At 76.0% G+C, this 112,437-nt stretch carries 114 protein-coding genes, 1 rRNA gene, 1 pseudogene and 2 riboswitches (1 of these 118 only partly in view); of the genes and pseudogenes, 49 read left to right on the top strand and 67 right to left on the bottom strand.

The features are described 5' to 3' along the window. Positions 1–406, top strand: the 3' portion of a protein-coding gene (locus BM165_RS21765; RefSeq protein ID WP_075015637.1) for an NYN domain-containing protein. The gene continues 299 nt to the left of window position 1, outside the view; 406 of the gene's 705 nt are visible here — the last part of the coding sequence; its start codon lies beyond the left edge, outside the window; the stop codon is at positions 404–406. Positions 407–449: 43 nt separating this feature from the next. Further along, positions 450–686: a hypothetical protein gene (locus BM165_RS21760; protein ID WP_075015636.1), complete on the top strand. Its 237-nt coding sequence runs from the start codon at positions 450–452 to the stop codon at positions 684–686. A gap of 6 nt (positions 687–692) precedes the next feature. Here BM165_RS21760 and BM165_RS21755 read toward each other — a convergent pair whose 3' ends face one another. Continuing rightward, on the bottom strand, positions 693–1,190 hold the full coding sequence (locus BM165_RS21755) for an ATP-binding protein (RefSeq protein ID WP_075015635.1): 498 nt from the start codon (positions 1,188–1,190) through the stop codon (positions 693–695). Positions 1,191–1,325: 135 nt separating this feature from the next. On the opposite strand from BM165_RS21755, the gene BM165_RS21750 reads away from it, so the two are divergent. After that, a complete protein-coding gene (locus tag BM165_RS21750) occupies positions 1,326–2,027 on the top strand; it encodes a GAF and ANTAR domain-containing protein (RefSeq protein ID WP_075015634.1) in 702 nt (233 codons plus the stop codon). Between the two features lie 16 nt (positions 2,028–2,043). Here BM165_RS21750 and BM165_RS21745 read toward each other — a convergent pair whose 3' ends face one another. Continuing rightward, a complete protein-coding gene (locus tag BM165_RS21745) occupies positions 2,044–2,991 on the bottom strand; it encodes a nucleoside hydrolase (protein ID WP_075015633.1) in 948 nt (315 codons plus the stop codon). A 40-nt stretch (positions 2,992–3,031) separates the two neighbouring features. On the opposite strand from BM165_RS21745, the gene BM165_RS21740 reads away from it, so the two are divergent. Next, on the top strand, positions 3,032–3,907 hold the full coding sequence (locus tag BM165_RS21740; RefSeq protein ID WP_208976832.1) for an ATP-grasp domain-containing protein: 876 nt from the start codon (positions 3,032–3,034) through the stop codon (positions 3,905–3,907). 9 nt (positions 3,908–3,916) lie between these two features. Here BM165_RS21740 and BM165_RS21735 read toward each other — a convergent pair whose 3' ends face one another. Both BM165_RS21735 and BM165_RS21730 read right to left on the bottom strand, forming a co-directional pair. Then, a complete protein-coding gene (locus BM165_RS21735) occupies positions 3,917–4,234 on the bottom strand; it encodes a hypothetical protein (protein ID WP_075015632.1) in 318 nt (105 codons plus the stop codon). Then, positions 4,231–5,619 carry an APC family permease gene (locus BM165_RS21730; RefSeq protein WP_075015631.1) on the bottom strand — a complete coding sequence of 463 codons (1,389 nt, stop codon included), beginning with the start codon at positions 5,617–5,619 and terminating at the stop codon, positions 4,231–4,233. Before BM165_RS21730 ends, BM165_RS21735 begins: the two co-directional genes overlap by 4 nt. Before the next feature lie 336 nt (positions 5,620–5,955). Here BM165_RS21730 and BM165_RS21725 point away from each other — a divergent pair, with 336 nt between their 5' ends. Both BM165_RS21725 and BM165_RS21720 read left to right on the top strand, forming a co-directional pair. After that, entirely contained in the window at positions 5,956–6,888 is a 933-nt protein-coding gene (locus tag BM165_RS21725) for a hypothetical protein (protein ID WP_075015630.1), read from the top strand. An 861-nt stretch (positions 6,889–7,749) separates the two neighbouring features. Beyond that, complete coding sequence (locus tag BM165_RS21720; protein WP_244274389.1) at positions 7,750–9,831, top strand: SpoIIE family protein phosphatase; 2,082 nt, start codon at positions 7,750–7,752, stop codon at positions 9,829–9,831. A gap of 60 nt (positions 9,832–9,891) precedes the next feature. Here BM165_RS21720 and BM165_RS21715 read toward each other — a convergent pair whose 3' ends face one another. Next, the gene (locus tag BM165_RS21715) at positions 9,892–10,317 is read right to left on the bottom strand and encodes an ATP-binding protein (RefSeq protein WP_075015629.1); all 426 of its coding nucleotides are present in this window, start codon (positions 10,315–10,317) and stop codon (positions 9,892–9,894) included. 204 nt (positions 10,318–10,521) lie between these two features. On the opposite strand from BM165_RS21715, the gene BM165_RS21710 reads away from it, so the two are divergent. After that, entirely contained in the window at positions 10,522–10,746 is a 225-nt protein-coding gene (locus BM165_RS21710) for a hypothetical protein (RefSeq protein WP_143108271.1), read from the top strand. A gap of 122 nt (positions 10,747–10,868) precedes the next feature. On the opposite strand, the gene BM165_RS21705 is transcribed toward BM165_RS21710, so the two are convergent. Genes BM165_RS21705 through BM165_RS21685 form a run of 5 tightly spaced genes read right to left on the bottom strand, consistent with a single transcriptional unit; the run spans position 10,869 to position 14,872 of the window. Next, complete coding sequence (locus BM165_RS21705; protein ID WP_075015627.1) at positions 10,869–11,444, bottom strand: thiamine phosphate synthase; 576 nt, start codon at positions 11,442–11,444, stop codon at positions 10,869–10,871. Then, positions 11,441–12,214 carry a thiazole synthase gene (locus BM165_RS21700; RefSeq protein WP_075015626.1) on the bottom strand — a complete coding sequence of 258 codons (774 nt, stop codon included), beginning with the start codon at positions 12,212–12,214 and terminating at the stop codon, positions 11,441–11,443. Before BM165_RS21700 ends, BM165_RS21705 begins: the two co-directional genes overlap by 4 nt. Before the next feature lie 2 nt (positions 12,215–12,216). Then, entirely contained in the window at positions 12,217–12,417 is a 201-nt protein-coding gene (thiS, locus tag BM165_RS21695; protein WP_075015625.1) for a sulfur carrier protein ThiS, read from the bottom strand. Positions 12,418–12,419: 2 nt separating this feature from the next. Beyond that, the gene (thiO, locus tag BM165_RS21690) at positions 12,420–13,532 is read right to left on the bottom strand and encodes a glycine oxidase ThiO (RefSeq protein ID WP_075015624.1); all 1,113 of its coding nucleotides are present in this window, start codon (positions 13,530–13,532) and stop codon (positions 12,420–12,422) included. Next, positions 13,529–14,872, bottom strand: a complete 1,344-nt coding sequence (locus tag BM165_RS21685; RefSeq protein ID WP_075015623.1) for a purine-cytosine permease family protein — start codon at positions 14,870–14,872, stop codon at positions 13,529–13,531. Before BM165_RS21685 ends, thiO begins: the two co-directional genes overlap by 4 nt. Before the next feature lie 177 nt (positions 14,873–15,049). Between BM165_RS21685 and BM165_RS21680 the strand changes: the two genes are divergently transcribed. From BM165_RS21680 to thiD, 5 genes are all read left to right on the top strand, one after another. Beyond that, the gene (locus BM165_RS21680) at positions 15,050–15,649 is read left to right on the top strand and encodes a thiaminase II/PqqC family protein (RefSeq protein ID WP_075015622.1); all 600 of its coding nucleotides are present in this window, start codon (positions 15,050–15,052) and stop codon (positions 15,647–15,649) included. Beyond that, positions 15,646–16,281 carry a TenA family protein gene (locus BM165_RS21675; RefSeq protein ID WP_075015621.1) on the top strand — a complete coding sequence of 212 codons (636 nt, stop codon included), beginning with the start codon at positions 15,646–15,648 and terminating at the stop codon, positions 16,279–16,281. Before BM165_RS21680 ends, BM165_RS21675 begins: the two co-directional genes overlap by 4 nt. Next, positions 16,273–16,372, top strand: a riboswitch (TPP riboswitch). It overlaps the preceding gene by 9 nt. Then, positions 16,365–17,150, top strand: coding sequence for a hydroxyethylthiazole kinase (gene thiM / locus BM165_RS21670; protein ID WP_075015620.1), 786 nt, complete (start codon positions 16,365–16,367; stop codon positions 17,148–17,150). It overlaps the preceding riboswitch by 8 nt. Next, on the top strand, positions 17,147–17,779 hold the full coding sequence (thiE, locus tag BM165_RS21665; protein WP_075015619.1) for a thiamine phosphate synthase: 633 nt from the start codon (positions 17,147–17,149) through the stop codon (positions 17,777–17,779). The genes thiM and thiE overlap by 4 nt, the downstream gene beginning before the upstream one ends. After that, entirely contained in the window at positions 17,776–18,591 is an 816-nt protein-coding gene (gene thiD / locus BM165_RS21660) for a bifunctional hydroxymethylpyrimidine kinase/phosphomethylpyrimidine kinase (RefSeq protein ID WP_075015618.1), read from the top strand. The genes thiE and thiD overlap by 4 nt, the downstream gene beginning before the upstream one ends. 121 nt (positions 18,592–18,712) lie before the next feature. Here the strand turns inward: thiD and BM165_RS21655 are convergent, their stop codons facing one another. Next, complete coding sequence (locus BM165_RS21655; RefSeq protein WP_075015617.1) at positions 18,713–19,522, bottom strand: alpha/beta fold hydrolase; 810 nt, start codon at positions 19,520–19,522, stop codon at positions 18,713–18,715. 104 nt (positions 19,523–19,626) lie between these two features. Here BM165_RS21655 and BM165_RS21650 point away from each other — a divergent pair, with 104 nt between their 5' ends. Then, positions 19,627–20,013, top strand: coding sequence for a hypothetical protein (locus BM165_RS21650; protein ID WP_075015616.1), 387 nt, complete (start codon positions 19,627–19,629; stop codon positions 20,011–20,013). Between the two features lie 27 nt (positions 20,014–20,040). Here BM165_RS21650 and BM165_RS21645 read toward each other — a convergent pair whose 3' ends face one another. Continuing rightward, positions 20,041–21,339 carry an Nramp family divalent metal transporter gene (locus tag BM165_RS21645; protein ID WP_075015615.1) on the bottom strand — a complete coding sequence of 433 codons (1,299 nt, stop codon included), beginning with the start codon at positions 21,337–21,339 and terminating at the stop codon, positions 20,041–20,043. Positions 21,340–21,519: 180 nt separating this feature from the next. Further along, a complete protein-coding gene (locus tag BM165_RS21640) occupies positions 21,520–22,149 on the bottom strand; it encodes a superoxide dismutase (protein WP_075015614.1) in 630 nt (209 codons plus the stop codon). A 234-nt stretch (positions 22,150–22,383) separates the two neighbouring features. Here BM165_RS21640 and BM165_RS21635 point away from each other — a divergent pair, with 234 nt between their 5' ends. Then, a complete protein-coding gene (locus BM165_RS21635) occupies positions 22,384–23,184 on the top strand; it encodes an SDR family NAD(P)-dependent oxidoreductase (protein WP_075015613.1) in 801 nt (266 codons plus the stop codon). A gap of 38 nt (positions 23,185–23,222) precedes the next feature. On the opposite strand, the gene BM165_RS21630 is transcribed toward BM165_RS21635, so the two are convergent. Continuing rightward, the gene (locus BM165_RS21630; protein ID WP_075015612.1) at positions 23,223–23,663 is read right to left on the bottom strand and encodes a rhodanese-like domain-containing protein; all 441 of its coding nucleotides are present in this window, start codon (positions 23,661–23,663) and stop codon (positions 23,223–23,225) included. Positions 23,664–23,790: 127 nt separating this feature from the next. Between BM165_RS21630 and BM165_RS21625 the strand changes: the two genes are divergently transcribed. Then, positions 23,791–24,456 (top strand): GntR family transcriptional regulator, encoded by a 666-nt coding sequence (locus tag BM165_RS21625; protein WP_075015611.1) that lies wholly within the window; start codon positions 23,791–23,793, stop codon positions 24,454–24,456. Then, positions 24,440–25,462: a 1-aminocyclopropane-1-carboxylate deaminase gene (locus BM165_RS21620; protein WP_075015610.1), complete on the top strand. Its 1,023-nt coding sequence runs from the start codon at positions 24,440–24,442 to the stop codon at positions 25,460–25,462. Before BM165_RS21625 ends, BM165_RS21620 begins: the two co-directional genes overlap by 17 nt. Here the strand turns inward: BM165_RS21620 and BM165_RS21615 are convergent. From BM165_RS21615 to BM165_RS21600, 4 genes are all read right to left on the bottom strand, one after another. Then, complete coding sequence (locus BM165_RS21615; protein WP_075015609.1) at positions 25,441–25,899, bottom strand: hemerythrin domain-containing protein; 459 nt, start codon at positions 25,897–25,899, stop codon at positions 25,441–25,443. The two genes, BM165_RS21620 and BM165_RS21615, sit on opposite strands and share 22 nt — an antisense overlap. Positions 25,900–26,051: 152 nt before the next feature. Continuing rightward, entirely contained in the window at positions 26,052–26,750 is a 699-nt protein-coding gene (locus BM165_RS21610) for an alpha/beta fold hydrolase (RefSeq protein ID WP_075015608.1), read from the bottom strand. Continuing rightward, a complete protein-coding gene (locus BM165_RS21605) occupies positions 26,747–26,953 on the bottom strand; it encodes a hypothetical protein (RefSeq protein WP_075015607.1) in 207 nt (68 codons plus the stop codon). The genes BM165_RS21610 and BM165_RS21605 overlap by 4 nt, the downstream gene beginning before the upstream one ends. Positions 26,954–27,040: 87 nt before the next feature. Beyond that, positions 27,041–28,063, bottom strand: coding sequence for an NADP-dependent oxidoreductase (locus BM165_RS21600; protein WP_075015606.1), 1,023 nt, complete (start codon positions 28,061–28,063; stop codon positions 27,041–27,043). A gap of 137 nt (positions 28,064–28,200) precedes the next feature. On the opposite strand from BM165_RS21600, the gene BM165_RS21595 reads away from it, so the two are divergent. From BM165_RS21595 to BM165_RS21585, 3 genes are all read left to right on the top strand, one after another. Continuing rightward, positions 28,201–29,118, top strand: coding sequence for a haloalkane dehalogenase (locus BM165_RS21595; protein WP_075015605.1), 918 nt, complete (start codon positions 28,201–28,203; stop codon positions 29,116–29,118). Between the two features lie 8 nt (positions 29,119–29,126). Continuing rightward, complete coding sequence (locus BM165_RS21590; RefSeq protein WP_244274388.1) at positions 29,127–30,248, top strand: class I SAM-dependent methyltransferase; 1,122 nt, start codon at positions 29,127–29,129, stop codon at positions 30,246–30,248. 110 nt (positions 30,249–30,358) lie between these two features. Continuing rightward, positions 30,359–31,387: a class I SAM-dependent methyltransferase gene (locus tag BM165_RS21585; protein WP_244274387.1), complete on the top strand. Its 1,029-nt coding sequence runs from the start codon at positions 30,359–30,361 to the stop codon at positions 31,385–31,387. 231 nt (positions 31,388–31,618) lie between these two features. Here the strand turns inward: BM165_RS21585 and BM165_RS21580 are convergent, their stop codons facing one another. Continuing rightward, positions 31,619–32,056: a GNAT family N-acetyltransferase gene (locus BM165_RS21580; protein ID WP_075015603.1), complete on the bottom strand. Its 438-nt coding sequence runs from the start codon at positions 32,054–32,056 to the stop codon at positions 31,619–31,621. A gap of 2 nt (positions 32,057–32,058) precedes the next feature. Next, positions 32,059–32,553 (bottom strand): phosphoribosyltransferase, encoded by a 495-nt coding sequence (locus BM165_RS21575; protein ID WP_075015602.1) that lies wholly within the window; start codon positions 32,551–32,553, stop codon positions 32,059–32,061. 160 nt (positions 32,554–32,713) lie between these two features. Here BM165_RS21575 and BM165_RS21570 point away from each other — a divergent pair, with 160 nt between their 5' ends. After that, entirely contained in the window at positions 32,714–34,300 is a 1,587-nt protein-coding gene (locus tag BM165_RS21570; protein ID WP_075015601.1) for a methyl-accepting chemotaxis protein, read from the top strand. A gap of 65 nt (positions 34,301–34,365) precedes the next feature. Here BM165_RS21570 and pucL read toward each other — a convergent pair whose 3' ends face one another. Genes pucL through uraD form a run of 3 tightly spaced genes read right to left on the bottom strand, consistent with a single transcriptional unit; the run spans position 34,366 to position 36,153 of the window. After that, positions 34,366–35,283 (bottom strand): factor-independent urate hydroxylase, encoded by a 918-nt coding sequence (gene pucL, locus BM165_RS21565; protein WP_075015600.1) that lies wholly within the window; start codon positions 35,281–35,283, stop codon positions 34,366–34,368. A gap of 55 nt (positions 35,284–35,338) precedes the next feature. Further along, positions 35,339–35,656: a hydroxyisourate hydrolase gene (gene uraH, locus BM165_RS21560; protein WP_075015599.1), complete on the bottom strand. Its 318-nt coding sequence runs from the start codon at positions 35,654–35,656 to the stop codon at positions 35,339–35,341. After that, complete coding sequence (uraD, locus tag BM165_RS21555) at positions 35,653–36,153, bottom strand: 2-oxo-4-hydroxy-4-carboxy-5-ureidoimidazoline decarboxylase (protein WP_075015598.1); 501 nt, start codon at positions 36,151–36,153, stop codon at positions 35,653–35,655. Before uraD ends, uraH begins: the two co-directional genes overlap by 4 nt. A 9-nt stretch (positions 36,154–36,162) precedes the next feature. Between uraD and aceB the strand changes: the two genes are divergently transcribed. The 5 genes from aceB (at position 36,163) to BM165_RS21530 (ending at position 45,912) form a co-directional block, all read left to right on the top strand. Continuing rightward, positions 36,163–37,770 carry a malate synthase A gene (gene aceB / locus BM165_RS21550; RefSeq protein ID WP_244274386.1) on the top strand — a complete coding sequence of 536 codons (1,608 nt, stop codon included), beginning with the start codon at positions 36,163–36,165 and terminating at the stop codon, positions 37,768–37,770. An 83-nt stretch (positions 37,771–37,853) separates the two neighbouring features. Next, positions 37,854–39,080, top strand: a complete 1,227-nt coding sequence (locus BM165_RS21545) for a DUF6986 family protein (protein ID WP_075015596.1) — start codon at positions 37,854–37,856, stop codon at positions 39,078–39,080. 21 nt (positions 39,081–39,101) lie between these two features. After that, on the top strand, positions 39,102–44,195 hold the full coding sequence (locus BM165_RS21540; RefSeq protein WP_075015595.1) for a SpoIIE family protein phosphatase: 5,094 nt from the start codon (positions 39,102–39,104) through the stop codon (positions 44,193–44,195). Continuing rightward, positions 44,192–45,376 (top strand): anti-sigma factor RsbA family regulatory protein, encoded by a 1,185-nt coding sequence (locus BM165_RS21535; RefSeq protein ID WP_083427590.1) that lies wholly within the window; start codon positions 44,192–44,194, stop codon positions 45,374–45,376. Before BM165_RS21540 ends, BM165_RS21535 begins: the two co-directional genes overlap by 4 nt. A gap of 32 nt (positions 45,377–45,408) precedes the next feature. Next, positions 45,409–45,912: a MarR family winged helix-turn-helix transcriptional regulator gene (locus BM165_RS21530; protein WP_075015594.1), complete on the top strand. Its 504-nt coding sequence runs from the start codon at positions 45,409–45,411 to the stop codon at positions 45,910–45,912. Here the strand turns inward: BM165_RS21530 and BM165_RS21525 are convergent, their stop codons facing one another. After that, positions 45,913–46,926 carry an ATP-dependent DNA ligase gene (locus BM165_RS21525; RefSeq protein WP_075015593.1) on the bottom strand — a complete coding sequence of 338 codons (1,014 nt, stop codon included), beginning with the start codon at positions 46,924–46,926 and terminating at the stop codon, positions 45,913–45,915. Between the two features lie 183 nt (positions 46,927–47,109). Between BM165_RS21525 and BM165_RS21520 the strand changes: the two genes are divergently transcribed. Next, a complete protein-coding gene (locus tag BM165_RS21520) occupies positions 47,110–47,685 on the top strand; it encodes an NADPH-dependent FMN reductase (RefSeq protein ID WP_075015592.1) in 576 nt (191 codons plus the stop codon). Positions 47,686–47,705: 20 nt separating this feature from the next. Here BM165_RS21520 and BM165_RS21515 read toward each other — a convergent pair whose 3' ends face one another. Then, positions 47,706–48,251, bottom strand: a complete 546-nt coding sequence (locus BM165_RS21515; RefSeq protein ID WP_075015700.1) for an NUDIX domain-containing protein — start codon at positions 48,249–48,251, stop codon at positions 47,706–47,708. A 58-nt stretch (positions 48,252–48,309) separates the two neighbouring features. Between BM165_RS21515 and BM165_RS21510 the strand changes: the two genes are divergently transcribed. Beyond that, on the top strand, positions 48,310–48,807 hold the full coding sequence (locus tag BM165_RS21510) for a DnaJ family domain-containing protein (RefSeq protein WP_177225278.1): 498 nt from the start codon (positions 48,310–48,312) through the stop codon (positions 48,805–48,807). Here the strand turns inward: BM165_RS21510 and BM165_RS21505 are convergent. From BM165_RS21505 to BM165_RS21495, 3 genes are all read right to left on the bottom strand, one after another. Next, positions 48,788–49,153 carry a nuclear transport factor 2 family protein gene (locus BM165_RS21505; protein ID WP_075015590.1) on the bottom strand — a complete coding sequence of 122 codons (366 nt, stop codon included), beginning with the start codon at positions 49,151–49,153 and terminating at the stop codon, positions 48,788–48,790. The two genes, BM165_RS21510 and BM165_RS21505, sit on opposite strands and share 20 nt — an antisense overlap. Before the next feature lie 100 nt (positions 49,154–49,253). Next, a complete protein-coding gene (locus BM165_RS21500; protein WP_075015589.1) occupies positions 49,254–49,622 on the bottom strand; it encodes a nuclear transport factor 2 family protein in 369 nt (122 codons plus the stop codon). A gap of 29 nt (positions 49,623–49,651) precedes the next feature. Continuing rightward, positions 49,652–50,050: a hypothetical protein gene (locus BM165_RS21495; protein WP_075015588.1), complete on the bottom strand. Its 399-nt coding sequence runs from the start codon at positions 50,048–50,050 to the stop codon at positions 49,652–49,654. Positions 50,051–50,137: 87 nt separating this feature from the next. On the opposite strand from BM165_RS21495, the gene BM165_RS21490 reads away from it, so the two are divergent. Next, positions 50,138–50,956 carry a helix-turn-helix domain-containing protein gene (locus tag BM165_RS21490; RefSeq protein ID WP_075015587.1) on the top strand — a complete coding sequence of 273 codons (819 nt, stop codon included), beginning with the start codon at positions 50,138–50,140 and terminating at the stop codon, positions 50,954–50,956. Positions 50,957–50,985: 29 nt separating this feature from the next. After that, positions 50,986–51,159 carry a hypothetical protein gene (locus BM165_RS24985; RefSeq protein WP_177225277.1) on the top strand — a complete coding sequence of 58 codons (174 nt, stop codon included), beginning with the start codon at positions 50,986–50,988 and terminating at the stop codon, positions 51,157–51,159. Positions 51,160–51,259: 100 nt separating this feature from the next. Here the strand turns inward: BM165_RS24985 and BM165_RS21485 are convergent, their stop codons facing one another. Further along, positions 51,260–53,146 (bottom strand): hydantoinase B/oxoprolinase family protein, encoded by a 1,887-nt coding sequence (locus BM165_RS21485; protein WP_075015586.1) that lies wholly within the window; start codon positions 53,144–53,146, stop codon positions 51,260–51,262. Then, a complete protein-coding gene (locus BM165_RS21480; protein ID WP_075015585.1) occupies positions 53,143–55,230 on the bottom strand; it encodes a hydantoinase/oxoprolinase family protein in 2,088 nt (695 codons plus the stop codon). Before BM165_RS21480 ends, BM165_RS21485 begins: the two co-directional genes overlap by 4 nt. 276 nt (positions 55,231–55,506) lie before the next feature. Here BM165_RS21480 and BM165_RS26160 point away from each other — a divergent pair, with 276 nt between their 5' ends. Continuing rightward, entirely contained in the window at positions 55,507–55,641 is a 135-nt protein-coding gene (locus BM165_RS26160) for a hypothetical protein (protein ID WP_280140743.1), read from the top strand. Further along, the gene (locus BM165_RS21475; protein WP_075015584.1) at positions 55,642–56,502 is read left to right on the top strand and encodes a GGDEF domain-containing protein; all 861 of its coding nucleotides are present in this window, start codon (positions 55,642–55,644) and stop codon (positions 56,500–56,502) included. 25 nt (positions 56,503–56,527) lie between these two features. Here BM165_RS21475 and BM165_RS21470 read toward each other — a convergent pair whose 3' ends face one another. Continuing rightward, entirely contained in the window at positions 56,528–56,956 is a 429-nt protein-coding gene (locus BM165_RS21470; protein ID WP_177225276.1) for a DUF1707 SHOCT-like domain-containing protein, read from the bottom strand. 56 nt (positions 56,957–57,012) lie between these two features. Next, positions 57,013–57,429: a MarR family winged helix-turn-helix transcriptional regulator gene (locus BM165_RS21465; protein ID WP_075015582.1), complete on the bottom strand. Its 417-nt coding sequence runs from the start codon at positions 57,427–57,429 to the stop codon at positions 57,013–57,015. Between the two features lie 66 nt (positions 57,430–57,495). Here BM165_RS21465 and BM165_RS21460 point away from each other — a divergent pair, with 66 nt between their 5' ends. Further along, entirely contained in the window at positions 57,496–59,367 is a 1,872-nt protein-coding gene (locus BM165_RS21460) for an ABC transporter ATP-binding protein (RefSeq protein WP_280140742.1), read from the top strand. Here BM165_RS21460 and BM165_RS21455 read toward each other — a convergent pair. Both BM165_RS21455 and BM165_RS21450 read right to left on the bottom strand, forming a co-directional pair. Next, the gene (locus tag BM165_RS21455; RefSeq protein WP_075015581.1) at positions 59,364–60,482 is read right to left on the bottom strand and encodes a winged helix DNA-binding domain-containing protein; all 1,119 of its coding nucleotides are present in this window, start codon (positions 60,480–60,482) and stop codon (positions 59,364–59,366) included. The genes BM165_RS21460 and BM165_RS21455 overlap by 4 nt on opposite strands. Positions 60,483–60,491: 9 nt before the next feature. Further along, positions 60,492–61,397 (bottom strand): GGDEF domain-containing protein, encoded by a 906-nt coding sequence (locus BM165_RS21450; RefSeq protein WP_244274385.1) that lies wholly within the window; start codon positions 61,395–61,397, stop codon positions 60,492–60,494. Positions 61,398–61,568: 171 nt separating this feature from the next. Between BM165_RS21450 and BM165_RS21445 the strand changes: the two genes are divergently transcribed. Beyond that, positions 61,569–62,123, top strand: coding sequence for a GNAT family N-acetyltransferase (locus tag BM165_RS21445; RefSeq protein WP_075015580.1), 555 nt, complete (start codon positions 61,569–61,571; stop codon positions 62,121–62,123). Between the two features lie 59 nt (positions 62,124–62,182). Here BM165_RS21445 and BM165_RS21440 read toward each other — a convergent pair whose 3' ends face one another. Then, entirely contained in the window at positions 62,183–63,385 is a 1,203-nt protein-coding gene (locus tag BM165_RS21440) for an EAL domain-containing protein (RefSeq protein WP_075015697.1), read from the bottom strand. Between the two features lie 179 nt (positions 63,386–63,564). Here BM165_RS21440 and BM165_RS25275 point away from each other — a divergent pair, with 179 nt between their 5' ends. The 3 genes from BM165_RS25275 to BM165_RS21430 all read left to right on the top strand — a co-directional run bounded on the left by BM165_RS25275 (position 63,565) and on the right by BM165_RS21430 (position 65,053). Further along, positions 63,565–63,858 carry a dihydrofolate reductase family protein gene (locus BM165_RS25275; RefSeq protein ID WP_208976831.1) on the top strand — a complete coding sequence of 98 codons (294 nt, stop codon included), beginning with the start codon at positions 63,565–63,567 and terminating at the stop codon, positions 63,856–63,858. Next, positions 63,840–64,187: a dihydrofolate reductase family protein gene (locus BM165_RS25270; protein WP_208976830.1), complete on the top strand. Its 348-nt coding sequence runs from the start codon at positions 63,840–63,842 to the stop codon at positions 64,185–64,187. The genes BM165_RS25275 and BM165_RS25270 overlap by 19 nt, the downstream gene beginning before the upstream one ends. Positions 64,188–64,267: 80 nt before the next feature. Next, positions 64,268–65,053: an acyl-CoA thioesterase domain-containing protein gene (locus BM165_RS21430; RefSeq protein ID WP_177225275.1), complete on the top strand. Its 786-nt coding sequence runs from the start codon at positions 64,268–64,270 to the stop codon at positions 65,051–65,053. A 26-nt stretch (positions 65,054–65,079) separates the two neighbouring features. On the opposite strand, the gene BM165_RS21425 is transcribed toward BM165_RS21430, so the two are convergent. Together BM165_RS21425 and BM165_RS21420 are read right to left on the bottom strand one after the other, a co-directional pair. After that, on the bottom strand, positions 65,080–65,772 hold the full coding sequence (locus BM165_RS21425) for a response regulator transcription factor (protein WP_244274384.1): 693 nt from the start codon (positions 65,770–65,772) through the stop codon (positions 65,080–65,082). Continuing rightward, the gene (locus BM165_RS21420; RefSeq protein ID WP_083427587.1) at positions 65,769–66,908 is read right to left on the bottom strand and encodes a sensor histidine kinase; all 1,140 of its coding nucleotides are present in this window, start codon (positions 66,906–66,908) and stop codon (positions 65,769–65,771) included. Before BM165_RS21420 ends, BM165_RS21425 begins: the two co-directional genes overlap by 4 nt. Before the next feature lie 193 nt (positions 66,909–67,101). Between BM165_RS21420 and BM165_RS21415 the strand changes: the two genes are divergently transcribed. Next, positions 67,102–67,977, top strand: coding sequence for an ABC transporter ATP-binding protein (locus BM165_RS21415; RefSeq protein ID WP_075015579.1), 876 nt, complete (start codon positions 67,102–67,104; stop codon positions 67,975–67,977). Positions 67,978–68,025: 48 nt separating this feature from the next. Beyond that, on the top strand, positions 68,026–68,784 hold the full coding sequence (locus BM165_RS21410; RefSeq protein WP_143108270.1) for a hypothetical protein: 759 nt from the start codon (positions 68,026–68,028) through the stop codon (positions 68,782–68,784). A gap of 192 nt (positions 68,785–68,976) precedes the next feature. Here BM165_RS21410 and BM165_RS21405 read toward each other — a convergent pair whose 3' ends face one another. Continuing rightward, complete coding sequence (locus BM165_RS21405) at positions 68,977–70,131, bottom strand: acyl-CoA dehydrogenase family protein (RefSeq protein WP_075015577.1); 1,155 nt, start codon at positions 70,129–70,131, stop codon at positions 68,977–68,979. Continuing rightward, positions 70,128–70,988, bottom strand: coding sequence for an HTD2 family dehydratase (locus tag BM165_RS21400; protein ID WP_075015576.1), 861 nt, complete (start codon positions 70,986–70,988; stop codon positions 70,128–70,130). Before BM165_RS21400 ends, BM165_RS21405 begins: the two co-directional genes overlap by 4 nt. A gap of 114 nt (positions 70,989–71,102) precedes the next feature. Between BM165_RS21400 and BM165_RS21395 the strand changes: the two genes are divergently transcribed. Then, positions 71,103–72,179 carry an alkene reductase gene (locus BM165_RS21395; RefSeq protein WP_075015575.1) on the top strand — a complete coding sequence of 359 codons (1,077 nt, stop codon included), beginning with the start codon at positions 71,103–71,105 and terminating at the stop codon, positions 72,177–72,179. A gap of 65 nt (positions 72,180–72,244) precedes the next feature. Here BM165_RS21395 and BM165_RS21390 read toward each other — a convergent pair whose 3' ends face one another. The 15 genes from BM165_RS21390 to BM165_RS21320 form a co-directional block, all read right to left on the bottom strand. After that, the gene (locus tag BM165_RS21390; RefSeq protein ID WP_075015574.1) at positions 72,245–72,868 is read right to left on the bottom strand and encodes an aggregation-promoting factor C-terminal-like domain-containing protein; all 624 of its coding nucleotides are present in this window, start codon (positions 72,866–72,868) and stop codon (positions 72,245–72,247) included. A 204-nt stretch (positions 72,869–73,072) separates the two neighbouring features. Further along, positions 73,073–73,228, bottom strand: a riboswitch (cyclic di-AMP (ydaO/yuaA leader). 242 nt (positions 73,229–73,470) lie between these two features. Next, a complete protein-coding gene (locus BM165_RS21385; protein ID WP_244274383.1) occupies positions 73,471–73,899 on the bottom strand; it encodes a VOC family protein in 429 nt (142 codons plus the stop codon). After that, complete coding sequence (locus BM165_RS21380; protein ID WP_075015573.1) at positions 73,890–74,777, bottom strand: TcmI family type II polyketide cyclase; 888 nt, start codon at positions 74,775–74,777, stop codon at positions 73,890–73,892. Before BM165_RS21380 ends, BM165_RS21385 begins: the two co-directional genes overlap by 10 nt. Then, positions 74,774–76,051, bottom strand: a complete 1,278-nt coding sequence (locus BM165_RS21375) for a cytochrome P450 family protein (RefSeq protein ID WP_075015572.1) — start codon at positions 76,049–76,051, stop codon at positions 74,774–74,776. Before BM165_RS21375 ends, BM165_RS21380 begins: the two co-directional genes overlap by 4 nt. 52 nt (positions 76,052–76,103) lie before the next feature. Beyond that, a complete protein-coding gene (locus BM165_RS26155) occupies positions 76,104–78,908 on the bottom strand; it encodes an FAD-dependent monooxygenase (RefSeq protein WP_075015571.1) in 2,805 nt (934 codons plus the stop codon). Continuing rightward, positions 78,905–79,240, bottom strand: a complete 336-nt coding sequence (locus BM165_RS21365) for an antibiotic biosynthesis monooxygenase family protein (RefSeq protein ID WP_244274382.1) — start codon at positions 79,238–79,240, stop codon at positions 78,905–78,907. The genes BM165_RS26155 and BM165_RS21365 overlap by 4 nt, the downstream gene beginning before the upstream one ends. Continuing rightward, positions 79,237–80,475, bottom strand: coding sequence for a beta-ketoacyl synthase N-terminal-like domain-containing protein (locus BM165_RS21360; protein ID WP_075015570.1), 1,239 nt, complete (start codon positions 80,473–80,475; stop codon positions 79,237–79,239). Before BM165_RS21360 ends, BM165_RS21365 begins: the two co-directional genes overlap by 4 nt. Further along, the gene (locus tag BM165_RS21355; RefSeq protein ID WP_075015569.1) at positions 80,472–81,758 is read right to left on the bottom strand and encodes a beta-ketoacyl-[acyl-carrier-protein] synthase family protein; all 1,287 of its coding nucleotides are present in this window, start codon (positions 81,756–81,758) and stop codon (positions 80,472–80,474) included. Before BM165_RS21355 ends, BM165_RS21360 begins: the two co-directional genes overlap by 4 nt. Then, positions 81,755–82,180, bottom strand: coding sequence for a cupin domain-containing protein (locus BM165_RS21350; protein ID WP_075015568.1), 426 nt, complete (start codon positions 82,178–82,180; stop codon positions 81,755–81,757). The genes BM165_RS21355 and BM165_RS21350 overlap by 4 nt, the downstream gene beginning before the upstream one ends. Before the next feature lie 24 nt (positions 82,181–82,204). Continuing rightward, positions 82,205–83,164, bottom strand: coding sequence for an ACP S-malonyltransferase (locus BM165_RS21345; protein WP_075015567.1), 960 nt, complete (start codon positions 83,162–83,164; stop codon positions 82,205–82,207). Then, positions 83,161–83,667 (bottom strand): SRPBCC family protein, encoded by a 507-nt coding sequence (locus BM165_RS21340; protein WP_075015566.1) that lies wholly within the window; start codon positions 83,665–83,667, stop codon positions 83,161–83,163. The genes BM165_RS21345 and BM165_RS21340 overlap by 4 nt, the downstream gene beginning before the upstream one ends. Positions 83,668–83,684: 17 nt before the next feature. Further along, positions 83,685–85,427 carry an acetyl-CoA carboxylase biotin carboxylase subunit gene (locus tag BM165_RS21335; protein WP_075015565.1) on the bottom strand — a complete coding sequence of 581 codons (1,743 nt, stop codon included), beginning with the start codon at positions 85,425–85,427 and terminating at the stop codon, positions 83,685–83,687. Continuing rightward, the gene (gene accB, locus BM165_RS21330) at positions 85,424–85,954 is read right to left on the bottom strand and encodes an acetyl-CoA carboxylase biotin carboxyl carrier protein (protein WP_075015564.1); all 531 of its coding nucleotides are present in this window, start codon (positions 85,952–85,954) and stop codon (positions 85,424–85,426) included. Before accB ends, BM165_RS21335 begins: the two co-directional genes overlap by 4 nt. Continuing rightward, positions 85,941–87,710 carry an acetyl-CoA carboxylase carboxyl transferase subunit alpha gene (gene accA, locus BM165_RS21325; protein ID WP_075015691.1) on the bottom strand — a complete coding sequence of 590 codons (1,770 nt, stop codon included), beginning with the start codon at positions 87,708–87,710 and terminating at the stop codon, positions 85,941–85,943. Before accA ends, accB begins: the two co-directional genes overlap by 14 nt. Further along, entirely contained in the window at positions 87,707–88,033 is a 327-nt protein-coding gene (locus BM165_RS21320) for a TcmI family type II polyketide cyclase (protein ID WP_075015563.1), read from the bottom strand. Before BM165_RS21320 ends, accA begins: the two co-directional genes overlap by 4 nt. Positions 88,034–88,477: 444 nt before the next feature. On the opposite strand from BM165_RS21320, the gene BM165_RS21315 reads away from it, so the two are divergent. From BM165_RS21315 to BM165_RS21305, 3 genes are all read left to right on the top strand, one after another. Continuing rightward, complete coding sequence (locus BM165_RS21315) at positions 88,478–89,134, top strand: LuxR C-terminal-related transcriptional regulator (protein ID WP_075015562.1); 657 nt, start codon at positions 88,478–88,480, stop codon at positions 89,132–89,134. Between the two features lie 394 nt (positions 89,135–89,528). After that, positions 89,529–90,176 carry a response regulator transcription factor gene (locus BM165_RS21310; RefSeq protein WP_075015690.1) on the top strand — a complete coding sequence of 216 codons (648 nt, stop codon included), beginning with the start codon at positions 89,529–89,531 and terminating at the stop codon, positions 90,174–90,176. 320 nt (positions 90,177–90,496) lie between these two features. Beyond that, a complete protein-coding gene (locus tag BM165_RS21305) occupies positions 90,497–91,798 on the top strand; it encodes a right-handed parallel beta-helix repeat-containing protein (RefSeq protein WP_075015561.1) in 1,302 nt (433 codons plus the stop codon). Between the two features lie 69 nt (positions 91,799–91,867). Here BM165_RS21305 and BM165_RS21300 read toward each other — a convergent pair whose 3' ends face one another. Genes BM165_RS21300 through BM165_RS21280 form a run of 5 tightly spaced genes read right to left on the bottom strand, consistent with a single transcriptional unit; the run spans position 91,868 to position 97,943 of the window. After that, entirely contained in the window at positions 91,868–92,560 is a 693-nt protein-coding gene (locus BM165_RS21300) for an SRPBCC family protein (RefSeq protein WP_075015560.1), read from the bottom strand. Next, on the bottom strand, positions 92,557–94,971 hold the full coding sequence (gene cutA, locus BM165_RS21295; RefSeq protein WP_075015559.1) for an aerobic carbon-monoxide dehydrogenase large subunit: 2,415 nt from the start codon (positions 94,969–94,971) through the stop codon (positions 92,557–92,559). The genes BM165_RS21300 and cutA overlap by 4 nt, the downstream gene beginning before the upstream one ends. A gap of 28 nt (positions 94,972–94,999) precedes the next feature. Then, the gene (locus BM165_RS21290; RefSeq protein ID WP_075015558.1) at positions 95,000–95,533 is read right to left on the bottom strand and encodes a (2Fe-2S)-binding protein; all 534 of its coding nucleotides are present in this window, start codon (positions 95,531–95,533) and stop codon (positions 95,000–95,002) included. Beyond that, complete coding sequence (locus BM165_RS21285; protein WP_075015557.1) at positions 95,530–96,405, bottom strand: FAD binding domain-containing protein; 876 nt, start codon at positions 96,403–96,405, stop codon at positions 95,530–95,532. The genes BM165_RS21290 and BM165_RS21285 overlap by 4 nt, the downstream gene beginning before the upstream one ends. Next, a complete protein-coding gene (locus tag BM165_RS21280) occupies positions 96,402–97,943 on the bottom strand; it encodes a uracil-xanthine permease family protein (RefSeq protein ID WP_075015556.1) in 1,542 nt (513 codons plus the stop codon). The genes BM165_RS21285 and BM165_RS21280 overlap by 4 nt, the downstream gene beginning before the upstream one ends. Before the next feature lie 183 nt (positions 97,944–98,126). Here BM165_RS21280 and BM165_RS21275 point away from each other — a divergent pair, with 183 nt between their 5' ends. After that, entirely contained in the window at positions 98,127–99,611 is a 1,485-nt protein-coding gene (locus BM165_RS21275) for an FdrA family protein (protein WP_075015555.1), read from the top strand. Continuing rightward, positions 99,611–101,026, top strand: coding sequence for a YlbE family protein (locus tag BM165_RS21270; protein WP_075015554.1), 1,416 nt, complete (start codon positions 99,611–99,613; stop codon positions 101,024–101,026). The genes BM165_RS21275 and BM165_RS21270 overlap by 1 nt, the downstream gene beginning before the upstream one ends. A 93-nt stretch (positions 101,027–101,119) precedes the next feature. Here BM165_RS21270 and BM165_RS21265 read toward each other — a convergent pair whose 3' ends face one another. Continuing rightward, positions 101,120–101,875 carry a hypothetical protein gene (locus BM165_RS21265; protein WP_075015553.1) on the bottom strand — a complete coding sequence of 252 codons (756 nt, stop codon included), beginning with the start codon at positions 101,873–101,875 and terminating at the stop codon, positions 101,120–101,122. Positions 101,876–101,934: 59 nt separating this feature from the next. Between BM165_RS21265 and rpsD the strand changes: the two genes are divergently transcribed. Next, complete coding sequence (gene rpsD, locus BM165_RS21260; RefSeq protein WP_075015552.1) at positions 101,935–102,537, top strand: 30S ribosomal protein S4; 603 nt, start codon at positions 101,935–101,937, stop codon at positions 102,535–102,537. On the opposite strand, the gene BM165_RS21255 is transcribed toward rpsD, so the two are convergent. Together BM165_RS21255 and BM165_RS21250 are read right to left on the bottom strand one after the other, a co-directional pair. Next, positions 102,525–103,190: a 3-oxoacid CoA-transferase subunit B gene (locus tag BM165_RS21255; protein ID WP_075015551.1), complete on the bottom strand. Its 666-nt coding sequence runs from the start codon at positions 103,188–103,190 to the stop codon at positions 102,525–102,527. The genes rpsD and BM165_RS21255 overlap by 13 nt on opposite strands. After that, on the bottom strand, positions 103,187–103,855 hold the full coding sequence (locus BM165_RS21250) for a 3-oxoacid CoA-transferase subunit A (protein WP_075015689.1): 669 nt from the start codon (positions 103,853–103,855) through the stop codon (positions 103,187–103,189). Before BM165_RS21250 ends, BM165_RS21255 begins: the two co-directional genes overlap by 4 nt. A 67-nt stretch (positions 103,856–103,922) precedes the next feature. Here BM165_RS21250 and BM165_RS21245 point away from each other — a divergent pair, with 67 nt between their 5' ends. Further along, a complete protein-coding gene (locus tag BM165_RS21245; protein ID WP_075015550.1) occupies positions 103,923–104,474 on the top strand; it encodes an RNA 2'-phosphotransferase in 552 nt (183 codons plus the stop codon). On the opposite strand, the gene BM165_RS21240 is transcribed toward BM165_RS21245, so the two are convergent. From BM165_RS21240 to BM165_RS21225, 4 genes are all read right to left on the bottom strand, one after another. Beyond that, the gene (locus BM165_RS21240) at positions 104,471–105,541 is read right to left on the bottom strand and encodes a PP2C family protein-serine/threonine phosphatase (protein WP_244274381.1); all 1,071 of its coding nucleotides are present in this window, start codon (positions 105,539–105,541) and stop codon (positions 104,471–104,473) included. The two genes, BM165_RS21245 and BM165_RS21240, sit on opposite strands and share 4 nt — an antisense overlap. 105 nt (positions 105,542–105,646) lie before the next feature. Then, the gene (locus BM165_RS21235) at positions 105,647–106,750 is read right to left on the bottom strand and encodes a barbiturase (protein ID WP_075015549.1); all 1,104 of its coding nucleotides are present in this window, start codon (positions 106,748–106,750) and stop codon (positions 105,647–105,649) included. A gap of 13 nt (positions 106,751–106,763) precedes the next feature. Continuing rightward, a complete protein-coding gene (locus BM165_RS21230) occupies positions 106,764–107,723 on the bottom strand; it encodes a carbamate kinase (protein WP_143108268.1) in 960 nt (319 codons plus the stop codon). A gap of 51 nt (positions 107,724–107,774) precedes the next feature. Continuing rightward, complete coding sequence (locus tag BM165_RS21225) at positions 107,775–108,593, bottom strand: PHP domain-containing protein (RefSeq protein WP_075015547.1); 819 nt, start codon at positions 108,591–108,593, stop codon at positions 107,775–107,777. A gap of 78 nt (positions 108,594–108,671) precedes the next feature. Between BM165_RS21225 and BM165_RS21220 the strand changes: the two genes are divergently transcribed. Together BM165_RS21220 and BM165_RS21215 are read left to right on the top strand one after the other, a co-directional pair. Then, positions 108,672–110,897, top strand: a complete 2,226-nt coding sequence (locus BM165_RS21220) for a RecQ family ATP-dependent DNA helicase (RefSeq protein WP_075015546.1) — start codon at positions 108,672–108,674, stop codon at positions 110,895–110,897. 38 nt (positions 110,898–110,935) lie between these two features. Then, positions 110,936–111,568, top strand: a complete 633-nt coding sequence (locus BM165_RS21215; protein ID WP_075015545.1) for an alpha-ketoglutarate-dependent dioxygenase AlkB — start codon at positions 110,936–110,938, stop codon at positions 111,566–111,568. Between the two features lie 41 nt (positions 111,569–111,609). Here the strand turns inward: BM165_RS21215 and BM165_RS26360 are convergent. Then, positions 111,610–111,786, bottom strand: a pseudogene (locus BM165_RS26360) (ATP-binding protein); the annotation flags it as partial. 492 nt (positions 111,787–112,278) lie between these two features. Between BM165_RS26360 and BM165_RS21205 the strand changes: the two are divergent. Beyond that, positions 112,279–112,437, top strand: a 16S ribosomal RNA gene (locus BM165_RS21205); the annotation flags it as partial.

The raw sequence follows: 112,437 nt of genomic DNA, 5'->3' as shown, positions 1-112,437 counted from the left end.
CGAGGCCCTGCGCGGCTTCGGCTACGCCGTCTTCGCCCGGCCCAAGGCCCAGCCCGACGACGACATCGACCAGGCGATGCTCGACCACATCGAGGTCCGCGGGCACAGCCACCGGCTGCGCCGCCTCGTCGTCTTCTCCGGCGACGGCCGCAACTTCGCCGAGCCGCTCGAGGAGCTCGCGCGGGCCGGCACGCAGGTCGTCGTCGTCGCGTTCAGCGAGGTCGCCGGCTACGCGATCGGCTCGGACCTCATCGAGTTCATCGACATCGAGGACGTCCCCGGCGCCTTCGCCGCCCCGCTGGACCGCGTCCGCCTCGACGCCCTCCCGCCCGACGGCGCGTGGCTGCGGCCCACCCGGAGCCTGCGCGACTTCGTGTCCTCCTGGACCGCCCGGCGCGGGAGCTGAACCCTCCCGTGTCCGCCGGCCCCGTCCGGGGAATGGAGGGCCCATGGCGGTCTGCGAGGTCTGCGGCAACGACTACGACATGAGCTTCGAGGTGGTGGCGCAGGGCGCCCGGCACACCTTCGACAGCTTCGAGTGCGCCATCCACCGCATGGCCCCGATCTGCGAGCACTGCGGGGTGAAGGTGGTCGGCCACGGCGTCGTCGTCGAGGGGCAGTTCTACTGCTGCGCCCACTGCGCGCGCGCCGAGCACCGGGAGGCCCCGGTCGCCGACTCCGCCTGAGCGGCGTCAGTCGCGCGGGAGCTCCGGGGCGCGCGGCTCGGGCACCCGGTCGCTGAGGCCCTCGAGCGGGGCCAGCCCGGAGGGTAGCCGCGACCAGACGTGCTTGCGGCCGGGTCGGCGCTCCCAGCCGTAGTCGAGCGACAGCTGCGCTACCAGGTGCAGCCCCATCCCGCCGAGGGAGGGGTCCCGGTCGACGGCGGGCACCGGCGGGCGGTCGGGTGCCTCGTCGCTGAGGTCGAGCAGCCAGCCCGAGGGGCCGGCGACGACGAGGGCGCGCACGTCGCCGCCACCGTGGCGCAGCGCGTTGGAGGCCAGCTCCTCGAAGACCAGCAGCAGGCCGTCGCGGGCGTCCTCGGTCGACGACGAGCTCACCGACGGGTGGGCGATGCGGGCCCGCAGGTCGGCGCGCACCCGGGAGACGACGTGCATGGTCTCCAGCTGCCAGTGCCAGACGTCACCGGCGACGGAGGGCACGGGAGCGAGCGGCCACGCCTGCTCGCCCATCGCCCACCTCCCCGTCCGTCCGTGGCGCCGTCGTCGGCGTGCACATCCTCGCCGAAACGGCCGGGCCGCGCAGCGGCGGCCCCCGGACCGGCCTGCTGCGCCTCGCTGCCCCGGTCCACCGCCGCGCCGGGCAGGATGAGCGCCGTGGACGACCTCTGGCGAGCACTGAGCCGGTTGCAGCTGGCCGACCGGGAGCTGTCCGACGTCCTCGGGGAGGTCACCCGGCTGGCGGCCGAGCACGTGCCCGGCGCCGAGTCGACGTCGATCACCCTCGTCCGCGGGGACACCGCGACGACCGCCGCCCACTTCGGGGACATGGCGCTGGCCGCCGACGAGCTGCAGTACGCGCAGGGCCACGGCCCCTGCCTGGACGCCGGGCGCGCCGGGGTGCAGCTGCGGGTCGACGACATGCGGACCGAGACCCGGTGGCCGGACTACACCGCGCGGGTGGTCGACGTCGGGGTGCGCAGCTCGCTGTCGACGCCCCTGCCCTACCAGGGCAGCTCGATCGGGGCGCTGAACATCTACTCCACCCACCCGGGGGCGTTCTCCTCCGACGGGTCCGTCGAGGCCGCCCGGGAGGTCGCCGAGGCCGTGGCCGTGGCCGTCGCCAACGCCGACGCCCACGCCCGGCTCAGCCAGCACGCCCGCAACATGGAGCTGGCCATGCAGTCGCGGGCGGTGATCGAGCAGGCCAAGGGCGTGCTCATGGCGCAGCGCCGGGTCGACGCCGAGGGTGCCTTCGACCTGCTGCGCGACGCCTCCCAGCGCTACAACCGCAAGCTCCGCGACATCGCCGCGGGCATCGTCGCCTCCACCCGCGACCCGCGCGGCTGACCTCGCTGCCCGACCCTCAGCCGGCCCGCGCCGCCAGGTCGGCCAGCCGGCCGACCAGGAACTCCACCGCCGCGGCGCTGTCGACGGTCTCGGCGACGTCGACGGCGGTCGGCGCGTCCGAGACCGCGCGGCGGTCGACCAGCGTCTGGCCCCGGCCCTCCCCGCGGGTGGTGTCGACGACGACGTCGCGGCGGACGGTGCCCAGGGTGCCCGGCACGATCGCCTCGGTGAGCGCGAGCGCGTCGTGCACGACGACGCCCGTGGTGCCGTAGGCGGTGCGCGCGTGGTCGAGGTACTGCTGCAGGATCGCCGCCGCCGCGGCGCCCACCGGCCCGGCCACGGCGAAGCGGGCGATGCCGTCCTCGTCGACCACCGTCGGCAGGGTGACGTCGAGGCCGACGAGCACGGTGGGCACCGTGGCGCGCAGGACGCGGGCGGCGGCCTCCGGGTCGGCCCAGACGTTGAACTCGGCGGCCGCGGTGACGTTGCCGCCGCGGCCGGCCGAGCCGCCCATGAGCACCAGCCGGCCGATCCGCGCCGCGGCCTCCGGGTAGGTCGCCAGCAGCAGCGCGACGTTCGTCCACGGCCCGATCGCGGCGACGGTCACCGGCTGCTCGCTCGCCATCAGCAGCTCGGCCAGGGCGACCACCGCCGGCCGGGGGTCGACCGCGGCCGGTGACGGCGGAAGCTCCACCCCGCCGAGGCCGGCGGTGCCGTGCACGTGACCGGCACGCTCCGGCTGCGGGTACACCAGCGACTCGGCGGCGCCGGCGGCCACCGGGACGTCGGAGCGGCCGGCCAGGTGCAGCACCCGCAGCGCGTTCTCGGTGGTCTGCGCCAGCTCGACGTTGCCGTGCGTCGTCGTCACCAGACGCAGGTCGACCTCCGGGCTGGCGAGGGCCAGCAGGATCGCGAGCGCGTCGTCGATGCCGGGGTCGGTGTCGATCACCAGGGGTCGGGCCACCGCGTCATCCCAGCAGATCCCCCTCGGGCAGGATCGCGGCGTGCCCGACGTCCTCCTCGCCAGCTGTGCCGCCGCCACCGGGAAGGACGAGGACGAGCCGCTGCTCGTCGCCGCCCTCGCTGCCCGGGGCGTGTCGGCCGCACCCGCCGACTGGGCCGACCACGGCGTCGACTGGGCCGCCGCGACCGCGGTCGTCGTCCGCTCGACGTGGGACTACGCGCCGCGGCGCGACGAGTTCCTCGCCTGGGCGCGGCGCGTGGCCGCCGCGACGCTGCTGCTCAACCCGGCCGGCGTCCTGGCCTGGAACACCGACAAGCGCTACCTGCGGGAGCTGGCCGCCGCCGGTGTGCCCGTGGTGCCCACCGCCTGGGCCGAGGGCCCGGACGACGTGGCCGCGGCGCTGACCCGCTGGCCGGGCGACGTGGTGGTCAAGCCGGTGGTCTCGGCCGGCGCCCGCGACACCGCCCGCTTCGCGCCCGCCGACCGGGACGGGGCACGCGCCTCGGCCGAGGGGATCCTCGCCGGGGGCCGGGCGGTGATGGTCCAGCCCTACCTCGACCGGCTCGACGCCGAGGGGGAGACCGGGCTGGTGTACGTCGACGGCGCGTTCAGCCACGCCTTCGGCAAGGGCGCGCTGCTGGCCGGCGGGGCGCTGGGGGAGGGCCTCTACGCCGAGGAGGAGATCACCGCCCGCACCGCGACACCGGAGCAGCGCGACGTCGGCGACCGGGTGCTCGCCTGGGTGGCCGACCGGACGGGGGAGCGGCCGCTGTACTGCCGCGTGGACCTCGTGCCCGGTGACGACGGCGCCCCGCAGGTCATCGAGGTCGAGCTCACCGAGCCCAGCCTCTTCCTGACCACCGACGACGGCGCCGCCGACCGGTTCGCCGCGGCGATCAGCGCCCGCCTCGGCTGAGCCGCACCGCTACCGATCGGCCGGCGGCCACGGACGCTGCTGCCCCCACCCGGAGCGGGACCCGCTGACGACGTCCTGGAGCTCGGAGGCGATGCGGGCCCGCACCGCCGCCGCGGACTCCCCGGCCTGCCCGAGCCGCCACAGGGAGTGCTGCGACTCCTCGCCCCGCGCGGTGACCACGAGGACGGCCTCCGGCCCGTCCGGCGCGTCCTCGCCCAGGCGGTGCACCACGCAGACCCGCTCGAGCTCCGCGTCGGTGAGCAGGTCGTACACGACCGGGACGGCGGCCGCCGCGAGGCGGGCCACCGCGCGGCGGTGCTCGCTCACCGGGACACCGCGTCCCCGCGCGCCCCGGCGCGGCGCCGCGGCAGCGCCGTCGCCAGGTACAGCACCACGCCGACGGCCAGCAGCACGCCGGCGAATGCCCAGGTGCGCGCCTCCTGCTGCCACAGCAGGAGGAGGCAGGACGCGATGCCGAGCACCGGCAGCACGACCGGCGTCCGCCAGTGCGGGACGTCGACCGGGTCGCGGCGCAGCACCAGCACCGCGGTGTTGGTGCTGAGGAAGACGAACAGCAGCAGGAGCACGACGGTGTTGGCCAGGGTCTCCAGGTCACCGGTCAGGCTGAGCCCCATGGCCACCGCCGTGGTGACGGCGATGGCGACCCACGGCGTCCGCCGGTTCGGCAGCACCCGGCCGAGGACGGCGGGCAGCAGGCGCTGCTCGGCCAGCCCGTAGGCCATGCGGCTGGCCATGATCATGGTGAGCAGCGCGCCGTTGGCGACGGCGACCAGCGCGACCAGGCTGAACAGCTGGTCGGGGACGCCGGCGTCGGCGGCGCGCACGACCTCCAGCAGCGGCCCGCTGGAGGCGGCCAGCTCGCCGGGCGGCAGCACCACCGCGGCGGCGACCCCGACCAGCACGTACACCAGCCCGGCGGTGAGCAGCGCGCCGAACAGCGCCCGCGGGTACACCCGCCGCACGTCGCGGACCTCCTCGGCCACGTTGGCCGACGTCTCGAACCCGACGAAGGAGTAGTAGGCCAGCAGCGCCGCCGAGAGCACCGCCGTCCCCGCGGACACCCCGGGCGGGAACTCCACCGCGCGGCCGAGGTCGCCGTCGCCGCGGCCCAGCACCACCGCACCGAGGACGACGACCAGCACCAGGCCGGAGGTCTCCACCAGCGTCATCACCAGGTTGGCGCGCAGCGACTCCCGGATGCCGCGGGCGTTCAGCAGCGCCACGGCCAGCAGGAACACCAGTGCGGCGGGCGCGGCGGGCACGTCCAGGAAGACGCCGAGGTAGTCACCGGCGAAGGCCAGGGCCAGTCCGGCCGCGCTGGTGACACCGGCGGCGAGCATGCAGAAGCCGACGAGGAAGGCGACCACGGGGGAGCGGAACGCCCGCTCGGCGAAGACCGCCGACCCGCCGGCGCGCGGGTACTTCGTCACCAGCTCGGCGTAGGAGGCCGCGGTGAGCAGGGCCAGTAGCAGGGCCACCAGCAGCGGCACCCAGATGGCGCCGCCCACCTCGGCCGCGACCACACCGACCAGCGCGTAGACGCCGGCACCGAGGACGTCGCCGAGGATGAACAGGTAGAGCAGCTTCCCGGTGACGGCGCGGCGGAGCCTCGTGTCGGGCTCGTCGCCGCCGGTCGGGGTCGTTCCGGTCGGCGTGCTGCCGGTGGTCGCGGCGGGGGACTGCTCGGTCACCGGTCGAGTCTGGGCAGGGCGGTTGGCCTCGGCAACCGGACCGGTGCGCCCTGCGCGCCGGCCGCCGGAGCCCGACACGCCGGGCGCGCCGGGGCGCGTCCCGGGGTGACCGGCGGCCCGCCGGGGCGCTCCCACGCTCGCGGCCCGTCGACGGGTCGACAAGTGCTCGCCGTCAGCACACGGTCACCAACGCGCAGGTCAGGGCCCCACAACGGTTGCGTCACGGGCGCCGCGGGACGTGTCCCGATCGGCCGTCCGCGGGGCCGGTCCTCCCTACCTTTCTCTTGTCCGCGGCACCTTCCCCGGCCGCGGACACAGACCCTCGAGGAGGCCGGCATGGCGATCACCCGGGCAGCGAGCCTGTGGTCGGCCCCGCTGCCGGCCGTGCCGTCGGCCCCGCCACCGGCCGTGGCGTCCGTCCCGCCGTCGCCCGTGCCGCAGTCGGCCGCGCCGCCGGTGGTGCCGGCGGACGGCCTGCCGCTGGCCGGCCTCCTCGACCTGCTCGTGCGCGCCGACGCGGTGCCGCACCGGCGCCGTCCCGTCCGGGCCGCCGTCACCCGCCACCCGGCCGCCCGGCGTGCGCTGCGGCCGCTGCCGATGGCCCGCCCGGTGCCCGTGCCGCGGCCCCGGCCGGCCCGGCCGTCCGCCACACCCGTCACCGCGGCCGCCGCGGCCGCCGCGCCCGCCGCCCCTGCCGCGCCGTCCGGAGCCGGCCTGCCCGCGGCCCCCGTGCGCCCGGGTGGCTCGCGGCTGCGGGCCCGGGTGCGGGCCACCGTGCGGCGCCTGGCGATGTGGGGCGCCGGACCCGACGGCGCGCACGCCGCCTGGCCGACACCGCCCGTCGTCGTCCCGCCCGCCGGGCCGGGCCTGGTCCGCCGCCTGGCGATGTGGGGCGCCGGTCCCGGCGGGGCGTACCTCGCCTGGGGCGCCCCGCGGCCGCCCGCGCCCGCGGCCCCCGTCGTCCCCCCTGCTCCCGGCAACGGTGCCGTGGTGCTCACCGAGCTGCCCAGCACCCCCACGATCGCGTCCGCGGTGCCTTCCCCCACCGCGGCGTCCTCTGCAGGCGGTCCCGCCCGGCCGCTGCCCCGACCGCGCGCCGCCGTGCCGGCCCTGGCCCCTGCGGGCTGGCCGGCCCGGCCCGCCGCGGGGCGGCCCCTGGCGCGGGCACCCGACCTGCCGGCGTCGACCGCCGGCACGGTGCGCACCCGGGGCGACCCGGCACCGCACCGGGCCCGGGGCTCGCCCCGGCCGCCACCGGCTCCCGCCTGACCCGCAGCGCGCCTCCTCCTCCCAGGACTTCGCGCGTCCGCTCCCCTCGTCGACGTGCTCGACGGGCCCGGCCACCCCTTCCCCTCCAGGTGGCCGGACCGCCGGCCCGCTCACCGAGCCGTTCCCTCCCGGCCCTCGTGGCCGGCTCCTGACCCTCCACGGCGCCCCCGCCGCCGGCAGACCGCACCGCACGACGATCCGGCCTCGACCCACCCGCCGACTGCCCCGCCCAGGGCAGCGTGCGGATCCTCCCGGGAGGCCCGGACGCGACGCGGCACGGACGCCGGCAGCGCCCCGCCGCCGGCAGACCGCACCGCACGACGATCCGGCCTCGACCCACCCGCCGACTGCCCCGCCCAGGACAGCGCGCGGACCCTCCCGGGAGGCCCGGAGCCGACAGCGGGACGGAGTGCCGGCAGCGATCGCGCCGAGGAGGACCAGGCCCTGCCGGTGCCCGGTGCAGGACGACCCGCCCCGTCGTCCTCCGGGTCTCTGACCGGCACGACCTGGCCAGGACGGCGCCGCCGGTCGCCCGGAGGAGACGCTCGCCGGAGCGGCCGCGGTCACCGGCCCGGCGCCGCGACGCGGAGGACCGCAGGACGCCGTCCCGGGAGCCCGGGGCGCGGGGTCGACAGCCCTCGACGGGCGCTCCCCGGAGCGCCGGACCGGCACCCCGCCGGACCGGCACCGGGGAGCGCCCGTCCGGCGTCCCGCGCCCGCGGACCCCGGCCCGCGCGCACCCCGCCCGGGTGTCGTCGCGCGGTGTCGACTACGGCACACCGGTTGTCGTCGCCCGCCCCGGCATGGGAGAAAGGACGGCGGACCGCCGCTCCTCCCGCACGAATGGACCTCCCCCTCCCCGTGACCGTCCCCGAGCAGCGTCCGGGGTCGTCGGGTGAGGCGCCCCGGTCGCTGTCCCTCCTCCCCGACGACGCCGAGGTCAGCCGGCTCCGCTTCGAGCTCGCCATCGACGCTGCGCGCATCGGCAGCTTCGACTGGGACCTGGTGACCGGCCGGCTGTCCTGGGACGAGCAGCTCCTCGCGCTGTTCGGGTACACGGAGGCCGACTTCGACGAGACGCTCGACGCCTTCGCCGCCCGGCTGCACCCCGACGACCGCGACCGCACCCTGCAGGCCCTGCAGGACGCCGTCGACACCCGCGGCGCCTACGAGGCCGAGTTCCGGGTGGTGCTGCCCTCCGGTGACATCCGCTGGGTGCAGGGCCGCGGCCGGGCGCTGGCCGACTCCCGCGGCCGGCCGGTGCGGCTCCTGGGCGCCGCCCTGGACACCACCCGGCTGCGCGAGGGCGACGCCCGCGTCTCCCGGGTGCTCGAGACCATGCGGTCGGCGTTCTTCGCCCTCGACCGCTCGTGGCGGTTCACCTACGTCAACGCCGAGGCCGAGCGGGTGCTGCACCGCACCCGGGACGAGCTGCTCGGCGGGGTGGTCTGGGAGCTCTTCCCGGACGCCGTCGGCAGTGCCTTCGAGACGCACTACCGCGCCGCGATGGAGGGGACGCAGGAGCGGGTCTTCGAGGCCTACTACCCGCCTCCGCTGGACGCCTGGTACGAGGTGCGCGCCTGGCCGGGTCCCGACGGACTGTCGGTGTACTTCCTCGACGTCACCGAGCGCCGGGCCGTGGAGGAGCGCGCCCGCGCCGGCGCCGCCCGGCTGGCCCTGATCGCCGAGGTCAGCGCGCTGATGTCGTCGGCGCTGGGCTCCGCCGCGGCCGAGCGGGCGGCGCTGCAGCGGGTGGCCGAGGCCGTCGTCCCCGTCCTCGGTGACTGGGCGATCCTCACCCTCGCCGACGGCACCGACGGCCGCACGCAGGACGTGGCGAGCTGGCACGCCGACCCCGCGATGCGGGCGGCGACCGCCACCTACGCCGCCCTGCGGCTGGCCTCGGTCGCGCCCGACGCCCCGGTGCTCCGGGCGCTGGAGTCGGGCCGGCTGTTCACCGTCGCCGACGTCCCGGCCGTCATCCGCCCCACGCTGCCCGAGGGCGAGGTGCGCGACGTCTTCGACGCCCTCGCCCCCCGGACGGCGGTGACGCTGCCGCTGCTGGCCCGCGGCCGCACGCTCGGCGCGCTCAGCGTCTACCGCGGCGCCGACCGGTCACCGGCCGCCGCCGAGGACGTGGCCGCCGCCCGCGAGGTCGCCGACCGCGTCGCGCTCGCCCTGGACAACGCCCGGCTGTTCGACCAGCAGCGGCGGCTGGCGGAGGCGCTGCAGCGCAGCATGCTCACCGCGCCGCCGCAGCCCGACGACGCCGAGATCGTCGTCCGGTACCAGCCTGCGGTGCAGGTCGCCCAGGTCGGCGGCGACTGGTACGACGCGTTCCTGCAGCCCGACGGCTCGACGGTGCTGGTCATCGGCGACGTCGTCGGCCACGACATCGAGGCCGCCGCCGCGATGGGCCAGCTGCGCGGCATGCTGCGCGGCATCGCCCACCGCGGGGACACCCCGCCCGACGCCGTCCTCGCCGAGCTCGACTCCGCCGTCGACGCCCTGGGGCTGGGGACCATGGCCACCGCGGTCGTGGCGCGGGTGGAGCAGACCCCGGAGCAGCGCGCCGCCGGGACGACGACGCTGCGCTGGTCCAACGCCGGGCACCCGCCGCCGCTGCTGCTCACACCCGAGGGCGAGGTGCGCACGCTCGGGGACGACCGCGGGGAGCTGATGCTCGGCGTCGACCCGGCCGCGCGCCGGACCTCGCGCGCGGTGGAGGTCCGCCGCGGCTCGACGCTGCTGCTCTACACCGACGGCCTGGTCGAGGGCCGCGACCTGCTGCTCGACGAGGGCACCTCGCTGCTCGGCGCCGCGCTGGCGCAGCTCGCCGACCTGCCGCTGGAGCGGCTCTGCGACGCGCTGGTCACCCGCCTGCGTCCCGAGGGCCTGCAGGACGACGTCGCCCTCGTCGCCATCCGGCTGCACCCCCAGTAGGAGGACCCTCCTGCCCCGCAAGCTCGGCGCGGGACCCTGCAGGAGGGCCGTTCCATCCCCTCAGGACGGGGGGAGGACCGCCCAGACGGTCTTGGCGTCGCCGTCGACGTACCAGCCGTGCGCCGTCGACAGCTCGACGATGAGGTAGAGGCCCAGGCCGCCCTCGGCGGGGTCGCGGTCGACGGCCGGGGTGGGCGGGGTGGAGGTGTCGCCGTCGGTCACCGCCACGAGGAAGGCGTCCCCGGTGCGCCGGACCGCCGCCTGCACCTGCCCCCCGCCGTGGCGCAGCGCGTTCGAGGCCAACTCGTCGAGGACCAGCAGCAGCCGGTCCCGGAAGTCGGACAGGCCGCAGACGATGCGCCAGCGGCGCAGCTCCGCGCGCATCCGCGGGAGCTGGGCGACGTCGGAGAGCTGCCAGGACAGGCCGTCCCACGCGGGCGGCGGGGGTGCCGGCGGCCAGCCGGGTCCGGCTGGTCGGCGTCTCACCCGTCTGCTCCCCGCGCGCTGGTGTCCCCTGCTGGACGTCGATGACGAACACCTGCGTATGGCTCCCGGGAGGCGTGCGCAAACCGAATGGGATCCAGGTCACACGCTGCGTGGTGGAACGGATCCGCTACGTCGGCGTCACGGAACCGGAACACCGGGCCGGGAGCCTGCTCGGGGTACCGACCCTCGGGACCGGGTGTCCCCATGGCCCTACCCCTCGTGCGGCCGCGCGCTGCCGCCCCGCCGAGCACCGACCCGCCGCGAGCGTGCGAGCGGTGGGGGGCAGGAGGGTCCTCACACCTGCTGGCCGGCGTCATCGGCGCGACGACGGGCGAGGCGACCCTGCTGGTGCAGGCCCGCGCCCAGCTGGGCGCGGGCCTGGCCACCCTGCTGCAGACGGTCGGCATCGGCCCGGCCGGCTGCCGCTGATGGTGGGCTCGGGCTTCGCGTTCATCGCCGTCGCGGTGCCGCTGGCCGAGGAGCAACTCGGGGATCGTCGTCGGGGCCGTCGTGGCGGTGGTGCTGAACCTCGTGCTGCCCGGCCGGCGGGTTCAGCCGGCCAGCGCGGCGCAGTAGCCGGCGACGACGGCGGGGTCGCGCATCACCGGCCCCATGACGGCCACACCGGACGCCCCGGCGGCGAGGCAGCCCGCCACGTCGCCGGGGCGCACGCCGCCCAGCGCGAGCACCGGCGGGGCACCGCGCACCAGCGCCGCCAGGCCGGCGGTGCCGAGCGCCGGGCCGTAGCCGGGCTTGGACGGCGTCGGCGCGAACGGCGAGAGCGTCACCCAGTCGCAGCCCTCCGCCGCCGCCCGGGCCAGGTCGGCGGCGGAGTGGCAGGACCGGCCCACCAGCGGCGGGCGCACGGCCGGGAACGGGTCGGCGGCCGTCAGGTGCACCGGCAGGCCGGCGGGGGCGCCGGCCGCGCCGCCCCACACCAGCAGGCCGCCCACCGGGTCGAGCACCGCGCGCAGCCCGGCGGCCAGCGCGGCCCGCTCGGCGACGGGCAGGTCGCGGTCGCGCAGCCACACCGCCCGGGCGCCCGCGGTGACGGCCGCGGCGACGGTGTCGACCAGGGGCGCCGGCGCCTGCGTCCGGTCGGTGACCACGAGCAGGCGGGGGATCACAGCGCCGGCAGGCCCTCGAACGGGGTCGAGGCCTCGGCGTGCCAGCGGCGCGGGATCCGCCCGGCGAGCCTCGCCAGCCGTCCGCCCTCCACCGCCCGGCGCATGGCCAGCGCCATCCGCTCGGGGTCGCGGGCGCGGGTGACCGCGGAGGCCAGCAGGACGGCGTCGCAGCCCAGCTCCATCGCCAGCGCGGCGTCGGAGGCGGTGCCGATGCCGGCGTCGAGCACGACCGGCACCTGCACGGCCTCGCGCAGCAGCGCCACGTTGTGCGGGTTGCGGATGCCCAGGCCGCTGCCGATCGGCGAGCCCAGCGGCATGACGGCGGCGCACCCGGCGTCGGCCAGCCGGCGGCCGAGCACGGGGTCGTCGGTGGTGTAGGCCAGCACGGTGAACCCCTCGGCCACCAGCTGCTCGGCGGCGTCGAGCAGCTCGACGGCGTCGGGGAGCAGCGTGACGTCGTCGCCGATCACCTCGAGCTTGACCCAGTCGGTGCCGAACGCCTCGCGGGCCAGCCGGGCGGTGCGCACGGCCTCGCGCGCGGTGCGGCAGCCGGCGGTGTTGGGCAGCAGCCGGACGCCGGCGCGGTCGAGCACCTGCACCATCGAGCCGGACGCGGACGCCTCCACGCGGCGCAGCGCCACGGTGACCAGTTCGGTGCCCGAGGCGTGGACGGCGGCCTCCAGCGCCTCCAGGCTGGGCACGCCGCCGGTGCCGAGCAGCAGCCGCGAGGTGAACGTCTCGCCGCCGATGGTGAGGTCGTCGCCGGACACGGTCAGCCTCCTGCGGTCGGGGCCAGCACCTCGACGGCGTCGCCGGCTGCCAGCGGGGTCTGCGCCCAGCCGCTGCGCGGGACGACGTCCCCGTTGCGGGCGACGGCGACCCGGTCGTGGCCGGGTGCGCGGGCGGCGACGAGATCGGCGACGGTGGCGCCGTCGGCCACCTCGGCGGCCTCGCCGTTGACGGTGAGCTGCATCCTCAGTCCCTCCGGAAGCGGTCGGCGGTGAACGGGGCGGCGACGTCCGGGAGCGTGCCGGTGACCAACAGCTCGGCGGTGGCCTCGGCGGTGACCGGGGTGAGCAGCACGCCGTTGCGGTGGTGGCCGGTGGCGAGCACCAGGCCGGGCAGCGAGGAGGGTCCGAGCAGCGGCGCGTTGTCGGGGGTGCCCGGGCGCCAACGGGCCAGCGTCTCGGCCAGCTCCAGCTCCTCCACCTCCGGGACGACCTCGATGGCGTCGTGCAGCAGGTCGTGCACGCCACCGGCGGTGACCCGGGCGTCGAAGCCGCGGTCCTCGACGGTGGCGCCCACGACCAGCCCGCCGTCGCCGTACGGGACCAGGTAGACGTGCCGGCCCCTGACCAGCGCGCGCACGGTGCCCTCCAGCAGGCCCCGGGCGCCGGCCAGCCGCAGGACCTGCCCCTTGACCGGCCGCACCGGCAGCGGCGGGACGCCGGGGAGGTCACCGCTGTGGGCCCCGAGCGCCAGCACGGTGGCACCGGCGGCGACCGTCTCCCCGGAGGCCAGCCGCAGCCCGGCCGCCCGGCCGCCGTCGACCACGACCTCGGCCACCCGCTCGCGGACGACCACCACGCCCGCGGCCGTGCAGGCGGCCAGCAGCGCGGCGTGCACGGCGCGGCCGTCGACGGAGTGGTCGCCCGCGACCAGCAGTCCGCCGCGCACCCGGGGAGTCAGCGCGGGCTCGCGGCCGCGGGTCTCGCGCGGGGAGAGACGCTGCGCGGCCAGGCCGAGCCCGCGCTGGAAGGCGTGCAGCGCGTCGAGCTCGCGGACGTCGTCCTCGTCGAACCCGACCACCAGCGTCCCCGCCGTCCGCAGCCCGACCGGCAGCCCGGAGGCCGCCTCCAGCTCGGCGGCGAAGGCCGGCCAGCGCGCCAGCGACGCCGCGCCCAGCCCCAGCAGCGCCTCCTCGCGGTAGCCGGCCTCGGTGACCGGGGCGAGCATCCCGGCGGCGGCGGCCGAGGCGCCGGCGCCCGGGGCGTCGTCGGCGACGGTCACCGACAGGCCGCGCAGTGCCGCCCGCCAGGCGACCGCGAGCCCGACCAGGCCGCCGCCGGCGACGGCGACGGCGGTCATGCCCGGGTGCTCTGCCGGCGGCCCGCCGCCACGAGGGGCAGCGTGAGGACGACGGCGACGGCCAGCCCCACCAGCGACGCCGACCAGCCGTTGCCCGGGTCGATGCCGAGGTCGGCCTGGCGCGCGCCCCACCACGCCGTCCACCCCGACCCCGGGCCGGGGAAGTACGTGGGCAGGGTGAGCTGGTAGGCGACGAACCCGGCGGCCCACGGCAGCAGGTACGCCGGGCGTGCCGGGGCGGTGGCGGAGGTGTCCCAGCGCCCGCGCGGGGTGAGCCAGTAGGCCGCGATCAGCACCCCGGCCAGCGGCACGAACACCGCGCCGATGAGGAAGAGGAAGGGCTCGTAGGCGACGACGTCGAGGGTGAGGGCGAGCAGGGTGGCGATCGCGCCGACGCCGACGACGAGCACCCGCCGGTCGGCCCGGGCGACGACGTTCTGCGCCGACACCGCCGTCGAGTAGAGGTTGGCGAACGCCTCGTCGAGCTCCACGGTGACCAGCACGAGCACGGCCAGCGCGCCCAGCGGCACGGCGAGCAGGGCGCTGATGACGTCGAACCCGGCGCTGCCGTAGGCGGCCAGCGCCAGCACCCCGAGGGTGAACATGACGATCGTGGCCAGGCCGTAGCCCACGCCCGCGCCGACGCCGGCGGCCCGGGCACTGCGCGCGTGGCGGGTGTAGTCGGCGGCCAGCGGCAGCCAGGACACCGGCAGCGCGATGACGATGTCGGCCGCCGTCCAGAACGACGTCGCCCCGCCGCCCTCCAGCGGGGGCAGCGGCTCGGCCAGGACCTGCACGAACAGGTAGGCGACGGCGGCCAGCGCGGCCCACACGGCGTAGCGGGCCAGCACCCGGACGACGCCGAGGGGCTTGAGCGCCATCGCGGTGGCCAGCACGCCGGCGCCGACGACGAACGGCCAGCGCGGCGCGTCGAGCACCCGCGCGGCGGCCTCGGCGATGACCACGATCTCGAACGTGGCCCAGCCGACGCACTGGACGAGGTTGAACGCGGTCGGCAGCCACGAGGTGCGCCGGCCGAGGAGCCCGCGCAGCAGCACCATGCCCGGGACGCTCTCCCGGGCGCCGGCGGCCGCGACCGCGCCGAGCAGCGCCGAGCCGATCACCGCGCCGACGACGATCGCGGCGAGGGTGACCCCGAGCGGCCGGCCGGGCAGGACGACGAACACCGCGGCCACCGGCAGCAGCAGGCTGACACCGAGGTTGGCCCACAGGCCGAGGTTGGCCTGCAGGCCCATCGTGCGGGGCGGCGCCTCCTCGAGGGTGAGGGGTGCGTCGGGGGTGCGTACGGCGTCCGTGCGGACAGGGTCCACCGTGCTCATGAGCGCTCCCTACGCCGGCATTACCCGGTCAGGTTCCAGCGGTCGGCGACGCGGACGGTCGCCCTCTCAGCCCGGCTGCCCCGAGCTCCCGCACATGGCGCGCTCACCCTACGACGGGTGCCCGGGGTCGGCCGACCGGGGCGCGGCCACCACCGGCACGCCGTAACGTGCTCCGCCGTGCCGGTCGCCGACCTGCTCGCCGCCCACGCCGACGCGTGGGGACGGGCCACCCGCTCCCCGTTCCTCGACGCCGTCCGCGACGGCACCCTGCCGCCCGCGGCGTTCGACACCTGGCTGGTGCAGGACGCGCACTTCCTCGCCGACCTGCTGCGCTTCCAGGCCCGGCTGCTCGCCCGCGCCCCGCGGCCGGCCCAGGCGGTGCTGGCCGGGGGCTGCGTGGCGCTGGTGGCGGAGCTGGACTGGTTCGGCCGGGTCGCCGCCGAGCGCGGCCTGGACCTCGCCGCACCGCAGCTGCCGGCCACCATCGCCTACGGGGACCTGCTGTACCGGCTCGACGCCGCCGACGTCGCGACCGCCCTGACCGCGCTGTGGGCCGTCGAACGGGCCTACCTCGACGCCTGGTCGGGCGCCCGTCCCGGCGCCGGGGAGTACGGCCCGTTCGTCGCGCACTGGACGGCGCCGGGTTTCGCCGGCTACGTCGCCGCGCTGGAGGAGGCGGCCGACCGGGCCGGTGCCGACGCCGCCGACCCGGCCGACGACGCGGTGTTCCTCGAGGTGGCCGCCGCGGAGGCCGCCTTCTGGGAGATGGCCCGGTGAGCCCGTCCGCGCGGATGTGGGCCGACAGTGCCGACCTCGCCGCCGCGGCGCTGGGACACCCCTTCGTCACCGGCATCGCCGACGGCACGCTGCCGCGCGAGCGGTTCGCCGGGTACGTCGCGCAGGACGCGTTCTTCCTCGAGGCGTTCGCCCGCGCCTACGCGCTGGGGGTGGCGCACAGCCGCGACCGCGCGACGCTGGAGGCGTTCGCCGACCTGCTGGCCGGCGTCCGCGAGGAGCTGCGGCTGCACGACGGCTACGCCGCCCGGTGGGGCATCGACCTGGCCGCCGTCGAGCCGGCGCCGGCCACCCTCGCCTACACCGAGTTCCTGCTGGCCACCGCCGCGCTCGGCGACGTCGGGGAGGTGTGCGCGGCGATGACGCCGTGCATGCGGCTCTACGCGCACCTGGGGGAGTCCCTCGCGGCCTCGGCGGCCGGGCTCTACCGCGAGTGGGTGGACACCTACGCCGACCCGGGCTTCGCCGACCTCGCCGCGACGCTGGAGGCGCTGCTCGACCGGCTGGCCGCCGACACCCCGGCGGTGCGGCGCGCGTACCGGCGGGCGATGCAGCTGGAGCTCGGCTTCTTCGACGCCGCCTGGGCCGGCCGGGGTACCGTCGCGGCCGAGTGACCGGGGTGTCCGCTCTGGCGAGCGGGCTGAGAACACACCCGTCGAACCTGTCCAGGTCATGCTGGCGAAGGGATGTCACGGCGATGGATGCCGCTCCTCTGACCGCTGCCCGGCTCGCGCTCCCGGGTGCGGCCCCGCTCGTGCACTGCCTGACCAACACGGTCGTGCAGACGCTCACCGCCAACGCGCTGCTCGCCGTCGGCGCCGCCCCGGCGATGGTCGACGAGCCGCTGGAGGCCGAGGGCTTCGCCGCCGTCGCCTCCGCCGTGCTGGTGAACGTCGGCACGGTGAACCAGCGGACCGCCGAGGCCATGCGGCTGGCCGCCCGGTCGGCGTCGGCGGCGGGCACGCCGTGGGTGCTCGACCCGGTCGCCGTCGGCGGGCTGGCCTTCCGCACCGAGCTCGCCGCCGAGCTCCTCGGCTCGCGGCCGGCGGTGGTGCGCGGCAACGCCAGCGAGGTCATGGCGCTGGCCGGCGCGGGCTCCGGCGGCCGCGGGGTCGACTCCACGGCGAAGGCCGACGACGCCCTCGACGCCGCCGCCGACCTCGCCCGGCGCACCGGCGGCGTGGTGGCCGTGAGCGGGGAGGTCGACGTCGTGACGGACGGGTCCCGCACCGTCCGGGTGGGCGGCGGCTCGGTGCTGCTCACCCGCACCACCGGTGCCGGCTGCGCCCTCGGAGCGCTGGTCGCGGCCTACCTCGCCGTCGCCGACGACCCGCTCACCGGCGCGGTCGCCGCGCACGCGCACGTCGCGCTCGCCGCCGAGGCCGCGGCCGCCGCCGGACCCGGCCCGGGCACCTTCGCCCCGCTGTGGCTCGACGCGCTCGACGCCGTCACCGACCTCTCCGCGGCGCGGGTGACCGCGTGAGACCGCCGTTCGACCCGACGCTCTACCTGGTCACCGACACGGCGCTGGCCGGTGAGCGCGGCGTGCCCGACGTCGTCCGCGCTGCCGTCGCCGGCGGGGTCACCGCGGTCCAGGTCCGCGACAAGACGGCGTCGCGGCGGGAGCTGTACGCGCTCACGCTGGCCGTGCGGGCGGTGCTGCCCCCCGGCGTCGCGCTGTTCGTCAACGACGCCGTCGACGTCGCCCTGCTCGCCGGGGCCGACGGCGTGCACGTGGGCCAGGACGACCTGCCCGCCGCCGAGGTGCGCGCTCTGATCGGGCCCGACCGGCTGCTGGGGCTGTCGGCGGGCTCGGACGACGAGCTCGCCGTCGCGCTGGCCCTGCCACCCGGGACGGTCGACGTGGTCGGCATCGGCCCGGTGTGGGCCACGCCCACCAAGCCCGACGCCGGCACCGGCCTCGGTCCCGCGGGCACGGCGGCGCTGGCGGCGAAGGCGGCGGCCGGCGGGCTGCGGTCGGTGGCGATCGGGGGGATCTCGGTGGAGCGGGCGGCGGAGGTGACCGGGGTGGACGGGGTCTGCGTCGTGTCGGCGATCTGCGCCGCACCCGACCCGGCCGCCGCGGCCCGCGCCCTCCGGGGTGTCCGGTGACCCCCGTCGCGCTCACCGTCGCCGGCAGCGACCCCAGCGGCGGCGCCGGCATCCAGGCCGACCTGAAGACCTTCAGCGCGCTGGGCGTCTACGGCACCGCCGTGCTCACCGCGCTGACCGCGCAGAACACCCGCGGCGTCACCGGCGTGCACCCGGTGCCGGCGGCGTTCGTGGGCGAGCAGATCGCCACGCTGCTCGCCGACGTGACCGTGCACGCCGCCAAGACCGGGATGCTCGGCACCGCCGACGTCGTCCGCGAGGTCGCCGCCGCGCTGGCCGGGCGGGTGGCCGGGCCGGTCGTCGTCGACCCGGTCATGGTGGCCACCAGCGGCGACCGGCTGGTCGACGACGACGCGATCACGGCCGTCCGCGAGGTGCTGCTGCCGGTGGCCGACCTGGTGACGCCGAACGTGCCCGAGGCCGCGGCGCTGCTCGGCGTCGCCCCGGCCACGACGGTCGACGAGCTGGCCGTGCACGCCGGGGAGCTGCTGGAGCTCGGGCCCGGGGCCGTGCTGGCCAAGGGCGGCCACCTCGGCGGCGACGAGAGCCTCGACGTCCTGGCCACCGCCGACGGCGTCGTCGTCACCCGGCGGCCGCGGGTGGACACGACGGCCACGCACGGCACCGGCTGCACGCTGTCCTCGGCGATCGCGGCGCTGGTCGCCCGCGGCGTGGGCGGGCCGGCCGGCTGGGAGCCGGCCGTCGAGCGCGCGCGCAGCTACCTGCAGCGGGCGCTGGAGGCGGGGACCTCGCTGGGCATCGGCTCCGGGCACGGCCCGGTGCACCACTTCGCCGGCATCTGGGAGCGCTGAGCCCCGGGCGCGCCGTGCCGTCCGCGCGTGCGCAGCCCGTCGAGATCCCGCCATCTCGTACGCCCGGGAGGCGCGCGGCGTGCGAGATCCCGCCATCTCGACGGGGTCCGCCGCCCCAGCCTCAGCGGGCGGCGACGGCCGTGCGGACCAGGTCGGCCACCGGCTCCGGGTCCTCCAGGTAGGGCAGGTGGGCCACCCCGGGCAGCACCCGGCGGGTCGCCCGGGGGAGCCGGGCCACCAGCTGCTCGCACTGGTCGAGGAGGAACGGCACGTCGAGGTCGCCCCAGGCGACGGTGACGGGGACCTCGACCTCGGGCAAGCGGTCCCACGCCGCGATCCCGGCGTCGCCGTCGCCCTCCGGGAGGCCGTGGCGCAGGATCGTCGCGTTCATCGCCAGGGCCAGCTCGCGTGCGGGGCCGGCGACGCGTCCCTCCGGGCCGGCGGGACCGTCGAGCCACAGCCACGTCTCGAGCCGGCCGACCTCGTCCAGGTCCCCGGCGGCCGTGGCCGGGCCGAGCAGGTCGCCCAGGCGCTGGGTGACCGGGTCCAGCTCGTCGGGCTCCGGCGCACCGCTGACCGCCGGGGCGATCAGCACCAGCCCGGCGACCCGGTCCGGGTGCAGCACGGCGGTGTCGAGCGCCACCTGGCCGCCCATCGAGCTGCCGACGAGCCACGCGGGCCCGCCGCCGAGGTGGTCGAGCAGTGCGACCAGGTCGTCGACGTGGGTGAACGGCGTGGTGGACACCGGGCTGTCCCCGAAGCCCCGCCGGTCGGCGGCGACGACGTGGTGCGCCCCGGCGAGCAGCTCGGCGGTGCCGTACCAGCTGCGGCGGTCGGCGACGCCGGCGTGCAGCAGGACGACCGTCGGGCCGCTCCCCGGCCACTCGTCGGCCACGACCGGCACGTCGTCGAGGGGGACCGTTCGCCTCATGGCGCCATCCTGGGGCCTCGGCTCCCGGGGCGGCCGGTCCTCCTCGCCGGACCGGTCGGGGATCGAGAAGCGCCGGTCCCCGCGCGGTCCCTGGCGTCCTCGCCATGACCAGCACCGACAGCAGCACGAGCCAGGGGTTCAGGGCCGAGGAGCGGGCCGCGGTGGAGGAGCACGCCCGCGAGCTGAGGACGGAGGCGCTCCGGACCTCGCGCGCGGACGAGGCGGCGCAGGAGGCGCGGGACGTGCTCGCGGACATCGCCGGGATGTCCGACCCCGACCGCTACGGGATGCCCGCCCACGCGCTGGACGGCAGCGTCGTCTGCTACTTCCACAGCGCGGAGACGTTCACGGCGCGCTACGCGATCCTCGGGTTCGACGACCGGGCCCGCCTGGACGACGAGCCGATGGGGGCCACCTCCTCCGGCCCCACCGAGGTGACGGCCGAGGTGGAGGAGCGCATCGCCGCACTCGTGGCCCGGGCGGTGGGCTGAGCCCGTCCCGACGGCGGGGGACGCCGGCTACCCGGTCACGAAGCCGATCAGCAGGTGGGCGTTGAGGGCGATGATCAGGGCGGCCACGACAGCGCCGGTCACGGTGGTGACGCGCCGGTTGACCCAGCCGCCCATGAGGTCGCGGCGGGAGGTGAGCCACAGCAGCGGCACCAGGGCGAACGGGATGCCGAAGCTGAGCACCACCTGTGACCACACCAGCGCCGTGGTGGGGTCGCCGCCGAGGACGAGCACGGCCAGCGCCGGGGCGAGGGTGATCAGCCGGCGGGTCAGCACCGGGATGTGCCGCTTGAGGAACCCCGCCATGACCACCTGCCCGGCGTGCGTGCCCACCGAGGAGGAGGCGAACCCGCTCGCCAGCAGCGCGAGGGCGAAGGCCAGGGAGGCGCCGGCGCCGAGTTGCTCGCCGAGCCCGGCGTGCACGCCCTCCAGAGAGGCGGCCTGGTCGGCGTCGCCGGTGAACAGCTGCGCGGCGATGATGAGCATCGAGGCGTTGACCAGCCCGGCCAGCCCCATGGCGAGCAGCACGTCGATCCGCTGGGCCCGCAGCAGGCGGCTCCGGCCGGTCCGGGTGCGGCCGGCGGTGACGACGTCGCCGTAGCGGCCCGGGGTCAGCGCGGAGTGCACGTAGATGACGTGCGGCATCACGGTGGCGCCGAGGATGCCGGCGGCGAGCACCAGGCTGTCGGGGCCGGCGAAGGTGGGCACCATGCCGCCGGCCAGGCCGCCGAGGTCGACGCCCGAGCCGACCAGCGTGTAGGCGAACCCGGCACCGATCACCAGCAGCAGCCCGGTGATGACCCGCTCGAAGGGCCGGTGCCCGCGCGACTGCGCCGCCAGCAGCACGAAGGCGACGATCGCGGTGATGACCCCGCCGATCGGCAGCGGCACCCCGAACAGCAGGTACAGCGCGACGGCGCCGCCGACGATCTCGGCGAGGTCGGTGGCGATGGCGACCGCCTCGGCCTGCACCCACAGCCCCCAGGTGACCGGGCGGGGCAGCTGCTCGCGGCAGTTGGTGGCCAGGTCGCGACCGGTGGCCAGGCCGAGCTTGGCGGTGAGCGTCTGGATGAGCATCGCCATGAGGTTGGCCGCGACGATCACCCACAGCAGCGTGTAGCCGAACGAGGCGCCGCCGGAGAAGTTGGTGGCGAAGTTGCCGGGGTCGACGTAGGCGACGGCGGCGACGAAGGCCGGGCCGAGCAGCGGCCACAGGCGGCGCCGTCCGGTGGGCGGCGGCGGTGGTGTCTTCGGCGTGCCGACGAGCGTCGTCGGCAGGACGGCGGCCTCGGTCTTCGACAGGTACACGGGGGCCTCACAGGGGGTGGGTCGGGCGGCGGGCGGGCCGTCGGCGGTCTCGGTGCCGGGGTGCCCGCCGGGGGTGTCACGGTCGGGCCAGGTCGTGGCCCGCGCGGGCCGAGGTGAGGCTTCCCTGAGACGCCCCGGGGTCGCGGAGCCGGTGCACGGTGCCGCGGCCCCGGGGAGCGCTCAGGCCGCCGGGACGATCAGCCCGGCCGTGGCGGTGCGCGCGGTGGTGAACCGCTGCGTGACGTCGGCCCAGTTGACGACGTTCCACCACGCGCTGATGTAGTCGGTCTTCACGTTGCGGTACTGCAGGTAGAAGGCGTGCTCCCACATGTCGAGCATCAGGAGCGGGACCAGGCCGACGGTGAGGTTGCCCTGGTGGTCGTAGAGCTGGCAGATGAGCAGCTTCTGCCCCACCGAGTCCCACGCGAGGATCGACCAGCCCGAGCCCTGCACCCCGCCGGCGACGGCGGTGAAGTGCGCCTGGAAGCCCTCGAACGAGCCGAACTGGTCGGTGATCGCCGCGGCGAGCTCGCCGTCGGGGCGGTCGCCGCCGTCGGGGCTCATGTTCGGCCAGAACACCGAGTGGTTGACGTGGCCGCCCAGGTTGAACGCCAGGTTCTTCTCGTGCAGGTTCGCCGTCCCGAGCGCGTCGTTCTCCCGCGCCTCGGCGAGCTTCTCCAGCGCGGTGTTCGCGCCGGTCACGTAGGTCTGGTGGTGCTTGTCGTGGTGCAGCTGCATGATCTCGCCGGAGATGTGCGGCTCCAGTGCCCCGTAGTCGTAGGGCAGGTCGGGGAGCACGTACTCGGGCATGGGGTTCCCTCCGTCGGGCCGGTCGGACGCTCCTGGTCCTGCCCCGCCCGGCTGACACGCCGGGGCCGACCCGTGGCCCCCGCGGGCCAGGTCGTCCGCCTCCCGCGCGGAGGCGGCCAGGAGCCGGCGACCCGCCGGGCGCCCACCTGCTGCCGCCGGCCCCGCCTACGGGTCGCGGCCGTCTCGATGGGGCACTCCCGGGGGGTCCGCGACAACGACCACCCGGGAGTCCCCGTGACCGTGCCCACCGACCGACCCCTCGCCCTCGTCACCGGCGCCTCCAGCGGCATCGGCCTGGAGCTGGCCAAGCAGTTCGCCGAGCACGGCTTCGACCTGGTGATCGCCGCGGAGGACGACGAGCTCGACGCCGCCGCCGAGACGCTGCGCGGCATGGGCGCGCACGTCTCACCCGTCCGCGGCGACCTGACGAGGTACGACGACTGCGAGCTGCTGGTGGCCGCCGTCCGCGGTGCCGGCCGCCCGCTGGACGCCGCGGCCATCAACGCCGGGGTGGGGATCGGCGGGCCGTTCGTCGAGACCGACCTCGCCCGGGAGCTGGAGATCGTGGCGCTGAACTGCGGCTCCACCGTGCACGTGGCGAAGGCGGTCGCGCAGGACATGGCCGCCCGCGGCGAGGGCCGCATCCTGTTCACCTCGTCGGTGGCCTCGCAGGCGCCGCAGCCGTTCCAGTCCGTGTACGGCGCCAGCAAGGCGTTCGTGCAGCACCTGGCCCTGGCACTGCGCGAGGAGCTGTCCGACCGCGGGGTGAGCGTGACGGCCCTGCTGCCCGGCCCGACCGACACCGAGTTCTTCGACCGCGGCGACCTCACCGACACCCGGATGGGCGCCACCGACGCCAAGGACGACCCCGCGCAGGTGGCCCGCCAGGGCTACGAGGGGCTGATGGCGGGCGAGGCGTCGGTGTTCGCCGGGTCGCTGGCCAGCAAGGCGATGGGCCGGTTGTCGGCGGTCACGCCGGGCAACGTGGCGGCGAAGCTGAACCGGGCGATGACCGAGCCGGGCTCGGCGGGGTAGGCCGCCGGCGTCGGGCGCGACCGCCGTCGCGCCCGCCGTCAGCACCCGCAGCTGACCGGGCGGGGAGCGGTGAGCGGGTCGACGTCGGGGCGGGTGAGGCCGTCCGCGGCCTCCACCGGCAGGCCCTCGCGGGCCCAGTACTCGAGGCCGCCGATCATCTCCCGCACCCGGAAGCCGAGCAGTGCCAGCGCGAGCGCGGCCCGCGTCGCGCCGTTGCAGCCCGGGCCCCAGCAGTAGGTGACCACCGGGACGGACCGGTCCAGCTCGGCCTCCGCGCGGGCCGCGACCTCCCGGCCGGGCAGGTGCACCGCGCCGGGGACGTGCCCCTGGTCCCACGCCTCCCGGCTGCGGCTGTCGAGGAGCACGAAGCCGGGGTCGCCGGACTCCAGCGCGGCGTGCACGTCGCTGACGTCGGTCTCGACGGCGAGCCGGCGGGCGAAGTGCGCGGCGGCATCGGTGGGGTCGGTGGTCCAGTCCATGCCCGTGATCGTGCGGAGCGGACACCCGCCCCGACGAGACCTCCGACGGTCAGGAACCGCACCGAAAGCGCCTTCGTAGCGCTGATGGTCCTTGACGGACCGGCCTCTGACATCTGAGATATCAGTTATGACCACACCGCTCCTCCCCGTCGGCCGGGTGCTGCTGCGCGACCAGGCGCTCACCCGCATCCGCGCGGCGATCGTCGGTGGCGAGCTCGCCCCGGGCGCCGTGGTCAAGGACGCCGAGCTCGCCGCCCGCCTGGGGCTGTCGGTCGCCCCGGTGCGCGCCGCGCTGGCCCGGCTGGTCGACGAGGGGCTGGTCGAGGCCAAGCCGCAGAGCCACACCCGCGTCACCCCGCTGCGGCCGGGCGCCGTGCGCGACGCCGCCGTCGTGGTCCGGGCGATGCACGAGCTGGCCGCCCGGGAGGCGGCCGGCCGGGTGACCGCCGACGACGTCGCCACGATGCGCGCGGCCAACGCCCGCTTCGCGGCCGCGGTCGACGCCGGCGACCTCGACGCCGCGCTGGCCGCCGACGACGAGCTGCACGCCGTCCTGCTCGCCCGCGCCGGCAACACCGCGCTGACCGCCACGGTCGAGCGGTTCACCCCCGCCATCCGCCGGCTGGAGCGTGCCCGGTTCGCCGCGGCGCACGGCCGGGGGTCGGTCGGCCTGCACGACCGGCTCATCGCCGCCTGCGCGGCGCACGACGTCGACGCCGCCGTCGCCACGACCACCGAGATCTGGACGGCGCTGCTGTCCGAACTGGAGGAGACCCATGACGACGCTGGCTGACTTCCCGCGGCACCCGCTGCTGTTCGGCCCCTCGCCCGTGCACCGCCTCGACCGGCTCACCGAGCGCCTGGGCGGGGCCGCGGTGTGGGCGAAGCGCGAGGACTGCAACTCCGGCATCGCCTACGGCGGCAACAAGACCCGCAAGCTCGAGTACCTGGTGGCCGACGCGCTGGCGCAGGGCTGCGACACGCTCGTCTCGATCGGCGGCGTGCAGAGCAACCACACCCGGCAGGTGGCCGCCGTCGCCGCGCACGTGGGGCTGTCCTGCGTGCTGGTGCAGGAGAGCTGGGTGGACTGGCCCGACGCCGTCTACGACAAGGTCGGCAACATCCTGGTCAGCCGGCTCGCCGGCGCCGACGTGCGGCTGGTGAAGGCCGGATTCGGCATCGGGTTCAAGGAGAGCTGGGAGACCGCGCTCGCCGAGATCGAGGCGCGCGGCGGGAAGCCGTACGCCATCCCGGCCGGCGCCAGCGACCACCCGCTCGGCGGGCACGGCTTCGCCAACTGGGCGCTGGAGGTGGCGCAGCAGGAGACCGAGCTGGGCGTCTTCTTCGACACCGTCGTCGTCTGCTCGGTGACCGGGTCGACGCAGGCCGGGATGGTCGCCGGGTTCGCGCTGCTGGAGGAGCAGGGCGCCCGGCCGCGGCGGGTGCTCGGCGTCGACGCGTCGGCGGAGCCCGCCCAGACCCGCGACCAGGTGCTGCGCATCGCCCAGCGGACGGCGCGGGCGATCGGCGTGCGGCGCGAGCTGACCCTCGACGACGTCGAGCTCGACGAGCGCTTCCACGGCGGGGTGTACGGCATCCCCGACGAGGCGACGATCCGCGCGATGGAGACCGCGGCGCGCACCGAGGGCATGGTCACCGACCCCGTCTACGAGGGGAAGTCGATGGCCGCGACGATCGACCTCGTCGGCCGGCGCGAGATCGACCCGTCGTCGACCGTGCTCTACGCCCACCTCGGCGGCCAGCCCGCGCTGAACGGCTACAGCGCGCTCTTCTCCTGACCCAGCAGCGCCGGGGTCCCGGGGAGCCGGTCGAGGGCGGCGGCGATCCGGCGCTCCTCGAAGGAGAAGTGCGACTCCGCGATGGCGGCGAGCCCGTCGAGCTCCCCGGCCAGGCGGGGCGAGCTGCCCTCCTCGGCCAGCTGCACCGCCAGCTCCTCGACGCGGGCGAGGATGCCGGAGATCCACACGTGGTCCTCGGCCATCTCGTCCAGCACGGGGGCCAGCTCGGGGAACCGCTCCGCGAGCGCGGGGAAGGCGCCGGCGTCCTCGCCGGTGTGGTGGGCGGTGAGCGCGGCGCAGAACGCCAGGCAGTGCGCCGGCAGCGTCCGGCGGGTCTCGGGCGGGGCGCCGGTGGCGGCGGCCGCCTGCAGGGCGCGCAGGTCGGCGCGCAGGGTGTCGTGGACGCGGCGCAGCTCGGCGCCGAGGGGGGAGGGCATGCGGGGTCCTGTCCGGGGTCGAGCGGGGAGGGGCGGGGACAGGACGACGGCGGCGGGCTCCGGGCCCGCCGCGGGCTCACCCGGCGGCCGGGGACCCGTTCCGTGCGCGGCGCGAGGCCGACCCGGCAGTCACGCGGGCGACCGTAGCGGGGTCACAGCGGGACGGCGAGGCCCTCGGGTGGCGGTGCGGCGATCGCGGCCCGGACGTCGTCGCGCCACGGCGCGAGCCCCGAGCCGGCCAGCACCACGTCGCGCACCAGCGCGTGCCAGGCCCCGACCCGCCGCAGCATCCCGTGCCCGCCGGGCAGGGTGAACCGGGCGATCCGCGCGCCGGCGCGCTGGGCGCGGACGGCGAACTCCGCCGACAGCCGCGCGGGCACCCACCGGTCGCCGCGGCCGTGCGCGAGCACGACGCTGCGCCCGCGCAGGTGCCCGACCGGCTCGCCCGGGGGCGTCCACGGCGCCAGCCCGCAGACGGCGGCCACCGACGGGTCGTCGCCGGCGCGCAGCACCGCCCGGCCGCCCATCGAGTGCCCGACCAGGACGACCGGCACGTCGCCGTGCCGCTCGCGCACCTGGTCCAGCGCCCAGCGGACGTCGGCGTGCGCGTCCGCAGCGGCTCCGTTCCAGCCGGCCACGCGGTAGCGGACGAGGTAGGTCTCCACCCCGCGGCCGGCGGCGGCCTGCGAGACGGCCTCCTGGATGGCCCGCATGCGCACCAGCGACAGCGCCCGCTCCCGCGGCGGCTCCACGCTGGCCACGGTGCCGCCGTGGGCGAAGACGGCGACCGCGCGGGTGGGCGCGGTCGCCGGGACGTGGTCGAGGGCCGGGACCCGGGCGGCCGTCGTCACCGTCGCCGTCGGCCGCCGCCCCGCAGCCGGGCGCGGGCGCGGTCGCCGAGGTCACCGGCCTGCAGCAGCGCCCGGCTCACCCGGGTCGGGCCGTTGCGCCGCTGCAGCGCCAGCCCCACCCGGCGCAGCAGCCCGGTGGCCAGCGGGACGACGACGGTCACGATCAGCCAGACGCGCAGGCGCCGGGTCAGGAAGAGCCACATGCCCAGCCCCTTCCCGCTGGGGGCGGTGCCGAACCGGAGTCCGGCCCGCAGCGGGGATCCCGCGCGGCGGTCGTCGGGTTCCGCGCATCAGTCGGGGTCGGGGGCCAGGCGGACGACCATCTTCCCGGTGTTGGCCCCCTTGAGGAGGTCGAGGAAGGCGGGGACGGCGTTCTCGATGCCCTCGTAGACGGTCTCCCGGACGACGAGCTCGCCCGACCGGATCCAGCCCGACACCGTCTCGGCGAACTCCCGCCGCAGGTCGCCGTGGTCGCTGACCAGGAAGCCGGTCACCGCCAGCCGCTTGGCCACCATCAACGCACTGAAGTTCCGCGGCCCGGGCACCGCCTCGGTGGCGTTGTAGGCGCTGATGGCACCGCACAGCGCCGCCCGGCCGTGCACGTGCAGCGCGCCCAGCGCCGCGTCGAGGTGCTCGCCGCCCACGTTGTCGAAGTAGACGTCGATGCCGTCGGGCGCGGCCTGCCCGAGGAGGTCCTTCACGCGGCCGTCGTGGTAGTCGAAGGCGGCGGTGAAGCCGATCTCGCGGAGCCAGGCCACCTTCTCCGGGCTGCCGGCGCTGCCCACGACGGCCGAGGCGCCGCGCAGCCGGGCGAACTGGCCCACCGCGCTGCCCACCGCCCCGGCCGCGCCGGAGACGAAGACGGCGTCGCCCTCGCGGAACGCGGCCACCCGGAACAGCCCGGCCCAGGCGGTCAGCCCCGGCATCCCGAGGATGCCGAGGGAGTAGGTGAGGGGCAGGTCCTCGGTGGCCGGCAGCTGCCGGACCGCGCGGGCGTCGAGGACGGCGACGTCGCGCCAGGCGGCGTCGGTGAGCACGAGCGCGCCCTCGGGGACGTCGGCCGACCGCGACTCGACGACGCGGCCGACGGCGCCGCCCTGCATCACCTCGCCGACCTCCCACGGCGCGGCGTAGGAGGGGCCCAGGCGCATCCGCCCGCGCATGTAGGGGTCCACCGACATGGCGACCATCCGCACCACCACCTGTCCCTCGGCCGGGTCCGGGTGCTCGACCTCCACCAGCGCGAAGTCCTCGGGGGTGGGCTCGCCGGCGGGCCGGGCGGCCAGGTGCCACTCGCGGGCGGTGATGGGCACGGGCTGCTCCCTGCGTCGTGGATCGGGGTCGGCAGCGATCCTGCCGCCGTCGCCCCCGGCCGACCAGGCATAGGAAGCTCTACGCACGTCTCGCGCCGCTTGACGTGCGTAGAGCTTCCTATGCCTCGGAGGTCCGCATGGACGTCGTCCGCACGCCGGAGGAGCGGTTCGCCGCGCTGCCGGGCTTCCCGTACCCGCCGGGGTACGTCACCTTCGACGCCGGCGACGGCACGATGCTGCGCGTCGCGGTGGTCGACGTCGGCCCGGCCGACGGCGAGGTCGTGGTGCTGCTGCACGGCGAGCCGTCCTGGTCGTTCCTGTGGCGGCACGTCATCGCCGAGCTCACCGCCGCGGGGCTGCGCGTGGTCGCCCCCGACCTGGTCGGCTTCGGCCGCTCCGACAAGCCCACCGACCCGGCCGCCTACTCCTACGCGGCGCACGTCGAGTGGATGCGGCAGACGCTGTTCGAGGGCCTCGGCCTGCGCGACGTCACGCTCGTCGCGCAGGACTGGGGCGGGCTCGTCGGCCTGCGCCTCGTGGCCGAGCACCCGGACCGCTTCGCGCGGGTCGTCGTCGCCAACACCGGCCTGCCCACCGGCGACACCCCGATGAGCGAGGCCTTCCTCGCCTGGCAGTCCTTCGCGGCGACGGCGGCCGGCTTCGACGTCGGCCGGATCGTCGCCGGCGGGACGGTGCGTGGCCTGCCGCCCCAGGTGGTCGCCGCCTACGACGCGCCGTTCCCCGACGAGGCGTCCAAGGCTGGTGCCCGCACCTTCCCCGGCCTGGTGCCGACGACGCCCGACGACCCGGCGGCGGCCGCCAACCGGGCCGCGTGGGAGGTGCTCGCCCGCTGGGACAGGCCCTTCCTCACCGCGTTCTCCGACGGCGACCCGATCACCGCCGGCGCCGACCGGGTGTTCCAGCAGGTCGTGCCCGGGGCGCGGGGGATGCCGCACACCACGCTGGCCGGCGGCGGGCACTTCCTGCAGGAGGACGTCGGCCCCGAGCTCGGCCGGGTGGTCGCCGCGTTCGTCGCCGCGACGCCCCGGCGCTGACGATGCCAGTGACGCCGCCCGTGACGCCGGAGGAGGTGCTCGCGCGGCTGCGGCGCGAGCCCGACGTCGAGGCGCCCGACCTGGTCGCCGTCGACGCCACCGACCGGCTGCTGCTCGACACCGCGGAGGACCTCGCCGCTCGTCGGGTGGCCGTCGTCGACGACGCGTACGGCGCGCTGACCCTCGGCGCGGTCGCCGCCGGGGCGCGCGACGTGCGGGTGCACCAGGACCTCCTGGTCGGCGAGCGGGCGCTGGCCGCCAACGCCGCGCGGACCGGCCTGACCGGCACCTACCGCTCCCTGCCGCTGGACGGCGACCTCCTCGACGGCGCGACGCTGGTACTGGCCAAGGCGCCCAAGGGCCTCGACGCGCTGCGCGAGCTGACCGAGCTGGCCGCGGCCGCGGCGGCCCCGGACGTCGTCGTGCTGGTCGGCGGCCGGGTCAAGCACATGACCCTCGGTATGAACGACGTGCTGCGCGCCGGGTTCACCGACGTCGCGGCGACGCTGGCCCGCCAGAAGTCCCGCCTGCTCGTCGCCCGCGGGCCGCGGCCCGGCATCCAGTCGTCCTTCCCCCGCTGCCGGCACGACGACGCCCTGGACCTCGACGTCTGCGCGCACGGCGCCGCCTTCGCCGGCACGCGGGTCGACGACGGCACCCGGCTGCTGCTGCGGGCACTCGACGGCGCCGCCCCGGACGCGCGGACGGCGGTCGACCTCGGCTGCGGCACCGGCGTGCTGGCCGCCGTCCTCTCCCGCCCGCGGCCCGACCTCACCGTCACCGCCACCGACCAGTCGGCCGCCGCGGTCGCCTCGGCGAGGGCGACGCTGGCGCGCGCCGGGCTCGACCGGGTCCGGGTCACCCGCGACGACGCCGCCGCTGACCTCCCGGACGCGAGCGTCGACCTCGTCGTCTGCAACCCGCCGTTCCACCTGGGCGCCGCGGTGGTCACCGGCGCGGCCGACCGGCTCTTCGCCGCCGCGGCGCGGGTGCTGCGCCCGGGCGGGGAGCTGTGGGCGGTCTGGAACAACCGGCTGCCCCACAAGGCGGCGCTGCGCCGGCTGGTCGGCCCCACCCGGGTCGCGGCGAGCGACCGCCGGTTCACCGTGAGCGTCTCCACGCGCCGCTGAGGGGGACCGGCGCGCAGGGGTCTGTCCCGGGGGGTGCGGTCGGGCCACGGTGCCGGCATGACGACCCCCTCCCGCCGCCCGAGGCGCTGTCCGAGCGCCTCGTGGCCTCCGTGACCGCCACCCTCGAGGTGGCCGCGGTCGAGCTCGGCCGCCGGCTCGGCTGGTACCGGGCGCTGGACGGCGCCCCCGCCACCGCCGGGCAGCTCGCCGAGCGCACGGGCACCGACGAGCGGTACGCGCGCGAGTGGCTCGAGCAGCAGGCGGTCGCCGGCATCCTCACCGTCGACGACCCCGCCGCCGGGCCCGCGCAGCGCTGCTACGGCCTGCCGCCGGGGTACCGCGCCGTGCTCGTCGACGAGCTCGACCTGCTCTACACCATCCCTCTCGCCTGGGCCGCCATGGCCTTCGTCCGCAACGTCCCGCGGCTGGCGGAGGTCTACCGCGAGGGCTCGGGGCCCGGCTGGGCGGAGATGGGTCCCGACGCCCGGGAGGCGCAGGCGGCGGCCAACCGGCCCTTCTTCGCCGGGCCGCTGGGCAGCGAGGTGCTCCCCGCGCTGCCGGACGTCGACGCCGCCCTGCGGGCCGGTGGGCGCGTCGCCGACGTCGGCTGCGGCCTCGGGTGGTCCTCCATCGGCATGGCGACCGCCTACCCCGCCGCCCGGGTGGACGGCTTCGACGTCGACGCGCCCTCCATCGAGCGGGCCCGCACCGCGGCGGCCGGGGCCGGTGTGGCCGACCGGGTCACCTTCACCGTGGTCGACGCCGGGGGGCTCGGGGACCGCGCCGGCGGGTACGACCTGGTGACGGCGCTCGAGTGCGTCCACGACCTGCCCGACCCGGTCGGCGTGCTGTCGGCCGCGCGCCGGCTCGCCGCGCCGGGCGGCACGGTCCTGGTGGCCGACGAGAAGGTGGCGGAGACGTTCACCGCGCCCGGCGGCGACGTCGACCGGCTCATGTACGGCTACAGCCTCACCTGCTGCCTCCCCGACGGGCTCTCCTCGCGGCCGTCGGCGGGCACCGGCACGGTCATGCGGCCGGACACCCTGGCCGGCTACGCCCGCGACGCCGGTTTCGCGGGCGTCGACGTCCTCCCGGTCGAGCACGACTTCTTCCGCTTCTACCGGCTCCGGCCGGGGTGAGTCCGGCGGCCCGGCGGCGCCCCGATCGAACCGGGGTCGTCCGCGCCCTCCGCCGGAGGCCACCACGCGTGCGGTCGGCGAGGCGCGCACCGCCGTCGAGGAGGTCGCCCGGACGACGACGGCGCTGGCCGGCGCGGTGGCGCGCTTCCGCTACTGAGGAGGGCCCACCCGCCCACCGCCGCTCGCGGCGGGGACCCCGCAGAGCCCCTGCCGGCACGTCGCGGAGGCGGCTCACAGGTCCAGCGCGAGCACGGGCTCGTCGTCGGTCACCTCGCCCGTGGGCACGAAGCCGAGCGAGCGGTAGAAGGGCGCCGGGCTCCCCTCGCCGTCCACGACGCTGACCCGCAGCACCGGCACGCCCTGCGCCCGCACGTGGTCGGCCACCAGGGCCACCACCCGGCGGCCGATGCCGCGACCCTGCGCGGACGCGTCGACCATGAGCCGCCACAGCATGTGGCCGAGCTCCTCGGGGGAGTCCCAGAGCATCACGAAGCCGACGAGGCGCCCGTCGGCACGCACCGCCCGGCACCAGGCCTGGGGATGGACGTAGGCCTCGGCGATCGAGACGGCGTTGGGGGCGACGAGGTGCTCCTGGCCCGGCGCGACGCGCAGGTCGCACACCGCCCGCACGTTGTCGGGCGTCAACGGCTCCAGCTCGACGGCGGCCACGGCTAGTGCGCCGGGCGGTCGCTGCGGGTGCGCACCGGCGGCAGCGACGACCACGGGAAGTCGATCCACGCGTCGGTGCGCCGCCACACGTAGTCGCACTGCACCAGCGACCGGGACTTCTCGTAGACGACCGCCGTGCGCACGTCGGAGACGTACCCCGCGCAGAAGTCGCGCACCAGCTCCAGCGTCTTCCCGGTGTCGGCGACGTCGTCGGCGATCAGCACGTCGGCACCGGTGAGGTCGACGGCGTCGAGCGTCGGCGGCAGCACCACCGGCAGGTCCAGCCGCTCGTCGACGCCCGTGTAGAACTCGACGTTCATCACGAACAGGTTCTTGACGTCGAGCGCGTAGCCGAGCGCCCCGCCGAGAAACAGCCCGCCGCGGGCGATGGACAGGATCAGGTCGGGCTCGAAGCCGTCGTCGGCGACCTGCCGGGCCAGCTCGCGGGCCGCGGTACCGAACAGCTCGTAGGTCAGGACCTCGCGCTCGTCGGACACCCTCCGCATGGTGCCAGCAGGCCGCGCCGGCCCTCGATCCGGTCGACATGGCGAGCGGCGGGAGGCGGTCACCGACCGTTCTCGGATCTCCGCTCAACGCCGTCCCCCTCCATGGCGAAGACCACCCGTGGGACCGGCCCGGTGGACACGAGGAGCAGGGATGACGAGGCGGTTGCGGCGACTCCGGGTGAGCACCCGGCTGCTGGTGCTGGTGGTGGCGGCCGTCGTGGGCATGACCACGGTGGCGGTCATCGGGGCGCTGCAGGTGCGCGACACGATCGAGCAGGAGCAGCGGGCCCAGGCGCGGACGGCGGTGGAGACCGCCCTGGGCATCGTCGCCGCCTACGGCGCCCGGGAGGCGGCGGGGGAGCTGACCCGCGAGCAGGCGCAGACCGCGGCGATGGACGCCGTGCGGGAGCTGCGCTACTCCGGTGAGGAGTACTTCTGGATCAACGACACGTCGCCGGCCATGGTCATGCACCCGGTCAAGCCCGAGCTGGACGGCACCGACCTCACCGCCAACGTCGACCCGACCGGCAAGGCGCTGTTCGTCGAGATGGTGGAGGTCGTGCAGCGGGACGGCAGCGGCTTCGTCGACTACCTGTGGCCCCGGCCCGGCGAGGAGGAGCCCCAGCCCAAGATCTCCTACGTCGCCGGCTACGACGAGTGGGACTGGGTGGTCGGCTCGGGCCTGTACGTCGAGGACCTCGACGGTGCCGTCCGCGACCAGCTGACCACCATGGCGCTGTGGTCGGCGCCGGTGCTGCTGGCCATCGTCGGGCTCTCGCTGCTCGTCTCGCGCAGCATCACCCGCCCCCTGCGGGAGATGACCGACCTGCTGGGGGCCACCGGCCTGGGCCACCGCCTGGCCACCCGCGGTACCGACGACGAGTTCGACCGGCTCGGCGCGGCCGTCAACGCCACCCTCGACCGGGTCGCCGACGTCGTCGGCGAGGTCGGGGCGGCCTCGGAGGCGATCGAGCGCTCCGCGCGGGGCCTGTCGTCGGCCAGCGAGACGATCGCCGGCACGGCCGAGCGCTCGACCGGGCAGGCACGCAGCGCCACCGCCGCGGCGACCGAGGTCAGCACCGGTATCGAGGCCGTGGCGGCCGGTGCCGAGCAGATGGGGACCTCCATCCGCGAGATCGCCGCCAACGCCACGGAGGCCGCCCGGATCGCCGGGACCGCGGTCGCCGCCGCGGAGAGCGCCAACGCGACCGTGGCGAAGCTCGGCGACTCCTCGCAGGAGATCGCCACCGTGGTCAAGACCATCACCAGCATCGCCGAGCAGACGAACCTGCTGGCGCTCAACGCCACCATCGAGGCCGCCCGGGCCGGGGAGGCGGGCAAGGGCTTCGCCGTCGTCGCCAACGAGGTCAAGGAGCTCGCGCAGGAGACCGCGCGGGCCACCGAGGACATCGCCCGCCGGGTGGAGGCCATCCAGGGCGACACCCGGGGTGCGGTACAGGCCATCGGCGGCATCGCCACGGTCATCGCGGAGATCAACGGGCTCCAGACGACGATCGCCGCGGCGGTGGAGGAGCAGACCGCCACGACCACCGCGATGAGCCGGTCGATCGGCGACGCCGCGCGCAGCGGCCGGGCCATCGCGGCCTCGGTCGGCGACGTCGCGTCGGCGGCGCGCGAGACCGACGCCGGTGTCGGTGCGGTGCGGGCCGCGGCCGCGGACCTCGTCACCACCTCCCGGGAGCTGCAGGAGGCCGTCGCGTCGTTCACCTCCCGCTGACGTCCGCCCACCCCTGACCCGCCGGGTCCGTCGCGCGGGCGACGGACCCGGCGGGGTCCCGGCCCTCAGCAGAAGCCGGGCGTCCCCAGCCACGCGACCTCGGCGGGCGGGACGTCGTCGCGCACGACGGCGCCCTCGATGAGGCCGTAGGGGCGGTCGTCGGCGTGGTAGACGAGCGTGTCGTCCACGCCCGGGGTGTTGGACAGTCCGTAGGCGGACAGGTCCTGCAGGAAGTGGTGCCGGTTGGGCATCGACATCCGCACCTCGGCGACGTCGGGGAAGCGCTCGAGCACCGCCTCGCCCATCGCGTACAGCGTCTGCTGCAGCGCCAGGGAGTGGGTGGCGGCGAAGGTCTCCACCAGCACGGCCCGGACGCCGTCGAACAGCCCGTCCCAGTCCAGCCCGGCCGACGTGTACCGCCAGCGCGCGGTGACGGCGGTGGCGAGCACCCGGTCGCGGGTCTCGGCCAGCGTCGTGTAGCGGTCGCGCGGGAAGCCCCGGAACTCCGAGCCGGTGGTCTTGAGGACGACCAGGTCGGTCAGGCCCGCCAGCACGTGCACGTCCGCGTCGTCCCCCGAGCCGTCGGCGGTGACCACCGCCGTCCGGACCTCCCCGCCCGGCCGCCGGAAGGCGTGCCCGTGCGGCTGCCCGCCGACGGCGATCCGCTCCCAGCCGTAGGACTCCACCGCCACCCGCGCGCCGGAGATCCAGTCGTAGGAGCCGGCGAGGTGGCGGGCCAGCCGCAGGCCGAACGCCTCCGGCGAGCCGATGCCGTCCCGGGCGAAGGCGAAGACGGTGTTCTTCTGCGCGTCGGTGGACAGCACGTGCGCGTTGTCGCCCTGCGTGTGGGCGGCGGTGAAGTCCCCGCGCAGGCTGGTGCTGACGTTGAGGTCGACCAGGTCGTGGGAGGGACCGCTGCGGTCGACCGCGACGACGCGGACCTCCGCCTTGCCGTACTGGTTCGCGCCGAGCCGGATCGCCATGCCGCGCAGCCTGCCCGACGAGGGTGTCGCCGGTGTTGCACGTGGAACCGGCGCGTCAGGAGCCGCGGTAGGTGGAGTACGCGAACGGCGAGAGCAGCAGCGGGACGTGGTGGTGGGCGGCGGGCTCGGTGACGGCGAAGGTCAGCGTCACCTCCGGCCAGAAGGCGGCGACCCCGCGGCCGGTGAACCAGGGACCGGTCGCGAACACCAGCCGGTGCGGGCCGGCCGCGGTGGCCGCCTCGGTGAGCCGGCAGCGGCCGTCGTCGTCGGTGGTGCCCTCGGCGAGCAGGTCGTCCCCGGCGTACAGCCGGACGGCGATCCCCGCGGCCGGCCGCCCGGCGGCGGCGTCGAGCACGTGCGTGGAGACGCTCATGCGCCGACCAGCCCGCGCACCCGCAACTCGGTGATCTGCGCGAGCTGCTCGACCACCTCGGCGCGTTCGGCGTCCTCGTCGTTGGCCAGCCGGCGGCGCAGCTCGGCGAGCATCTCCTCCGGCGACCGGCCCGCCGCGCGGATCAGGTAGACGTGCCCGAAGCGGTCCTCGTAGGCGCGGTTGCCCTCGGCGACGGCGGCGCGGGTGTCGTCGTCGGCCCCGCCCATCGAGCCCTGCTCGCGGCGGGAGGCCTGCGCCTCGGCCGAGGACCCCTGCACCCGGTCGCCGATCCGCGGGTGCGCGGCCAGGGCCGTCGACACCTCGTCCCACGGCAGCGCGCGGGCCACTTCCCCGGCCCGGCGGACCAGGGTGTCGGCGTCGGGGAAGGGGCGGGCGGCGACCAGTTCGGCGGCGAACCGGGGCGCGGCGTTGCAGGCGCGCAGCGCCTCGACGGCGACGTCGGCGGGCTCGGCGTTGAACTCGTCGAGGCGGGACACGGTGACAGGATGGCAGCCCGGCGGGTCGAGGAGAGGACGCAGCGGATGTCGGACGTGCGCGTGGAGGGTCCCGAGGTCGAGCGGGCCGGTGAGGTGCTCACCCCGGAGGCGCTGGAGTTCGTGGCCGACCTGCAGCGCCGCTTCGGCCCCCAGCGCGACGCGCTGCTGGCCGCGCGCGCCACGCGGCGGGCCGAGATCGCCGCCGCCCGGTGGCTGGACTTCCGCCCCGAGACCGCCGACGTCCGCGACGGCGACTGGCGGGTGCCGCCCCCGCCGCCGGGCCTGGTCGACCGCCGCGTGGAGATCACCGGCCCCACCGAGCCGAAGATGGCGGTCAACGCCCTCAACTGCGGCGCCGACGTGTGGCTGGCCGACCTCGAGGACGCCAACACCCCGCACTGGCGCAACGTCGTCACCGGCCAGCTCGTGCTGCGCGACGCCGTCCGCCGGCAGCTGGCCTTCACCACCCCGGAGGGCCGGGAGTACCGCCTGCGCGAGGACGGCGACCTGCCCACGATCGTGCCCCGCCCCCGCGGCTGGCACCTGCCCGAGCGGCACCTGCTCGTCGACGGGCAGCCGGCCGTCGGCGCGCTGGTCGACGCCGGGCTGTACCTGTTCCACGACGCCGCCGAGCAGCTCGCCCGCGGCAGCGGGCCGTACCTCTACCTGCCGAAGATGGAGGGCCACCTCGAGGCGGCGCTCTGGCGGCTGGTGTTCGACCACGCCGAGCAGGTGCTCGGCCTCCCCGCGGGCTCGATCCGGGCCACCATGCTCATCGAGACCATCCCGGCGGCGTTCGAGATGGAGGAGATGCTGCACGCGCTCGGCAGCCACGCCACCGGCCTCAACGCCGGCCGCTGGGACTACCTGTTCAGCGTCATCAAGGTCTTCCGCGAGGCCGGGCCGGAGTTCGTGCTGCCCGACCGCGCGGCGGTGACCATGACCGCGCCGATGATGCGGGCCTACACCGAGCAGCTCGTCGCCGTCTGCCACCGCCGCGGTGCCATGGCGATCGGCGGCATGGCCGCGGCGATCCCCAGCCGGAAGGACGCCGAGGCCAACGAGCGGGCGGTCGCCAAGGTGCGGGAGGACAAGACCCGCGAGGCCGGTGACGGCTTCGACGGCTCCTGGGTGGCCCATCCCGACCTCGTCCCGGTCTGCCGCGAGGCGTTCGACGCCGTCCTCGGCGACCGGCCCAACCAGCTCCACCGGCAGCGGCCCGAGGTGTCGGTGACCGCGGCGCAGCTGCTCGACGTCGCCGGCGTCCCGGGCGGGCGCACGACGGCCGGGCTGCGGGCCAACGTGGAGGTGGCGATCCGCTACCTGGCCGCGTGGCTCGGCGGCAACGGCGCGGTCGGCATCCACGGGCTCATGGAGGACGCCGCCACCGCCGAGATCAGCCGCTCGCAGGTCTGGCAGTGGGTGCGCAACGGGGTCGAGCTCGAGACGGGGGAGACGGTGACCGGGGAGCTGGTGCGCCGCGTCGTCGCCGAGGAGGTGGCCGGCATCGGCGACCTGCCGCACCTCGACGTCGCCCGGCGGCTGTTCGAGCAGGTCGCGCTGGCCGACGACTTCCCCGACTTCCTGACCCTGCCCGCCTACGAACTGGTGGATTGACGAAGGGCCTCACTGTCCCCGCCCCTCGCTCCGCTCGAGGCGGGTCCCTGCAGCGAGGCCGATCCCGGAACCGGAGTGCACGCGTGACCTTGGACGAGAGCGTCTACGCCGAGCTCGACCGGCGGCTGGCCCCCGTCGACGCCGCCCGCGCGGCCGCCTACCCCGGCGAGCGGCCCGGCCGGCAGCCGGTGCACACCTGCTACGTGCCCGCAGACGCCGTCGTGCCGGGGCTGGCGCCTGCCTGGGGCGCCGCCGCGCTCGCCGCGCTGGACGAGCACGGCCTGCCCGACCTCGGGTACGACGCCGCGCTGCTCGACCAGGTGCTGCCCCGGGTGCGCGCCAAGCTCGCCGCCGAGCCCGTGGAGGACCTCCGCGTCGACGCCGAGGACGGCTACCGCGGCCGTCCCGACGACGAGGACGGCGACGTCCGGCGCGCCGCCGACGCCGTGGCCGCCGACCTCGCCGCCGGCACCGCACCGCGGTCGGTCGGCATCCGCGCGAAGTCGCTGGAGGGGCCCACCCGCCGTCGCGGCGTGCGCTCGCTGGACCTCTTCCTCTCCGCCGTCGGCGCCCCGCGCGCGACCGTGGTCCTCCCCAAGGTGACCGACGTCGAGCAGGTGCGGGCGTTCCTCCCCGTCCTCGACGCGCTGGAGGACGCGCACGGCGTCGCGCTCGACCTGGAGCTGCAGGTGGAGACGCCGCAGGCGGTCCTCGGCGGCGACGGCGCGGTGACCCTGGCCCGCATGGTGCACGCGGCCGGCCCGCGGCTCACCGGCCTGCACCACGGCACCTACGACTACAGCGCGGCGCTGGGCATCGCCGCGGCGCACCAGTCCTCCGACCACCCCGCGCTCGACCTCGCCAAGCAGCTCATGCAGGTCGCCGTCGCGGGCACCGGCGCGCACGCGGTCGACGGCTCCACCAACGTGCTGCCCGTGGGCCCGCGCGGGCAGGTGCACACCGGCTGGCGGGTGCACGCCGGCCTGGTGCGGCGGGCCCTGGAGCGCGGCCTCTACCAGGGGTGGGACCTGCACCCGGCCCAGCTGGTCACCCGTTACGTGGCCACCTACGCCTTCTTCCGCGGCGCGCTGCCGGCGGCGGCCGCGCGGCTGGCGGCCTACGTCGAGCGGGCCGACGCCGGTGTCCTCGACGAGCCGGCCACCGCCCGGGCGCTGGCCGGCGTGGTGCTGCGCGGGCTGGACTGCGGCGCGCTCGACGACGCCGAGGTCGCCGCGGCGACGGGTCTCGACCGGGTGACGTTGGACGGCCTGTCCGCGCGGACCGGGGCGCTCCCTCCGCACACAGCCTAGGCTTCGCGGCGTGGAGGCGCGGTGACGGGGGACGCGCTCGGCTCGCTGTTCTCCGGTGGTGGCGAGGTGGGCCGGGAGATGGCCGCCCGCGACTGGTCGGGCACGCCCGTCGGCCCTCCCGCGCAGTGGCCCTCCGCCCTGCGCAACCTGGTGCGGATCGTCTTGACCTCGCGGTTCTCGATGTGGGCCGCGTACGGGCCCGAGCTGACCGCCTTCTACAACGACGCCTACCAGCACGACACGCTGCAGGACAAGCACCCGTGGGCGCTGGGCCGCCCGGCCCGCGAGATGTGGTCGGAGATCTGGGACGACATCGGGCCGCGCATCGAGTCGGTCCTCGAGACCGGTGTCGCCACCTGGGACGAGGACCTGCTGCTGTTCCTCGAGCGCAGCGGCTACCCGGAGGAGACCTACCACACCTTCTCCTACAGCCCGGTCGACGACGACTCCGGTGGCACGGCCGGGATGCTCTGCGTGGTCACCGAGAACACCCGGCGAGTCCTCGCCGACCGCAGGCTGCGGGCTCTGCACGACCTCGGTGAGCTCTCCACCGCCTCCGTGGGCAGCGAGGCCGAGGCCTGCCGGGCGGTGATCGACGTGCTCGGCCGGCACCGCGCCGAGGTGCCCTTCGCCGTGGCCGTCCTGCGCACGTCCGAGGGTGCGCTCGAGCCGGCCGGCGCCGCCGGGGTGGCCGACTCCTCCGTCCTCCTCGACGGCAGCCTCGGGGAGGTCGTCGAGCGGGTGGCCGCGGGCGACCCGGCCGAGGTCGTCACGGGACTGCGCGCGCAGGCGGGGGACACGCTGCTGTCCTCCCCGCTCGGGGACGCCCGCCCCGACCAGGCCGTCGTCCTCTCGATCAGCACCGCGGGGGCGGACGCGCCCGCCGGCGTGCTCGTGCTGGGGATCAACCCCTACCGGGTCCTCGACGCCGACTACCGCGGCTTCACCGACCTCGTCGCCGGTCACGTGTCGACCGCCGTCAGCGACGCCCAGGCCTACCTCGCCGAGCGGCGCCGCGCGGAGGCGCTGGCCGAGCTCGACCGCGCCAAGACCGACTTCTTCAGCAACGTCAGCCACGAGTTCCGGACGCCGCTGACGCTGATCATGGGCCCGGTCGCGGAGCTGCGGTCCTCCCCGGCCGCCGCGGCCGACGCCCGGGTCGCGCACGAGCTCGAGGTGGTCGAGCGCAACGCGCTGCGGCTGCAGAAGCTGGTCAACACCCTGCTCGACTTCTCCCGGCTGCAGGCCGGCCGCATCGACGCGCGCTTCGAGCCGGTCGACCTCGCCGCGGTCACCGCGGAGCTGGCCAGCGTCTTCCGCTCCGCCGTCGAGCGGGCCGGTCTCACGCTCACCGTCGACTGCCCGCCGCTGTCCGGGCCGGTCCACGTCGACCGGGACATGTGGGAGAAGGTCGTCCTCAACCTGCTGTCCAACGCGCTGAAGTTCACCTTCACCGGCGGGATCACCGTGCGGCTGCGCGAGGACGGCGGCCGTGCCGTGCTGACCGTCGCCGACACCGGCACCGGCATCCCCGCCGCGGAGCTGCCGCGGCTGTTCGAGCGGTTCAGCCGCGTCTCGGGTGCCCGCTCCCGCTCCGGCGAGGGCAGCGGCATCGGCCTGGCGATGGTGCGCGAGCTCGTCGGCCTGCACGGCGGCGGGATCGACGTCGACAGCACGCCCGACGTCGGCACCACCTTCACCGTCGCCCTGCCGCTGGGTTCGGCGCACCTGCCGGCCGACCAGCTCGCCCCGTCGGCGCCCGAGGCGCCCGCGGTGTCGGCCGCGGTCACCCCCTTCGTCAGCGAGGCCCTGCGCTGGCTGCCCGACGACGCCGGGGAGGTCGTCCCGGCGGTGCCCGGCCCGCGCACCGGCCGCGTCCTGGTCGCCGACGACAACGCCGACATGCGCGACTACGTCGTCCGGCTGCTCGCCCCGGTGCACGAGGTGCGGGCGGTCTCCGACGGCCGCGCGGCCCTGGAGGCGGCGCTGGCCGACCCGCCGGACCTCGTCGTCAGCGACGTGATGATGCCGGAGCTCGACGGCCTGCAGCTGCTGACCGCGCTGCGCGCCGACCCCCGCACGGCCCGGGTCCCGGTGGTCCTGCTGTCGGCGCGCGCCGGGCAGGAGGCCGCTGTCGAGGGGCTGGCCGCCGGCGCCGACGACTACCTCGTCAAGCCGTTCTCCGCGCAGGAGCTGCGGGCCCGCGTCGACGCCCACCTCCAGCTGGGGCGCGCCCGCCGGGAGGCCGAGGAGCGGTTCACCACCATGGCCGACCTCGCCCCGGCGCTCATCTGGGTCGCCGACGCCGAGGGTCGCCGGGTGTTCCTCAACACCGCCTGGACCGGCTTCACCGGCCGTCCCGCCGCAGCCGAGCGCGGCGACGGCTGGCGTGAGGGGCTGCACCCGCAGGACCGCGAGCGCTACCTGGCCGCCGTCACCGAGGCGACGGCGCGGGGCGGGGGCTGGGAGGTGGAGTTCCGGCTCCGCCGGGCCGACGGCGCGTACCACTGGCTGCTGGAGCGGGCGGTGCCCATCGGCACCGGCGGAGGGGCGGGCGGCTGGGTCGGCAGCTGCACCGACATCAACGCCCGCTACCAGGAGACCGAGCGGCAGACGCTGCTCGCCGAGGTCGGCACGGCCCTCGACCGGGAGAGCGAGGTCGACGGACAGCTCACCGAGCTGGCGCGGCTGGTCGTCGGCCGCCGGCTGGCCGACGTGTGCTCGGTCCGCGTGGTGGGGGAGGACGGCCGGATGCGCTACGCCGCCCGGGCCGCCGTCGACGCCGACGCCCGGGCGGCGCTGGACCACCTCGAGCCGCACGCCGGGATCGGCCTGGAGGTGCTCGGCACCGGGGCCCCCGTCCTGCGCACCCGCCTGCGCGGGGTCGAGGACGGCATCCGGCTGGACATGCACTCGGCGCTGGTCGTCCCGCTCACCGTCCGCGGGCGCGTGCGCGCGGTCATGTCCCTCGGCCGGCGGGGCGACGCCGCCGCCTTCCACGAGGACGACCGGTCGCTGGTCGAGGAGATCGCCGCCCGCGCCGCGCTCGCGCTGGACAACACCCTGCTGCTCGCCGACGAGCGCGCCACCGCGCGGCGGCTGGGCCTGCTGCAGCGGGTGACCGCCGAGCTGTCGGCCGCCACCACGCCGGTCGAGGTCGCGCACGCCGCCGCCGGCCACGTCGTCGCGCTGACCGGGAACGGCGGCCGGGTCGGCGTCTACGAGCTCGACGACGCCGGCCGTGAGCTGCGGATGCTGTTCCTCAGCGGCGACGACGCCGAGGCGCGTGCCCGCTTCGCGCTGGTCCCGCTGAGCGCGCCGCTGGCCGTCACCACCGCCGTCACCGAGCGGCGGCCGCTGTGGATCGAGGACATGGCCGACTGGCCCGGCACCCGGGGCGACCTGGACGCCCCGCAGGCGGCCACGCTGAGGTCCTTCGGCCTGCGCTCGACCGTCGCGCTGCCCCTGCTCGTCGCCGGCCGGGTCGTGGGCGTCATCGGCATCGGCTTCCCCGAGACGCGCCGGTTCCGGCCGGCCGAGCGCTCGATGCTGCTGGCGGTGGCCGAGCAGTGCGCCCAGGCCCTCGACCGCGCCCGGCTCTACCGCGGGCAGCAGGACATCGCCCGGACCCTGCAGCTGAGCCTGCTTCCCCAGCGGCTGCCGCAGCTGGAGCAGCTCGCCCTGGCCGCCGAGTACCTCCCCGGCGCCGAGGGCACCTCCGCCGGCGGCGACTGGTACGACGTCGTCGAGCTCGGCGAGGACCGGGTGGCCATCGCCGTCGGCGACGTCGTCGGCCAGGGCCCGACCGCCGCGGCGGTGATGGGTCAGCTCCGCAGCGCCCTGTCGGCGGCCCTGCTGCAGGGCTGCCCGCCCGCGGACGCCCTCGAGCTGCTCGACCGGTTCGCCGCCCGGCTGCCCGGCGCGCTGGCCTCGACGGCGGCCTGCCTGGTGCTCGACCACCGGACGGGCACCGTGCGGTACGCCCGTGCGGGCCACCCGCCGCCGCTCCTGCTCACCGAGGCGGGGGCGACGCTCCTCGAGGACGGCGGCGGCTCCGTGCTCGGCGCACCCGGACGGCCGCCGTACACCGAGGGCACGGCCGACGTCGCCCCGGGCACCACCCTGCTGCTCTACACCGACGGCCTGGTCGAGCGACGCGGCGAGCCGCTCGACGCCGGCCTCGACCGGGTCGCCCGGGCCGCGGTGCGCCTGGCCGCCGCCGACCCCGCCCGGCTGACCCGGGCGCTGCTCGCCGAGGTCCTCGACGACTCCGCCCCGCCCGACGACGTCGCGGTGATCGCCGCCCGGGTGATGCCGCCGCCGGTGCACGAGACGCTGCCCGCCGACCCCGCCCGCCTGCGGGGGGTCCGGCGCACGGTCACCGCCTGGACGCGGGCCGCCGGGCTGGACGAGGACTCCGTCGACGACCTGCAGCTGGCCCTCGGCGAGGCGCTGGCCAACGCGGTCGAGCACGCCTACGCCACCCGTGGCGGGGAGGGCCGGTGCGAGTACCGGCTCGAGCGCACCACCGACGGCAGCATCGAGGTGTGCGTGCGCGACGAGGGCGTGTGGCGCCCGGCACCGGCCGACCGCGGGTACCGCGGCCGCGGACTGGAGCTGATCTCCGCCCTGGCCGCCGAGGTCGAGGTGACGCGCACCCCCGACGACTCCGGCGTCGCGGGCTCCGGCACGACGGTGAGCTTCCGGTTCGTGCCGGCCGGGCCCGGGCCCGACGACGCCCCGGTCCGCGCCCGCCGGCACGGGTCCGGTGGGGAGCCCGCCCGGCTGACCGTGCACCCGGAGCGGGAGGGACTGCTGCTGCGCGTCGACGGCGAGGTCGACCTCGCCGCGGCTCCGGCACTGCGGGCTGAGGCGCTCCGGGTGCTGGAGGACCTCCCGGCCGGCGCGCGGGTCGTGCTCGACCTGGAGCCGGTCGGCTACCTGGCCAGTGCCGGTGTCGGGCTGGTCCTCGAGCTGCGGGCCGTCGCAGCCGCCCGGCACGCCGTGCTCGACGTGCGGACCCGCCCGGGCAGTGCCCCGGCGCGCGCGCTGGCCCTGGGCGGGGTGGTCCTCGGCGGGGTGGTCCTCGACGGGGTGGTCCTGCCGCCCCGGTGACCCGACCGGTCCCTCCGCCGGGGGACGGCACGGTCACCCCTCGCGCGGCCCGCCCGGGCCGTGCCCGACAATCGGGACGGATCGGCCGGAGCAGTTCCGGCCCGGAGGCGGTCGAGGGGCCAGTGGACCGAAGGGCAGGAGCCTGCGCCACGCGCACGGAGCACGCGCGCGCCGGGCAGGGCCAGGCGGAGCCGGGACGCGAGGCGTCCCCGGATGGTCGCGGCGCGCCCGGCCTGCGGCACACCGCCGTGCTCGTGCGCTCCCCCGGCGAGGGTGCCGACGTCGCCGCGGCGGCCGTCGAGGAGGGGCTGCTCGCGGGGGACCTGACGGTGCTCGCCGGGGCGCCGGACCGCGTCGACGCCGTCCGCCGGGCGCTCGGGGGCCGGGTCGGCGCGGTCGAGGACGACCCCCGTGTCGTCCTGCTCGGCGCCCGGGCGCCGGACGCGACGGCCGCCGTCCGGCAGCTGGTGGAGCGCGCCGCCGGCAGCGGCTCCGGCCGGCTGCGGGTGATCGCCCAGCCGGACTTCCAGGCCGACCCGCGCCGCTGGCGCGAGATCCGCCGCTACGAGGCCGCCTCCAACGAGCTGTGCGCCGGCGCGCCGGTGACGGCGCTGTGCGTCTACGACGAGGAGACGCTGCCGGCCGACGCGGTCGACACCGCCCGGCTCACCCACCCGGAGCTCGTCTCCGGCGGGGTGCGCGAGGCCAGTCCGCGTTACCTCCCGCCCGCCGCGTGCCTGCGCGGGCTCGCCGGCGTCCGGGAACCGGTGGAGGCCGCCGCGCCCGTCTGGGCCGTCGACGGCGTCCCGACGCTGCCCGCGCTGCGCAGCGGCCTGCGCCGTGCGCTGGCGGCCGTGGTGCCCGACCCCGACCTGCTCGCCGACCTGCACCTGGCCGTCAGCGAGGTGGCCGCCAACGCCTTCCGGCACGGCCGCCCCCCGGTGTCGGCGCGGGTGTGGGCCGACGGCAGCGCGGTCGTCTGCCGGGTCACGGACTCCGGAGCGGGCTTCGACGACCCGTTCGCGGGCTTCCTGCCCGCGCACGGCGACGACCTCGGTGCCGGGGGGATGGGCCTGTGGCTGGCCCGCAAGCTGTGGGACTCCGTCGACCTGGTGCCCGGGCCGGCGGGTGGGTTCACGGTGCGGCTGGCCACCACGCTGCCGCGCCCCGGCGGCGCTTGACGCCCCCGTTCTCTCACTGCTGAGGTACCGGCGTGCAGGACGCCGTCGACCTGATCCTCGAGCAGTGGGCCCGGGAGCGTCCCGACCTCGACTGCTCGCCGATGGGGATCATCGGCCGGATCACGCAGCTGCAGCGCGAGGTGCACCTCGCCCAGCGCGCGACCTTCGCCCGCCACGGCCTCGACGCGCCGTCCTTCGACGTCCTGGCGGCCCTGCGCCGGGCCGGGGAGCCCTACCAGCTGACCCCGACCGCCCTCATGCGCACGGCGCTGGTGACCTCCGGCGCCATCACCCAGCGGCTGGACCGGCTCGAGGAGCGCGGGCTGATCACCAGGACGCGCAGCGAGGCCGACGGGCGGGCGGTCGTCGTCACGCTCACCTCCGCCGGACGGGAGGCCCTCGACGCCGCGCTGCCCGACCACCTGGAGACCGAGCGCGGCCTGCTCCACGGGCTGACCGCGGCCGAGCTCGAGCAGCTGGCCGGGCTGCTGCGCCGGTTCCTCGTGACGCTGGGCCGGCTCCCCCAGCGGCCCTGATCAGACCGCCGGCGGGACGTCGCCGGGCGCGAGGTCGGCGCGGACCCGGACGAACCGCAGCGGGTGCCGGAACACGCCGGCGGTCAGCGCGGCGTCGGCACTGACCTCGACGACGGTGACCGGCTCGACCCGGGTGAGGGCGACCGACAGCCGCCCGCCGCCGAAGCGGCCGGTGCCGATCCGGTCGGGCCACGGGTGGCTGGGAGCGGCGGGGGAGAGGACGGCGGCCAGCTCCGCCGACTGCGCCGGGGACAGCGGTCCTGTCCGGCCGACGACGACCAGCTCGCCGTCGCGGTACCGGCCGGCGACGAGCTGGCCCGGGCGGTCCAGCGTGCCGATGACCCCGCCGACGACGACCTCGGTGGTCTCCCAGGACTTCACCTTCAGCCACTCGCGCCGGCCCCCGGCGTAGCGCGTGGCCGCGCCCTTGGCGACCAGCCCCTCGACGCCCAGCGGGCGCAGGTCGGCGGCCCACTGCCGGGCCTCGGCGGGGTCGGCGGTGACGGGGGAGAGCTGCATCGGCGGCGCCCAGCGCCCGGCCAGCTCCTCGAGCACGGCGCGGCGGCCGCGCCACGGGCGGCGGCGCAGGTCGCGGCCGGCCGCGGCGAGGACGTCGAAGGCGACGTAGGAGGCCGGGTGGGCGGCGGCCAGCGCGGCCATCCGGGACGGCGGGGTGACCAGCCGTCGCTGCAGCAGCCCGAAGTCCAGCCGCTCGCCGCCCCAGACGACGACCTCGCCGTCGAGGACGCTGCCGGCCGGGACCTGGGCGAGCGCGGCCGCGGCGACGTCGGGGAAGCGGTCGGTGAGGTCGCGGCCCTGCTTGGACCACAGCCGGGTGCCGCCGGCGCCCCGCACGACGACCAGCCGGTAGCCGTCCCACTTGGGTTCGTAGCGGCAGCCTCCGGGCAGCGCGCCGGCCGTCGGCAGGTCCCGGACGGGCTTGGCCAGCTGCACCGCGACCGGCCCGCCGAGGTCGGGCGGCAGGTCGGGCAGGCCCGGGGCGGTGAGCGGCACCCGGTCAGCGTCGGGCCTGCACTCCCCCCGCGCAGGTCCCCGAGCTGCGCGGTCCACCCGGAATGGGCATGCCGCGACGCTCCGCTGCCCGGGATGCGGTACCCGTCACACGGACGTGCGGGATGGGGGGCGCCGAGGGGACGGTTGAGCTGTCAACGAGTCCGTCGTCCCGAGGAGCGTCCCGTGTCCCGTCCCGTGCTGCAGGTCGTCGTCGCCAGCACCCGCCCCGGCCGGCGCGGCCTCGCCGTCGCCTCGTGGGTGCAGCGCCTGGCGCAGGCGCACGGCGCCTTCGACGTCGAGCTGGTCGACCTCGCCGAGGTGGGCCTGCCGCTGTTCGACGAGCCGCACCACCCGCGGGCCCGCCGCTACGTCCACCAGCACACGCGGGACTGGAGCGCGACGGTCGACCGCGCCGACGCCTTCGTGTTCGTGACGCCGGAGTACAACCACTCCTTCCCGGCGTCGCTGAAGAACGCGCTGGACCACCTGTCGGCCGAGTGGGCGGACAAGGCCGCCGCGCTGGTCACCTACGGCGGCGTCTCGGCCGGCCTGCGGGCCTCGGTGGCGCTCAAGCCGGTGCTGGGCGCGCTGCGGGTGCACACCGTCCCCGAGGCGATCTCGGTGCCGTTCTTCACGCGGTTCCTCGGCCAGGACGGCGAGTTCGTGCCCGACACCGAGATCGAGGTCGCCGCCAAGGCCGTGTTCGACGAGCTGGCGCGGGTCACCCCGGCTCTGCGGACCCTGCGCGCGGGTTCCTGACGTCCGCCTCCCGGCGGGACTCAGGGCGCCCGGGAGAGCAGCAGCAGGGCGTAGGCGGCGAGGGACGGGCCGTCGGTGAACCGGCCGTCGGCGACCATCGCGCGCAGCTCGGCCTCGGTCACGAACGCCGCCACCATGTCCGCCTCGGTCGCCTCGCGCGCCGTGGGCCCGGGCGTGAGGTCGGTGGCCAGCCAGACGTCGAACTCCTGCGTGGACAGCCCCGGCGCGAGGTCGAGGTGGCCCAGGTGCTCCCACCGCGCCGCCCGCAGCCCGGTCTCCTCCGCCAGCTCGGCGCGGGCCAGCTCCTCGGGACCGCCACCGCTGCCGGCGGTCAGTGCCTCGGCGGACCAGGTGCCCTGCGGGAACTCCCACGCGCGGCGGCCGACGGGGTGGCGGAACTGCTCGACCAGCCAGAACCCGTCCCGCTCGGCGGCCAGGACGAGCGCGAAGTGCGGCTTCTCGACGACCGAGTAGACGCCGGTCGAGCCGTCGGCCCGCTCGACGGTGTCCTCGCGCAGCCGGATCCAGGGGTTGCGGTAGATCTCCCGGCTGCCCGTCGTCCGCATGTAGCCGAGCATGGCAGGGCGGCGGAGCAGAGGCGGACCATGGAGGCAGGAGGTGGACGTGACCGACCGGAAACCGCCCGGGGTGTCGTTCGAGACCTGGGTGGAACGGCAGATCAGCCAGGCGGAGGAGCGCGGCGACTTCACCGGGCTGCCCGGCGCCGGGCGTCCGCTGCCGGCGTTCGACCCGGACGAGACCGCCTACGACTGGGCGGTGGCCAAGGCCCGCCGCGAGGGCATCCGGCCGGTGGAGATGCTGCCGCCCGGGCTGGCGCTGCGCCGCGAGCGCGACGACCTGCCCGAGCGGGTGGCGGACCTGCCGTCGGAGGACGCCGTCCGCGCCGTCGCCGAGGACTACAACGCCCGGGTCGAGGCATTCTGGCGCCGGCCGCAGGAGAGCCGCTGGTCGCCGGTGCCGGGGCTGGCCGACGTCGAGGCCCTGGTGGAGGGCTGGCGGCGGGACCGCCCGCCGCCGGAGCCCGTCGTCGAGGAGGTGCCCGCGGAGGTCCCGCCGCGCCGCCGCTGGTGGCAGCGGCGGGTCACCCGTCGCGCTCGGTGAGGTGTTCCCGGCCGGCCGGCGGCTCGTAGGGCTCGGGCCAGTAGTCGACGACCTCGGTCACCCGGCCGCCGGCGAAGCGCAGCACCGTGACGCCGTACTCGGGTGCGCCGACGCCGTAGTCGCCGTGCAGCACGCCGCCGCGCTCGTCGCCGAACGCGTCGAGGACGGTCAGCTCCCAGGCGCCCGGGAACTCGCGGTTGAAGCGGACGAACGCCTCCCGCCCTCGGACGACCTCCCCGGTCTGCGGCAGCCGGTAGACGACGTCGTCGGCCAGCAGGGCCCCGAACGCCTCCCAGTCCCGGGCGCCCAGCGCCGCCGCGTACCGCCGGACCAGCTCACCGCCCACCTGCGTCCTCCCGTTCCCCCACTCGCGATCATGGCGCCGTGACCACCCCCGGGGTACGGGCGGTGGTCACGGCGCCATGATCGCGGCGGGGTGTGACGTCTCAGGCGGGGGCCGGCACCCGGTCGAGGAAGCCGAGCACGGTGCGGATGCGGCCGTCGCCGTCGGTCACCGCGACGTCGGAGCCGGCCACGGGCGCGTCGGCGCCCTCCGGACCGAGGTGCCACGTGAAACGCACCTGGTCGTGGTGGGCGTCGGCCGGGCCGGCGAGGCGGAACACCCAGCCCGGGAACCGTGCCTGGACGGCGGCGATCGTGGCGTCCAGCGCGTCCCGGCCGGCGACGTCGGCCAGCGGGTCGGTGTAGGTCACGTCCTCGGCGAACACCTCCGCGACCAGGGCCCGGCGGCCGGCCGGGTCGGTGGCGTTCCAGGCGGCGAGATAGCGGTCGGCGAGGTCGGTCGTGGCTGTCATGGCGGATCTCCTCTTCGGTGGGTGGTGGGTCAGCGGGAGCGGAGGGCGGCGAGCTGCGCGGCGGCGAAGCCGGCGACGACGGCGGCCTGCAGCAGCACCCAGGCGGTGCCGACGCCGGTGAGCGGGAACCGGTCGGTGACGACCGCGGCGACGCTGGCGGCCGCCCACAGCAGGTTGGCGCCGACGACGACCTCGGTGGCGACGCCGGAGACCCGCGGGCGGGCGGCGACCAGCCACACGCCGCCGGCGTAGGCGAGCAGGAAGACGCCCAGCCCGCGCAGCGCCCCGGCCGGGACGCCGAGCAGGTCGGTCAGCCAGGGGGCGGCGGCCAGGTAGGCGGCGCCGTTGGCCCCGGTGACGACGGCGTCGAGGCGCAGCGTCAGCCGGAGCAGGTCGAGGGTGCGGGGACGGGTGGCGGTGGTGGTCATGCCGACGACCGTGGCGGCGCCCGGGAGGCGCGTCGATTACCTCGCGGGTAGGCGACGCCGGACGCCGCCGTCACTAGCGTCGCCGCCGTGACCACGCTGACGCGCCCACCGGTGGGGGAGCTGCTGCGCTGCTGGCGGCAGCGCCGCCGGCTGTCCCAGCTGGACCTGGCCAACGACGCCGAGGTGTCCGCGCGGCACCTGAGCTTCCTGGAGACCGGCCGGGCGCGCCCGAGCCGGGACATGCTGATGCGGCTGGCCGAGCGGCTGGAGGTGCCGCTGCGGGAGCGCAACGAGCTGCTGCTGGCCGCCGGCTTCGCCCCCGCCTACGGGCGCCGGGCCCTCGACGCCCCCGACATGGCCGCCGTCACCCGGGCACTGGACCTGGTGCTGACCGCCTACGAGCCGTACCCGGCGCTGGTGGTCGACCGGTCGTGGGACCTGGTGACGGCGAACGGCAGCCTGGCGCCGTTCCTCGACGGCGTCGCGCCGCACCTGCTGGAGCCGCCGGCCAACGTGCTGCGGCTGAGCCTGCACCCCGACGGGCTGGCGCCGCGGATCGCCAACCTGCCGCAGTGGCGGGCGCACGTGCTGCACCGCCTGGGCCGCGAGGCGCACCTGACCGGCGACCCCGGGCTGGCCGCCCTGCACCGGGAGCTGACGGCGCTGCCCGGCGGCACCGACCGCTCGACGCCCGACGGGATCGCGGTGCCGCTGCGGGTGCACGCGGCCGGCGAGGTGCTGTCCCTGCTGAGCACCGTGACCACCTTCGGCACCGCCGTCGACCTCACCGCCGCCGAGCTGTCGGTCGAGGCGTTCCTGCCCGCCGACGAGCGGACCGCCGAGGTGCTGCGGGCGGTCCGTTCCACCGTGAGCGAACCCGCGCCTGCCCGCCGGGGAACGGGGTAGGGCAGCGGCACCCGACCCGAGGAGGACCCATGACCGAGGTTCCCGGCACCGACCGCGACCAGGCACGGGAGAACGTGCTGCACGAGACCCCGATCCGCCCGGAGGGCATCCACGAGGACACGTCCACCCGGGGCGACGACGACGAGACCGGCGAGGAGGTCAAGCCCCACTCGCACAGCACCCACCTCGACACCTCGGAGTGACGAAGGACCCCGCTGCCCCCCACCGCTCGCAGGCTCGCGGCGGGCCCCTGCAGCGGGGCCGCTCCGGTCCCCTCCTCGCACGAGAAGGGGACCGGGGGTGTCACAGGCGGTCGAACTCGTTGCTCGTCGCGCCGCCGGACAGCAGCGCGTAGCCCGGGCCGCGGTCGAAGAACGGCTCGTCGCCGGTGCGGGTGGCACGCATCTCCGCGCGGAGCGCGTCGGTCGCACCGGCGTCCGCCGTCCCGTCGTCGAGGACCACCACGCCGTAGTCCTCGCGCGCGCCGGTCACCGACACCTTGCGCCAGGCGACGTCGCGCACGACCTCCTCCACCGGCCGCTCGAGCGGGTCGCCCCACCCGCCGCCGCCGGTGGTGCGGATCCGCACCACGGTGCCGGCCGGCAGCGGCTCGGCGTCGGCCAGGGCGTCGACCTCGCGCTCGTCGGGGCCGCCCGGGTCGACGGTGACCTGGAACGGCCGCCCGGCCTTGCCGCCGTTGACGCCCCAGCAGGACAGGATCGAGCGGTCGGCGATCGACATGAAGTGCGCGTCGCGCAGCACGCGGACGTGCTTCTCGTAGCCGCAGCCGCCGCGGTACCGGCCCGGCCCCCCGGAGTCCAGCGCCAGGCCGAGGCGCTCCACCCGCAGCGGGAACCGCGACTCGGTGAACTCCGTCGGCAGGTTCCGCGAGTCCGGGACGACGTGGATGGTGTCCTCGCCGTCGGCGTAGTACCGCCCGCCCGAGCCGCCGCCGAGCACCTCGCGCATGAGGTAGGGCTGCCCGTCGGCGTCGGTGCCGTACACGCCGGTGTAGCGGATCGTCTCCTGGTCGGCGGGCATCCGGCCGCCGGTGGCCTTGGCCAGCACCCCGGCCAGCACGCCGAGCAGCCGCAGGATGACGAACGTGCGGGCGTTGGTCGGCGCGGGGAACACCGGGGTGAGCAGCGTGCCCTTCTCCGGGAAGCGCATCTCGATGAGCGGGACGACGCCCTCGTTGACGTCGAGCTCGGCCATCCGCTCGGGCGTCTCGGCCAGGTTGCGCAGGATGGGCGCCAGCCACTTCTTGAGGAAGTTGCCGTCGGCGTAGTCGCCGCAGTGGTTGATCGGTCCCTTCGCCTGCGGGCCGGTGCCGGTGAAGTCGATGACCAGCGGCGTCTCGCGGGTGGAGTCCATGGTGAGCGTGATCCGCTGCCGGTGCAGCTTCGGCGCCTCGACGCCGTCGTGCTCGGCGTAGTCCTCCCAGACGTAGGTGCCGTCGGGGATCTGCGACAGGATCTCCCGCCGGTAGACCTCGGTGGAGTTGGACAGGATCGCGTCGAAGCAGGCCTCGACGGCGGCCACGCCGTAGCGGTCGAACAGCTCGCCGAGCCGCCGGGCGCCGGCCAGGCAGGCCGAGCACTCGGCGTCGAGGTCGGCGGCCAGCGAGTCGGGCATCCGCGAGTTGCGCGTCATGATCGCCAGCGCCGCCCGGTTGGGCACGCCGCGGTCCCACAGCTTGATCGGGGGGACCATCAGGCCCTCCTCGTACACGCTGGTCGCCGCGCTGGGCATCGACCCGGGCACCGCGCCCCCGATGTCGTCGTGGTGGCCGAAGGCCTGCACGAACGCGACGACGCGCTCCTCGCTGCCGGAGGGGCCGTCCACGTGCGCGAACACGGGCACGGTCACGCACAGGTCGGGCAGGTGCCCGATCCCGCCCTCGGACAGGTAGACGTCGTTGTGGAAGAAGACGTCGCCGGGCGCCATGGTCTCGATCGGGTGGTCGCGCACCACCGGGTGCACCAGGGCCGAGTAGGAGCGGCCGGTGAGCTTGCGCAGCAGCCGGTCGTGGATGCCGGCGCGGAAGTCGTGCGCGTCGCGGATCATCGGCGAGCGGGAGGTGCGGCCGATCGCCGTCTCGACCTCCTTCTCGATCGCCGCCAGGGTGCCCGCGACGATCTCCACGAGCACCGGGTCGGCGGAGGTGCCGTTGTCGCGACGAAGGCTCACTGAGGTGTCCTCTCCAGCAGCAGGTTCCCGTGCCGGTCGACCGTGGCGGTGAAGCCGGGGTGCACCGGGACCGTCGACCCGAACTCCTCGACCACCGCCGGACCGGCGACGACGTCGTCCGGGCCGAGGCGGGCGCGGTCGTAGGTGGGGGTGTCCGTCCAGTCCTCGGCCCCCTCGTCACCGAACAGCACCGGCCGCGAGCCGGTGACCGCGCGCTCCACGCCGCCGTCGGCCGGCGGGAGCTCGGGCAGGTCGGGACGGCGGATCGGGCCGACGCCGGTCACCCGCAGGTTGACCCACTCGACGGCCTGGCGGGGGTCGGTGGCGAAGTCGTAGCCGTAGAGCTGCCGGTGCGCGGCGTGGAAGGCCGCCACCACCTGCTCCACGGCGGCGGGATCCAGCCTGCCCTCGGGCACCGGCACCCGCACCTCGAAGGCCTGGCCGACGTAGCGCAGGTCTGCCGTCCGCTGCACCCGCTGGTCGCCGCGGGCGAAGCCCTCGCCGTCCAGCGACTCCCGGGCGCGCTCCTCCAGGCCGGCGTACAGCGCGCGGACCCGGTCGAGGTCGAGGTCGGCGTGCCGGCTGATCGCCGTCTGCACGTGGTCGTTGCGGACGTCGACGGTGAGCAGCCCGAAGGCGCTGACGTTGCCCGGGTTCGGCGGCACCAGCGTGCGGGGCAGGCCGAGGACGTCCATGAGGCGGCAGGCCAGCAACGATCCGGAGCCGCCGAAGGTGGTGAGGGTGAAGTCGCGGACGTCGAGGCCGCGGGCCACCGTGACCTGGCGCAGCGCGTTGGCCTGGTTCCAGGCGGAGATCTCCAGGATGCCCAGCGCCGTGCGCTCCAGCGACAGCCCCAGCTTGCCGCCCAGCTCCTCGAGTCCCGACCGCGCGGCGTCCACCGACAGCGGGATCTCCCCGCCGAGCAGGTGCGGGGGGATGCGGCCGAGGACGACGTGCGCGTCGGTGACGGTGGGCTCGGCGCCGCCCGACGGGTAGCACATCGGCCCCGGGTCGGCGCCGGCCGAGCGTGGCCCGACCTTGAGCGTGCCCTCCGGCGACAGCCAGGCGATCGAGCCGCCCCCGGCGCCGACGGTGACGACGTCGATCATCGGGATCTTCGACGGGTAGTCACCGACGGAGCCCTCGGTGGTGAGCGCCGGCTCGCCGTCGACGACGACCGTGACGTCGGTGGAGGTGCCGCCGCCGTCGCAGGTGAGCACCCGGTCGAAGCCCGCCGTGCCGGCGATGAGCGCCGCACCCAGCGCGCCGGCCGCGGGGCCGGACAGCATCGTGGTGATCGGCTGGTGGACGACCTCGGCGGCCGACAGCACGCCGCCGTTGCTCTTCATCACGTAGAAGGGCACGCCGGGCGCGATCTCGTCGAGGCGGGTGCGGATGTTGGTGACGTAGGAGCCGACCCGGGGCTTGACCGCGGCGTCGACCAGCGTGGTCACCGACCGCTCGTACTCGCGGTACTCGCGCAGCACCTCGGAGCTGATGCTGACGACGGCGTCCGGGTGCTCCTCGCGCAGCACCTCCAGCATCGCCCGCTCGTGCGCGTCGTCGGCGTAGGCGTGCAGGAAGCAGACGCCGATCGTGGTGATGCCGGCGTCGCGGAAGAACCGGGCGGCGGCGACGGCGTCGTCGCGGTCGAAGGGGCGCACCTCGGCGCCGGTGTGGTCGAGCCGGCCGCGGACGGTGCGCACCAGGTCGGCGGGGACGATCCGCGGCGGCTTGACCCAGAAGTAGCTGTTGCCGTAGCCGTCGGGCACCGACTGCCGGGCGATCTCGAGCACCGACTCGTAGCCCTCGGTGGTGACGAAGCCGATCCGGTCGAGCTTGCCCTCGAGCAGCTGGTTGGTGGCCACGGTCGTGCCGTGGCTGACCGCGGTGACCGCGTCCCCGTCGAGGCCGAGTTGCGCGAGCACCTTGCGGACGCCGGTGAGGAAGCCCTCGGCGGGGTCGGCCGGTGTCGACGGCGTCTTGGTGGTGGCCGTGGCCCCCGTGTCCTCGTCGACGGCGACGACGTCGGTGAACGTGCCCCCGGTGTCGATGCCGATCCGCACCCGGCGAGCCGCTGCCATGCCCCGATACCTTAGTGCTGAGGGATCGGGCGGGGAAGTGCCGCGCCGGGACCGGTGGTGCCGTCCCGGACGAGTCCTGGCCGCCGGACCCGCCGGGCACGCCCGGGGAGCCGTCCCCGCGGACCCCGTGCCCGCCGCCGGGCCCCTCGCCGGCACCTGCGGCGACCCGGTGCCTGACCGGGACCGCGGGGCACCCCACCGGGGCACGGCATCGACGCCGGACCGTGCCCGTGGTCTGATCGAACCGCGGGCGACGAGGCCCCGGGAGGAGCCGTCATGGCCGACACGACCGAGGTGCACGACGAGCGCGAGGACCGCTTCGCCGGTCCGCGGGAGGTGCCGGCGGCGGACCTCGACGGTCCCGGCCGCGCCGGCTCCCCCGTCCGCGCCGTGCACGGTGCGCCGGGCTGAGTGGACGACCAGCTCGCGCAGGGCCTCGTCGAGGGCACCGACGCCCTCGTCACGGTCGTGGGCGCCGACGGCCGGATCCTGCTGGCCAACCCGGCCCTGCAGCGGTTCACCGGCCGCGGCGCCGACGAGCTGCTCGGGCTGCTCTTCTGGGACGTCTGGGTCGCCCCCGAGCACCGGGAGCTGGCCCGCGACGCCATCGAGCGGGCGATGGCGACCGGTCGGGCGTACCCCCAGGAGGGGGCCTGGCTGACCGCCGACGGCGGCCGCCGGCTGGTCGCGATGCGCAACAACGTGCTGACCGATCCGGACGGGCGGCCCTACGCCGTGGCCTGCGTCGGCTTCGACGTCACCGAGCAGCGCCGCCGGGAGGAGCAGCTGTCCCAGCGGGCGCGCACCGACCGGCTGACCGGCATCCCCAACCGGCAGACGTTCTTCGACGAGCTCACCCGGCAGCTGCAACCGGAGGCCGGCGACACCTGCGGGGTGCTGTTCTGCGACCTCGACGGCTTCAAGGGCGTCAACGACGTGCACGGGCACACCGTCGGGGACTCGGTGCTGGTGGAGGTCGCCGCCCGGCTGCAGTCGGCGGCCGGCCCCCGCGACGTCGTCGCCCGGTTCGGGGGCGACGAGTTCGTGGTGCTCTCCCCCTGCTGCGACGAGTCCGACGTGCGGGCACTGACGCGGTGGGTTGCCGAGCGCGTGTCCGCGCCGGTGCCCACCGTGGCCGGCCCGCTGCTGGTGGGCATGAGCATCGGGGGCACCGTCGGCCGTCCCGGTGACACGCCCGACGACGTCGTCGCCCGCGCCGACCGGGCGATGTACGGGGCCAAGACGCGGCAGCGGCGGCGCTCCGAGCGGTGACCGACCCCGGCCACCGCCCCGCGGCCTACCGGCGCGGGCGGCCGATGCCCGTCGCGTAGAGGACGGCGAGCACGGCGCCGGACGGCGCGAGCCAGATGAACCAGGGGTAGACGGCGTCGCCGTTGCCCAGCGAGACCAGCAGCCAGACGACGACGTTGACCGCCACCACGCTGGCCCAGACGGTGGCGAGCACCCGCATGGCGGTGCCGCCGCCGGTGTCGGAGAACACCCGGTGCCGCGGGGCCGGCGGTGGCGGGGGCGGCGGCTCGGGCAGGTCGAGGGTGACGCGCTGCAGCTCGCCGCGGGTGCACGCGGCCCAGACCGCCTGCACGCGCTCGTCGAACTCGTGCAGGTCGAGCTGGCCGGCGCCGACCGCGCGGTGCAGCCGGTCCTGGACGATCCTCCGCTCGACGTCGGACACCCGGAGGTCGACGCTGCGGACCGGTTCGGACATGCCGGTCATCGTGGCACCGGGACCTCCTCCGTGGGGTCCGCCGACCGGTGGACGCGTCAGTCCAGCAACGTGCGCAGGAGACGCGCGAGCTCGGCGCGCTCGGCGGCCGTCAGCCGGGCGACCAGCTCCCGGGAGTCGGCCCGGCGGGCGGCGTCGACCTCGGCCTGCACCCGCCGTCCCTCGTCGGTCGCGCGCAGCAGCACCGCCCGCCGGTCGGTCGGGTCGGCGGTGCGCTCCACCAGGCCGCGCTCCTGAAGCGCGTCGGCCACCTCGGTCGCCGAGCGCGGGGCGATGTGCAGCGTCCCGGCCAGGTCGGACAGCCGCGCGCCGTCCCGGGTGACCACGACCCGCAGCGCGCGGGCCTGGTGCGGCGAGAGCGCCCACGGCGCGAGCACGTCGCCCCACCGCCGGCGCTGGGTCCGGGCGGCGCGCAGGACGAGCTCGACGAGCTCGGTGCCGTCGTCGTCCGCCACGGGGGAACGGTAGCGGAGATCGTGTGGTTACCGGAAGGTGAGGTAGCCTCAGCACAATCCCAGGAGGTGGTCGCCATCAGCGAGATGGCCCAGGGTCGCGGGAGCGGCCCACCACGGGGCGGGTCCGGGCGGACCGTCGACCCCGCCGACCGTGCGCAGCTCGAACGCTCGCCGGTCCCCCTGCGCCGCGTGACGGCGCTGTTCCGCCCCTACCGCTGGCAGGTCGCGACGGTGGTCGCGCTCATCGTCGGCTCCTCCACCGTCGCCCTGGCCACGCCGTTCCTCGTCCGGCTGGTCATCGACGAGGCCCTGCCCCGGCAGGACGTGCGCCTGCTCGTGTGGGCGGTCGCCGCGATGGTCGCCGTCACCGCGGTCACCGCCGTCCTCGGCGTGGCGCAGACCTGGCTGTCGACGACGGTCGGCCAGCGGGTCATGCACGGCCTGCGGACGGCGGTCTTCGGCCACCTGCAGCGCCAGTCGCTGGGCTTCTTCACCCGCACGCGGGGCGGGGAGGTGCAGTCGCGGCTGACGCACGACATCGGCGGCATGCAGTCGGTGGTCACCTCGACGGCGACGTCCCTGGCGTCCAACACCACCACCGTCGTCGGCACCGTGGTCGCGATGGTGGCGCTGTCGTGGCGGCTGTCGCTGCTCTCGCTGGTCGTGCTGCCGCCGGCGATCGCGCTGACCCGCAAGGTCGCGCGGATGCGCCGGGCGGTCACCGCGGAGCGGCAGCGGCACCTGGCCGACCTGCACGGGCAGGTGGAGGAGGGGCTCTCCGTCAGCGGCGTGCTGCTGGGCAAGACGCTCGGCGCCGGCTCCGCAGCCTCGCGCCGGTTCGCCGACACGTCGGAGGGCCTCGTCGGCCTGGAGGTCCGCTCCCAGCTGGCTGGCCGCTGGCGGATGGCCACGATGAGCATCGTCTTCGCCGGCATCCCGGCGCTGATCTACCTGTTCGCCGGCCTGCCGGCGACCTCCGGCGGCATGACGATCGGCACGCTGGTCGCCTTCACCGCCCTGCAGGGCGCGCTGTTCCGCCCGCTCATGGGCCTGCTCGACGTCGGCGTCACGGTCACCAGCTCGATGGCGCTGTTCAGCCGGGTGTTCGAGTACCTGGACCTGCCGGTGGAGATCGACGACCCGGCCGACCCGGTGGAGCTCGACCCGGCCACCGTGCGCGGTGAGGTGCGCTGGGAGGGGGTCGGGTTCTCCTACCCCGACGGCGCCCGCCCGGCGCTCGACGGCGTCGACGTGACCGTCCCCGCCGGGACGACGCTGGCGCTCGTGGGCGAGACCGGCTCCGGCAAGTCGACGATGGCCTCGCTGGTCGCCCGGCTCGCCGACCCGACCACCGGCCGGGTGACGATCGACGGCGTCGACCTGCGCGAGCTGCGGCTGGCCACGCTCGCGCAGGTGGTCGGCGTCGTCTCGCAGGAGACCTACCTCCTGCACACGACCGTGCGGGAAAACCTGCGGCACGCCCGTCCCGGGGCGACCGACGCCGAGATCGAGGCGGCGGCCCGCCGGGCGCAGGTGCACGAGGTGATCGCGGCGCTGCCCGACGGCTACGACACGGTCGTCGGCGCCCGGGGCCACCGGTTCTCCGGCGGGGAGAAGCAGCGGCTGGCCATCGCCCGCACCCTGCTGCGCGACCCGCGGGTGCTCGTGCTCGACGAGGCGACCAGTGCACTCGACACCGCCACCGAGCGGGCGGTGCAGGCGGCGCTCGACGAGGCCCGCCGCGGGCGGACGACGATCACCATCGCCCACCGGCTCTCGACCGTGCGGCACGCCGACCGCATCGTCGTCCTCGACGCCGGCCGGGTGGCCGAGTCGGGCACGCACGCCGAGCTGGTCGCCCGCGGCGGCCGCTACGCCGGGCTGGTCGCCGCCGGGGACGGTGCCGGGGACGGTGCCCGGGACCTCCTCGCTGCCTAGGCGAACTCGACGGCCGCGAGGCGGACGTCCCGGAAGGCGGCCAGCCGCTCGGCCTGCTCCTCCACGGCGGCCCGCAGGGCGGGGGAGGACCGCGCCCACTCCTCGACGGTGACCGTCAGCGTCCTCCCGCTCTTCCGCGGCCGCCAGACGCCCGCGACCTCCCCGCCGGCCAGGACGGCGCCCGGCCGCCCCAGGGTCCGCCAGAGCTCCTTCCGGCGGGTCTCGTCGGCGACGACCGTCTCCCGGTCGCGCGCCTGCAGGAACAGGTCGAACGGGCCGAGCAGCCGGGTGACCGCAGGCGGCGCCGCGCCCAGCAGGGCGGCGTCGGCCGCGAGCAGCCAGCGCCGCTGCCCGTCGACCTCCACCTCGGCGACGTCGTCGGGCCAGTGCCGCTGGACGTCCTTCACCGGCGCGTCGAGGTAGCCGGCCACCTGTTGCGGCGTCGCCGGGCCGAGCAGGTGGAGGTACGCACGGACGACGTCGAGCCGGTCGGGGACGGTCGCGGCCGGCGTGAGCCCGGGGACCGGCTGCAGCACCGGCGGCGAGGTGCCCGGCTGCAGCTCCAGCCCCGCCCGCAGCGCCGCCAGACGGAACGGCTGCTCCCAGAGGTGGACGGCGTCGCAGGGCACGCAGAACCGGTTGTAGGGCCCGGGCTCGCCGTCGGTCATGAGCGCGTCCGACAGCCGCCGCGACATCTCGCCCTTGACCATCGGCTCGGTGACGATCCTGCGCATCGTCGCCGCGATGGTGTCCAGCGCGGTGAGCACGGGGATGCCGGCGGCCCGCAGCGGCTTCGCGGCGTCGAAGACGCGCTTGGCGGCGTCGGCCTCGGAGAACGGCGCGGTCGCGGCGGCGACGGCGGGCAGGTCGGCGCGGCGGTACAGGTGCGGGGCGCCGCGCAGCGTCCAGACGGTGACGAGCTCGCCGGGCCCGGGGACGACGCCGCGGATCGCCAGCGCCCACGGCGCGCCGTCGGGGCCGGTGTCCTGGACGCCGAGGTCGAGGACGGCGGTGTCGTCGACCGTGCCGGCGTCCCGGTCGAGCTGCTGGGCGCGGACGCGGTACGCGAGGACGTCGCGGGCCGAGGCCGTCCGGGGCGGTCCGGATCCGGTCACGGCCGCACGCTAGCGCCGGGGACCGACGTCCGCGGGGGCCGGCGCGGACGGGCGCCGGGTGCGGCGGACGCTCTTCACGGCGTACATCGCCGTGTCGGCGCGGGCGACCACGTCGTCGGGGTGCTCACCGGGCGAACCGGTGGCCGACCCGGTGCTCGCGCCGACCCGCACCGGGGTGCCGCCGAGGTCGAACTGCTCGTGCAGCAGCGCCTCGAGCCGCCGGGCCCGCGCGGCCAGGTCGTCGGCGTCCGTCCCGGGGGTGAGGACGACGAACTCGTCGCCGCCCAGGCGGGCCACGAACCCCTCGGGTCCGGCCAGCTCGCGCAGGCGGTCGGCGACGGCCACCAGCAGCCGGTCGCCAGCGGCGTGGCCGAACCCGTCGTTGACCGCCTTGAAGCCGTCCAGGTCGCAGAACAGCAGCCCGCAGCCCTCGCCGGTCCCGGCGTCGAGGCGGGTGGCCAGCAGCGCGAACAGCGCGCTCCGGTTGGCCACGCCGGTCAGCGGGTCGGTCATCGCCTGCTGCCACGCGCGGGCCTCGCGCTCCCGGTGCTCGGTGACGTCGATGCCGATGAAGGCGACGCCGTAGGGCCGGCCGTCGTCGTGGGACAGGACGCTCGTCTGCAGCTCGATGCGGCGGGCCGTGCCGTCCGCGTCGAGCCAGTCGACCTCCCCGGGGACCGCCGGCTGCCCGGCCGCGACCAGGGCCATCGCCGCCCGGGCGAGCTCGGCCTCCTGCGGGAGCGTGACGACCTCCCAGAACGGCGCTCCCACCAGCTCGTCGCGGTGCCGGCCGGTGAAGCGCTGCAGGGCGGGGTTGGCGAGCAGGACCTGGCCGGCGCTGTCACAGACGAGGACCAGGGCGGCCGTCGCCTCGAACGTGGCCCGTGCGAGGCCGTCGAGGGCGGTGGGCGTCACGGACACCGGAGCCGGGCGCGCGGGGGCCCCGGCGAGGTGGGGCCGTCGGGATGCGTGCACCGTGCGAACTCCTCCGGGCGGTCTGCTGTCTCCCTCTGCATCGACGCCGCCGGCTCCCGGCTCGAGCCGCCGTCACCCGATGGGGTGGCCTGCGTCCCCTAGCCTGGCGCGGTGCTCGACGGGCCGGTCACCTTCCGCCCGCTGACGCGCGCCGACCTGCCGCTGCTGGGCCGCTGGCTCGAGGAGCCGCTGGTGGCGCGCTGGTGGGCGCACGAGACCTCACCTGAGGCGCTGGAGGCCGACTTCGGCCCGGTGGTCGACGGCACCGACCCCGCCGAGGTGCTGCTGGCGCTGACCGGCGGGCGGCCGTTCGGGCTGGTGCAGCGGTACCGCATCGCCGACTTCCCCGAGTACGTCGAGGAGCTCGAGCCGGTGGTCGCCGTGCCGCCCGGGGCGCTGTCGATCGACTACCTGATCGGTGAGCCCGACGTGCGGGGCGGGGGAGCGGGCGCGGCGATGCTGGCGGCGTTCGTGGCCGACAGCTGGCCGCGGTACCCGGAGGCCGGCAGCGTGCTGGTGCCGGTGGCGGCGGGCAACGTCGCGTCCTGGCGGGCGCTGGAGCGGGCGGGCTTCGTGCGCGTGGCCGAGGGCCCGCTGACGCCGGACAACCCGGTCGACCCCCCGGACCACGTCCTCTACCTGCTGCACCGCCCGCCCGGCCGCTGACCGCCCGGCCGCCCGGCCGCTGACCGCCCGGCCGCCCGGCCGCTGGCCGCCCGGCCGGGTCAGGCGGGCTGGGCGAGCGGGTACAGCGGGGCGACGGGCGTGAGTGCCTCCGGCGGCCCGGGGCGGCCGTAGTACCAGCCCTGGCCGAGGTCCACGCCCATCTCGCGCAGCGCGGCGGCCTCGGCGGCGGTCTCGATGCCCTCGGCCACGACCGTGACGCCGCATCCGTGCCCGAAGGCCAGCAGCGACTCGACGAGCTTGGACAGCACCGGGTCGGTGTCCGCGCCGCTGACGATGCTGCGGTCCATCTTGATGACGTCGGGGTCGGTGACCACGATGTGCCGCAGCGACGAGAAGCCGGCACCGACGTCGTCGATGGCCAGCCGCATGCCGGCGGCGCGGAACGGCGCGAGCGCTGCGGTGAGCGCGGCGTAGTCCTCGACCCGGTCGTGCTCGGAGAGCTCGAGCAGCACACGGTCCAGCGGCAGGTCCCGCATGAGGGTGGTGAACCCCGGCGTCAGCAGGGTCTGCGGGGACACGTTCATCGCCACGTAGCCGCCGACCCGGTCCAGGTGGGCCGCCGCGCCGCGCAGGGCCAGCAGCTCCACCTCGTGGCCGCGGCCGACGCTGTGCGCCTCCTCGAAGACCACGTCGGGGGCCTTGCCCCACTCGCGCGGGAAGCGGCTGAGCGCCTCGGCACCCACCCGCACGCCGGTGGTGAGGTCGACGATGGGCTGCAGGACGACGCTCGGGCCGCCCGCGGTCACCAGCGGGTCGAGCCGGCCGTCGATGGCGTCGCGGCGCTGCTGCTCGCGGAGCTCCGGCTCGATGATCACCGACGCGGCCGAGGCCAGGACCTTCATGAGCGCCTCGTCGCGGCCGGTCAGCTCCTTGTCGGAGGTGAACCCGAACGCGCAGAAGGTGCCGTAGAGGCTGCCGTCGGACAGCGTGACCGGCGTCGAGACGTAGCTGCGGATCCGCGGGATCCGGGCCGCCGGCAGCGACATCGCGAGCGGGTAGCGCTTGACGTCGTCGATCACCGGGGGCAGGTCACCGTCGAGGATCTTCTGGCAGAACGAGGTGTCCTGCCGCGCCGTGGTCCCGTCCTTGAACAGCACCGGCACCCGGCTGTCGACGACCTCGAAGGTCTGGGTCGTGCCGTCCATCCGGCTGAGGAAGGCCACGCTCATCTGCAGCGACTTCCTCGCCGTGCGCAGCAGGTCGGCGATCTGCTGCTCGGCGTCGGTGCGCTGTCGGGCCATGGGGTGCTCCTCGTGCATGAGGCCGTCGTCCCCCGGCTGTTCGAGGGTGTCGCTCCCCCATCGGCGCCGGTCGGGCGCCACCGGAGCGCGTCCCGCCCCGCCCTCACCCGGACCGGTGACTTCCGGGCCCCGGCCCCGTCTCCTCTACCGACACCCGCACCCACCCGGAGGAGAACCCGATGCGCCCGCTCACCGTCACCACGTTCCTGACCCTCGACGGGGTCGCCCAGGCCCCCGGCGGACCGGAGGAGGACACCTCCGGCGGGTTCCCCTACGGCGGGTGGCTCGTGCCCTTCGCCGACGAGGCGTTCGGACAGCAGATGGACGCCTGGTTCCGCGGCGCCGAGGACTTCCTCCTCGGCCGGACGACGTACGAGATCTTCGCCGCGCACTGGCCGCACGTGGACCCCACCGGCGACCCGGTCGCGCAGCGCTGCAGACGAAGACCAAGCACGTGGCCTCGCGGACGCTGACGTCGCTCGAGTGGTCGTCGGCCCGGCTGCTCGGCGACGACGTCCCGGCCGCCGTCCGGGAGCTGAAGGCCGCCGACGGCGGCGAGCTGCAGGTCCACGGCTCGATCGGGCTCGTGCAGACGCTGCTCGCCGAGGACCTCGTCGACGAGCTCCGCACGATCGTCTTCCCCGTCGTGCTGGGCCGGGGCAAGCGGCTGTTCGAGGGCGGCGCCGCGCCGCGGACGTGGGAGACGGTCACCTCGGCCACCACCTTGACCGGTGCGGTCATGGCCGCCCACCGGCGCGTCGGCGAGGTCACGACCGGCTCCTACGCGCTGGATGACGCCTGAGTTGGTGTGATGCTCATGCCGCTTGGGGGTACGGTCGGCGGCAGTCGGTTGGAGAGTCCAACCGGCAGTCAGGAGGAACCGTGGACCTCGCTGCCACCGCCGCCCTGGTGACCGGTACCGACCGTCCCCTCGACCGGGCGGAGCGGGTGCTGGTCGTCGACCCGAGCTGGCGGTCGTTCAGCCACGTGCAGGGTGGCCTGGTGGTCGGGCACCTGCTGGCCGCCGCGGCCGACCTCGCCGGCGCGACGCCGCGGGCGGTGACCGCCCACCTGCTCGCGGGGGTGGAGCCGTCGGCCGAGGCCTCGGTGGCGGTCACGGCCGACCGCGCGGGGACCACCGGCAGCGTGCGCGCCACGATGAGCCAGCACGGCCGCCTCGCCGCCGTCGCCCAGGTCCTCACGCTGGCCCGCCCGGCCTCCCCCGTTGCGGAGGCGGCGCCCGTGCCGGTCCCGCCGGTCGCCGACGGCGTGCCGTTCGCCCTGCCCCGGGACCTCGTGCCGATCGCCGACCACACGTCCATCCGGGCGCTGGGCTCCTCGCGGCCCCTGGCCGGCGGGGCCGAGCCCCGGCTGACCGCGTGGGTGCGCATCGACGGCGATCTGGAACCGCTGGTGCAGCTCGGGGTGCTGCTCGACGCGCTGCCGCCGTCGCTGTTCGCCGTCCGCACCACCCCGGCGGTGCTGCCGACCGTCGAGCTCACCGCTCACCTGGCCGGCCCACCCCCGGCCGGCAGCGCCTGGGTGCTGGTCGACCAGGTCACCACCTGGGCAGACGACGACCTCGCGGTCGACGACGCCGAGCTGCGTGCCGAGGACGGCTCCCTCGTGGCCCGCGCCCGCCAGACGCGGCGGCTGCTGTCCCGCTGAGGCCGGCTCGCGCCCGGCCGGTCCGCTCAGGCCCGGCCGGGGCCGTCGAGCAGCCCGGCTTCGTGGGCGAGGATCGCTGCCTGGGTGCGGTTGGCCAGGTCGAGCTTGGTGAGCAGCCGCGAGACGTAGGTCTTCACGGTCGCCTCGCTGACGAACAGCCGCCGGGCGAGCTCGGCGTTGGACTCCCCGCTGCCCAGCATCGACAGCACCTCGCGCTCGCGCTCGGAGAGCCTGGCCACCCGCTGCAGCGCCTCGGTCCGCTTCGGCACCGTGCGCCGGTCGACGTAGGAGGCGATGAGCCCGGCGGTCACGGCAGGGGAGAGGGTCGCCGTCCCGTCGGCCACCGCCCGCACGGCGGCGGCGATCTCCCGCGGCGGGGTGTCCTTGAGCAGGAAGCCGGCCGCGCCGGCGGCGAGCGCCGCGTAGACGTACTCGTCGACGTGGAAGGTGGTCAGCACCGCGACCTGCGGCGGGTCGGGCAGCGCCAGGATCTCCCGGGTCGCGGTCAGGCCGTCGGTGCCGGGCATGCGGATGTCGGTGAGGACGACGTCGGGCCGGAGCTCTCGCGCGGCGGCCACCGCGGCCGCGCCGTCGCCGGCCTCGCCGACGACGTCCATGTCGCCGGCCGCCTCCAGCACGGTGCGCAGCCCGAAGCGGACGAGCTCCTCGTCGTCGACGAGCAGCACCCGGATCCGGCGCTGGGCGGGCCGGTCGCTCACGCCGGCAGCACCGCCTCGACGGCGAAGCCGCCGTCCAGCCGCGGCTCGGCCTGCAGCCGGCCACCGAGAGTGCGCACCCGCTCGCCCAGCCCGACCAAGCCGAAGCCACCGCCGGGCACCCTCCCCGGCCGTTGCGACGGACGGCCGTTGACCACCCGGAGGCGCAGCTCGCCGGGGCACCGCTCGACGACGACGTCCACCGGTGCGTCCGGGGCGTGCTTGCCGGCGTTGGTCAGCGCCTCCTGCACGATGCGGTACGCCGCCCGGCCGACGACGGGGTCGACCGGTGCGGTCCCCTCCGCGGGCCCGGTCCACTGCACGGTCATCCCCGCCTCCCGGGCGGCCTCGACGAGCCGCGGCAGGTCGGCCAGCTCCGGCTGGGGGCCCAGGGGCGCCGCCTCGTCGAGTTCCCCGGCGCGTAGCACCCCGACCATCTGCCTCAGCTCCTCCAGCGCCCGCCGTCCCGCGGCCTGCACCTGCCCGGCCAGCTGCTCCACCCGCTCGGGGTCGCGCGCCGCGACCTCGATGGCCCCGGCCTGCAGCACCATGAGGCTCACCCGGTGGCCGACGGCGTCGTGCATCTCGCGGGCGATCCGTGTCCGCTCGGTCAGCACGGCCTCCCTCGCCATCAGCTCGCGCTCGGCCTCGGCCCGCTCTACCCGGCCGGTCAGCGCGGCGACCAGCTCCGCGCGCGTCCGCGCCCACGCGCCCAGCGCTCCGGGCAGCAGGACGACCACCAGGGCGCCGCCGACGGCGCCGACCCACCCGTTGGCCGTGCTCAGCGTCCACGGTTGGGCGACGGCGACGGCGCCCACGGCCGCCGCCGCCGCGCGCACCGGCCAGCGGTCCTCGTACCTGCCGACGGCGTAGGCGGTGAACAGGCTGGCGACGGTGACCGCAGGTGAGAGGGCCGACAGGGCGGCGCCGATCGTGAACGGGACCAGCGGCGCGCGGCGGCGCAACAGCGCGAGGGTGACGACGAGGAGGACGGTCCCCGGGACGACCACGACCAGGGCGCCGCTGTCCGGTGCCGCGGCCGACAGCCCGACGGCGATCGTGCCGAGCAGGGCGAGGGCGACCTCGAACCCGACGCTGCGCGGCCCGAGGCCCGGCCACAGCCGTGCGCGGAGCCCCATGCCGCGGAGCGTAGGACGCTCCGCCGTCCCTGCGGGTCGCCCGTCGGTCGCCGCCGACGTCACCGTTCGGATGACACGACTCACGACTCCTGGCGCTCCAGGTCGAGCCCCGCGGCCGACGCGGTCGGGGCCCTGCCGGAGCCAGTCTCGTCGCAGTGACCGGACGGGCCGGTCAGCGACCGAGGAGGTCCCCGTGATCGAGGTCAGCGGACTGACCAAGCAGTACGGATCCCGGACCGTCGTCGACGACGTGTCCTTCGCGCTGGACCCCGGCACCGTGACCGGCTTCCTCGGCCCGAACGGCGCCGGCAAGTCGACGACGATGCGGATGATGACCGGCCTGGTGCCGGCGACCGCGGGCACGGCGCTGGTCGACGGGCGGCCCTACCGCGAGCTCCCCAACCCCGGCGCCGTCGTCGGCACGCTGCTCGACGCCTCCGCCGTCCACCCGGGCCGGACCGGGCGGACCCATCTCCGGCTGCTCGCCTCGGCGATCGGGGTGCCGGCGTCGCGGGTCGAGGAGGTGCTCGGTCTCGTCGGGCTCGAGGACGCCGCCCGCCGGCGGATCGGCGGCTACTCGCTCGGCATGCGGCAGCGGCTGGGCATCGCCGGCGCGCTGCTCGCCGACCCCCCGGTGCTCGTGTTCGACGAGCCGGCCAACGGTCTGGACCCCGAGGGCATCCGCTGGATGCGCGACCTGCTGCGCGGGCACGCCGCCCGCGGCGGCACGGTGCTCCTGTCGAGCCACCTGCTCGGCGAGGTGGAGCACACCGTCGACCGGCTGCTGGTGATCGGCGCCGGACGGGTCGTGGCCGACGCCCCGGTCGCCGACCTGCTCGGCGCCGACGGGACGGCGGTCCACGCCGCCGACCCCGCGGCCCTCGCCCGCGCCCTCGAGGCGGCCGGGTTCCACGTGCAACACGGTGCCGACGGCGCGCTGGTGGTGCCCGGCGCGGACCCGGGTGCCGTGGGTGCCGTCGCCGCGGCCGGCGGACACGTGCTCACCGACCTGCGGCCGGTGCAGCGCGGCATCGAGGACCTGTTCTTCCAGCTCACCGCCGCCGCCTGAATGCCTCCGCTCCTCCCCCTGTCCCTCCCTCCCTTCCTGGAGCACGTCATGACCGCCACCCTGACTCCCTCCGTCGCTCATCCCGTCGTCCGTACCGGCGCCGCCTCGCCGGCCACGCTGGTCGGCATCGAGCTCCGCAAGTCCCTGTCCACCCGCTCCGGCAGGACGCTGGCGGTGGCCGCAGCCGTGCTGGCCCCCGTCATCACGGCCGTGCTGGCCCTCACCAGCGACGACGACCTGGGGTCGGCTAGCGGACCGGTCGGTGCCATGGGTCTGGTCACCGTCCTCGTCCTGCTGTCCCTCGGGGTGCTGTCGACCGCCGGTGAGTGGACCCACCGGACGGTGCAGACCACCTTCCTGCTGGTCCCGCAGCGCGGCCGGGTCCTGGCCGCCAAGGCGGTCGCCACCGCCCTGCTCGGGGCGGCCGTCGCCGCAGCGTCGACGGCCGCCACCGTCGGGGTGCTCGCGGTGGCCCCGGTCGGGGACCTGTCCTGGGACGGCGTCCCACGGGCGGTCGGCGTCGTCGTGGCGGCCGGCGCGACGTTCGCGGTGATCGGTGCCGGCATCGGGGCAGCGGTGGCCAACTCGCCCGCGGCGCTGACCGGGACCTACCTGGCCCTCCTCGGCGTCATGCCGGTCCTGCGCCTGTCCCAGCCGGGGCTCGCCGAGAAGGCCGACCCGGTCGACGCGGTGCTCAGCCTCGCCACCGGCCACGGCGGCGCCACTCAGGTGCTCGTCCTGACCGGCTGGGTCGTCGTCAGCACGGTCGCGGGCGCCGTCGTCACCCGTCGCCGAGCGGTGGCCTGAGCCCGCTCCCGACCCCGCTCCGACACCCTGCCTCGGGCGGACCCGGCTCCGGCCGGGACCGCCCCGGGCGCGTCCGGCCCTCGGCGGCGGTCCGGATGGCGTCGAGGTGCTCCCGCCGACGGCGCGGGCCGGGTGACGGCGACCCGGCGTTCCCGCGGGAACGCCGGGAGATGGTCCCGGGGACGTCAGGACTCAGTCGAGGCCGCCCCGGGCGACGAGCTGGCGGGCGATGACGTCGCGCTGGATCTCGTTGGTGCCCTCGCCGACGATCATCAGCGGGGCGTCGCGGAAGTACCGCTCGACGTCGAACTCGGTCGAGTAGCCGTGGCCGCCGTGCACCCGGATGGCGTCGAGCGCGATCCGCATCGCCGCCTCCGAGGCGAACAGCTTGGCCATCCCGGCCTCCATGTCGCACCGGGCGCCGGACTCGTAGCGCTCGGCGGCGTACTGCACGAGCTGGCGGGCCGCGGTCAGCGAGGTGGCCATGTCGGCGAGCAGGTTGCCCACCGACTGGTGCTGCCAGATCGGCTTGCCGAAGCTCTCCCGGACCTGTGCGTAGGCCAGCGCGTCGTCGAAGGCCGCCTGCGCCACCCCCACCGCCCGCGCCGCCACTTGGATCCGGCCGGTCTCCAGCCCGGTCATCATCTGCGCGAACCCGCGGCCCTCGACCCCGCCCAGGACGGCGTCGGCCGGCGCCCGGTACCCGTCGAACACCAGCTCGCAGCTCTCCACGCCCTTGTAGCCGAGCTTGGGCAGGTCCCGCGAGACGGTCAGCCCCGGCCCGTGCTCCACCAGCAGCACCGACACCCCGCGGTGCCGCGGCGCAGCCGCCGGGTCGGTCTTGCACAGCAGCGCGATCAGCTGCGACCGCCGCGAGTTGGTGATCCACGTCTTCGCGCCGTCGACGACGTACCCGTCCCCGTCCCGGCGCGCGACCGTCGTCATCGCCTGCAGGTCCGACCCGCCGCCGGGCTCGGTCAGCGCCATCGTCGCGCGCACCTCGCCGGTCGCCATCCGCGGCAGCCAGCGGTCCTGCTGCTCCCGCGTCCCGAACGCGACCAGCAGCTTGGCGACGACGGTGTGCCCGCCCATCGCGCCGGCCAGCGACATCCACCCGCGGGCCAGTTCGGCGGTGACCAGCGCGTAGCAGGGCATCGACACCGGCGCCTCGCCCCACGGCTCCGGCACCGCCAGCCCGAAGACGCCGAGCTCCCGCATCCGCCCGATCAGCGCCTCGGGGTAGGTGCCGGCGTGCTCGAGCTCGCGGACGACGGGCCGCACCTCGCGGTCGACGAACGTCCGCACCGTGGCGACGACGTCGCGCTCCTCGGCGCTGAGCCCGCTCACGCGGCGGCGCCCAGCGACACGGTGCCGGTGGCCGACGCGGGAGCCCCCACCGCCCCGGCCGTCAGCTCGACCCGGTCGCCGTCGAACCGCCCGGCCGCCCGCACGGGGGTGCCCGCGTAGGCGGGCCGAACCAGCCGGTGCGCGAACGACGTGACGGACCGGTCCGGGACGTGCCGGCGGGCGACCTCGAGCATCAGCAGCGCGAGCAGCGGCCCGTGCACCACCAGGCCCGGATGGCCCTCGACGCCGGTCGCGTACGGCGCGTCGTAGTGGATGCGGTGCGCGTTGTAGGTCAGCGCGCTGAACCGGAACAGCAGCGCCTCGTCCGGCAGCACCTCCACCGCGGGCCCGCCCTCGACGGCCGGCACCCCAGCCCCGGCCGGCGCCGGGGAGGAGCCCGCCTCCTGCGACCGGTAGACGACGTCCTGCTCCTCGGCGACCAGCAGCGCGCCGTCGGCCCGGTACTCGCTGCGAACGGTGACGAGCAGCAGCGGGCCGGTGCGGCCCTTCCGCACCGAGCAGCCGGCCAGCGACGACGTCCGCGTCACCTCCGAGCCCACCCGCAGCGGCGCGGTCACCGTCAGCCGCCCGCCGGCGATCATCCGGCGCCGGTGCGGTACCGGCGGCAGGAAGTGCCCGTCGCGCGGGTGGCCGTCCTCGCCGAGGCCGGCGGTGGCCGGGCGGTCGAGGAAGATGAACACGTGCCAGCCCGGCGGCAGCGGGTCGCCGTCGGCCAGCGGGGGAGTGGGCCGGTCGAGCAGGGCGGCGAAGGCGGCCGCCGGCCCGGGCGCGACCACGGCGGTGTCGGTCCGCGGGCCGGGAGCCCAGCCCTCGACGGCGGCGGCGAGGAGCGTCACGGCGCCATCGTGCCGTGTGCCGTGTGCCGTGTGCCGTGTGCCGTGTGCCGCCGTGCCAGGTGTGACGCGTCCCGCACCCCGGAAGAAGGCGGCGCCGCCAGGTGTCGAACCGGCGTGGACCTGTTCTCCCCCGTGACCCTCGGCGACCTCGAGCTCGCCAACCGCGTGGCCATGGCGCCGCTGACCCGCATGCGCTCCGGCCGCGAGGGCGTCCCCGGCGACCTCGTCGTCGACCACTACGCGCAGCGCGCCGGCGTCGGCCTCATCGTGGCCGAGGGCACCTACCCGAACTCCGAGTCGCAGGCGTTCGTCGGCCAGCCCGGCATCGTCACCGACGAGCAGGTGGCCGGCTGGCGCCGCGTCGCCGACGCGGTGCACGCCCGCGGCGGCCGGATCGTCCTGCAGGTCATGCACGGCGGCCGGGTCTCCCACCCCGACACCAACGGCGGCCGCCGCATCGTCGCCCCCAGCGCGATCGCCATCGACGGCCTGGCGCGCACGAGCACCGGCAAGCAGCCCTATCCCGTGCCGCACGCCCTGACCACCGCGGAGGTGCGCGACGTCGTCCGCGACTTCCGCCGTGCCGCCGAGCGCGCCGTCGAGGCCGGGCTGGACGGCGTGGAGGTCCACGGCGCGAACGGCTACCTGCTGCACGAGTTCCTGGCGCCGTCGTCCAACGTCCGCGACGACCAGTACGGCGGCAGTCCGGAGAACCGCGCCCGCCTCGTCGCCGAGGTGGTCACCGCCGTGGCCGGGGCGATCGGCGCCGGCCGCGTGGGCCTGCGCATCTCGCCCGAGCACGGCATCCAGGACGCCCTCGAGCCCGACCGGGACGACGTCCTCGCCACCTACGGCGCGCTGCTCGACCGGCTGCGCCCGCTGGGCCTGGCCTACCTGTCGGTGCTGCACCGCGAGCCGGCCGGGGACCTGGTGCAGGAGCTGCGCCGCCGCTCCGGCGTCGCGCTGATGGCCAACAGCGGCTTTGGCAGCGTCACCACCCGCGAGGAGGCCGTGGCGCTGATCGACGCCGCCCACGCCGACGTCGTCGCCGTGGGCCGGGCGCTCATCGCCAACCCGGACCTGGTGGAGCGCTGGGCCGGGCAGCACCCGGAGAACGAGATCCGGTCGCACCTGTTCTACAGCTCCGGCGCCGAGGGCTACACCGACTACCCGGTCCTGCGCGCGGGCTGAGCCGCCGCCGGTGCGCCGTCCCGGGAGCCCCCGACCCGCAGGCCGGGGGCTCCCGGGTCAGGGCGTCAGTACCAGTTGTTGGCCTGGAAGTGGTCCCAGGCCCCGCAGGGGCTGCCGTACCGGTTCTCGATGTAGATCAGCCCGGCGTCGATCTGCCGGTAGGGGTCCGACGTCTTCGCGATGCCGGTGCCCGCCCACGTCGAGTCGAGGAACTGGGCGATGCCGTACGCGGTGCTGCTGGGGTTCTGGGCGTCCGGGTTCCACCCGCTCTCCCGCTCCCAGAGCTGCTCGAGGCAGCCGAACTGGGTGGTGTTCCCGCCGAGCTGGGCGAGGGCGTAGTCCTTGTAGGCCTGCTCGCCCGTGGCGGCCGGTGCCGGCGCGGGTGCCGGGGCGGGTGCGGGTGCCGGGGCGGGTGCGGGTGCGGGCGCGGGGGCCGGGGCCGCCTCGGGGGCGGGCGGTGCATCGGCCTGCGGTCCGCCGCCGCCCCGCCGGTCGCCGTCCCACTGGGACTGGCCGTCGCGGTCGCCCCAGCGCGGGTCCTCGGCCTGGGCGACGGCCTGCCCGCCGAAGGCGAAGGCGAGGGTCATGGCCCCCGTGGCGGTCAGCAGGTGCAGGGCACGGCGGCGCGGGGACGCGTCGCGGGGGATGCGCTGGGCACGGGTGTGCCCGGCGTCGGTGCGTGCGTGCATGAGTTCTTCTCCTGGGGGGTGTGGTCCCCGGACTCCGGCACGGGGCCGAACGGGCAGGGACCGGCCGCCGGGCGCGTGGCACCGGCCGGACCACGGGTCCGGCTGCAGGCGGGCGTGCGGCGGCTGACGTGCAGGTGGGCAGGCGGGAGCTCGACGGTCCCGGACCTGGACGCGCGGGGGCTGTGCCCTGGGCGCGGCTGTTCTCCGTTCTCCCCTGGCCGCCTACCGGGTGAGCTGACGGGTTCGGGCTGGGAGTGCCCTACCCGCTCCCAGGAGGGCCGGGAGCGGGACTCACCCCGGTGGTGCAGGTGGGTCCCCGGCTCGCGTCCACGGGTGGATGCGACTCGGCGGCATCCGGCAGGGAGCCCCCGGGCGGGGGCGAGACGGCCCGGCCGGACGCCGAAAGGCTAGGAAGGTGACCGCTCGGTCACAACCGCAGGGCCGGGATCGCGGAGCCGCCGGGCGCGACAGGCTGACGCCACGCCGGGTGTCGCGCTCGTCACGTCACGGACCGCGACCGGCGGGAGCTCCCACGCGCGGCGACCGCCGGCACCCGGGGTGCCGGCGGTCGCTGGGTACGCCGTCTCCGTGGACGGGACGGGTCAGGCCCGGTGCGGTGGGCCGCCTCGGAAGTCGGCAGCGGGGTGCTGGTCGGAGAGGAGGCCGAGCACGTTGCCGAACGGGTCGACGACGGCCGCGCTGACCACCGGCCCGTGCGGCGTCAGCGGTATGTACTCCTTCGCGCCCATCGACGCGAGCCGCTCCAGGACCGCGTCGAGGTCGTCGACCCTCCAGTGCCCGACCGCACCACCCGTCTCCAGCGCCGCGCCCGGCGGAGCTGTCGAGACGGAGGCGATGGCCAGCCGGGTGCTCCGGTCGACGGCGAACGCGGCGTAGCTCAGCCGACCGTCGGGACCCGGCCGGGTGAACTGGGGTCCCGAGCCCAGGAACTCCGTGTACCAGGCCGTGGCAGCGGCCACGTCGTCGGCCCAGTAGGTGATCGACGCGATGCCGCGCAGGGTCACGTCCACGACGAGGGCTCCTCCTCCGCCAGCACCGGCTCGGGGTCCCCGGGCTTCCAGTCCGGAGCCGTCCAGCGGTGGAACACCCGGGCCACCGAGTCGCGCGGGCTCTGCCACGTCTCCGGGTTGTACGGGCTGACGTAGGGGGCGAGGTCCGCCATGACCTTGGCGAAGGCCGGCCGCATCGACTCGTGGTTCTCCCGCACGGCCGCGGCCCTGACCCGGTCCTGCTCCAGGACGTGCACGAACACGTCCTCCATCGAGTACAGCCAGCGGCCGGTGACACCGGTCTCCGTCGGCAGCCCACCGGCGTCGGACTCGGCGAACACCCGGGCGATGTCGGCCTCGCTGCCCGGCTTCATCCGCTGGATGATCACGGTCATCTCCCGGTCGGGGGAGACCTCGCCCTCGGGCACCCAGCCGTAGAAGTGCTTGGCGACGGAGTGCGACGGGTTCTGCCAGTAGCTCGGGTAGGGCGTCACGTACGGGGCGATGGCCTCCGCGATCGCCTGGAACGCCGGCAGGCCGCGGCGCTGCCCCGAGATCTCCGGGTCCTCCTTGCGCTCGATGACGTGCAGGTACAGGCCCTCGTACGACAGCAGGATGCGGCCGACGACGCCGAGGTCCTGCGGCCGGGTGGTCCGGTCGTAGTAGGCGAACACCGGTCCCACCTCGTCCTCGCTGCCGGGGACCATCCGGCAGACGATGACGTTGCGGAACGGGCGCCAGGTGCCCGAGTTCCAGGTCGCCGGCACCGAGGCGGTGTTCGTGAACTCAACCGTCTCGCCCGCCCAGGGCTGTTCCGTGGGCGTGGTCGAGGCGTCGGCCGCGGGATCGGCCGAGGGCGTGGCCGAAGGAGTGGTGGCCGGGGCGGCAGTCGGGGTCATGGGGTGCCTCCTTGTGTGGGGGTGAAACGCAGTGGCAGGGCGAGCAGACCGCGGAAGGCGGAGGCCGCCGGGAGCCACTGCAGGTCCTCGACGGGGACGTCGAGCCGCAGGTCGGGCAGGCGGACGAGGATCCGCCGCAGGGCCGTCGTCGCCTCCAGCCGCGCCAGCGCCGTCCCCAGGCAGTAGTGGATGCCGTGGCCGAACGCGAGGTGCGACGTGGAGCCCCGGGTGAGCCGGAGCTCGTCCGGGTCCTCCGTCAGTTCCGGGTCGTGGTTGGCCGAGCTGAGCACGACCGTGACGATGGAGCCGGCGGGGATCGGGACGCCACCGATCTCGAGGTCCTCGGTGGCGAAGCGGAAGCTCGACACCGGCACGGACCCGTCGAAGCGCAGCAGCTCCTCGACGGCGGCCGGCACCTGACCGGGGTCGGCGAGCAGCCGGTCGAGCTCCTCGGGGTGGGTCAGCAGCGCGACGACGGCGTTGCCCAGGAAGTCCGACGTCGTCTGGTAGCCGGCGAACAGCAGCAGGAAGGCGCTGGACACCAGCTCGGCCTCCGACAGCCGGCCGTCCCCGTCGCGGGCGGCGATCAGGGCGCTGACCAGGTCCTCGCCCGGCTCGCGCCGCTTGGCCGCGACCAGGCCGGTGAAGTAGGCGTGCAGCCGCTGCTGGGCCTGGCCGATCGCGGCCCGGTCCTCCTGCGGGCTGCGGCCGCCGGTGCCGACGGTGCGGATGACCTGGGTCCCGGCGAGGATCTCCTCGTGGTCGGTCTCGGGGATCCCGAGCAGGTCCCCGATGACGGCCAGCGGCAGGCGCAGGGCGAAGTCGTCGACGAAGTCGGTGTGCCCGCGCGGCGCCATCCGGTCGAGCAGGTCCTCGACGATCTGCTCCACGCGCGGGCGCATGGTCTCGATGCGCCGCGGGGTGAACGCCTGGGTCACCAGCCGGCGCAGCCGGCTGTGCTCCGGCGGGTCTGAGTTGAGCATGTTGGTGTTGATCTGCCGCGCCTTCTCGCCGAACACCGCCAGGTAGGTGTCGCCGGCGCGGTACAGGTCCTTGGACAGCCGCGGGTCCGACAGCGCCTGCTTGGCGTCGTCGTACCGGGTGACGAGGAAGGAGTCGAACCGCGGCGTCCGCACCTTCACGACCGGACGCTCCGCCCGCAGGCGGGCGTAGACCGGGTAGGGGTCGGCGCGGAACTCCGGGGTGTAGATCTCCGCGCCGGGGACGACGTCGTCCGGGGGTGCCGTCGCGGTCGGTGGTGCGGTCTGGGTCATGTCGTCTCCCTGCGGAGTGGGGTGGTCTCGGGTCCGGTGGGCCGGGGGCGCGTCACTGCGCGAAGACCCCGGCCAGGTGGTCGAGCAGGGCGACCTCGTCGAGCGGGCGGCTGCGGAAGCCGACGTGTCCGTCGGGGCGGACGAGGTAGGCCGCCGTCCCGGCGCCGTCCGTGCCGTACGTGGCGGCGAACGAGCCGCCGGCGTCGTGCACCACCGGCAGGTCCACCAGCAGCGGGAGCCGGATCCCTGGGGCGGCGACGAGGTAGGCGTCGACCTCCCCGTGGCTCTGCTCCCGGACGCCTGCGGCCAGCTTCTCCAGGTCGAGCACCTGCTCCTCCGACGCGCCGGCGTCGGCGTGCAGCAGCAGCGTCGACCGGGTGCCGCGGACGAGGTCGAACAGGCGCAGCGGGTGGGCGACCCCGAAGCGGCGGAGGCCGTGCACGTCCGGCGCCCGGTGCCCGGGCTCCGGCCCGGCGGTGAACGCCGCCCCGTCGACCTCGCCGACGAGCGGGCTGCCGGCGTAGTTCATCGTCATCTGCATCTCGAGCAGGAACTGCGCCTTCTCGTCCTCCATGTCCATCTCGTCGGTGAACGCGATGGACACGGCCCGGTCGACGATCATCTTCCCGGCGGGACGGCGTTCGGCGTCGTAGCTGTCGAGCAGCCCCGGGGCGGCCAGCCCGCGGACGGCGAGGGCGAGCTTCCAGCCGAGGTTCCAGGCGTCCTGGATCCCGGTGTTCATGCCCTGCCCGCCCGCCGGGGGGTGCAGGTGCGCGGCGTCCCCGGCGACGAAGACCCGCCCCTCGCGGTAGCGGTCGACGATGCCGTGCTTGATGCGGAAGATCGACGACCACCGCAGGTTGCTCGCCGTGGTCCCGGGCGGGCCGAGCTCGTCGATCGCGGCCTGCATGTCGGCCAGCGTGGGCGGCTCGTACTCCTGCCAGAACCCGGCCGGCACCACGCCGGTGCCGACGGCGTCCTGCCACCGCTGCGGGGCCAGGGTCGCGATGCGGTACCGGTTGCGGCCCTTGAGCGGCACGCAGACGAGCATCCCGGTGAACTCGTCGTCCTCGATGCGCACGAAGCGCACCAGGTGGCCGGCCGGGAGGTCCCAGTCGACGTCGACGTCGCCGAGCATGAACAGCTGCGGGAACATCGACAGCCCGCCCTCGAACGTCAGCCCCAGCCCGGACCGGACGGCGCTGTGCGCCCCGTCGCAGCCGACCAGGTACCGCGCTCGCGCCGTCTCCACCGCCCCGGAGGCGTGCCGCAGCTGCGCGGTGACCCCCTCGTCGTCCTGGGCGAAGCCGGTCAGCTCGACCCCGCGCTCGACGACCACGCCGGCGGCGGCCAGCCGCGCGCCGAGGATCCGCTCGGTGTCGTATTGCGGCAGCCCCAGGTGGGCGTAGGGCAGCTCGTCGAGGCCGGCCCAGTCGACCTGGTGGGTCCGCTCGCCGTTGACGAACACCGTCTGGCCGTACAGCCAGATCCCGGCGTCCATCGCCTCGGTGACGACGCCCTGGTCCTCCCAGATCTCCATCGTCCGGCAGTGGATGCCGATCGCCTTGTCCGCCTGCGTCGAGGCCTCGGGTCGCTTGTCGACGACGCGGACGGCGACGCCCCGGCGGGCCAGCTCGATGGCGTGGGTCAGCCCGGCCGGGCCGGCGCCGACGACCAGCACCTCGACGTCGCGGCCGGGCAGGGGCGAGGCACCGGGGACGGCGGCGGCCGGCAGCGCCGCCGCCGGGGTGTGCCCGTCCCCGGGCATCTCCACGAACTCCTGCACGCTCGCGCTGGGCACCGGGACGGGCTCGCCGGCCACCGCCTCCAGGTCCGGCTCCGGCCCCGCGGGCACGCCCGGGGGGAGGGCGCCGGCCGCCGAGGGCGGCACCGGCCGCGCGCGCAGGGAGAACACCCTGCGCTCCTCGCCGCGCGCCAGCCACCGGCCCAGCGGCCCGCCGGTCCAGTTCGCCGGCTCCGCCGCCCAGTCGGTGAAGCGCTGCTCGGACTCCCACTCCGCGACGACGTGGTAGCGCCGCCCGTCGGGCTCGCGCAGCAGCTCCTCGCGGGCGTGGCCGGGAGCCCTGCGGGCGAGCTGCGCGGCGGCGAGGTAGGCGAGCTCGAAGGCCTCCTGCTCCCAGGGCTCGACGACGACGGCGGAGTCGACGCGGACCCGCTCGACCTCGACGTCCCCGCCGGGGGACTCCAGCGGCGGGAAGTCCGCCTCGGCGTCGGACCGCTGACGGATCTCGAGCACCTCGCGGCGGAACTCGACCGAGTGCCACCGGGCCAGCGGCGCGCCGGCCGCCATGTGCGCCGGGTCCTCGACCCACTGCACGAAGTCGTCCTCGGACTCCCACTCCGCGAAGATGTGGTACCGCAGACCGGCCGCGTCGCGGAGCAGCTCCTCGCGCACGTAGCCGCGCGAGTCCCCGATCCGTTCGGTGACCGTCGTGTACGCGCGCTCGAAGGCCACCTGCTCGCCCGGCTTGACGCTGGTGGAGAAGTCGATGCGCACCGGCCGGCGCCGCTCGGCCTCCACCGTGGCCAGCACGGTGAAGGTCGAGCGGGTGGCGTCGTCCCGCAGGTCGCGCAGGGCCTCGGTGAGCGTCTCCCGGGCGGAACTGCGCCCGAAGGCGTCCACCGACGCGCGGTCGGTCCAGTCGCTGACGATGGCGAACCAGCGCGGGTCGTCCTCGTCGCACATGAGCTCCTGGCGCACGTTGCCGGGCACGCGGCTGATCTCGGCGGCGGCCCGGTGCCAGGCCGCCGCGAACTCCGCCTCGCAGCCCTCCCGCGCCTGCATCCGCAGCAGCGTCCGCACGGATGCCCGCCGGCCGTCCCAGGGGGCCGTCATGCCTGTCCCTGCTCGCCCGGGACGGTCGCCAGCACCTCGTAGGTGTTGCGGGCCGCGTCCTCGCGCAAGTCCCGGAGCGCCGCGGTGAGCGCGTCACGGGCGCTGCTGCGGCCGAACGCGTCGACGGCGGCCCGGTCGGTCCAGTCGCTGGTGATGAGGAACGTGCGCGGGTCGTCGGCGTCCCGGATCAGCTCCTGCTGCCGGTTGCCGGGGACCCGGCTGATCTCGGCGGCGGCCCGGCGCCAGGCCGTCTCGAACTCGGCCTCGCACCCCTCGCGGGTCCGCATGCGCAGGATGGTCCGCACCGTCGCCCCGGTCTGCGGTGCCGTCACGACGTCGCCTCCCGCGGTCGGCGCAGCACCAGGCTGCTGTTGAAGCCGCCGGCGCCCCGGGCGAGGACCACCACGGTGGACAGGTCCTGCACCCGGCTGCTCGTGACCAGGTCGACGCCGGGGGCCTCGACGGGGTCGTCGAGGAAGGCGGTCCCCGGCACGATCCCGTCGCGGATCGCCAGCAGGGCGGTGGCCACGTTGAGCGCCGAGCCGCCGGCCATGAGCCGGCCGGTCCAGGACGACGGCGCCGACACCGGCACCGGGGTGGCCCGGTCGCCGAACACCGCCCCGATCGCGTCGAGCTCGAGGCGGTCGAGCTCGGGCACCCCGGCGCCGTCGGCCAGCACGAGGTCCACCTCGTCCGGGGTCACGCCGGCGTCGGCCAGCGACACCCGGATGGCCCGCGCGTACTGGACCGCGTCGGGCGCGGGGTCCTCGTGGTGGTGGGCGTCGTGGGTGGCGGCGTAGCCGGCGACCTCGCCCCACACCCGGCGGACGCCGCGGGCGTGCGCCGCCGCCGGCTCCTCGAGCAGCAGGATCGCCCCGCCCTCGCCGACGACGTGGCCGTTGGCCCGCCGGTCGAAGGGCTTGTAGGCGTCCTCGGGGCGCACGGCGGTCGACAGCCGGCCGCCGGTGGCCTGGCACAGCATCGCGTACGGGCACAGGCCCGCCTCGGTGCCGCCGACGAGCACCGCCGGGGTGCCGCGGCGGGCCACTCGGCGCGCCCAGCCGATGCTGTCCAGCCCGCCGGCGCCCTCGCTCACGACGACGCCCGAGGGGCCCTTGAACCCGTCGCGGATGGACACCTGGCCCGTGCTGGCCGCGTAGAACCAGGCGATCGACTGGTAGGCGCCCACCGAGCGGGGACCCTTCGCCCACAGCCCCTGGATCTCGTGCTGGCTGAACTCGTTGCCGCCCGACCCCGAGGCCAGGAACACCGACGTGGCGTAGGCGTCCTCGGGGGCGGTGTAGCCGGCGTCCTCCGCGGCCAGGGTCGCGGCGGCCAGCGACATCCACGTCCACCGGTCGGTCTGCACCGCCAGCTGCGGGGCGACGTGGTCGGCGGGCACGAAGTCGCGGACCTGGCCGGCCAGCGTGATGCCGTAGCGCTCGGCGTCGAAGCCGTCGACCGGCCCGATCGCCGGCTCGCCGCGCACCAGCGAGGACCAGTGCTCCTCCACGCCGATCCCGGTGGGGGCGACGACGCCGATCCCGGTCACCAGCAGTCCGCTCACGAGGCCCTCCGGGTGGCCGAGGCCAGCACGATCGCCGACTGGAACCCGCCGAAGCCGCTGCCCACCGAGATGGCCACGTCGACCTTCTGCTCGCGCGCGACCTTCGGGATGTAGTCGAGGTCGCACTCGGGGTCGGGCACCTCGTAGTTGGCCGTGGGCGGCAGCACGCCGCGGTTGACCGCCAGCGCGGTGGCGGCGACCTCGATCGACCCGATGGCGCCCAGCGAGTGGCCGACCATCGACTTGATCGAGCTCATCGCCACCCGGCCGGCCGCCGGGCCCAGGCTGCGCTTGACCGCCGCCGTCTCGTGCCGGTCGTTCTGCTTGGTGCCCGAGCCGTGGGCGTTGACGTAGCCGACCTCGTCGGAGTCGATCCGGCCCTGGCCGAGGGCGACGGTGATCGCCTCGGCCATCTCCCGGCCGTCGGGCTTGAGCCCGGTCATGTGGAAGGCGTTGCACCGGCTGGCGTAGCCGGTGACCTCGCAGTACACCTCCGCGCCGCGGGCCCGGGCGTGCTCGAGCTCCTCGAGCACCAGCACCGCCGAGCCCTCGCCCATGACGAACCCGTTGCGGCGGGCGTCGAAGGGCTTGGAGGCGTGCTCCGGGTCGTCGTTGGTGTCGGTCGTGGCCCGGATGGTGTCGAAGCAGGCCATCGAGATCGGGGAGATGGGGGCGTCGCTGGCGCCGGCGAGGACGACGTCGGCATCGCCGTCCTCCACCAGCTGGGCGCCGTACCCGACGGAGTCGATGCCCGACGTGCAACCGGTGGACACCACCGTGGCCGGGCCGTGCGCGCCGAAGCGGACGGCCAGCTCGGTGGCGCCGCAGCTGGGCACCAGCGCGGAGGCGAGGAACCGCGAGGCGTACCGCGGGTCGACCTCCCACAGCCGGCCGGCGTCGCTGACCTGCACGTACTCCTGCTCCAGCCGCATCGTCGCCCCGACGGCGCTGCCGAGGGTGACGCCGACCCGGTCGGGGTCCGGTCCGCCGTCGGCGCCGAACGCCAGCCCGCTGTCGGCGACGGCCTCGTCCGCCGCGACCATCGCCATCTGCACGAAGCGGTCGTTGCGGAACACCTCCTGGGCGGTGAGGCCCAGCTTCACGCCGTCGAAGTCGACCTCGGCGGCGACCTGGGACCGGAAGCGGGCCGGGTCGAAGAAGGTGATCCGCCGGGTCGCCGTCCGCCCGGCCGTGATCATGTCCCAGAAGCCCTCGCGGCCCATGGAGCCGGGCGCCACCACCCCGATGCCGGTGACGACGACCCGGCGGTGCTGTGCGCTCACCGCGGGCCCGGAGCGGGCTCGGTGTCCACGTGACCCAGGTCGGGCCGCGGCGCCAGCGGGCCGCACAGGAACACGAAGGTGGCCGTCGTCGCGGTGTCGTTGACGATCCGGTGGCGGACGCCGATCGGGATGTGCACCGCGGACTCGGTGACCAGCCGGCGCTCCTCGCCGTCGAGGGTCACCAGGACGTCGCCGCTCTGGCAGTACAGGAACTCCTCCGAGTACGGGTGCCAGTGCTCGGTGACGACCTCTCCCGGCTCGAGGGTCAGCGTGCCCATGAAGCCGGCCGTCGAGCCGACGCTGGCCGGCGACAACAGCACGCGGATGTCGCCGCCGCGCCGGCGGTTGGGTGCGGTGTCGGCACGGTGGACGGTGGGGCCGCAGCGCGTCGGGGTGGCCGGCGCGTGCTGGATCGTCGTCATCTCTCTCCTCGGGTGAGCAGCAGGTCAGGTGGGGAGCAGGGAGCCCGCGAGCGCGGGACCCCGGATCTCGGCGGGGGTGAGGGCGGCCGGCCCGGTGGCCAGGCAGACCGGCAGGGACGGGTGGACCTGGTGGACGAAGGGGCCGAGCACCGGGGTGGCGCCGACCTCGATGACCGACGTCGCGCCGAGCCCGGTCAGGGCCCGGGTGGTGGCCTCCCACAGCACCGGCGCGGTGAGGTGGCGGCGCAGCGCGGCGGCCAGCCGGTCGGGGTCGCGGGTCGGCTCGGCGTCGGCGTTGGGGACGACCGGGACGAGGGGCACCGACCAGTCGAGGTCGGCGAGGGCGGTCGCGAGGTGGGCCGACACCGACTGCACCAGCGGGCCCCCGCAGGGTGCCCGGCCGGGCAGCCGGACGAGGTCGAGCCCGGCGGCGCGGACCACCTCGGCGGCGTGGGCGAGCTCGGCGCGGCCACCGGCCAGCACCGCCCGCTCGGGCGCGTCGAGCGCGGCGAGGCACAGCGGCCCGTTCACCCCGGCGACGGCGATCGCCTCCCGGGCGACCGCCGCGGCGTCGTGCCCGAGCACCGCGGCCAGGCCCGCGCAGGAGGGCCGCGGGGCCAGGGAGAGCAGCTCGGCGCGCCAGTGCACGAGCTCGACGACCTGGTCGAGCGGGAGCGCGCCGGCCCCCACGAGGGCGGCGTACTCGCCGACCCCGTGCCCGGCCACGACCACCGGTTGGAGGCCGCGGGCCAGGAGGCTGCGCAGGCCGGCGATGCCGGTGACGACGACCTCGAGGTGGGTCGCCACGGGGTCGGGGGCGGTCGCGGGGTCCCGCCACCAGGCGGCGACGTCGCGGCCGACGACGGTGTCGACCTCGGTCACGGTGGCCGCGGCCACCGGGTCTGCCAGCCACGGGTCGACCATCCCGGGCCGGGAGCCGTCCTCCCCGGGGAGGACGACGGCGGGACCCCGCGCGGCGGTCACCCCACCGCTCCCCGGTCGGTGCCCGCGGTGGCGGCGGCCTCCACCTTCTCCTTGATGATCCCCATCTGGACCTTGCTGTTGGCGTCGATCCGGCGGGTCATGCCCTCGGTGTCGATGGGCGCCTCGGGCCGCATCCGGAAGTCCTGCACCCAGCGCATCCGGGTGCCGCCGTCCTCGGGGGCGTAGGACCAGTGGATCTCCATGAACTCGAAGGGGCCGGGCTCGACGCGGCGGGCGCGCACCTCGCGCGCGGCCGGGTCGAGGGTCCGCTCGGACACCCAGCTCCAGGTCCGCCCGGACTCGTCCGGGTGCATGGTGAGCCGGAACCGGAACCAGGTGTCGGTGGACTCCAGGACCTCCACCGAGCGGTACTCGGTGAACAGGTCCGGCCAGGACCGCAGGTCGTTGGTCATCGCCCACACGTGGTCGACGTCGGCGTCGATGAGGATCGAGTTGTCGGTGTGGCCGACGGTCGCGATCGGCGGGTTGTCGGTGCTGGTCATCGGGGGAGCTCCTCTGGTCACGCGGGCTGGGACTGGGCGGCGCGGACGGCCTCGACGATCTCGCCGAACGTGTAGCGGTCGGCGCTGTCGTCGGGCAGCTCGGTGCCGTAGCGGTCCTGCAGCTCCGTCTGCAGGGACAGGAAGGCGAGGGAGTCCAGGCCGACGTCGGCGAAGCGGGCGTCGGGGTCGACGGTGTGCGACTCCTGCGGCAGGCCCGCCTTCTCGGTGAGCAGCTGCATGAGGTCGGTCTGGGTGAAGGCGGTCATGGCGGTGCGGTCCTCCTCGGGACGGGGGTGTGGAACGGACGCCGGGGCGGCGGGCTCGCCGTCCGGCACGAGGTGCAGCGGGCCGCGGAGCGCGGCCGGGAGGGCCGGCTCGTGGCGCGCGGCGATCGCGGCGGCCCGGACCAGCAGGTCGGGCAGCCGGCGGTCGAGGAACTGGACGTCGTGCCGGTCGGCACGCACGTCGGGGTCGCGGAGCATGGCGCGGTGCAGGGCGGTGGTGGTGTGCACGCCGGGGCCCTCGACCCGCAGCTCCGACAGCGCCCGGTCCATCCGCCGCAGCGCCTGCTCGCGGTCGGGCGCCCAGACGACGAGCTTGCCGAGCAGCGAGTCGTAGTGCGGGCTGATCTCGTCGCCCTGGCGGTAGCCGGTGTCGAAGCGCGTCCACGGGCCGTCGGGCACCCGCAGGACGTCGAGCCGGCCGGGTGCCGGCGCGAAGCCGCGGGCGGGGTCCTCGGCGTTGATCCGGCACTCGACCGCCGCCCCGCGGACGACGACGTCCTCCTGGCGCAGCCGCAGCGGCTCCCCCCCGGCGACGAGCAGCTGCTCGCGCACCAGGTCGACCCCGGTGAGCAGCTCGGTGACGGGGTGCTCGACCTGGATGCGGGCGTTCATCTCCATGAAGTACGCCCGGCCGGCGTCGTCGACGAGGAACTCGACGGTCCCGGCGCCGGTGTAGCCGACCGACAGCGCGCCCCGGACGGCGAGCTCGCCGAGCTCGGCGCGCTGCGCCGGGGACAGGTGCCCGGCCGGGCCCTCCTCGAGCAGCTTCTGGTGGCGGCGCTGCAGCGAGCAGTCCCGCTCGCCGAGGGAGATGCCGTTGCCGTGGGCGTCGCAGAGGACCTGCACCTCCACGTGCCGGGCGCCGGAGAGGTAGCGCTCGACGTAGACGGTGGGGTCGCGGAACACCGCGCGGGCCACCGTCTGCGTGGTGGCGAAGGCCTCGGCGAAGTCCCCGGGCTCGCGGACCACGGTCATCCCGCGCCCGCCGCCCCCGGCCGCGGCCTTGATGATCACCGGGTAGCCGATCTCGGCGGCGATCCGCAGGCCGTCCTCGGCGGTGCGGACCGGGTCGACCACCCCGGGCAGCAGCGGCAGCCCGGCGTCGGCCATCAGCCGGCGCGCGGTCGCCTTGTTGCCCATGAGCTGCATGACCTCGGGGGGCGGGCCGACGAAGGTCAGCCCCTCGGCGTCGCAGATCTCGGCGAAGTCGGGGTCCTCGGAGAGGAACCCGTAGCCGGGGTGGACGGCGTCGGCGCCGCTGCGCAGCGCCGCCTCCACGAGGTTGGGCACGTGCAGGTAGCTCGCCCGCGGTGCCGGCGGGCCGATGTGCACCGCCTCGTCGGCCATCTCGACGACGGCGGAGTGCCGGTCGGCCGTCGAGTGCACGGCCACGACCTCGATGCCGAGCTCCCGGCAGGCGCGGGCGACCCGGACGGCGATCTCCCCGCGGTTGGCGATGAGCAGCCGGCCGATCACCGCGGGCCCCCGGGCGGGTGCAGCAGGAACAGGACCTGGTCGTACTCGACGGACTCCGCGTCACCGACCCGGACCTCGGCCACCATGCCGGCGGCGTCGGCGACGATCGGGTTCATCAGCTTCATCGCCTCGACGATGCCGAGCGTCTGGCCGGACTCCACCTCGTCGCCGACCCGCACGAACGGCTCCGAGCCCGGCGAGGGCGCGAGGTAGAAGGTGCCCACCAGCGGCGCCCGGACGGCGACCGTGCCCTCCGGGACCTCCGGCGCGGCGGCCGGCTCCGCGGCCGGCACCGGCGCGAGCGCCTGCAGCCCGGCGGGCGGGGCCGCGCCGGCCGCCGGGAGGAGGACCTCGGCGGCCCACTCGACCTCCACCGCCCGGTCACCGCTGCGCACCGTCAGCCGCCGCAGCGGGCCGGGCAGCGTGCGGGCGAGCTCGACGACCTCCTCCTGCAGCGAGCGGCTCGTCTGCTCCGGGTCCTCCGCCCCGCCGGCCCCGGGCCGCGGGGGGAGCTCAGCCGGCCGCACGGTCGTCGCCTCCCGTCGACACGGGCACGACGCGCAGTGGTCGGGCCTCGTCCCCGCCGATCCGCGACAGCCGCCTCGTGCGCAGGGCGAGCAGCGTGGCGACGTCGAGCCGGCACAGCTCGTCGAGGTCGGCCACGAGCGCCGCGCGCACCCGGCGGGCGGCGTCGGCGGGGTCGGCGTGCGCCCCACCCGGCGGCTCGGACACGACCGAGGTGGCGATGCCGCTGGCGCACAGGTGCGGCGCGCCGAGCCGCATCGCGCGGGCCGCGGTGGGGGCCGCCGACGCCGTCCGCCACAGGATCGCCGCGCAGCCCTCGGGGCTGATGACCGACAGGTAGGCGTTCTCGAGGACCAGCAGCCGGTCGGAGGTGCACAGCGCCAGGGCCCCGCCGCTGCCGCCCTCACCGGTGAGCACGGAGACCACCGGCACCCGCAGCCGGCTGCTGCGCATGATCGTCTCGGCGATGGCGTGGGACTGGCCGCGCTCCTCGGCCGCCGGGCCCGGGTGGGCGCCGGGGGTGTCGACGAGCGTGACCACCGGCAGGCCGGAGGCCTCGGCGTGCGCCATCAGCCGCATGGCCTTGCGGTAGCCCTCGGGGTGCGGCATGCCGAAGTTGCGGGCCACGCGCTCGCGGACGGAGTGGCCCTTCTCGTGGCCGATGACCACCACCGGGCGGCCGCCGAGCGAGGCGACCCCGCCGACGATCGCCGGGTCGTCGGCGAAGGCCCGGTCGCCGTGCAGCTCGACGAAGTCGTCGAAGGCGGTGGCGAGGTAGTCCAGCGTGGTCGGCCGGCCCGCGACCCGCGCCCGCTGGACGACGTCCCAGGCGTCGGCGTCGCGGGCCGCGGGTCCCGGGTCGGTCGTGCGCTCGGGGACCGGCTCGGTGCGGACGGGCGCCGTGCCGGCCGGGACGCCGGCGCGGGGGAGGACCGGCCGGCCGTGCAGCTCGAGCAGGCGGACCAGCAGCGGGCGCAGCTCCGCCCGGCTCTCCACCCGGTCGACCAGTCCGTGCGCCAGCAGGAACTCCGACGTCTGGAAGTCGCTGGGCAGCTCGGCGCGGATGGTCTCGGCGACCACGCGCGGCCCGGCGAACCCCACGTGCGCCCCGCGCTCCCCGATCAGGACGGTGGCCAGCGTGGCGAAGGACGCCGACACCCCGCCGTAGGTGGGGTCGGTGAGCACGCAGACCGACAGCAGCCCCGACTCGCGCAGCTGGGCGAAGGCCTGGCTGACCCGCGCCATCTGGAACAGCGAGAAGACGCCCTCCTGCATGCGGGCGCCGCCGCTGGCGCACACGACGACCAGGGGCAGCCGGCGCTCGACGGCCAGGTCGGCCGCCGCGCTCACCCGCCGGCCCACCTCGATGCCCATGCTGCCGCCGAGGAAGCCGAAGTCCATCGCGGCCAGCACCACCTCGGTGCCGCCGATGCGCGCGGTGCCGGCGACGACGGCCTCGGACTCGCCCGAGCGGGCGGCGGCCTCGAGCAGCCGGGCGGAGTAGTCGCGCAGGTCGCTGAACGACAGCGGGTCCGGGGGGCCCGGCGCGCAGGTCTGCTCGTCGAAGGTGCCCGGGTCGGCGAGCATCCGGATGCGGTCGCGGGCCCCGAGCCGCAGGTGGTGGTCGCACTCGGGGCAGACCGACAGGTTGCGCTCCAGCCGCTTGCGGTAGAGCAGCCAGCCGCAACTGGGGCAGCTGATCCAGTCGGCCGACCCGGTGGTCGCCGCCGGGCGCCGGGCCGGCGTCGTCGCGGTCACGACCGGTCCGCCGACCACTCGTAGAAGCGGTGGGCCATGGCGTCCTGCGGTGAGCGCCAGCCGGGGTCGTAGGCCTCGATGTAGGGCCGAAGCTCCTCGCTGACCGACCGGAACGTCGGGAGCGACTGCGCGACGCGCATCGACTCCGCCGGTGGCCGGTCGAACTCGATGAGGTGGACGTAGAGCTCGTGGAACGTGAACAGCGACCGGTGGCGCACGCCGATGTCGTGGGGCATCGAGGTGGCGTCGGAGCGGGCGAAGACGTCGGCGACCCGGGGGGCGTCGGCCGGGGCCATCCTCGCGATGATCATCGTCTGGTGCACGGACACTCCAGCGTGGCTGCGGGGGCCGGGCCGGCCGGGAGCCGGCGGGCCTGGGCGGATGCCGGAGGACGCTAGGCGGGTGGGGGTCGCCGGGACACCGGCCAGGGGTCGGATTCCGCCGGTCAGCCCGGGGGTGGAGGGGTCCGGTCACCGCGGCGGACACCGGCCGGAGGGGGTCGCGCCCCCCGCGGTCGGGCGTCCGCGGGGGGAGCGCGGCCCGCCTTCCGGACCGGGAGACCACGACCTGGGTATGAAAACCACCGCCTGGTCACGCGCGGCGGCGTCACGGACGGTGGCGGACGGTTGCTTCCCGTCGATAGCGTCATCCGTGAGGACAGGGCGCGGGGGATGGACCTGAGCGGAGCTGAACGTATGGGAGGGGAGCCGGACGGGAGCGTTCCCAGACCGAGGGACGCCTCAGGCGGCGCAGCTCCCCCTGCGCGGGTGCTCATCTGCGACGACCACGAGGTCCTCCGTCAGGGTCTGCGGGCGGTGCTGCGCTGGGCCCCCGACCTCCTCGTGGTGGCCGAGGCCACCGACGCCGACGAGGCGCTCACGCTGGCCGCCGAGCTGCAGCCGGACGTCACGCTGGTCGGCCTGGGCACGCAGGGGCCGGCCATCCCCGACCTGGTGCGGGCCCTCACGACCACGGGGACCCGCGTGGTGCTGCTCGGCGAGGCCGGCAGTGGCGAGGAGATGGTCGAGGCGCTGCGCGCGGGGGCGCGGGGCTACGTGCACACCACCGTGCGCTCCGACCGGCTCGTGGAGGGCGTGCGGGCGGTGCTGAGGGGCGAGACCCTCCTGGACGCCGCCGTCACCGGGGAGCTGCTGCACCACCTCGACGGCGCCCGGCCGGTGGGCGAGCCGGCCGGCCGCAACCCGCTCACCGCGCGACAGCAGGCCGTCTCGGAGCTGGTGGCCGAGGGGCTGACCAACGCGGAGATCGCCGCCCGCCTCGAGGTCAGCCGGGCCACGGTCAAGGGGCACATCACCGTGGCGCTGCGGCGGCTGGGGCTGCGCGACCGCACCCAGCTCGCCATCCACGTCAACCGCAGGACCCGGCCCGGTGACGGCCGGCAGGCCGGTCCGGCCAACGGCTGACCTCCGTGTCGAACCGATCACGCTGCGTGTGCACCCGACCGGGTGAGGAGGTGGTGGCCCCCGTAGCTGGCAGCAGCCTGGACGCGCGCTGTGACTCGAGTGCAGAGTTCCTGCCTGCGCAGCTCGATTGCGCGCTACGGTTCGGCTGAGTCCGCTGAGACGGACGGGTTCTGTACGGCTGGAGTCCCCGGCCACCGCGACCCCGTCATCGACCGGGCAGGGGGAACACACAGTGAACTCCGACGACGTCCCGGGCAGGGTGGGTCCATCCGGCCCGCGCGTGCACCGGCCGCACGGCCCTGCCGCGTCCACGCCGGGGCACCCGGGGCCGCCGCGCGTCCGCCCGGCACCCCGGCCGGTCCGCCCGCTGCTCGCCCGGCCGCCGTCGAGCCTCGTGCGCGTCCTGCTCTGCGAGGACCAGGAGGTCTTCCGGCTGGGGTTGCGGGTCGTCCTCGAGGCCGAGCCCGACATCGCCGTCGTCGCCGAGACCGATCACCTGCCCGGGGCGCTGACCGCCGGCGAGCAGGTGCCCGTCCAGGTCGTCATCGCCCGCCAGTGCCTCGTCGAGGGCGCCGCGCTGCCGCTGCTGCGTGACCTGTGCCGACGCGGGACGGCGGTGCTGGTCCTCGCCGAGCCGCGGGAGGACCGCGGTGCCGACCTCGTCGACGTCCTGCGGGCCGGGGTCCGGGGCTACCTGCCGCGACGCGCCTGCGCCGCGCGGATGATCGAGGCCGTCCGGGCCCTGGCCCGGCACGAGCCGGACATCGACTCCTCGGCCACCAGCGAGCTCGTCCGCTACCTGGCCGACCCCTCGGTGCCCGCCCAGGCCTCCCAGCGCGCCCTCGACCGGCTCACCGACCGGCAGCGCGAGGTGGCCGAGCTGGTGGCGCAGGGGCTGAGCAACGAGGAGATCGCCCGCCGGCTGTTCCTCAGCCTGGCGACGGTCAAGAGCCACCTGACCGCTTCGATGCGGCGGCTGGGGGTCCGCAGCCGGACCCAGCTCGCGATCATGGTGAACCGGGACTCCTCGCCCGCCCTCTGAGCGAGGTCGGGCCCGGCGCCCGCCTCCGACCCGGGTCGTGCCACCTGCGGCCGCCCGGTGCGCCCGGGGGTGGAGACACGGCTGGTGCGGCGGTCGTGTCCGTACGGGTGGACCGCGGTCCTGCGACCCGGGGTGGGCACACGTTCATACCCCGGCCGGTTCTTCCCGCCGGGTCCTCCCAGGGAGTGTGTGGCGCGTCGCCAGGCACCTCACAGGCTCCCGCGCCGCACCCGCGACCGTCCGGGACGCCGCCCACCCCCGAGAGAGGGCGTCCCATGGACACACCACCGACGACGAGAACGAGGCCTCGAGGCCGGGCAGTGCGCGCCCTGGCGGTGGCCGGGGCCGGCGCCCTGCTGGTGACCGCCCTGCCGGGGACGGCGTCGGCGACCGGCGGCCGGACGTGGGACGTCCGGCCGGGCGAGTCGATCCAGGAGGCGGTGGAGAAGGCGGCCTCCGGCGACACCATCCGGCTCGCGGCCGGGACCTGGACCGAGGCCGTGTGCATCCAGGGCAAGGGCCTGACCATCCGCGGGGCCGGGGTCGACGCGACGAACATCGTGTGGCCCGAGTGGGAGACCGCGGCCGACCTGCCACCACTGCCAGAGGAGCAGGGAGAACGTCACAGGTGCTGGGAGGAGCAGGAGCGGGTCGACGGCGAGGACGACGACACGACGCTCGCCGACAACGTCTCCGGATTCTTCTTCCTGGCCCCCGACAGCCCGGTCCGGGTCAGCGGCCTGACCACCCGCAACCACCCCGCCAGCGGGATCGTCGCCTGGGGAGCCGACGGGTTCCGGGTGAGCGGCACCTCGGGCCACGAGCACGACCGCTACGGCATCATCGCCCTCGACTCGACGAACATCCGGATCAGCGGCAACACCGAGTTCGGCCGTGACCGGGGGAGCGAGACGAGGCCGGACTCCGGCACCGCCGGGATCTCCGTCGGGGACTCCGACGGCGCGTCCGCCCACATCTCCGGCAACCACGTCGAGGGGTACAACCTCGGGATCTTCCTGCGGGAGGCCCGCGGCGGCCGTGTCGCCGGGAACACCCTGTCGGGCAACTGCATCGGCCTGCTGCTGTTCGACGACGTCGCCACCGAGGTGCCCGACGCCTCCCGCAACGTGCTCAGCGGCGCCTTCCGCATCACGGGGAACTTCGCGACGGACAACGACCGCTACTGCCTCCAGGGCCGGGACGGGGACCAGCACGTCTCCGGCGTCGGGATGCAGGTGGTCAACTCCGACGACGTGACGATCGCCGGCAACGTCATCGCCGACAACGCGCCCACTCTCCCGGCGAGCGTGCCGTTCCTGACCAACCCGGCCGGTGGGCTGACCCTGATCAGCCTGCCCGCGTTCAACGTCCAGCCCGGCCAGGCCACGAGCGCCGGACCGGTCGAGAACGTCCGGGTGAAGGGCAACTACTTCGGGGAGAACGTGGGATTCGGTCCCATCGGGAACCCGCCGACCGGCTTCGGGCGGGTGCACATGGACATCTTCGTCAGCGACCCCTCGATCCCGCCGCTGCTGCCCCCGGGTGACGGACTCGTGTTCCGGGGCAACCACTGCGACGGCGGCTCCCCGCAGACCATGTGCGGCCTGCCGCAGCCGGTCTGAGCCCGCAGGCACCCGCCCGAGGACGGCCCCGGCACCTGCCGGGGCCGTCCTCGGCGCGCGTGGGCGCCTCTAGCGGCGGCGGCCGAGCAGCCAGCCGACCAGGACGCCGAGCAGGGTGAGGCCGGCGCCGCCGAGCGCGCCGACGGCGAGGGTCCGCACGTCCGACGACGGCGAGGACGCCGAGGCGGCCGGGGCCCGGGTCCCGCTGAACACCTGGGGGGCGGACTCGTCCGGCGTTCCCGCGGGAACGGCCTGGGGCGACCCGGTCGAGCTGACGGCCGTCGACGACGCGCGGGCGGCGGCCGGCGCGGTCTCCACCGGCGCACCGGAGGTCAGCTCACGGTCGATGGCGGTGAAGAACTGCCCGGCCATCCGCTTGGCGACGCCGCTGATCATCCGCTGACCCACGCCGGCCACCGGCCCGCCCACGACGGCGTCGGCCGAGTACGTCAGCGTCGTCCCCTCGTCGGTGGGCTGCAGCTCGATGGTCACCCGCGCCCGAACGTTGCCCGGCGCGCCCGCGCCCGACGCGTGCATGACGTAGGACGACGGCCGCTGCTGGTCGCTCAGCCGCACCTCGCCGGCGTAGGTCCCGCGGATCGCGCCGACGCCCACCGCGACGTCCATGCGGTAGGCGTCCTCGCCCGTGCGCTCCAGCGACTCGCAGCCGGGGATCGTGCGGGCCAGCACCGCGGGGTCGGTGATGACCGTCCAGACCTCCTCCGGCGTGCCGTGCAGCACCGCCGAGCCGTCGAGGTTCACGCAGGGGCTCCCGTTCTCTCCGACGCAGCCGTGCGCTCCGCCGTCTCGTCTCTCATCAGGTCGTAGAGCTCGGTGGGCGAGATCGGCATCGACGTGATCCGCCGGCCGGTCGCGTCCTCGATCGCCGAGGCGATGGCCGCCGTCCCCGGGATGACGCCGGCCTCACCGGCGCCCTTGATGCCCAGGGGATTGAGCGGCGAGGGCGTCTCCTGGTGGTCGATCACGATGTCGGGCACCTCGGAGGCGTAGGGCATGAGGAAGTCCATGAACGACGCGTTCTGCAGCTGCCCGTCGCCGTCGTAGGCCATCCGCTCGTAGAGCGCCCCGCCCACGCCCTGCGCGACGCCGCCGTGCACCTGGCCCTCGACGATCATCGGGTTCACCACGTTGCCGCAGTCGTGCACCACGGCGTACCGGACGACGTCGATCTCCCACGTCTGCGGGTCGATCTCCACCACGGCCGCGTGCGCGCCGGAGGCGAAGGTCGACCGGATCGGTGAGTAGTAGTCGCGGTGCTCCAGGCCCGGGGCGTCCCCGGGCGCGACCGGTGGCTTGTCGTCGGAGCCGGCCCGCGCGAACTGCGTCGCCTGCTTGGCCGCCTCGTCGAAGGCGTAGCGCAGCGGGTTGGACAGCACCGCGACCGTGCGCAGCGGGATCGACGCCCCCGGCGTGCCCTTGACCTGCACCAGGCCCTCGTCGATCTCCAGGTCCTCCGGGTTGGCCTCCAGCACCTCGGCGGCGATGCGGATGGCCTTCTCCCGCACCCCGCGGGCGGCCAGCGCGACGGCGTTGCCGCTCATCACCGCGGCGCGGGAGGCGAAGGTGCCGACGGCGTAGGCGAAGCGGCGGGTGTCGCCGGTGTGCACCTCGACGTCGTCGATCGGCACCCCCAGCTCGGAGGCGACGATCTGGGCGAACACCGTCTCGTGGCCCTGGCCCTGCGAGGTCAGGCCGGTGGAGACGAGCACCTTGCCGCTGCCGAGCACCTGCACGTGCCCGCCCTCGTAGGGGCCGGGGCCGGTGCCCTCGACGTAGAGGGCCATGCCGACGCCGAGCAGCTTCCCGCGCGCCCGCGCGTCGGCACGCAGCGCCTCGGCCTCGTCCCAGCCGACCAGCGCGACGAGCTTGTCGAGCAGGCCGGGGTAGTCGCCGGAGTCGTAGATGACCGGCCGGCCGTCCTGGAACGTCAGGCGGTGGTCGTAGGGGAACTGGTCGGGCGTGATCAGGTTGCGACGGCGGACCTCGGCGCGGTCGAGGCCGAGCGCGTCGGCGATGCGGTCCATCGTCCGCTCCATCGCGTAGCAGCCCTGCGGCCGCCCGGCCCCGCGGTAGGGCGTGACGATGACGGTGTTGGTGTAGACGCTCTCGACGACCACCCGGTACACCGGCAGCGCGTACGGCCCGACCAGCTGGGTCGCCGTCACGATCGGCACGATGATCCCGTAGGGCGTGTAGGCGCCGTTGTCGTGCCAGACGTGCACGTCGAGGGCGGTGACTCGGCCGTCGTCGTCGTACCCGACGGTGATCTCCTGGCGCTGCTGGCGCTCGTGGGCGCTGCCGATGAAGTGCTCGCGCCGGTCCTCGGCCCACTTGACCTCGCGGCCGAGCCGGATCGCCGCCATCGGCACCAGCAGCTCCTCCGGCCACGGGTGCACGATCTTGACGCCGAAGCCGCCGCCGACGTCGGGCGCGATCACCTCGACGCGGTCCAGCGACAGCTCGAGCTTGGCCGCGATCGCCGCGCGCACCGACGTCGAGGCCTGGGTGCTCGAGTACACGCGCAAGCTGGCGTCGTCGGCGTCCCAGCGGGCGTGCACGCCCTTGCCCTCCAGGGGCATGCAGGCGCTGCGCTCGATGTACTGGGTGAAGGAGAGCGTGTGCGGCGCGGCGGCCAGGGCGGCCTCGACGTCGCCGGTCTCCTGGTGGTGGCGCGCGGCCACGTTGTCGGGGACGTCATCGTGGACGGCGGCGCGCGCCTCGCGGGCGGCGTCGACCCCGACGACGACCGGCAGCTCCTCGTAGGTGACGACGATCCGCTCGGCGGCGTCCTCGGCGACGTAGCGGTCGGTGGCCACCACCATGACGACGGGCTCGCCGACGTGGTGGACGACGCCGTTGGCCAGCGGGTAGCCGGTGCGCGGGGCGTGCAGCTGCGGGTGGGGGATGAGCACCGGCAGCGGCTCGGCCATGGGGCCGGTGAGGTCCTCGTAGGTGTAGATCGCGACCAGGCCCTCGACGTCGAGCGCGGCCTCGGCGTCGATGCCGGTGATCCGGGCGTGCGCGTGCGGGCTGCGCACGAAGGCGGCGGCCAGCGCGTTCGCGCCGATGTCGTCGAGGTAGCGGCCCTTGCCGGTGATGAGGCGGGCGTCCTCGCGCCGCCGGACCGGCTCGCCGAACAGCTTGGTCGTCACCGGTCCGCCTTCCGCGCGCGAATGGCGGTCACTGCCCGTCCCGCATGGTCGCGGCGGCGTGGCGGACGGCCTTCTTGATGTTGGCGTAGCCGGTGCACCGGCAGAGGTTGCCGCCCACGAGCTCGTCGACCTCCTCCTCGGAGATCTCCTCCGCGGCGTCCCGGGCCTCCAGGCCCGCGGCGATCGTCACGAGGAAGCCCGGCGTGCAGTAGCCGCACTGCAGGGCGTGGCACTCGCGGAAGGCCTCCTGCACCGGGTGCAGCACCTGCCCGCCGCGCTCGTCCTCGCGGGCCAGGCCCTCGACGGTGGTCACCGAGGCGCCCTGCACCTGCACGGCCAGCACCAGGCAGGAGCGCACCGGGTCGCCGTCGACCATGACCGTGCACGAGCCGCAGACGCCGTGCGCGCAGCCCACGTGCGTGCCGGTCAGGCCGAGGTCGTCGCGCAGGAGGTCCGACAGCACCCGGCGCACCGGCACGGTGGCCTCGCGCGGGACGCCGTTGACGGTGACGGACACGGTGCGCTCGGCATCGGTCTGCGGGCGGTCGACGGAGGTGGTCACGCGGCGGTCCTCTCGAGTGCTTCGGCGGCGGCCTCCGCCAGTGTCCGCTCGGTCAGCACCCCGACGAGCAGCCGCCGGTAGTCGGCGCTGGCATGGATGTCGCCGTCGGGGTCGACCAGCGTGCGGGCCAGCGCGCCGGCGGCGGCCCAGTCGGCGCCGTCGACCGGCTTCCCGGCGACGGCCTCCGTGAGGTCGTGCACCTCGGGCACCAGCCCGACGGAGATGTAGGACGCCCGGACGGCGGCGACCCGGCGGTCCCCGTCGAGGGTGACGACGACGCCGGCCCCGCAGACGGCGTAGTCGCCCTTGCGCCGCGAGATCTCGGCGAACGCGGTGCCCGACCGCTCGGCCAGGGCGGGGAAGAAGGCGTCGACGACGACCGAGGGTCCGCTCAGCGACGTCTCCAGCGGCCCGACGAACAGGTCCCGCCAGCCGACCGTCTCGCGGCCGCCGGGCGTCGCCACCGTCACCGAGCCGTCGGTGAGCGCCAGCACCGACGTCATCTCCCCGGAGGGGTCGGCGTGCGCGATCGAGCCGACCGTCGTCCCGCGGTTTCGGATGGCCGGGTGGGCGACGTTCGCCGTCGCCCGCGCCAGCAGCGGCTGGACCCGGGCGGCGGCGGTGTCGCGGAGCAGGTGCGCGTGGCGGACCAGGGCGCCCACCCGCACGCCGTCCCCGGTCGCCTCGACGGCGTCGAGGCCGGGCACCCGGTTGAGGTCGACCAGCGTGCTCGGCGCGGCGAGCCGCATCGCCAGCAGCGGCAGCAGTGACTGCCCGCCGGCGAGCACCTTGGCGCCCGCCTCGGCGGAGAGGACGTCGAGCGCCTCGTCGAGGGACCGGGGGTCGGCGTAGCGGAAGGGAGCCGGTTTCACCTGTCGAGCGTCCCCTTGCGGGTGTCGACGTTGCGGGTGTCGACGCCGGGACGGGTGTCGGGACCCGGACGGTTGTCGGTGCCGGCCCGCCCGATCTCGTCGACCGACGACGGGTCCGAGCCGCCCCGCGCGTCGGCGTAGCCGCCCGCGGGACCGCCGCCGTGGTGACCCAGCGAGGACCCGCTCTCCGGGACGCTGCCCTCGCGGAGCAGCGCGGCCTTCATGTCGGCCGGGGCCAGCGCCCGCGCGAGGTGCCAGCCGACGACGGCGACGATCGAGCCCAGCGCGATGCCGTTGAGCGAGAAGTCGTCGGTGAAGGTCAGGGTCACGTTGCCGATGCCGATGATGATCCCGGCCGCGAGCGGCACCAGGTTGACCGGGTTGGCGAAGTCGACCCGGTTCTCCTTCCAGATCTTGGCGCCGAGCAGGCCGATCATCCCGTAGAGGACGACGGTGATCCCGCCGAGCACGCCACCGGGGACGATGTTGATGAGCGCACCGAACTTGGGGATCAGGCCCAGCAGGATGGCGACGATGGCGGCGACGTAGTACGCGGCGGTCGAGTAGACCCGCGTGGCGGCCATGACGCCGATGTTCTCGGCGTACGTCGTCGTCGGGGAGCCGCCGACCGAGGTGGCGATGACCGTGCCGACACCGTCGGCGAAGACCGCGCGGCCCATGACCGGGTCGAGGTCGCGCTTGGTCATCTCGGCCACGGCCTTGACGTGGCCGACGTTCTCGGCCACCAGGGCGATGACGGCGGGGATGACCAGCAGGCTGAAGTTCAGCGAGAAGCTGGGCGCGGTGAAGTCGGGCAGGCCGAACCAGTCCGCCTGGCCGACGGAGTCGAAGCTGATCCGGTCGTGCTCCACCGGGTCGGGGCCGGTGGGCAGCACCGAGGTGATCGGGCCGGCGGTCGCGTCGAGCAGGATCGAGAGCAGGTAGCCGAAGACCAGGCCGAGCAGGATCGCGATGCGGGCGAGGAAGCCGCGCAGTGCCAGCGAGGCGACGATGACGAACGTCATCGTGGCGAGGGCGACCCACTGGTCCTGCGGCCAGTACGTGCTCGCCGCGACCGGGGCCAGGTTGAAGCCGATCAGCATGACGACCGCGCCGGTGACGGCCGGCGGCAGCACCTTGTTGATCAGGCCGAGACCCGCGAAGTGGATCAGCAGACCGACCAGGGCCAGGACGACGCCGGCGACCAGCAGCGCGCCGACGACGTCGCTCGAGTCCCCGCCGTTGGCGCGGATGGCGGCGACACCGCCGACGAACGCGGCGCTGGTGCCCAGGTAGCTGGGGACGCGGTTCTTCACGATGAGCAGGAAGACGATCGTCGCGACGCCGCTCATCATGATCGCGAGGTTGGCGTCCAGCCCCATGATCAGCGGGAAGACGAACGTCGCCCCGAACATCGCGACGACGTGCTGGGCACCGATGCCCACGGTCAGCGGCCACGAGAGGCGCTCGTCGGGGGCGACGGCCTCGCCGAGCGGCGGCGTCTTCCCGTCGCCGTAGAGCTTCCAGCCGAACGCCATGGGGGTCCTCCTCGAGAGGCCAGCCGATGCGGCCCGGGAGGTGCCGCCACCCCCGGGGAGCCGTCACAGTGACACGCGACACCGCCGGGTGGAAGTCCCTCAGCGTTAAGACTTCGGTGGGTGGTGGGATCGTTGCGCAGCCGATATCTCACCGCTGAGGCATCTGCCGGTACGGTCGGCGGGGTGAGCGCTCCAGGCCCCGGAGAGGGCGTCCGGCACGTCTCCCTGCGCAGCGGCGTCTACGCCGACTCGGTGCGCCTGATGCAGGTCAGCCGCGACGTCGGCGCCCGCGACGGCGTCACCGCGGTCCTCGTCGCGATGGCCACGCCGCTCAACGTCGAGCTCGCCGCCGGCATGGGCCTGGCACCCGACGGGACGCCGTCGCCCGACGAGCTCCTCATCGGGATCCGCGCCACCGACGACGACGCGCTGGCCGCCGCGGTCACCGCCGTCGACACCGCCCTCGCCGAGCGGGAGCGCTCCCGCGCGACCGCCGACGCCCAGCCGGCCCGCACCATCGGCGCCGGCCTCGACGACCTCGACCCGAACACGGCGGCACTGGCGATCGTGAGCGTCCCGGGGCAGTACGCGGCGCTCGAGGCCGCCGACGCCATCGCCGCCGGCCGCAGCGTGCTGGTCTTCTCCGACGGCGTCCCCGTCGAGCAGGAGGTCGCCCTCAAGCGGGCTGCGCGAGAGGCCGGCGTGCTCGTCATGGGGCCCGACTGCGGCACCGCGATCGTCTCCGGCGTCGCCCTCGGCTTCGCCAACGTCGTCCGGCCGGGGCCGGTCGGCGTCGTGGCGGCGTCGGGTACCGGGGCGCAGCAGGTGTCCTGCCTGCTCGACGCGGCCGGCGTCGGCGTCTCGCACGTGATCGGCGTGGGCGGGCGAGACCTGTCCGAGGCCGTGGGCGGGCTGGCGACCCTCGACGCCCTGGCCGCGCTCGACGCCGACCCCGCCACCGAGCGGGTGCTCGTCGTCTCCAAGCCCCCGGCCCCCTCGGTCGCCGCGGAGGTGGCGCGGGTGTCGGACGGGCTGGCCACCCCCGTCCGGTCGGCGGCGCTGTCCCCGGGGACGCCCGACCTCACCGCCGCCGTCGAGGCGCTGCTGGCCGACATGGGGCGCGACGTCCCCGCGTGGCCCTCGCGGCCCGGCCCGGGGGCGACGGCCGCGCCGGGTGCGGTGCTCAAGGGCCTTTACTCCGGCGGCACGCTGGCCGACGAGGCGATGCTGATCGCCGCCCCCGTGCTCGGCGACGTCCGCTCCAACACCCCGCTGCGGCCCGAGCTCGACCTCGGCACGGACCTGTCCGCCACCGGGCACGTGGTGGTCGACTTCGGTGACGACGCCCTCACCGTCGGCCGCGCGCACCCCATGATCGACCCGACCCTGCGGCTGGAGGCGATCGCCCGGCTGGCCGCGTCCGGCGAGGCCGCGGTGCTGCTGCTCGACGTCGTCCTCGGCCACGGCGCCGACCCCGACCCGGCCACGGCCCTGGCCCCGGCGCTGCGGGAGGCCGGCCTGCCCGTCGTCGTCGCGCTGGTCGGCACCGAGGCCGACCCGCAGGGCTGGAGCCGGCAGGCCGACGCCCTCGCCGCGGCCGGTGCCGCCGTCTACGCCTCCAACGCCGCGGCCACGCGGCACGCCCTCGACCTGCTGGGAGCCGTGTGATGAGCCTGGGTGGACTGCTGGACGGCCCGCCGGCCGTGGTCGCCGCCGGGGTGGAGGTCTTCTCCGGTGCGCTGCGCGCCCAGGGGGTCGACGTGGCCGACGTCGACTGGCGGCCGCCGGCGATCGGCGACGCGGGCGACCTCACCGCGCTCGCCCTCGACCCGCGCCGCGCCGCGGCCAACCGGACGGCGGTCGAGCGGGTGCTGGCCGCGGGCTCGGTGCTCACCGACGTCCGGCCCGCCCGCGAGGTGCTCGGCCTCGACGACCGCACGCTGCTGCACTCCGGCCCGCCCCTGACCTGGGACGCGGCGTCGGGCCCCATGCGCGGCGCGCTCGTCGGCGCCTGCCTGTTCGAGGGCTGGGCCGCCACCGTCGAGGAGGCCGAGGCGCTGCTGGCCTCCGGCGGCGTGGCGCTCGAGCCCTGCCACCACCGGTCGGCCGTCGGGCCCATGGCGGGGGTGACGTCGCCGTCCATGTGGGCGTGGTGCCTGGAGGACCCGGTCAACGGCGGCCGCGCCTACTGCAACCTCAACGAGGGCCTGGGCAAGGTGCTGCGGATGGGCGCCTTCGGCGAGGACGTGCTCACCCGCCTGGCCTGGATGCGCGACGTCCTCGGCCCGCTGCTGGCCCGGGCGGTGCGGTCGATGGCCGAGCCGCTCGACGCCAAGGCGATCCTCGCGCAGATGCTGCAGATGGGCGACGAGGGGCACAACCGCAACCGCGCCGGCTCGCTGATGACCCTGCGCGAGCTGTCCCCGGCCCTGGTGGCACTCGACGCGCCGTCGGACGACATCGCGGCCGCGCTGCGGTTCATCGGCGGCAACGAGCACTTCTTCCTCAACCTCGGCATGCCGACGGCGAAGCTCGCGATGGACGCCGCCCGCGACGTCCCCGGCTCCACGCTGGTCACCGTGATGGCCCGCAACGGCACGGAGTTCGGCGTGCAGACCGCCGGCACCGGGGACCGCTGGTTCACCGGCCCCGCGCAGACGCCGGTGGGCCTGTTCCTCGGCGACTACGGCCCCGACGACGCCAACCCCGACATCGGCGACTCCGCGATCATGGAGACCTACGGCGTCGGCGGTTTCTCCATGGCCGCGGCACCGGCGATCGTGCGGTTCGTCGGCGGCACCGTCCCCGACGCGCTGGCCACCACCGAGCGGATGTACCAGCTCACCCTCGCCGAGAACCCGGCGATGGCCATCCCGATCATGGGCTTCCGCGGTGCCCCCACCGGCATCGACGTCCTCGCCGTCGCGCGCACCGGGTGGCTGCCGCAGATCAACACCGGCATGGCCGGGCGGGTGGCCGGCACCGGGCAGGTCGGCGCCGGGCTGGTGCAGCCGCCGCGGGAGTGCTTCGAGTCCGCCCTGGCCGCGCTCGCACAGGAGGCCCGCGCCGCGACGGCCGCCTGACCCCGGCCACTCCTCCTGGCGAGATCACGTGGTCTCGTACGCCCGGACGCCGTTCCGCGTACGAGATCACGGGATCTCGCCCGTGGTCGACCGCTACGCCGGGCCGCAGGTGAGCAGCGTGTCGAGCGCAGCGCCGAGCCCGGACCCGCCGGCGAGCGGCGCGCGAAACGGCACCCGCAGGTCGTAGCAGGAGGCCGGGGCCTCGACCCGGAAGCGCACGCCGTGGCGGTCCAGGCCGAGCAGCCGGACGTCGTCGCGCGGGCCGGCCCAGGCCTGCACCCGGGCGAGCAGCCGGGTGAGCGCCGCCCCGTGCACCTCGGCCAGCCCGGACTCCTCGGCACCCACCGGGTCGGGCCGGGCGGCGGCGAAGGCGTCGGGGTCCACCTCGTGCGTGGCCCCGCCGTCGGTGAGGAGCACCTCGGCCAGGTCGAGGCGGACCAGCACGGCGCGCAGGCCGACGTCGAGCAGCGCGTCGGAGGGCCGGACGTCGGCCAGGTCGAGGAGGCCGCGCTGCACGTCGGCCGCGTGCACGGGGGAGAGCCAGCCCGACAGTTCCACCCGGCCGCGCAGCGGGTGCCACACCGCGAACGGGGAGCGGTCGGTGACGGTGAGCCGGGCGGGCAGGTCGCCGAGCGGCGAGGTCCGCAGCGCCGCGGCCAGCCGCCCGTCGGCGGGGACGACGACGAGCACCTGGCCGGCCGGCGTCGTCCCGGCGACGGTGAGCTCGACCGCCCCGACGCCGACCGCGTGCAGCGCCGCCGAGGCGCGGGCGGCCACCGTGCGGGCGCGCTCGGCGGGGGAGGGCTGCGGGGTGCCCGTGGTGTCCGTGCTCGCGCGGGGGGAGGTCATCGTCACCTCGAGGAGTCGGCGTGTGGGTAAGGTGAACCTAACCTAACTCAGGAGGTCTGGTGAACACCCCGCGTCCCAAGGTCCGGCTCAGCCGCCGGCTCGGCCTGCCGCTCACCCCGAAGGCGGTGGGCTACTTCGAGCGCCGCCCCTACCCGCCGGGCGAGCACGGCCGCAAGCGCAAGCAGCAGAGCGACTACTCGACCCGGCTGCTGGAGAAGCAGCGGCTGCGGGCGCAGTACGACGTCAGCGAGACCCAGCTGCGGCGCGCCTTCGACCGGGCGCGGCGGACCGGCGGCAAGACCGGCGAGGCGCTGATCCAGGACCTCGAGTCGCGGCTGGACGCCACGGTGCTGCGGGCCGGCTTCGCCCGCACGATCTACCAGGCCCGGCAGTTCGTCACCCACCAGCACGTTCTGGTCAACGGCCGCCGCGTGGACCGTCCCTCCTACCGGCTGCGCCCCGGCGACTGGGTCTCCATCGCCGAGCGGTCGCGCACCAAGGAGCCGTTCCAGGTCGCCGCCTCCGGCGCGCACGCCGACGCCCCGGCCTACCTCGAGGTGCGCCTGGCCGACCTCACCGCCCGCGTGGAGCGGGTGCCCGCCCGCGAGGAGGTCCCGGTGGTCTGCGAGGAGCAGCTGGTCGTGGAGTACTACTCCCGCTGACCGAGCACCCCGACGTCCTCGGCGAAGGACAGCCGGGCCGCGGTGGCGCCCTGCAGGTCGTCGCGGGTCAGCCCGGCGGCCATCTCGCGCACCAGGAAGCCCTCGGCGGTCACGTCGAGGACGGCGAGGTCGGTGTAGACGCGGTCGACCACGCCGGCGGCGGTCAGCGGGTAGGTGCAGCGCGGCAGCAGCTTCGGGGAGCCGTCGCGGGTGGTGTGTGTCGTCATCACCAGCACCCGCTTCGCGCCGACGGCGAGGTCCATGGCCCCGCCGACCGCCGGCGGGTGGGTGACGTCGTCGGTGGCCCAGTTGGCCAGGTCGCCGGTCTCGGACACCTGGAAGGCGCCGAGCACGGTGACGTCGACGTGGCCGCCGCGCATCATCAGGAACGCGTCGGTGTGGTGGAAGAACGCCCCGCCCGGCAGGAGGGTCACCGGCTGCTTGCCGGCGTTGATCAGCTCGGGGTCCTCCTCGCCGGGCGCCGGGGTCGGCCCCATCCCGAGGATGCCGTTCTCGGAGTGGTAGACGACCTCCTTGCCGTCGCCCACGCAGTCGGCCACCAGCGTCGGCAGGCCGATGCCGAGGTTGACGTAGGCGCCGTCGGGGATGTCCCGCGCGATCCGCCGCGCGACGTCCCGCAGGTCCGGCCTCACGCCACCTCCACCCGCACCACGCGGTCGACGAAGATCCCCGGCGTCACGATCGCCTCCGGGTCGAGCTCGCCCAGCTCGACGAACTCGTCGACCTGGACGACGGTCAGCGCGGCCGCCGCGGCCATCGTCGGGCCGAAGTTCCGCGCGGCGGTGCGGTAGACGAGGTTGCCCCAGCGGTCGGCCCGCGCGGCCTTGACCAGGGCGACGTCGCCGGGGAGGGGCTCCTCGAACACGTGCCGGCGGCCGCCGATCACCCGCACCTCCTTGCCCTCGGCCAGCCGCGTGTCGGCACCGGTCGGCGTGAAGAAGCCGCCGAGACCGGCCGCCGCGGCCCGCATCCGCTCGCTGAGCGTGCCCTGCGGCACCAGCTCCAGCTCCACCTCGCCGGCCCGCCAGCGCTCCTCGAACCAGACCGACCCCGCCGACCGCGGGTAGGAGCAGACGATCCGGCGCACCCGGCGCTCGCGCAGCAGCGCGGCGACGTCGGTCTCGCCGGAGCCCGCGTTGTTCGTGACGACGGTGAGGTCGGTGGTGCCGCGGTCGAGGAGCGCGTGCACCAGCTCCACCGGCACCCCGGACGCGCCGAACCCGCCGACGAGCACGGTCGCGCCGTCCTCGATGCCCGCGACGGCGTCGGTCACCGTCGCGACGCGCTTGTCGATCACGTCCACCTCCGCCCGGGCCGGCGCCGACCGGTTGGCGACCGCGCGGCCCGACCCGCAGTCTTCCCGCGTGGGACGGGACGACGTCGTCCGGGTGAGCAAGCGGCTGTCGTACGTGCTGCGGCACCGGCCCGACAGCGTGGGGCTCGCCCTCGACACCGCCGGCTGGGCCGACGTCGACGCGCTGCTGGGCGCCCTCGCCGCGCACGGGCTGCCGCTGACCCGGGAGGACCTCGACCGCGTCGTCGCCGGTAACGACAAGCGGCGGTTCGCCTACGACGACACGGGGACGCGCATCCGGGCCAGCCAGGGGCACAGCGTGCCGGTGGCGCTCGGGTACGCGGCCCAGCCGCCGCCCGCCGTCCTCTTCCACGGCACCCCCGTGCGCACCCTGGCCGCGGTGCTCACCGAGGGGCTGCGCCCGGGCCGCCGGCACGCCGTGCACCTGAGCGCCGACGAGGCGACCGCCCGGACGGTGGGGGAGCGCCGCGGCCGCGCCGCCGTCCTGCGCGTCGACGCCGCCGGCCTGGCCGCCGCCGGTGCGGTCTTCACCCGCTCCGCCAACGGCGTGTGGCTGGTCGACGCCGTCCCGCCGGCGTACCTCACCGTCCTCGACGGCTAGGCGGGCACGCGGACGGCGAGCAGCGCGACGTCGTCGTGCCGGTCGGCGGAGGCCGCTGCCAGCAGCCGGTCGCACAGCTCGTCGAGCGGCTCCCCCGCACGCCGGTGCAGCTCCTCGACCAGCCAGGCGCTGCCCTCGTCGAGCGTGCCGTCGCGCCGCTCGACCAGGCCGTCGGTGTAGAGCAGCAGCGTGTCGCCCGGGTGCAACACGACCTCCGCGTCGGTGCGGGGGCTCTCCGGTGTGACGCCCAGGAGTCGCTCGGGCACGCGCTCGAGCAGCCGGACCGACCCGTCGGCCCCCAGGAGCGCCGGCGGCGGGTGACCGGCGTTGGACCAGCACAGCGTCGCGCCCCCGGCGGTGCGGGTGACGGTGGCGACGACCACGGTGACCAGCGCCGGGGTCGACGGGTGCGCCATGACGCGGTCGAGGGCGCGCAGGACCTCCGCCGGGGACGTCGCGTCGACGGCGACCGCGCGCAGCATCCCGCGGACCTCGGCCATGGCGGCCGCCGCCTGCGGGTCGTGCCCGGCGACGTCGCCGATCACCAGCACGGTGCCGCCGCCGGCCGCGGGGAACGCGTCGTACCAGTCCCCGCCGACGCGGGCCCCGCGCACGGCGGGCAGGTAGCGCACGGCCGACTCGAAGACGGGGACGACCGGCGGCGGGCCGAGCAGGTGCCGCTGCAGCGTCTCCCCGAGGCGCAGCGCCGCCCGCGCCGACGCCGCCTCGCCGCTCAGCCGCGCCAGCTCCCCCTCCCGCCGCACGCGCAGGACGCAGGCGCCGACGGCCACCACGCCCACCACCGCGACGACGGTCAGCCGGATGACCTGGGCCGGCAGGGCCTCGTCGACGTACTGCCGGTCGTACACGCCGAGCAGGGCCGCCGTCAGCAGCGCGACCAGGCCGTAGGCGGCGGTGGCCCGCCGTCCGAGCAGGGTGGCGGCGACCAGCGGCGAGGCCGCGACCAGGCCGAGGACCACCTGGTCCCGCCCGAGCGCGAGGTCGAGCACCGCCGGGCCGAGGAGGAACACCAGGGGCAGCACGTGTGCCCGGATGACCGCGTCCACTGCAGTGCCTCCGTGCGGCCGTCTCCGTGAGGGTCCGACCCTACGGCCCGGCGTCCGCCCCGCCCGGCACCGCCGCGGGCCGGCGTGCAGCCGGCCCGCGGGGGCTCACGCCCTGACGATCGCCGCGACCGGTCCGCCGCCGGAGGGGCCCTGGTGCACCGCGGCCACCGACACGAACACCGCCGGGTCGCCGGTCACCGACGCCGCGACGCCGCCCACGGTGGCCTTGATCTGCCGGTGCCAGAAGACGTCGGAGTCGTCGAGCATCGCGTTGCGCCGGCCGCGGACGTAGCCGGTCGGGTCGGCCTCGCACTTGAGGAAGACGTTGACCAGCCGGTCGCCGAGGTCGCTGACGTGCGGGCGCTCGGGCAGCTCGAGGCCGGCCTGGCGGATGGCGTCCCAGATGCCGTCCTGGTCCAGGGCGTCCTTCATCACCGAGTGCCCGATGCGGTAGGCGCCGCCGTGCCCGCGGGCGTTGCCGACGACGACGATCTGCGCCCGGTCGAGCTCCACGCCCGACGAGCACGAGGCGACGGCGCTGAACAGCGACAGGTCGCGCATGACCTGCTTCTGCTCCGGCATCTCGATCTCGCCCAGCGCCACCGCGATGCCGAGCGCCGTCGTGCCGTTGGAGAGGTCCATGGAGCCGTGCGGCTCGTCGTAGTACGTCTCCTTGCCGCGGGCCTTGGCGTCGCGGATGGTCTCGATGGTCAGCAGCGGCGTCTTGGTCTGCACGTAGTGGACGTCGGCGGGGTCGGTGATCCCGGCCGCCTCCATCGCGCGCCGCACGCCCTCGGCCACCTTCTCCACCATCGAGATGCGGCCGATGTCCTCGGGCAGCAGGACGTCGCTCATCGCGTAGCCGACGGTCAGCCGCGGGTCGTCGGTCTTCTCGACGGCGTCCTCGGGCAGCGTGGCGAAGATGGTGGCGTGCGGGCTGATGACGCCGTCGGTGCCGCCGGACCACACGATCGGGATCTCGGCGACGTCCTCCTTGCTGCGCGTGCCCTTCTCGAGCAGCACCTCGCGGAAGGCCCGGTCGGCGATGATCCGGGTGTAGTCGTTGACGCCGCCGTTGCCCTCGGTCTTGCCGATGACGGCGACGACCCGGTCGGCCTCCATGACGCCGTCGTCGATGAGCTTGGCCAGCTCGCTGGCGTCGCTGACGTTGTGCAGCGGGACCTTGCGGACCTCGATCGGTGCGGGCACGTGTTCCTCTTTCCTAGGCAGCGGTCAGGATCGTGCCGACGGCGTTCCCGGTGACGGCGTCGGCGATGTTCTCCAGCGAGGTGATGACGGCGGTGCGGGGCGGGTCCTGGCCGTCGACGGGGCCCTCCACGAAGCGCAGGGCGGCCTCGACCTTCGGGCCCATGCTGCCGCGGCCGAACTCCCCGGCCGCGGCGTGCGCGCGGAGCTCGGCCGGGGTGACCCGGCCCAGCGGACGCGCGGCGTCGGTGCCGAAGCCGAGGACGACGTTGGCCACGTCGGTGGCGATGACCAGCGTGTCGGCGCCCAGCTCGCGGGCCAGCAGCGCGGCGGTGAGGTCCTTGTCGATGACGGCCTCCACGCCGCGCATCGGCCGTTCCGCGATCACCGGCACCCCGCCTCCGCCGGCGCACACGACGACGAAGCCGGCGGCGAGCAGCGCCGCGACGGCCGGGGCGTCCACGACCGACCGCGGCTCGGGCGAGGCGACGACGCGGCGCCATCCGCGCGGGCCGCGGTCCTCCCACAGCTGGCCGAGCGCGACGAACCGCGCGGCCTCCTCGGCGGGCAGGTACCGGCCGATCGGCTTCGACGGCGCGGCGAAGTGCGGGTCGGCGGGGTCGACGAGCGTGCGCGTGACGAGGGCGGCGGTGCGGCGGTCCAGCCCGCGGGCGGCCAGGGCGGCGTCGAGCTCGTCGGTGAGGGTGAAGCCGACGGTGGCCTGCGTCTGGGCGACGCACCAGTCCAGCGGCACCGGCGGGACGACGCTCGCCGCCATCTCGTTCTTGACCAGCAGGTTGCCGACCTGCGGGCCGTTGCCGTGGGTGAGGACCACCTCGACGCCGGCGGCCACGACCTCCGCGATCGCCCCCGCGGCCACCGCGAGGGCGGCCTGCTGCGCGGCCGGTGTCGCCGAGCCGTCGGGCCCGGTCATCGCGTTGCCGCCCAGGGCGATCACGGCGCGGCGGGAGTCCACCCGGCGCAGCGTAGCGGCAGATGTCTCAGTGCTGAAGTATCCGGCGGGAGGTCAGCGCCGCCAGAAGTCGAAGCGGTCGCGCCCGGGGCGGAACCCGGCGGCCTCGACGACGTCGACGGCGAGGTCGAACCGCTGTCCGACGGCGTACGGCTGGTGGGCGTCGCTGCCGAAGCTCACCGCCTCGCCACCCTCCTCGCGGAACCAGCGCACCTGGTCGGCCGAGGCCAGCGGGCTGCTGGTGTTGACCTCCAGCGCCCGGCCGGTGCCGGCCAGCGCGCGGAACACCGCCCGGTACTCCTCCTCGTAGTCCTTCTCCACGTAGCGGTGCTGACCGCCGGGCCAATACCGCCGCGGGAAGTCGACGTGGGCGAGCACCTGGAAGACGTCGCTGCTCTCCACCATGTCGACGACCTCGGCGAGGTAGCGGCGCATGGTCGCGTCGGCGTCGGTGTAGAGCAGCTGGCCGACGCCGTAGAGCCGGTCGCCGTCGTGCAGGGAGTGCAGCGAGCCGAGCACGCGGTCGACGGGCGCGCCGGCCAGGTGCGCCGCGACGCTGGAGGCGAACAGGTGCGGCTCGCCGGCCTCGACGCCGGACCAGATGCGCAGCTCGGGGAACCGCTCGCGCACCTCGGTGAGCTCGGCCCAGTAGCCCTCGGAGTCGATCGGCTCGTGCCGCGAGGCGTGCCGGTCGACCAGGCCCAGCGTGGTGGCCCGGTCGTCGGGACCCCACACGGTGAAGTCGAGGTGCTCGGTGAAGGCGATCGCCGGCAGCCCCTGGGCGACGGCCTGCTCGCACGCGCGGGCCATGGTGACCGAGCTGGGGGTGTCCCACGACCACCCGGTGTGCACGTGGTTGTCCGGCGGCCGCATCCTCACCATCCTGCCCGCCGTCCCCAGGTCGCGCATGGACGGTCCCGCTGTCGGAGGACACACCTACTGTCGGGGCCCATGAGCACCGCCGCGCCGCCGTCCGATCTCGCCGCCGAGGCCCTCGGGGTCTTGCGCGAGCTGACCGGCCGTCCCGGCGCGGAGTTCCGCGAGGGCCAGGACGCCGCCGTCGCCGCGCTGGTCGAGCGCTCCGAGCGCGCCCTGGTGGTGCAGCGCACCGGCTGGGGCAAGTCGGCGGTCTACTTCGTCTCCACCGCGCTGCTGCGCCGCCGCGGCGCCGGGCCCACCCTGTTGGTGAGCCCACTGCTCGCGCTGATGCGCGACCAGGTGGCCGCCGCGGCCCGCGCCGGCATCCGCGCCGTCGAGATCTCCAGCGCCAACGCCACCGAGTGGGACGACGTCGCCGCGCGCCTGGCCGCCGACGACGTCGACGTCCTGCTCGTCTCGCCCGAACGGCTGACCAACCCGCGCTTCCGCGAGGAGCAGCTGCCCGGCCTGGTCGCCCGCTGCGGCCTGCTCGTCGTCGACGAGGCGCACTGCGTCTCCGACTGGGGCCACGACTTCCGCCCCGACTACCGGCGCATCCGCGACCTGCTGGGCACGCTGCCGGCCGGCACCCCGGTCCTCGCCACCACGGCGACGGCCAACGAGCGCGTCGTCGCCGACGTGGCCGAGCAGCTCGGCGCCGGTGGGGTGGGGGTGACCACCGTGCGCGGGCCGCTGGCGCGCGACTCGCTGCGCCTGGGCGTGCTGCGACTCCCCACCGACCGCGCCCGGCTGGCCTGGCTCGCCGCCCACGTCGGCGACCTCCCGGGCAGCGGCATCGTGTACACGCTCACCGTCGCCGCGGCCGAGGAGACCGCGGCGCTGCTGCGCGACGCCGGACACGACGTGCGCGCCTACACCGGCCGCCTCGACGACGCCGACCGCAAGGACGCCGAGGAGGCGCTCCGGGAGAACCGGGTCAAGGCGCTGGTCGCCACCTCGGCGCTGGGGATGGGCTTCGACAAGCCCGACCTCGGCTTCGTCGTGCACCTCGGGGCGCCGTCCTCGCCGGTCAGCTACTACCAGCAGGTGGGGCGTGCCGGCCGTGCCGTCGAGCACGCCGACGTCCTGCTCCTGCCCGGCCCCGAGGACCTCGCCATCTGGCAGTGGTTCGCCACCTCGTCCATGCCGCGCGAGGACCACGCCGCCGCCGTCCTGTCCGCCATGGCCGACGGGAGGGCGTGGTCGGTGGCCCGGCTGGAGACCGTCGCCGACGTCCGCCGGTCCCGGCTGGAGCTGCTGCTCAAGGTGCTCGCCGTCGACGGCGCCGTCGAGCGGGTGCAGGGCGGCTGGCGCTCCACCGGCCGCCCGTGGGTGTACGACGCCGATCGCTACGCCCGCGTCGCGCGCACCCGCGAGGCCGAGCAGCGGGCGATGCTCGACTACGCGAAGCCGGTCGACCGGGCGCGCTGCCGCATGGCCTTCCTGCAGGAGGCGCTCGACGACCCGACCGCCGCCCCGTGCGGCCGCTGCGACGTCTGCGCCGGCCCCTGGTACCCGACCGACGTCCCGGAGGGCGCCGCCCAGGCCGCCTCCGCCGCGCTCGACCGCCCCGGCGTGGAACTCGCCCCGCGCGCCCAGTGGCCCACCGGCGCCGACCGGCTCGGCGTCGAGGTGAAGGGCAAGATCGCCGCCGGTGAGCTGCTCGAGCCCGGCCGGGCCGTCGCCCGGCTCACCGACCTGGGCTGGGGTCAGCGCCTGCGCACGCTGCTCGGCGACGACGGCGTCGGGGGCACGGTGACCCTCGACCTCGAGGCGCCCGGCCTCGAGGAGGACCCCGACGCCGCCTTCGACGTGCCGGTGCAGCGCTCGGTGTCCGACGTCCCGCCCGACGACGACCTGCTGCGCGCCTGCGCCCGCGTCCTGGGGGCCTGGGACTGGGCCGAGCGCCCGGCCGCGGTGGTCGCCGTCCCGTCCCGTCGCCGCCCGCGGCTGGTCACCGGGGTGGCACAGGGCCTGGCGCGGCTCGGCCGGCTGCCCTACCTGGGGGAGATGTCCCTGGCGCACGGCGGGCCGACCGGCGGCCCGGGCGGGAACAGCGCCTTCCGGCTGGCGGGGGTGTGGCAGCGGATCGTCGTCGGCCCGGAGCTGCGGTCCCGGCTCGATGAGCTCGGTGCGGTCCCCGTCCTGCTCGTCGACGACCTCGCCGACTCCCGCTGGACGATGACGGTCGCCGGCCGGGAGCTGCGGCTGGCGGGCGCGTCCCGGGTGCTCCCCTTCGCGCTCGCGCTCACCGCCTAGGGGTCGTACACACGTTCGATCGGCGCTAGCCTCCGTCCATGTCGCTCGCGCACCAGCCGTCGATGTTCGACGTCGCCGAGGAGGCCGCGCTCACGCCGTTGCCGGGCCGGGTGCGGCGGCACCTGCTCAGTCGCGGGGCGTGGGTCGACCACCTGCCGGGCTGGGTGACCGGGTCGGACGAGGTCCTCGAGGTGCTCCTCGGCGACATCGGCTGGCGGGCCGACCGGCGGCAGATGTACGACCGGGAGGTCGCCGTCCCCCGGCTGCTGCGCTGGTACGGCCGGGACGAGGTCCTGCCGCACCCCCTCCTGACCGCGGCGCGTGCCGCCCTCGACGCGCACTACGCGCCCGAGCTCGGCGAGCCGTTCGTCACCGCGGGGATGTGCCTCTACCGGGACGGGCGGGACAGCGTGGCCTGGCACGGCGACCGGCTGGGGCGCAGCCGCACCGAGGACACGATGGTGGCGATCGTCTCCTTCGGGTCGCCGCGGCCGCTGCTGCTCCGTCCGGCCGGGGGTGGCGGCGAGACCCTGCGCTTCCCGCTCGGCCACGGCGACCTCGTGGTGATGGGCGGCTCGTGCCAGCGCACCTGGGAGCACTGCATCCCGAAGACCACCCGGCCGGTCGGACCGAGGGTGAGCGTCCAGTTCCGCCCGGCCGGCGTCGCCTGAGTCGCCGTGCAGCTGCCGGTCAGCTTCTCCGCGCGCGGCTCCACCGTCACCTCGAGGCCGCCGGCCGGCCGGGCGGTGGCCACGACGTGCCCCTCGTGCGCCTGGGTGATCGAGCGGGCGACGGTCAGCCCGAGCCCGGCACGTCCGCTGCGGTCCAGCCGGTCGCCGCGGGCCCGCCGGAAGGCCTCGAACAGGCGGGGAACGGAGGCGGCGGGCACGACCGGGCCCCCCACCCCGCGACGACGTCCGTTGGACGACGCGACCGGACGGCCGGCGCGTCGTCGTCCCGTCCTCTCCGCCGGCCCGCCGCGGCACGTGCGGGAATGCCGCCGTCGGCGGTGCCGTTGCACCCGTCGTCCGCGACCGCTCCGGTGGCCGCGACGGGTGTGGGGGACCCCCTGCACGACCCCTCCGGGGGCGTGTATGGTTCTTCCTGCACCTCGCGAGAACGGACCGGGCCGCCAGCCTGGTCAACCGCCGGGAAGGCCCCCGAGGCCGGACTGCTGCGGAGCGGGTGTACAGTGTGGACACCGCCTCGAACGAAGGCCGATAAGGCCGGGGTACGAGCGCGTCCGCTCCTTGAGAACTCAACAGCGTGCCGAAAGTCAGTGCCAAGTAGTATCCCCGTCCCGGGCTTGATGTCTGGGTGGGATTCCTTTGGTTGATTGATCGAGATCTGTCAGGTCTCGGTTCTCGGCTGGTTTCAAGCATCTACGGAGAGTTTGATCCTGGCTCAGGACGAACGCTGGCGGCGTGCTTAACACATGCAAGTCGAACGCTGATCCATCTTCGGGTGGTGATGAGTGGCGAACGGGTGAGTAACACGTGGGCAACCTGCCCCCGGCTCTGGGATAACTCCAAGAAATTGG

This window comes from Geodermatophilus obscurus (genome assembly GCF_900115395.1).
In the GTDB taxonomy this organism is placed as follows: Bacteria; Actinomycetota; Actinomycetes; order Mycobacteriales; family Geodermatophilaceae; genus Geodermatophilus; species Geodermatophilus obscurus_B.
The sequence above is the reverse complement of the archived record's forward strand: the minus strand, read 5'-3'. Positions and strand labels throughout refer to the sequence as shown.

Excerpts from the sequence above, each read along its gene's own strand:
- BM165_RS21750 (WP_075015634.1), top strand. The coding sequence starts at position 1,326 with ATGAGCGCCGTGGACGACCTCTGGCGAGCACTGAGCCGGTTGCAGCTG.
- BM165_RS21640 (WP_075015614.1), bottom strand. The coding sequence starts at position 22,149 with ATGCCCGAGTACGTGCTCCCCGACCTGCCCTACGACTACGGGGCACTG.
- BM165_RS21685 (WP_075015623.1), bottom strand. The coding sequence starts at position 14,872 with ATGAGCACGGTGGACCCTGTCCGCACGGACGCCGTACGCACCCCCGAC.
- BM165_RS21220 (WP_075015546.1), top strand. The coding sequence starts at position 108,672 with ATGAGCACCGCCGCGCCGCCGTCCGATCTCGCCGCCGAGGCCCTCGGG.
- BM165_RS26160 (WP_280140743.1), top strand. The coding sequence starts at position 55,507 with ATGGCCGACACGACCGAGGTGCACGACGAGCGCGAGGACCGCTTCGCC.
- BM165_RS21480 (WP_075015585.1), bottom strand. The coding sequence starts at position 55,230 with ATGGCAGCGGCTCGCCGGGTGCGGATCGGCATCGACACCGGGGGCACG.
- thiM (WP_075015620.1), top strand. The coding sequence starts at position 16,365 with ATGGATGCCGCTCCTCTGACCGCTGCCCGGCTCGCGCTCCCGGGTGCG.
- BM165_RS21615 (WP_075015609.1), bottom strand. The coding sequence starts at position 25,899 with ATGCCCTCCCCCCTCGGCGCCGAGCTGCGCCGCGTCCACGACACCCTG.
- BM165_RS21470 (WP_177225276.1), bottom strand. The coding sequence starts at position 56,956 with ATGTCCGAACCGGTCCGCAGCGTCGACCTCCGGGTGTCCGACGTCGAG.
- uraH (WP_075015599.1), bottom strand. The coding sequence starts at position 35,656 with ATGAGCGTCTCCACGCACGTGCTCGACGCCGCCGCCGGGCGGCCGGCC.
- BM165_RS21605 (WP_075015607.1), bottom strand. The coding sequence starts at position 26,953 with ATGTGGCTCTTCCTGACCCGGCGCCTGCGCGTCTGGCTGATCGTGACC.
- BM165_RS21620 (WP_075015610.1), top strand. The coding sequence starts at position 24,440 with ATGACGACGCTGGCTGACTTCCCGCGGCACCCGCTGCTGTTCGGCCCC.
- BM165_RS26155 (WP_075015571.1), bottom strand. The coding sequence starts at position 78,908 with ATGACGGCCCCCTGGGACGGCCGGCGGGCATCCGTGCGGACGCTGCTG.
- BM165_RS25275 (WP_208976831.1), top strand. The coding sequence starts at position 63,565 with ATGCGCCCGCTCACCGTCACCACGTTCCTGACCCTCGACGGGGTCGCC.
- BM165_RS21570 (WP_075015601.1), top strand. The coding sequence starts at position 32,714 with ATGACGAGGCGGTTGCGGCGACTCCGGGTGAGCACCCGGCTGCTGGTG.
- BM165_RS21650 (WP_075015616.1), top strand. The coding sequence starts at position 19,627 with ATGACCAGCACCGACAGCAGCACGAGCCAGGGGTTCAGGGCCGAGGAG.
- pucL (WP_075015600.1), bottom strand. The coding sequence starts at position 35,283 with ATGGCGATCCGGCTCGGCGCGAACCAGTACGGCAAGGCGGAGGTCCGC.
- BM165_RS21390 (WP_075015574.1), bottom strand. The coding sequence starts at position 72,868 with ATGCACGCACGCACCGACGCCGGGCACACCCGTGCCCAGCGCATCCCC.
- BM165_RS21500 (WP_075015589.1), bottom strand. The coding sequence starts at position 49,622 with ATGACAGCCACGACCGACCTCGCCGACCGCTATCTCGCCGCCTGGAAC.
- BM165_RS21625 (WP_075015611.1), top strand. The coding sequence starts at position 23,791 with ATGACCACACCGCTCCTCCCCGTCGGCCGGGTGCTGCTGCGCGACCAG.
- BM165_RS21375 (WP_075015572.1), bottom strand. The coding sequence starts at position 76,051 with ATGACCCAGACCGCACCACCGACCGCGACGGCACCCCCGGACGACGTC.
- BM165_RS21515 (WP_075015700.1), bottom strand. The coding sequence starts at position 48,251 with ATGCGGACGACGGGCAGCCGGGAGATCTACCGCAACCCCTGGATCCGG.
- BM165_RS21350 (WP_075015568.1), bottom strand. The coding sequence starts at position 82,180 with ATGACGACGATCCAGCACGCGCCGGCCACCCCGACGCGCTGCGGCCCC.
- BM165_RS21265 (WP_075015553.1), bottom strand. The coding sequence starts at position 101,875 with ATGACCTCCCCCCGCGCGAGCACGGACACCACGGGCACCCCGCAGCCC.
- BM165_RS21280 (WP_075015556.1), bottom strand. The coding sequence starts at position 97,943 with ATGGCGTTCGGCTGGAAGCTCTACGGCGACGGGAAGACGCCGCCGCTC.
- BM165_RS21270 (WP_075015554.1), top strand. The coding sequence starts at position 99,611 with ATGAGCCTGGGTGGACTGCTGGACGGCCCGCCGGCCGTGGTCGCCGCC.
- BM165_RS21340 (WP_075015566.1), bottom strand. The coding sequence starts at position 83,667 with ATGACCAGCACCGACAACCCGCCGATCGCGACCGTCGGCCACACCGAC.
- BM165_RS21655 (WP_075015617.1), bottom strand. The coding sequence starts at position 19,522 with ATGAGGCGAACGGTCCCCCTCGACGACGTGCCGGTCGTGGCCGACGAG.
- BM165_RS21755 (WP_075015635.1), bottom strand. The coding sequence starts at position 1,190 with ATGGGCGAGCAGGCGTGGCCGCTCGCTCCCGTGCCCTCCGTCGCCGGT.
- BM165_RS21630 (WP_075015612.1), bottom strand. The coding sequence starts at position 23,663 with ATGGACTGGACCACCGACCCCACCGATGCCGCCGCGCACTTCGCCCGC.
- BM165_RS21760 (WP_075015636.1), top strand. The coding sequence starts at position 450 with ATGGCGGTCTGCGAGGTCTGCGGCAACGACTACGACATGAGCTTCGAG.
- BM165_RS21725 (WP_075015630.1), top strand. The coding sequence starts at position 5,956 with ATGGCGATCACCCGGGCAGCGAGCCTGTGGTCGGCCCCGCTGCCGGCC.
- aceB (WP_244274386.1), top strand. The coding sequence starts at position 36,163 with ATGGCAGCCCGGCGGGTCGAGGAGAGGACGCAGCGGATGTCGGACGTG.
- BM165_RS21225 (WP_075015547.1), bottom strand. The coding sequence starts at position 108,593 with ATGCGGCCGCCGGACAACCACGTGCACACCGGGTGGTCGTGGGACACC.
- BM165_RS21440 (WP_075015697.1), bottom strand. The coding sequence starts at position 63,385 with ATGGCCCGACAGCGCACCGACGCCGAGCAGCAGATCGCCGACCTGCTG.
- BM165_RS21380 (WP_075015573.1), bottom strand. The coding sequence starts at position 74,777 with ATGACCCCGACTGCCGCCCCGGCCACCACTCCTTCGGCCACGCCCTCG.
- thiS (WP_075015625.1), bottom strand. The coding sequence starts at position 12,417 with ATGCAGCTCACCGTCAACGGCGAGGCCGCCGAGGTGGCCGACGGCGCC.
- BM165_RS21410 (WP_143108270.1), top strand. The coding sequence starts at position 68,026 with ATGACCGCCACCCTGACTCCCTCCGTCGCTCATCCCGTCGTCCGTACC.
- BM165_RS21495 (WP_075015588.1), bottom strand. The coding sequence starts at position 50,050 with ATGACCACCACCGCCACCCGTCCCCGCACCCTCGACCTGCTCCGGCTG.
- BM165_RS21595 (WP_075015605.1), top strand. The coding sequence starts at position 28,201 with ATGGACGTCGTCCGCACGCCGGAGGAGCGGTTCGCCGCGCTGCCGGGC.
- thiO (WP_075015624.1), bottom strand. The coding sequence starts at position 13,532 with ATGACCGCCGTCGCCGTCGCCGGCGGCGGCCTGGTCGGGCTCGCGGTC.
- BM165_RS21215 (WP_075015545.1), top strand. The coding sequence starts at position 110,936 with ATGTCGCTCGCGCACCAGCCGTCGATGTTCGACGTCGCCGAGGAGGCC.
- BM165_RS21710 (WP_143108271.1), top strand. The coding sequence starts at position 10,522 with ATGGCCCTACCCCTCGTGCGGCCGCGCGCTGCCGCCCCGCCGAGCACC.
- BM165_RS24985 (WP_177225277.1), top strand. The coding sequence starts at position 50,986 with ATGACCGAGGTTCCCGGCACCGACCGCGACCAGGCACGGGAGAACGTG.
- BM165_RS21420 (WP_083427587.1), bottom strand. The coding sequence starts at position 66,908 with ATGGGGCTCCGCGCACGGCTGTGGCCGGGCCTCGGGCCGCGCAGCGTC.